The following is a 115,343-nucleotide window of genomic DNA, read 5'->3' as shown; positions in this document are numbered from 1 at the left end:
TGAGCCTGTAACCCCAGGGATTCCTTCCTCTAGTTTTCCGATCAGGATATTTGCACTTTGTATAACCTGGTAATATTTTGTCCAATTTGAAATCACATGTAATTTATACCAATCAAATTGGGAAGAGTACATTGCTGCTGGCAATTGGTTCTTACCTAATACTTCAATTACCTTCCGTTGACTGTAACTATTGGCGCCTTCAGATACAAATATCTCACCTGAACGGGCTTCACCAATTGCGCCCATTACCCAGGTTTCATTGATTTTCTCGAAGAATTTGGCATACATAAATGCAAAATTGGACTCGACATCCTTTTGCGACAAGTAATAGTTATTTCCTGTTAGACGGTCAATTGGTTCTACGGTCAAGTAATTCTTACAACCAGAAGAGCTGAATCCAAGAGCTATACCTAGACCAATTACTGCTAATTTATTTTTTATCAAGTTTTTCATAATTTTTAGAATGAAATATTGAAACCTAAGGTATATGTTCTCGGTACTGGGTATCCATTGGATGCATCGCGTCCTAGACTCGTCACGTTCTCAGGGTTTGGACCTGAATAACTTGAAAAGGTGTAAACGTTATCCATTGATGCGTAAATACGGAATCTATCTAAGCGGTATCTTCTTAAGAAGTCCATGTCGAATACGTAAGCCACGATAATATTGTTGATCTTAAAGTAACTTCCGTTTTCTTCCCAAAGAGTTTGGTCATAGCGGAACGGCTGTACACTGTTATTTCTCGAGAAATCATAAGGATAAGGGTATTTTGCAATATCCCCATCTTTCATCCAAATACTAATGTTTTCGATCGGCACAATCGCTTGCGAACCAAAAGGATCTCTAAATAGATCCATGCGTTGCGCACGAGCATAATTTAGGATTGTTCTTTTAGCCGTATAGGAGGCATAAACCGAAAATTGGAAATTTTTATAATTCAAGGTGTTTTGCATACCACCAGTCCAAAGCGGTTGAGTATTACCTGCACGTGTATAATCGCGATTATCTAAAATATAATCTCCATTTCTATCCACGAAAATTGGATCTCCGGCTTGGAAGAAGGTACCATCTGCAGTGCGGTATCTCAATCCAGTAGCTGGATCGATTGGCACATCTGCATCAGTCGCATAAACCCCTACGTTTTGTAATAAATAATTCGAAAGGGCAGAGGTTCCAACACGATTTACCATATGCAATCTATCAGCATTCCCATCCCATTTGATATATTGACCACGGAAGTTGTCCGGAAGTAATAATAATACATCTCGGTTATAAGCTCCATTCAAGGAGAATGTCCAGCTAAATGGGCTCGATGCAGATAAAGGACGAACATTGATGGCAAGCTCATGACCATAATTGGCTACCCCGGCATCATTGGAATATAACTTATCAAATCCGGTTGAATTCGTTAAGAAGGATTCAAATAGCAGATTATCCACCTTTTTGTAATAGGTGTCATAGACTAGATCTACTTTATTATTGAACAAGTTCAAGTCCAAACCAGCATTATACTGCATGGAGGTCGTAGGTTTCAAGCTTGGATTCGGGATAAAGGAATAGTTAATACCAATACCTTGCGTTTGGTTATAGAGACCTGAAATATCATATCGTCCATAGATACGCTCCAAGGTACTCGTAGGCATTACATTGACCCCCCAAGTAAAACGTAAAGATGCCAAATTGATCCAAGGAATCGATTTAATCCATTCTTCATGATGCGCATTCCAACGGAAACCAACTGCTGGATTTTTAGTGTAAAGATTTTCAAAACCATTTGCGGAAGAACCATCAATACGATAGGATAAATCCACAATATAACGGGATTTATAACTGTACGAGGTAGCTAATGCAAAGGATAATGCTTTTTCATTTCTGAAATTGGATAATACACCACCACCTCTGGAGAAATAACCATCATAGCCAAGAGGCCCTTCAAACTGATCATTTGGAGTTCTTGCTTGTTTTGTAATGGTGTTCTGACGTTGGTTATGTCTTACCTCATTGAATAGGTTAATAAAGATATTATGATCTTCATTGATATCCTTTGTGTAGTTTATGATATTTCTATTATATAAGTTCGATTCCCGTCCAGCAAAAGAGTAGACTTCTGAGAATTGGCCAGCAGCAGCGGCTGGAGTAAATTTGTCTTCGTTATTAGAAGCAAACTCATAACTCATGGCGGACTGAATTCTTAATCCCGGGAATACTTCGAATTTTCCTTCCACATACGGACGGATCAACTTGGAGCTGTTATCGTTCTTGGTCCGAATCGCAGAAATATAACCTGCATCTGCTGAGAAGAATCCTGGTGGCGGTAATAAGGTTGAGTTCATACCACCGGTTGAAACTCCCGTTTGTAAGATCCCTGTACCATCACCTTTATTTTGCTTACCTAACTGAGCAAATACCTGACCTGTAAAATCAAATCTTTTATTAGGTCTGTAATCCATTCTTAAGTTGGATGAATACCTGTTGAATCCTGTGTTTTTAATAACCCCAGTTTCACCATAATATCCAATATTGGCTTTATAGGAAAGGACTTCATTTCCACCATCTAAACTTACGTTATGATTTTGGTTGAATGTATTTTGATAATAGAGCGCTTGCCAGTTTGTGGAGTTATTGTAAAATGCATTCAAACTATCTGCAAGCATTGGTGTTTCCATAATCTTATCCAATTCCCCTTGCGTTATTGCATTATTGATAATTTGCCACATCTTTAATTGGCGTTCCAGATTTCCTCCCAATGTTTCTCTTAATTTAGGAGGAGTCTTCATAAATGTACTTTGGGTATAATTAATTCGAGGAACTGGCGAATTACCACGTTTGGTCGTAATAATGATTACCCCATAGGCACCTTGGGATCCATATAAGGAAGTTGCTTGGGCATCTTTTAAGATTTCGATGCTTTCCACATCTTCAGGTGGAATCAATGATAAAGGAGAAATACCTGGACCTTGTTGTTGAAGACCAAATTCTGACGCTCTATCGGCATCCATAGGCACCCCATCAATCACATACAGGGGAGAGGTAGGCATTAAGATAGACTCGCTACCCGACCCGGTTGTGGAAAGGGTTGAAAGACCACGGATTTGGGTTGACCCTCTAAAACCAGGAGCACCTGTATTTACTTGCACGTTAAGTCCCGGTACTTTTCCTTGCATTAATTGCTCAAGGTTGGCTGCAGGTACGTCACGGATATCTTTTTGACCCAATGAGGCAGATGCACCGGTACTGGTTTCTTTTTTACGAGCTACATATCCACGGACAACCACTTCTTCCACTTGATCTTCAGTTGAGCTCAATTGAACGGTTAAAGTAGTCTGATTTGCCTTTACGGTTACTCTTCTCTGGTTAAAACCTACCGCCTTAAAGACTAAGGTGGTATTGGCAGGTACGCTTAATGCGAAACTACCGTTGTCAGAGGATGCGGTAATAGCACGATTAGTTGCAGCATTTAAAATAGTTGCCCCAGCGATTCCATTATTGGACTCGTCAACTACACGCCCACGAATAGCTTGATTCTGGGCATAAGCAATTTGAAGGGTAAAAATGCTTAAGATTAGTATAATTAGTTTTTGAAATTTCATAAGGCTTAAGTTTATTCATCCTCAAATTTTGGGTTCTCATTGCGGAAATGGAATACAATTTCCCAGTCTCCTTTTTTATAAATCCGGAAATTCAGACCAAATGACCCTATAGTTCTGCCACCACCGAAACCAATTCTGGAATAAGCAAAGTTGACATTGGCCGTTCCGCCATTGGCGTAATCGGTTTTATAATTGGTTAATGGAATCGGATAGGCCACATCATATTGGATATACTCTGGATTTTCTACCTTATTGAATCCATGTACCAACATATCCCATTTGGTTTCATTGAATTTTTTAGGATTGATGAACTTACCATCTGCTCCCATAAATTTGAAGCGTAAGCTATTTCCTTTACCACCTGTAAATGGACGAATATAAACCACCACATCTTTTTGGATGTTATTATTTACCAAATTCAATTGGGTTCTTTCACCAACAACGTTACTCAAGTAACTCGGGATAATATAATCCTGTCTGGTGGTATCTTTCGGTCTTTGGGGATCGGGAGCTTTGCCACCTGTATATGGATTAATATCCGTGGAAGGATAATAAGGGATTTCACGCCAAGGAATAAGTTGGAAATCCTTGATTATCTGGGTTCCACCGGAGTTTTTAACTTTCAGGTCAAAAAAGCGGATATCCTGAGTTTTTATAACCGTATCCACAGGTCTTGGTTTCAAGATGGCATTGGTTGCTGAAGCCCACAGTATAAAACGACCATTGCTGTCAACTTCAAATATCGGTTTTTCAACAAGTCTTCTTTTGGCTTCAATTTCTGCTAATGATTTTTCCAAACCATCATATTCCTGAATCCATTCGTAGGTTTGAGCTTTAGTAAATATATCGGTTACAGGACGTCCATCACCATACCTTGCATTGACAATTTCAAAGGTCATAGGTAGGGTAGAGTTGTCCTCCACTAAGGAGGTAAATACCGAGGTTCGTCCTAATGTAGGTTCAAGAACCTTTATTAAGTAATTTACATTTTCACTGATAAAGTCTCTGTCTTCTGGGAGGCCATACATGTCAGAGCATGCGGAAAATATGCCAAAGCTTCCAACAAAGACGCAGAATATTCGGATTTTATTCGAGATTTTCATAATTAGTCTTTTCAGGTCCATTAATTAGTTTACAGTTCCTTTGTTCACACTCCAATCTGCAAGTTGGAAATCTCCTCCAGAGCGATTCTTCTGAACATTCAGCCTATAGAATTTATATGCTGTGGTATTGTTGATCCAGAATACGCGTTGTTGGAATCTAGAAGTAAATTCTTCACCAGACTTAGAGTCTAAAGTTACCCAGTTACTACCATCTTGAGATGCTTGTAGGGTCCAGTCCATAGGGTCACGATTTGGAATATCATTCGCTGAGGTTAGGGTATAGGCATTTGCCGCAGTAGCTTCATTCAATTCTACCTGCATCCAAACCCCACCGAAGCTATTCAGGAAGAATTTTGTTTCTCTGTTGCCATCAAATACATATTTGGAGGCTTCAACAGCGTCCGGACCGCCACCGGTTTCGCGGGATACCGAGAATTTACCACCTACAGTTACAAATAAGTTTGGTGGAGGTGGAATATATGTCAATCGCGTTACGAAGTCATTAAACCCAAATACGTGGTTTGAGGAAATGACATGAATCATTCCGTTCTTTGCCTCGATATTAATGGATGCTGTAGTTGCAGTAACCCAGTTTCTGGTAAATTGACTGTTTTTTGTGTCTGAATACTCAATTACTTTAGGGCCTCCATCTTCAAAGCCTGAAGACGTTGCTGTTTTTAATTTAGCATTCATCACTCTTTTGTATTTATAATCCTGTAATTGGATTCCATCTTTTAATTTCATGGAATCTGCGGGAAATAGCCCTTTGATAATATATTGAGCCATCATGGTATCTAAATGCTTTAGATCCACATTAGCTAGATATTCCAGAGGTTTATCAGATTCTTTACGCGTATTATTCAGGTTTTCAATGGCTAATTGAAAACTTTGATTAGTAGGGGCAAAGAAGGTGATTTTATCATTGCCACTTAGGACCGTGTTCATTTTGGTACGGTTTAATACCTGTAATAATGAGTCAAATACACCAGGTTTACTTTGAAGATACTCCAATACAGTACCATCATATGTAACCTTTTTTACGACTTCATTATAATACCCTTTATCTTTGGCGCATCCGCTAACCAAAATCAAAGAGAGTACACTAAAAAATAAATGTTTGACTTTCATGGTTATACGGTTTATTTCCAATATTCATTTTGGGTTAATAATTTGTTCTGGGATAGGACATCATTAGACAATGGCCAATAAATTCCTTTCTCTCGGATAAGTTTGCTGAGGTCAGAATTATCATTCAAGATTTTATATTGTCGGACCATATCATACCATCGATGACCTTCACCCATTAATTCCCGGTTTCTTTCCTGGAAGATTGCATCGATCAATTCTCCATTTCTAGCCGCGGAATAATTATTCAATCCTCTTCTTTCGCGAATCGTATTTAGAAGCTCGATTGCTCCGGCTTGTTCACCAATTACCGCTAATGCTTCAGCACGAAGAAGGTACATGTCTTCTAATCGAGTGATGATAGTCGCACTTCCATAAAACCTGAAGGTAGGATCTGTCGTTCCACCCATAATAACTTTGATCTTGCTGAAAATTGGATACTGTCCATTGAAATTTCTGAAATAAACTTCCGTTACTGCATTACCAAGGGTATCAGCAGAAAAGCGTTCGTCGGTAGATTCGTTGAAAATCGAAAGGATTTTGTCCTTTGTCATATACATATCCGGGATACTTTTGTTAACAACTGGTGCTGCTAAAGTAAGTTCCTCGATGTGTCCAGTAAATGAACCTTCCACATGATTGTAAATATGTCCAAATCCTAATAACTGATTAGAGTTCTTATCATTGAAGAAGCCATTTGGATTAGTAAGGTCAGCAGTAGAAAGTAAGGATAAGCTACCTTTTTGTTGGTTGTCGATTACGAATTTAGCGTAAGCTGCAGCATCTGGATAATTACTTTGCCAAGCAGCTACATGTGCAAGAATTGCATAAGCAGTTGTTTTACGGGCTAAAGCACCACGCCATCTGGCATTTGCTTCATTATAATAATTCCCTTGCTGTTGTTCATCACCAGCGCTATATACAAAAGGTAGATCTGCAGCAGCGGCGATCAATTCCTGTTCTACGAAAGCTAATACTTTACTTTGATCTTCACGAGGTTGATCGGTAAATGAGCCTTCTTTAGAAGAAACGATCAAAGGCACATCTCCCCAAAGTCTAACCATATAGAAATAAGCGAAAGCACGTAGGAAACGAGCTTGAGCCACATCGACCTGCATGTTATTATTGGTATAACGTTCATCTTGATCCTTTACTTCCTGAATACGCTCAAGGAAAATATTTGCAGAATTGATGATTGCATACCATCGTCTCCAGCTTTTCAAGTCGTTCATTGCACCGAAAGATGCATTCAGGTCATTTTTAGCAATAGATTTTAAATCTTGACGAATAGGAATAGTGAATTCACCAGAACGAACATCACCATACAACCAATGAGCGTTGTTATCATTGAGCGCTGCTTTGGTCAAGCCATAAATTCCCATCAAGGCACCTCTGGAATCCTCCAAAGAACGCCACATATTTTCTTCTGAAACCAATCGAGTAGAGTTGATATCCAGCATTTTTTTGCAGGACACAAAAACTTGACTCAATACGATTAAAATGATTAATATTCTTTTCATGATCGGTTACAGTTTAAGTTTAAATCCTAAAGCAAATGTTCTAGGGATTGGAAGTGAATAGCCTTGGTCATAACCCAAATAATTCACTAACTCCGGATCCCTACCTGAATATTTGCTTACAGTAAATAAATTGTTAGCAGATAAGTACACATATAAATCTCCATTCTTGCCTAAACTATTTCCTACGATATCCTTGAAGTTATATCCTAGCGTCACTGTTCTCAGTTTTAGGAAAGAGCCATCTTCCAGAAATAAGGATTGATTGGTTTGGAATGGAGTTACAGAAGACCATGGATTGTAAAGAGGGTAAAGGCTATAATCGCCTCTCTTTTCCCAATAAGTAATCTCCTTGATTGAATTAATACTGCTTGCATTTTCATTTTCGATGAAATTGAAGCGGTTTGACATTTCTTGATTTACGATTTTTCTACCTAGGCTAAAGTAGAAGTTTAAGTTCAAGTCAAAGTTCTTATAGGTAACCATGTTATTCCATGAACCACTTAGTTTAGGAAGGATATTCCCCTGAAGAACTTTATCTTCTTTAGTAATTTGATTATCAGCATTGGTGTCAGACCAGATTGGATCACCTGCTTTTAAGATGATTCCATTGTAGGTCATTTTCTGACCATTGGCTACTGGTACCTGATCATCAGTTTGGTACATGCCATTATTCTGATATAACCAGAAAGCATCTATTCTTTCACCAACTTTTAATAAGCGGTCATTGACTTCAACCTGATCAAGTCCGTTTGGCAAGGCTAATAATTTATTGTTGTTTACTCCTAATACGATTCCGGTGTTCCAAGAAACTTTGTCATTTTGCACAACATTTCCTGATGCCGAAAGATCGATTCCCATGTTGCGAACATCCATTCCAGCTTCATACTGATAGGCATAGCCGTAATCTTTTTTACCTGGAAGCATGATCAATTGATCCTTGGTGTCCCGAACATAGGCATCCAATGAAATCTGAATGTTACGTTTGTCAAAACCCAGGTCAAATCCTAAATTGATATTATCTGAGTAGGACCATGGTAAGTCATAACCTACCCAACCTACATTATAAGGACGAACAAGTGCTGCAATCGCATTATAGCCAGGAACGATTCTATTTCCGGTATAACCAATTTCAGCAGTGTAGCTAGGACCTTGTGAATAGTTGTCATATAGATTATAATGACCAATACGGCCAACGCTCGCACGGATATTCAACATGCTGATTGCATCGTTATCCTGAGCAAGATCATTTTTGGCATCCCAACCCAAGGCTAAAATCGGAGAGAAGAACCAACGCGTAGTTGGTTGCGCATTTGATGATCCATCATAGCGCATGGTCAAGGCTGCAGTATAAGATTTATTATAGGTATAAGAAGCTTTTCCATAGAAATTAACCATGTTATGCTTAGTTCTATCCAAGAATTTATACACAAGTTGTCTAGGGAAAGCGGTTGGATTCAGGTAATTTCCATTATTTGGATCTGATTCCAATAGATTCAATTTGATAAAATCATTAACTCCCTTGTAAGCATAAGCATAATTGTATTTATAAGTATCCCAGATCAAAGAGTTTCCAACTTCAAAATAGAAGTAATTGACATCGTTTTCAATATCGTAAGACAATTTATTATCTACCAATAATCGTTGGTTGTATCCATAATAATTGGAAGCGAAATTGCTGTTTTCCAAAATTGTACTAGGGTAGAAGAGGTCACGATAGCCTTCATTATAGTCGACTCCGAATTTACTACTCAACTTAATTGGTCCAGCATTGATTTGAAAACGGAAAAATCCTTCAAGAATATTGTTGAAGTTCTTATCGAAACTCTTATCGAACTCTTCTAAGTAAAGGTCATAGACTTCCTTGTTTGGGGCTAAAGGAGCGCCTAAGTCAGGAAGGTAACCCATCATGGCAAATCGATTTCGTAAGTTTCTATTTCTATCGCGATTGACCCGTGAAGCATTGAAAAGGGTTTCAAAATTCAACCATTTAAATGGTCTTAAATTCAGGAAGAACCGCGCATTGTATTTATCCATCTTGGTATCGTCCGCTACACCTGAGGTTTTTACATTTCCAAGTGAGAACTGGAAAGTTGCTCTTGGCTGACCTCCTGATATATTGGCATTGACACCATGGTTTAACCCATTGGAGTAATAGCTGTCGGACCAGTTTGAAGGACCGTAATAATCATTATTTAAGGAGTCACTTAAATAAATTGGATACACATCATCCTGATTAAACTTTCCATTACTGGTATATAGATCATAGAATTGTTTTCTGAAGGCATTTTCATAGGCACCATTGATGGTAGTTACCGTAGGACGTTGAGACATTCCTATGTAACTATTAACGGTTATCCGTTTATTGCCATCGCCGGCTGCTTTTCTGGAGGTGATTTCAATCACCCCATTTGCTGCCAAAGGGCCGTAGGTTGCAACAGCCGAAAGGTCTTTCAAGACCTTAATACTTTCGATATTGTCGATATCAAAATTGGCAAGGAGGTTATTCTCGGTCCCAATTCTTTCGACATCATAGTTTTGGACATCAAAAGCAAATGGGTGTTCTCCGATCAAAGGGATTCCATCCAAAACAACCAAAGGTTGTGAATTGTAAATATCCCTATTGGTAAGGATAGGTTTACTAATTCCCCGAACAAACATTTGAATGTTAGATCCGGGTTCACCGTTTGATTCGGAGACATAAACCCCAGGTAATTCACCTTTAATATACTGCTGTAAACTATTGGCAGTGATTAAAGACGTGGTTTTCATGTTTCTAATGTTGTTGAATTTGGGTAGGTCCAATTCATAAAGTGGCTTTAATAATGCCAAGGTATCCAAGGGTGGAACCGAATCAGTTTCGGTCGTATCCTGGAGCGATAGGTTGGCAAAATCAACGTTATGACAATGTGCATGCCCCACAGACATAGACATAAAAATCAATAACGATTTAAACTTCCATAATACACTCATATTCGCAGTGCGGTTTATAGGTTAGTAAATAGTAGATACTTTTTTAAATCTGAATCCAATAGCTTTCGCTAGAATTCAAATAAAAAATACTGGATGAAATGTAGTAGTTCGCGCTTTCCCTTAGCGGGTTACATAAATTGGTCGCAATTTTTTTCTTCTCATAATTATTTGTTTAGGGTAATTGATTTCTAAAACAACACTGGTTAGATGTGTTTAGTTTGGGTAAACAGAAAAAAAATAATCCTTAACTAGCCGGAAAATAAATTGCTGGAATTAAAAGTTGTAAAAAGCTTCATAATGTGTCTGTTAGTAAACGTTTATATTAATGGTGTAGACTAATTTATAAATAAAAAACGTTTTAGCAAATTTTTTTAAAAAAAATAGCAATTTCTCTCCATATCTGCTTTAACGTTAAAGTAGACATAGAAAAATGTAACATTTAAAAAGTTTTGTTGTTTAGTATTGCCTTATTTGTTTAGTCGCCACGACAAGATTCTGTTAATCTTATTACCCTGATGCATTTGGGTAACTTTGATATCTTCAATCTTATGGTACTCTAAAATTGCCTTTAATGGTTTTAAATTGTCTTTATTAGAAACAAGAACAGAACAAAGTCCGATTTGATCTCTTAGTTCAATACTTTCATAGATCATGTTACTAATAAATTTCTTTTCACCACCCGGAAACCAAAGCTCGTTGGAAAGGCCTTGAAAGTTGGTCTTTGTACTTTCTCCTTCTTGATGAAGTTTTTGGTTTTTCTTTATTACCGTTTGTCTATAGTCATCCCGAGATTTGTAGAATGGGGGATTACATAGAATGGCATCGAAATATTCATTGGGTTGAATAATTCCTTTTAAGGTCTGTTCAGGGTTTTCCTGAGTTCTTAACTTAATACCCTTTTTTAGATAAGGGTTGTCATTTAAGATTTTATGCGCGTGTTGGATGGATTGGATATGGGTATCCGAAGCCACAAAGTTCCAATGATACTCTAGAAAACCAAGAATAGGATAAATGATACTGGAGCCAGTTCCCACATCAAGAACCTTGATGTCTTTTGGATTTTTTGGCTGGATCAGGTCTGCTAAATAATTAATATAGTTTAATCTTCCTGGAATGGAAGGTACCAGACTACCTGGTAATAGATCCCAATTTTTAATTTTAAACTCTGATTCTAACAGCGCTTTATTTAATAAGAACACGGATTCTGTATCCCGGAAGTCCAGAGATTGACGGCCGTCAGGTAATACGACAAGATGTTTCTTCAATGGGTGTACATGTTTGATCAATTTCTTGAAGTCATATTCCTGATTGAACTTATTGCGCGGGTGTAGATTTTTTGAGATTTTTTCCATTATTTTTACAGTACACAAAGATATCTATTAATTAGCAAATATGATCGAATCCAACATATTATTGGTCATGATTCTATTCTTTTTCATGTCCATGTTATTTGTCGTTTCCCAGCGTTTTAAGATTTCATACCCTATCTTGCTGGTAATCGGTGGGTTAGCGATATCATTAATTCCGGGTTTACCCGTGTTTAGTATTAACCCCGATGTTGTCTTTTTGGTTTTCTTGCCGCCATTATTATTTGAAGCGGCTTGGTATACCTCCTGGAATAGCTTCTGGAGAAATCGGCGGTCTATTTTAACGATGGGCTTCGGGTTAGTTTTTGTTACATCCATTGCCATCGCTTATCTATCAGTCAATTTAATACCAGGATTTACTCTAGCCTTAGGCTTTCTGTTAGGCGGAATTATTTCACCTCCAGATGCTGTGGCAGCAACCTCTGTATTAAAAGGTGTGAATATGCCAAAACGTGGAATCACCCTTTTAGAAGGAGAAAGCTTGGTTAATGACGCGGCATCCCTAACGGTTTTCCGAATGGCATTGGCGGTAATCATGACGGGAGCTTTTACCATGCAAGAGGCGGTGATTGGATTTTTCACCTTGGCAATAATGGGGGTCTTTGTTGGTCTTGTCATCGCAAACATCCTGTTTTTTTTCTTGAAATACATAGCGAAAGCATCTAGTATCACAACGCCAATTACGCTGATTGCTCCTTATATAATGTATATCGTGGCAGAGCATTTTGAATGGTCCGGTGTTTTGGCAGTAGTGTCCGGAGGATTATTTCTCTCCTATAGATCCAAAGATTACATGGACTATAATACCAGAATCCAAACTCGTGAGGTTTGGGAGACAGTAGGTTTCCTCTTAAATGGCTTCGTTTTTATCCTCATCGGATTGGAACTGCCAATTATTATTGATGGTATCGAAAGCGTATCGACTTCTTGGGCTATTGAAATTGCTTTGATTATTACCTTGGTAATCATCGTGATTCGGATTGCCTTTATATATATCGTCAATTATCTTCCAAGATTATTTCCAAGAGTCCGTAAGAAAGAACCTTCCCCAGGTTGGAAAATGCCTCTGATTTTAGGATGGGCCGGCATGCGTGGGGTAGTATCCTTGGCCTCTGCACTAGCTATTCCAATCTATGTTTCTAGTGGACAGCATTTCCCGCATCGTAACCTGATTCTATTTATCACCTTTGTGGTCATATTAATAACCTTGGTCGTGCAGGGTTTGAGCTTACCATGGCTGATAAAATTGGTGAACTTGGATGGTAAGTCGTCTGAAATTCCTGAAGAAGCTCAGGTGGAAGCCATCAGATACCGTTTGGTTAATGAGGAAATGAAATTGCTGAAAACAAAATATGCGAAGGAACTGGAAGAGAGTAATACGGTAAAGGCTATTAATCTATCTTTAAAACGTAGTCTTGAATCTACTGCTACCAATCTAAGCAGTGAATCCAAAATCAAGATCGCTAATGAAAAAGGATTGTATAAACAGGTTATGCAAGACCTAATCAATGTGCGTAGAGATGTAATCTATACCTTGGTGAGTGAGAAGAATTATGATGAGTCTATTTTGAGGGGATTGGAGCATAATCTTGACTTGGAGGAGTCGAGGTTGAATCGTCGCTAGTGCGGCCAGGATTGGAGGATTAGAGGAGAGACCAAGATTATTTTTTGAAACTTTTCTTGAAAATGTGAGTGGGAAAACGTGATCGGATAATGGAACGGGGTGTTTTTTGGGCTATACTTGAAAACGAGAGCGGGAAAGCGTGATCGGATAATGGAACGGGTTTTTTAAGGGGTATAGTTGAAATCATGAGCGGGAAATTTCATTATTTCTTTACAAAATGTAAAGATTATGAAAAGGTTAGGGGTTTATGCATTAGTTATTATTTTGATGATTGCATGTAGGGAGAAAAGGCACACAGTTTATATGTCTGGGGATGAGTTTTTGGAGAAGGTATTTCCTACTTATTCTCCGATTGGGGTTGAATTCTCGAAGGTGGTAGATGCGGTTGTCGAATTTGATACGGCGAGGTATGTTCTTGATAGTGATTTAGTTTTTAAATTCTAAAATAAACCATTGTTTACTGCTGATAAGAACAAAGCATTGATCAATACGTATTACCATTGCGGAAATATGTGTGGTCAAGGAGTTGTTTACTACCTTGAAATGAAAGATGGTAAATGGAAGGTTACAGGTTATGATTATTCCTATGAAACTTAGTGAAATTGGGTTTTAGGCTATTCTTTTTGATAACTATGGAAAAATTGTTTTGTTGAATTGGCTTTTCCTTGATCATAGGAGTATCCTAGGTTTTTGGAAACTTCTCTAGCCATCTTGTCAAATAGATCGATCATTTTGCTGCAGGCTGTCCAATTTTCTTGAATATCAGAGCCTGCGAATGTTTGCTCCAATTCTTGCCATTCTTCTGGACTGAGATACTTCTTGAATAATCGCCCGTATTTATTGGTCGTTACTTTCCATTGATTTTTGCTCGCTATGTACCATTCGATCATAGGGATAAAATACTCTACGCGAATGATTTTTTCCTGCATGAATTTGAGATAAAATAGGTCTTCACGAATCAGGCATTTAGGAAGATAGGTCACATCCCAGAAAAAATCTGCAACTAGCTTCTGAAATTCTTCTTCAGTTGGTTTTTTTATGATGCTAACTTGATGAGATGCTGGTTGTAGGCTTTTACAAAGCCCATCCTTGTCAATCAGGATCTCATAGCCAATATCCCAATCCTCAGGTAATTCAGTTGCTGAAACTTCAGATTTAAATTGGTCTTTGCTGTAAATTTTAAAATCAATTTTTACCCCATCCCAATACTGCACCATCTTCATAGCATGTTTTCCTTCAAAGACTTCAATTCCTTCTTCGTAAATATTCAATGGATCTCCAAAGAGATTTATCCAATCCTTGGATTCTAAATAGGGTATGGAATCGTTGAAAACAAGTTCGATATCCAAGTCTGAGAAATCATCAATAGGAGCTAAGGGGTTGACCAAAGAGCTTGTCAACAAGGCTGTGCGGATATCAGCATTGTTTGTGATCCAGGCTTTAATGGCTTCTAATTTTTCATCTCTTGCTTTCATAGGTTTTTCTTCAGATTTTAAGTTAATAAAAAAATCCCAATGCTTATCGCATCGGGATTTTTCTTAACTATTACGTTATTCCAACTTATTTGCTTTGGTTTTCAATCCACTTACGTGCATTTACGAAAGCTTCAATCCAAGGAGAAACTTCGTCTGTGCGTCCGTCCGGATAGTTTGCCCAGTTCCATTGGAAAACTGAACGTTCAATATGTGGCATGGTAACTAAGTGACGACCAGTTTTGTCACTCATCATTGCCGTATTGAAATCTGATCCATTTGGATTGTGTGGATATTGATCGTAAGCATATTTCGCTACGATATTGTATTGATCTTCTTGTTGAGGCAAGTTGAATTTTCCTTCACCATGAGAAATCCATACTCCCAAAGTTGAACCTGCAAGGGTAGACAACATGATGGAATTGTTTTCTTGGATTTTTACAGATACGAAATTGGATTCGTGTTTCTGAGAAGTATTATGCAACATTTTACCATGTACTTCATGTTCAGGATTAATCAATTCCAATTCCATGAACAACTGACATCCATTACAGATACCTACTGAAAGGGTATCAGGACGTTTGAAGAAGTTTTCAAGCGCAGTTTTTGCTTTTTCGTTATATAGGAAAGCTCCTGCCCAACCTTTTGCAGAACCTAACACGTCTGAGTTAGAGAAACCTCCCACAGCACCGATGAATTGAATGTCCTCCAATGTTTCACGACCTGAGATCAAGTCGGTCATATGGACATCTTTTACATCAAATCCTGCAAGGAACATGGCATTGGCCATTTCTCTTTCTGAGTTTGAACCTTTTTCACGAATGATTGCCGCCTTTGGACGTGCTTTGCTGCCGTCAATTACTGGTTTCTTACCATCAAATTGAGCAGGGAAATCAAATCTTAAAGGCTGATTCTTATAGTTTTTGAAACGCTCGTCTGCAGTTCCGTTTTTCGATTGCTTTTGGTCTAATAAATACGATGTTTTGAACCATGTATCTCTTGTTTCAGCAACATCGAAAGTGAATGTATCTGTATTGTTTTTGATGCTTACTGAAGAACCATTGATAGCTTTACCAATTTTGAATGCTTCAATACCTGCATCAGCAAATGCTTTCTCAAATGCAGCATCTTCTTTGGCTTGTAGCACCAATCCGATGTTTTCATTGAACAATGCTTTCACCGTATCAGCCTCATTCAGGCTAGAAAGATCGTATTCAGCAGCTAGATCAACATCTGCAAAACATAATTCCAATAAGGAAGTAACCAAACCTCCAGAACCAATATCGTGACCAGCAGCTATCTGACCATTATTGATCAATTCTTGAACCGCATTGAATGCTTTCTTGAAATACTCTGAATCTTGGATAGTAGGTACATCCGAACCGATTTTGTTTAAAATCTGAGCGAACGTAGAACCTCCAAGTTTGAAGTTATCTTGTGAAAGATTGATATAATAGATGGAACCAGCATTTTTCTTTAACACAGGCTCTACTACTTTATTGATATCTGTACAGTTACCACCAGCAGAAATAATCACTGTTCCTGGGGCAATTACATTTTCGCCATTCGGATATTTCTGTTTCATGGAAAGGGAATCCTTTCCAGTAGGGATATTGATACCTAATTCAATAGCAAAATCAGAACATCCTTTTACGGCTTGGTACAATCGAGCATCTTCGCCTTCGTTGTTACAAGCCCACATCCAGTTTGCCGAAAGGGATACACCTTTCAAGCCATTGTAGATAGGAGCGAAGACAAGGTTGGAAAGTGCCTCTCCGATTGCGTTTCTAGATCCAGCAACCGGGTCAACCAATGCAGTCAATGGAGCGTGTCCAACTGTGGTTGCAATACCTTCTTTAGATTTGTAATCCAAAGCCATTACTCCAACATTGTTTAATGGCAATTGCAATGGACCAGTACATTGTTGTTTTGCAACACGACCACCAACACAACGGTCAACTTTATTGGTTAACCAATCTTTTGAAGCTACAGCTTCAAGTTGTAATACTTGGTTCAGGTAATTAGGAACCTCGTTAACATTATATTCAAGGTCAGCATATTTGCGCTGAACCTGACTGTCGTTCATGATTGTTTTTGGAGAAGAACCAAAGAAATCCTCTAAGGCATAATCCATTGGTTTTTCACCTGTTTTCTTAGATTCGAAAGTGAAGCGATGATCCGCTGTTACATCACCAACAGTGTACATCGGCGAACGCTCGCGGTCAGCAACTGTTTTCAATTTTTCGATATCTTCTTCTGCAATCACCAAGCCCATACGTTCTTGGGATTCATTACCAATAATTTCTTTAGCAGATAAAGTAAGATCTCCCACTGGAAGTTTATCCAAGTCGATCAAACCACCTGAATTTTCCACTAGTTCTGAAAGGCAATTTAAGTGTCCACCAGCACCATGGTCATGGATAGAAACGATAGGGTTTAAATCGCTTTCAACAAATGCACGAATAGCGTTAGCTGCACGTTTTTGCATTTCAGGGTTGGAACGTTGAATCGCATTCAATTCGATACCTGAGCCAAATGCACCGGTATCTGCTGAGGATACTGCAGCACCACCCATACCAATACGGTAGTTTTCACCACCTAGGATAACAATTTTATCTCCTGCAGCTGGTTCATGTTTTTTAGCTTGACTTAACTTGCCATAACCAATACCACCTGCTTGCATGATTACCTTGTCATAACCTAATTTACGACCTTCTTCTTCATGCTCGAAAGTAAGTACAGAACCCGTAATCAAAGGTTGACCAAACTTGTTTCCAAAATCAGAAGCCCCGTTAGAAGCTTTGATCAGGATATCCATTGGCGTTTGGTATAACCAAGGTCTTTCTTCCATTCCTTTTTCCCAAGGGCGGTCATCCAACAAGCGTGAATAAGCTGTCATATAGATTGCTGTACCAGCAAGAGGGAGAGCACCTTGACCACCAGCAAGACGGTCACGGATTTCACCTCCAGAACCTGTAGCAGCGCCAGAGAATGGCTCTACTGTAGTAGGGAAGTTGTGGGTCTCAGCTTTTAAGGAAATAACAGAGTCGAAATCTTTCTCCTCATAAAAGTCCGGTTTATCTGCTGTTTTAGGAGCAAACTGCGTTACTTTAGGTCCTTTTATAAAAGCAACGTTATCCTTATATGCAGAGACAATATCATTAGGATTTGTCTCGGATGTTTTCTTGATTAATTTGAAAAGGGAGGTAGGTTGTTCCTCACCATCAATAACAAAGGTACCATTGAAAATCTTGTGACGACAGTGTTCCGAGTTTGCTTGTGAGAAAGCGAATACCTCTGAATCTGTTAGTTTGCGACCAATCTTTTCAGCTAATTTATTCAAATAATCTACTTCCTCTGGTCTCAATGCTAATCCTTCGGATTTATTGTAAGCCTCGATATCATCAATTTCCAAGATTGGCTCTGGACTGATGTTAATAGTAAACATATCCTGAGTCAGCGCGCTGAATTTTTGGGAAATCATAGGGTCGAAATCCTTGAAATCAGCATCTACTTTTTGGAACTCTTCAATCCGGATAATACCGGTAATACCCATGTTTTGGGTAATCTCGACAGCGTTTGTGCTCCATGGAGTTACCATTGCAGCCCTAGGGCCTACATAGTAGTCATTTAGCGTTTGTTCGTCGAGTTTTTTAGAGTTGCCGAAAAGCCAGTTTAGTTTGGAAATATCTTCAGTAGATAAATCATTTTGGGTTTGAACAGCATAAACTGTGTTCAATGGGTTCACGAAGAAATGAATCATTATTAAAGTGAATTTGAACGTCCTTCAATTATTCTGCAAAGTTACGGAATATTTAAATAATAAAATGGCTTAAACCGGCATCTTTTTAAGAAGTAAGTCGGTTTTTTAGCTCAATTGCTCATGCTATCGTCAAAATGTGATTTTTGCTTACAAAATATTACATTTGTAGAATGGCTTTGAGGCGAATAAACAAAGTTCAACGTCGGAAACTATCAATATTTCTACGTTGTATCATCATTTCATTTTTAGCTTGGACCTTGTTTGCAATATCCAGTGATTATACCTTCACCAAGAAGGCCAGCATGAGCTATGTGAATTTGCCTGAAAATAAAGCTTTTCACCCCTTGCAATCCGATACGGTTTCGGTCAAAATAAAGATGTCAGGCTGGAAGGTGTTCATGGAACGCCTGCATCCCGATACGGCCAAAATACAAGTGGATCTTTCTGGTTTGAAGTCTCGCAATTTTATTGTTTTTGGAAACCAAATCGGATTTATCAACCGACAGTTTCCCAGCGACAAACAAGTAGTTGCGGTTTCACCAGATACCCTTTATTTCGATTTTTCTAAACAAACCCAACGTAAAGTGCCAGTCAAAGCCGTAGAGCACCTTACTTTCCAAAGGCAGTATGGGGTAATCGGAGCAACTCGCACAAATCCGGAGTATGTGACCATTACAGGACCTTTGGAAGATGTGGCAAGTATTGAGTTTCTCGAAACAGATACCATTAAAGGCAAGGATGTGAATACCGATGTGCGGACCGTAGCTTATTTAAATAAACAGCAACGGACAAATATTACAATCTATCCGACTTTTGCGGAGGTAATCGTGCCGGTAGGGGAAATAACAGAGAAAATTATTGAGCTACCTATCAAGGTTGAGAATAGTAAAGGTTATACCTCAGTACGGGTATTGCCAAGTAAGGTGAAAGCTACGATTTTGCTTGCTGTAAAGGATTTTAACAAATATACTTCCAGGGATTTTGAAGCAGTGGTTGATTTGGACGCTTGGAAGGAACATAAGGTTTCGAGTCTACCGGTTATTATTACCAAGATGCCTGACTATGTGAAGGTCTTGAACATAGAGCCTCAAAATGTGGACTTTTTTGTAAGAAGATAACATGGGTTTAAAAATAGGGATTACCGGAGGAATAGGCGTTGGCAAAAGCGTTGTTACTAAAATCTTTAAGGTTTTGGGGATTCCCACTTATGATGCCGACAAGGAAGCCAAGGATATCATGGTGAAAAGTGATGCAGTTCGGGCATCCTTGATTTCAACCTTTGGCTCGGAAGTGTATCATGAAGATGGTAGCTTGAATCGGGAATGGCTTGGAAAACGTGTTTTTTCTGATGCTGAAGAATTAAAGAAATTAAATGCCATAGTTCATCCGGCAGTAATCAAGGATGGCGAAGATTGGGCAGCGGCTCAAACCTCTGCATACAGTGTGAAAGAAGCAGCTCTGCTTTTTGAAAGTGGCTCTTATAAGGCTTTGGATTTTACCATTTTGGTTAGTTCTCCTTTAGCAATCCGCATAGAGCGGGTGATGAAGCGAGATCAGGTCGATCAAGAGGAAGTTCAAAGAAGGATAAACAAGCAGATGCCTGAGGAAGAGAAAGAAAAACTATGTGATTTTATTATCTATAATGATGATAGCCATAGTTTGATAGAACAGGTCATGGAACTGCACGCGAAATTTATCGCTCCAAAGAATAAGTAATGCAAATTATTGAAGATTTTTTAGTGAAGAGGGATAAGGGCTATTATTGTCCTTATGGTGATTTCTATATTGACCCATTATATCCAGTTAAACATGCTGTGGTGTCACATGCTCATGGAGACCATGCATCTCCGGGACATAAAAATATCTTTTGTACAGCGGGAACTGCTGCAATCATGCAGTTGCGATATCCTAAGCAACCTATAGAATCCTATCAGAAGAAGGATTTTTCGGAGTTTTTCCAAATAAATGGGGTTGATATTTATTTTATCCCTGCGGGACATATTTTGGGTAGTGCGAAGATCTTGATGATCTATAAAGGGGTGAGGTATCTTTATACAGGAGATTATAAGTTACAAGAAGATTCGACTTGTGAGCCGATAAAATTTGTGGAAGCCGAGGTTTTGATTACGGAAACCACGTTCGCCAATCCAAATACCAAACATCCGGATCCTATTGCTGAAATCATGAAGTTGGATGTAAAAAGCAATATTTTATTGGGATGCTATGCCTTGGGAAAAGCACAAAGGATTACAGCATTATTAAATCAGCACCTTCCTGAGAAAGAAGTTTTACTTCATTATCAAATCATGCCGATTCATCGGATATATGATCAGTTTATTGATTTTCCAATGAAATATGATTTGTATAACAGGAAATCAATGAAGGAAGCGGGGGATAACAAGGTTTATTTGGTACCACCATTGACTTTTAACAGTTACCGGAGGGCTAAAAATGTGTTGAAGGTATTCGCGTCGGGATGGGAACGCCTGCAAGCGCAGAATGATATTAGTTTATATCTATCTGACCATGTTGATTGGGGAGATATATTATTTTTTATTGAAAAGGTAAAGCCGAAGGCGATTTGGACCTTACATGGAGATGGGCGAGCATTGCATGCACATTTCGCGGAAGAAATAGCGATTCGGGATATACATAGTCAAACATTTATTCCAGATTATTGTTGATAGGGATGATAATCAATATGGAGTAAACGTATGAATAAATTTTTTAGAGCATTAATTGCGGGCTGGGGTGCTAAGAAAATGGGCCTTGGTTGCTTTGGTACAATAGTCGTATTTATCATTATTTATTACTTACTGGGATATTTGTAGGAATAAATTTGGGATTGCGATTAAAGATAAAAATATGGCTAGATGCGGAATATCTAGCCATTTTTTCTGTTTAACAATAGCCAGGACGGCTTATATAAAGAAATTGTGTAGGGAACACTGAATTTCCACATTTATACACAGTTTGAAAAATCTGACACCGATTCGATTAATAGTTTTTGGCTTTTGGTTTCTCGAAATCCGATTGATAGAATTTCAATTTCTGCTAACCTAATATATTGAGTAAAAGTGATTTAAAGAATACCTAATAGAAGGTATTTTCAAATTTCTGAAATTTCGGGATATAACTTACTGATAATTAGGGTTATAATTTTAGCTAAAAAATGATTTTTAAGTATACTGAACAGATAGATTAAGGGATTGTAACAGTTTTTTTGATAAATATTGATATTCAATAAAAAAAGCCTTCGCGATTTGCGAAGGCTTTTTTTGTGGTGCCAGCTGGATTCGAACCAGCGACACAAGGATTTTCAGTCCTTTGCTCTACCAACTGAGCTATGGCACCTTTACAAGATTTTGTTTTGAATCTGTTACTTGTCAGATTTTGGTGGTGCCAGCTGGATTCGAACCAGCGACACAAGGATTTTCAGTCCTTTGCTCTACCAACTGAGCTATGGCACCTTTATTTTGTAAGTCCGTTACCGAACTTGCGATGCAAATATACCGTCCTTTTTCGAATTCTAAAACTTTTGCTCTAATTATTTTCGTGGATTTATTCAAAGTCTTGATTTTGATTGAGATAAAATTACATCAAATAAACATTGTGAATGGGCAAATAACGGTATCTTTGCACTTCAATAAAATATTATGAGTAAAAAAGGAAGAGTTTTGGTGGCGATGAGCGGTGGAGTAGATAGCTCTGTTGCTGCAGTCATGCTGCACGAACAAGGATATGAGGTCATCGGGATTACGATGAAAACATGGGATTATGCTAGTTCCGGCGGCTCTTCAAAGGAAACAGGTTGTTGTAGCTTGGACAGTATCAATGATGCTCGAACATTGGCTGTAAACTATGGCTTCCCACATTATATCCTTGATATTCGTTCTGAATTTGGCGATTATGTAATCGACAATTTCGTGGATGAATATATTGCCGGAAGAACTCCTAATCCATGTGTATTGTGTAATACCCATATTAAATGGGAAGCATTGATGAAACGTGCTGATAAATTGGATTGTGAATTTATTGCAACGGGTCACTATGCAAATATCCGTATGCATGACAACGGTCGTTATGTGATTTCCAAAGGGAAAGACGAAAATAAGGATCAATCCTATGTGTTGTGGGGAGTTTCTCAGGAAAACTTAGCAAGAACCCAATTTCCATTGGGAAGTTTTACAAAAAAGGAAATCCGCCAGATGGCATTGGATATGGATCAAAAGGAATTAGCTAACAAATCGGAGAGCTATGAGATCTGTTTTGTTCCTGACAATGATTATCGTTCGTTCTTAAGGCACAAACGTCCTTTGTTGGATCAGGAGATAGGGCCAGGTAATTTTATTTTATCTGATGGCACCGTAGTAGGTCAGCATATCGGTTATCCGTATTTTACAATCGGACAACGCAGAGGCTTAGGAATTGCCCTAGGAAAACCTATGTTCGTTATTCAGATCCTTCCGGAATCAAATTCGGTCGTGTTAGGAGAGGAGCATGAGTTAGAGCGCAGCCAAGCATTTGTGAAGAATATCAATTTAGTGAAATACGCTTCGTTGGATGAGCCAATGGAAGCTATCACTAAGATTCGTTATAAGGACTCAGGAGCGATTTCTACTTTGACACAGCATGGTGATATCATGCAGGTGGATTTTGTTCATAATGTCAAAGGAATTGCACCTGGACAATCTGCAGTTTTCTACGAAGGTGATGATTTGATCGGTGGTGGTTTCTTAATGAAAGAAGAGAAATAGAATTTTAATTCTTAAACCATAAAAAAAATGCGATGTGAACTTCACATCGCATTTTTTATTTTATCAGTGGTCAATTATGATAATTTACCAACTTCTTGAGCTAGATCGATAATTTTGTTAGAGTATCCCCACTCATTATCGTACCATGAAATAACTTTCACAAAGTTATCATTCAATGAGATACCAGCTTTAGCGTCGAAGATAGAAGTACGAGCATCACCTAAGAAATCTGTAGAAACTACATCATCTTCAGTATATCCTAGGATACCTTTCAATTCACCTTCAGAAGCATCTTTCATTGCTTTTTTGATTTCTTCGTAAGAAGCACCTTTTTCTAGGCGTACAGTTAAATCAACTACAGAAACGTCAGCTGTAGGAACGCGTAAAGACATACCAGTTAATTTACCTTTCAATTCAGGTAACACTAAACCAACAGCTTTAGCAGCACCAGTAGAAGAAGGGATGATGTTTTGGTAAGCACCGCGTCCACCTCTCCAGTCTTTCACTGAAGGACCATCAACTGTTTTTTGAGTAGCTGTTACAGCATGTACTGTAGTCATTAATCCTTCAAGGATACCAAATTTATCATTTAATACCTTAGCGATAGGAGCTAAACAGTTAGTAGTACAAGAAGCGTTAGAAACGATGTTGTATTCTGGTTTTAAATCTTTATGGTTTACACCCATTACGAAAGTAGGGGTATCATCTTTCGCAGGAGCAGACATAATTACTTTTTTTGCACCAGCTTCGATGTGTTTTTGAGCTAATTCTTGAGTCAAGAAGAAACCAGTAGATTCGATTACTACTTCAGCACCAACTTCATTCCATTTAAGGTTTGCAGGGTCTTTTTCAGCAGTAACACGAATAGTTTTTCCATTTACGATTAAGTTTCCGTCTTTTACTTCAACTGTACCGTCAAATTGACCGTGCGTTGAATCATATTTCAACATATATGCTAAGTAATCTGGTTCAACTAAGTCGTTAATACCCACTACTTCGATATCACTGCGTTTTACAGCAGCTCTGAATGCTAAACGGCCAATACGGCCAAATCCGTTAATTCCAATTTTCATTTTTACTAATTTTTATTTATAAAATATTTTACAAGGTTTTGGACAGGCTCCCTAATGATGGTGCCGACAGCCAAATGATTTTCTTTGGCAATTTCTCGCAACCAGTCAGCGTAGTTGTTAGCTACCGAACCTGTGAAATTTAAGGTAGAGTCAGGATAAGTTTCCGAGAGAGGAACCAAATATGTTTTTACATAATTTTCAAGGCCTTTTTTGATAATCCCTTCCATATAAGGGTCCTCCTTATTTTCAAGGATAAAATCGGCAAAGGAAGTGAGAAAAATATTCGGGTTAGGGCTGTTATACGTTTTGTCTAGGATAAGCTTGCGATCGATATTATGTTTATGCAATAATTTTTCGCGGAAGCCTTGTGGCATGGATTCAGTTAGGAAGTCCTTAAGAATCTGCCGTGCCTGCCAGTTGGTGGAAGCTTCATCCGCCAAGATATAGCCTAAGCCATAGTTGTTCTCTACAATTTTTCTACCGTTATAGAAAGCGGCATTGGAGCCACTACCGATGATCCCAATAATTCCTTTTTCATTCCCGAAAGTTGAAATTGCAGAAGCCAGCATATCGTGGCTCACTTTTACTTTCGCGTTTTTAAAGAATTGTGTAAAGACCTTTTCGATTTTTTCTTGTCTCTCCTTAGAAGATGCGCCGGCACCGAAAAAATAAATCTTACGGATGCGTTCAGCGTTATTTATGAGTTGGGTATTCTTATTTAGTAGCTGGTAAATAAAGCGTTCGTCTTGAATGTAAGGGTTTATACCCATGGTACGGAATCCATGTAGGACTCTGCCTTTCTCAGCAAGTCGCCAATCGGCGTATCTTGATCCACTAAATATGACTGCAATCATAAGATTATATGTTCATTACTTCAGCAATAGTTATTAATTCTTCGTCCAGTTTGAATTCTTTGCCACGCAAAGCCTCTTCCAGCGTTGTACTAACCATTTTACTGCCACGGATTCCTACCGTTGCGCTTCTATTGCCTTTTATTAGTTCGTTGACTGCGAAGTATCCCATTCGGGTGGCAAGTACTCTATCAAAACTACTTGGGGATCCTCCACGTTGTAAATGTCCTAATATACTAACTTTTGTGTCATAAAAATCAAATTTTTCTTCGACACGTTTTGCAACATTATAGGCTCCACCGTTTTTATCGCCTTCAGCAATAATCACGATCATGGATGTTTTATTACGGTCTTTCGCAACCTCCAACATCTCGATCAATTCATCGATTGCCGTTTCTTTTTCAGGCAACATGATGGCTTCAGCACCTCCAGCTACACCTGCATTCAATGCGATACAACCTGAGTCACGCCCCATTACTTCAACGAAAAATAAACGGTTATGTGATGCCGCAGTGTCTTTGATTTTATCAATGGCATCAATAACAGTATTATTTGCGGTATCAAATCCTAGTGTATAATCCGTTCCGTAAAGGTCATTGTCAATAGTTCCTGGGATACACATGACAGGGATATCGTATTCTTGTGAGAATACTTCGGCACCAGTAAATGTACCATCACCACCAATCGCAACTAAAGCATCAATTCCTGCTTTTCTAATATTTTCGTACGCTTTTTTGCGGCCTTCAGGAGTTCTGAATTCCGGACAACGCGCTGATTTTAATACGGTTCCTCCTTTTTGAAGAATCGAACTTACGGAACGACTCACCATTTCAGTAAAATCCCCCTCGATCATTCCTTCATATCCCCTAAAAATACCAGTTACTTTTAGGTCGTTAAATAGCGCTGTTCGAACTACTGCGCGAATGGCAGCATTCATGCCTGGGGCATCGCCCCCTGATGTATAAACGCCAATCCTTCGTATATTGTTCATTAGGTCTTTCTTATTTTTTAGAAATACGAATATAATGTGTATTTCTTACACTATTAAATTTTTTTGGTAATTTGTTTGTGTAATTGTTATTATTGTTGAGGTTTTCAGGAAACAATTGATCAATATTAATAAATTTAGATTTTGCAAACATATTTTACTATAGATTGTGTCATTCTGACATTTGATGAGGGACAGTTGAAAGTTTTGTTGGCTGAACGAAATGAATACCCTTACAAGGACTGGTGGGCTCTTCCGGGCTATTTTGTGAATAAATACGAAGAAATGGCCGATGCTGTGGCTCGTATCTTATTCGAAATGACTGGACTAAAGGATATCTATATGGATCAGTTGGCAGCTTTCGCAGGCGTCAAACGACATCCCGAAGGAAGGATCTTGACTGTCGCTTATATGGCTTTGGTTCAAATGGAAGAGGTCAAAAATAAAATTAGTTCTGGTAGTACCTATATGAGGCAATTGAAATGGTTTCCTGTAACAGAACTTCCCGACTTAGCCTTCGACCACAAGGAAATCATTGAGTTAAGTTTGGACCGTTTGAAGAAAACTGTCAGCTACTCGACCACTCCATACGAATTATTACCAGCCAAATTTACACTAACCCAATTGCAACAAGTTTATGAGGCTCTTCTTAATAAGCAATTAGATAAAAGAAACTTTAGAAAAAAAATCAATAATCTTGGCTATCTCAAGGAACTGAATGAATTTCAAAAAGGAGTATCTTATCGTGCTGCAAAACTCTATTCATTCGATAAAAAGAAATTCCACAAAATCTTTAGTCAAGACTAAAAAACAACTTTCTTAAAATATTGTCTAAACGTTATCCTTTTGTTAAAAGAGTGTTAATCATCACTTTTTTGACAAAGGGATGATATTATTTATTTTCTATTTTATACTTTTGAACAATTTTTAGAAAAAGTCAAAAATAAAAAAGGTATAAAAATGGAGAATCGTAAGGATCAAATCATTGATGCAGCGCTAAAACGCTTCTCTCATTTTGGTTTTCATAAAACCACAATGAATGAGATCGCCGATGATATGCGAATTACTAAAGCAAATCTATATTACTACTATCCGGATAAGTCAACTCTTATTCTAGATGTATTAATAAAGATTGCAAATGACGTGTATGCAGGGGAGAAAGATATCGTAGAATCGTATTCTGGAGATTTAATGAAGACGATGATGGATGTGCTGGATTATAGAGCTACTTATACACGTAAATATTATGTTTTACATATCTGCGAAAATTTAGATTGGATTAAAGGTCTGGATCTAAATGAGGTTATGGAAGAGTTTCAACAGCGTGAGGTCACCTTGATTAAAAAATTATTCCAAAAATCATTGGATAGTGGTGAATTGATCATGGATGATATTGAAGGCTGTGCACAGACTCTGGTTGAAATTCAAAAAGGTCTTGGCATCATTCATACTATTTCGGATGTCATTACTGGAATTCCAAATGAATCGAACGTAGATAAGATAGTTGAAAGTCAAAAAAGAGCACTTAAATTAATTTTCGAAGCACGTATAGCTAGTAATAAATAGAATGAATAGAACTAAACTTATGGCCCTAATGATAGCAGGGATGTTATCGGGTTCATTGTTACATGCACAAGAAACCTTGACCTTGCAGGAAGCGGTAAAATTTGCATTGCAAAATAAAGCGGAAGCCAAGAAGGCAAAGCTGGAAATAGAAAATTCTGAGTATTTAATTGATGAGGTTCGGGCAGGAGCTCTTCCTCAGGTTAATGGTTCAGCTTCATTGACCTACAATGCACTAATTCAAAAAAGCGCATTGGATGGGGCTTTGATGGGGAGACCAGGTGAAACAATCATGGTGGCATTCGGACAACCTTGGCAAGCAAACGCAGTCGTGCAAGTGAGTCAACAGCTTTTTAATCAATCTTTATTTACTGGATTAAAAGCGGCAAGATCTACTCGTGATTTTTATCTGATCAACGCTGAGTTGAGTGATGAACAATTGATTGAGAGAGTTGCCAATGCATACTATGAAGTTTATCAATCAGATATGCAGTTGAATACGATTAATAACAACTTGGAAAATACCAACAAAACCAGAGATGTTTTGAAAGGTATGGTTGATGCAGGTTTGATGAGAAAAATTGACCTAGATCGTACCGAAGTTGCTATCAACAATTTATTAGCACAAAAGCAACAGATTGTAAATGCTCAGGAGCTAAGAGAAAATGCACTGAAGTTCGCGATTGGGATGAAGATCACGGATGATATTGTTCTTCCAAAAGAGACCTTTGATATCAATGGTGAGTTTATCAGTGAAGAATTCAATGTCGATAATCGTACTGAAGTAAAATTGGTTGAAAAGCAAATCGAATTACTAGAACTGAATAAAAAATCAATGGTTGCTGCTTATTATCCAAGCTTGTCATTGACCGGTAACTTAGGTTATTTGGGCTTTGGACAGCAGTTCCCAATTTTCAATAATTCAGCTAGTTTTGCGCCATACTCAGCAATTGGCTTAAACCTTTCTATTCCAATCTTTAATGGAGGATCTACGAAAGCAAAGATCAACCAAGCAAATGTTGATATTTTGAAAGCTAAGGTAGATTTGGAGGACAACAAACTTGGATTGAACCTAGCAGCTGAAAACGCTAAAGCTCAAATTAAAAATAGCTTGTTGACAGTGGATAACAACCGTCGTAACGTAGAAATGGCGAAGGAAGTTATGGAAAACACCCAAAACAACTATAGAAATGGGCTAGCGACTTTAACAGAATTGTTGGATTCTGAGAATGCCTATGCAGATGCTCAAAACAACTTGAATACCTCATTATTAAATTATAAAGTTGCAGAGATCCAAGTGATCAAAGCAAATGGAAAATTAAAAACATTAGTAAACGAATAATATAACCACACATAATGAAACGTACATTAATTACCCTAATTGTTATCATTGCTGCAGGAGCAGGTATATACCTTATCCTTCAAAAGAACAAAGCAAAGAATGATGCAGATACGGCTGCGGTAGCTGAAAAAAATGCGGCAGTAGCAGTGCGTATCGACACAGCTGAGAATAGCAATATGAGCTTAGAATACTTAGCGAATGGGACTTTTATGCCAAAACAAGAAGTAACGGTAGCTGCTGAAACTGGTGGTCGTGTAGTTCGTGTGATGGTTGATGAAGGTTCTAGAGTATCAGCAGGTCAGACATTAGCAATCGTTGAAGGCGATAAATTGAATGTCAATGTTGCGAATGCTCAAGCGGCATACGATAATGCGCAAGCCAATCTTATGCGTTTTGAAAATGCACTTTCAACAGGAGGTGTTACTCAACAACAAGTTGATCAAGCACGCCTTCAATTTGAAAGTTCAAAAAACAACTTGAAAAGCGCAAAATTAAACGCAGGTGATGTTACTATTAAAACATCAGTTTCTGGTATTGTAAATTCCCGTAAAATTGAACCAGGTGCTTATGTAAGCCCAGGTACTCCCGCATTTGATATCGTCAATGTAAGCACTTTAAAATTAAGAGTTAATGTGGACGAAAAGAACGTCGCAACATTACGCGTAGGACAAGCTGTTCAAGTAAGAGTGAGTGTTTATGCGGATAAAGAATTTTCAGGAAAAATTACTTTCATCGCTCCTAAATCAGACGGAAGCTTGAACTTCCCTGTAGAAATCGAAATTGCGAATAACCCGAACAACGAATTGCGTGCTGGTATGTACGGTACTGCTGTATTTGGTGCTAGCGGTAGTTCAAGCGTATTGGTTGTTCCTAGAACAGCATTCGTAGGTAGTATTTCTGATAACAAAGTATTCGTATTGAAAAACGGAAAAGCTGTAGAATCAACAGTGGTAGCGGGTAGAAGTTTTGGTGATAATATTGAGGTTCTTAGTGGTTTGCAAGCTGGCGACCAGGTAATTATCTCTGGTCAAATCAACTTGTACAACAATTCACCTGTTGAAGTTATTAAATAATTTGTGCTAAGAACGAACTCATAAAATGAAGATTACTGAAATATCGATAAAACGTCCGAGTCTGATCATAGTATTGTTTATACTATTGACTTTAGGCGGGATATTCTCATACACCCAATTGGGTTATGAGCTGATACCAAAGTTTGAGGTAAACGTAATTACCATTCAAACAGTGTATCCAGGTGCTTCACCTTCCGAGGTAGAAAGTACTGTAACCAAGAAAATAGAGGATGCCGTATCCTCCTTGGAAAATATTAAGAAATTGGAATCAACCTCTTTGGAGAACGTTTCGATTGTAATGATTACCCTGAATGACGGAGCGGATGTCAACTTCCTGCTCACGGATGCCCAGCGGAAAATCAATGCGGTCTTAAATGACCTCCCTGATGACGTTGAGGCTCCATCATTGAATAAGTTCTCCTTGGATGATATCGCCATCATGAGTTTGGCTGTGACATCCAACCAATCGGAGAAAGAATTGTACGACCTGTTGGACAACAAGATACAACCAATCTTTGCGCGTATCTCTGGGGTTGCAAAAGTAGACATGGTCGGTGGTGAAGAGCGTGAGATCCAAGTTTCTGTAGACCCTGAGAAAGCAGAAGGCTATGGAGTTTCAATCTCTCAGATCCAAAGTGTTATTGCACAATCCAATCTAGATTTCCCTACAGGAAACGTAAGTACTCGTGAATCGAGAACAACCATCCGTTTGGCTGGTAAGGTTGTGGATGTTGAAGAGTTGAGAAACTTGCCAATCACTACCCCAACTGGAGTGACTATCTTCTTAAGAGATGTTGCTGATGTTCAGGATGGTATTAAGGAAATCGAGAAAATTGCACGCTTAGATCGTAAGAATACCATTCTATTACAGGTGTTCAAACAGTCGGATGCAAATGCGGTAGAGGTATCCAAATTGGTGAAAGAAACGATTGAAACGGTACAGACAGATTATAAAACAGATAATATCCAAATTAGGGTTGCGAACGATTCAACGGATTATACCTTGAATGCAGCAGACAACGTAATCCACGATTTAATGATCGCGATTGCCTTGGTAGGTTTTATCATGTTGTTCTTCTTGCATAGTTTGAGAAATGCGGCTATCACCATGATTGCGATTCCATTATCCCTGGTTGCAACCTTTATCGGTCTGTTATTGATGGGCTATACCTTGAACTTGATGTCCTTGTTAGGTCTTTCTCTAGTGGTTGGTATCTTGGTCGATGATGCGATCGTTGTAATTGAAAATATCCACCGCCATATGGAGATGGGTAAGAATAAGGTTCGTGCAGCTTATGATGGTGCAAAAGAAATTGGATTTACCGTATCGGCGATTACCTTGGTTATCGTGGTAGTATTCTTACCTATTGCGATGTCAACAGGTTTAGTGGCTAACATCCTTGCACAGTTCTGTGTGACGGTAATTATTTCAACTTTATTATCCCTATTGGTTTCCTTTACAGTGGTGCCTTGGTTGTATTCACGTTTCGGAAAATTAGAGCATATTAACCCTAATTCCTTTATTGGTAAGATTGTACATGGTTTTGAAGCAGGATTGACAGCTTTCACCCATTGGATTACTGGTATCCTAGAATGGTGTTTGAAAAACTGGAAAACCAAATTGGCAACCCTTTTTATTGCCTTGGTATTGTTCTTTGGCTCATTCACTTTGGTAGGTCTTGGATATATTGGTACCGACTTTTTCCCAGCTTCGGATAAAGGTGAGTTCATGATCCAGTTAGAATTGGAGAAAGATGCTTCCTTAGAGAAAACCAACTTCTTGACGCAAAAAGCAGAATCGATTATCGAGTCTAAACCAGAAGTGGAAAGTATCATTACCACGGTAGGTCAATCCTCAGATGGGGTGATGTCTACTGCAGGTTCACGCTATAAGTCTGAGATTCACGTGATCCTAAAAGATACTTATACAGAAAGCTCGAAGGTTTATTCTGCTCGTTTGAAACGTGAGTTGGAGAATAAATTAATCGGTTCCAAAGTTACAGCTGTAAATATGGGTTTAATGGGAGCGGAGCAAGCACCTTTGAAATTGACTGTAATGGGTTCAGATTTGGAAGATGCGCGTGAGTTCGCTATCAAAGCGGAAGAAATCTTACGTAATATCCCTGGTGCTACAGGAGTAAAATTAACTTCTGAAGATGGTAACCCAGAGATTCGTGTTCAAGTGGACCGTGATAAGATGACTTTCCTTGGATTGAATGTAGCGACGGTGGGTATGACCATGCAAACTGCATTCTCCGGAAATACAGATAATAAATTCCGTGCTGGTGATAACGAGTATGATATCAATATTCGTTTCGCGGAGAGCGGAAGAGCAAATATCAATGATGTTAGAAACTTGAAGTTTATCAATAATCAAGGTGCTACGATTTCATTGGATCAATTTGCAACCGTAGGATATGGATCAGGACCAACCTTATTGGAACGTCGTGATAAATCTCCTGCAGTTTCTGTCCAAGGTTCGGTGGTAGGTCGCCCAATGGGTACTGTTGCTGCTGAATGGGAAGAAGGATTCTCTAAATTAGAACGTAAGCCTGGGGTTGTATATGTGTGGGGTGGTAACATGGAGAGTCAAACCGAAGGTTTCGGTACTTTAGGAGTTGCCCTTATCGCTTCAATCTTATTGGTGTATTTAGTAATGGTGGCTTTGTATGATAGTTTCTCGACTCCATTTGTGGTCTTGTTCTCAATTCCACTATCCTTTATCGGAGCCTTGTTACTATTGGCATTGACAAACCAAACATTGAACATCTTTACCATCTTGGGTATTATCATGTTGATTGGTTTGGTTGCGAAGAATGCGATCTTACTAGTTGACTTTGCTAACCATAGAAAAGAACATGGTGATAGTACGCATGACGCTTTGGTTGCTGCCAACCACGCTCGTCTTCGTCCAATCTTGATGACAACCATTGCGATGGTATTCGGTATGATTCCAATTGCCTTAGCAACGGGTGATGGTGCTGATACTAACAGAGGTTTGGCAATCGTAATTATCGGAGGATTATTGTCATCCTTATTATTGACCTTGGTAGTTGTACCGGTAGTATATTCCATCTTCGATGGATTCGGTCGCCGCTGGGGTAAGAAAGAAAAAACGGATTATGCAACAATGATGGAAGCTGATTATGTTCCGAATGAACATTATGTTGACGAAATGGAAGTGAAGCATAACTAATCTAGAACAATTAATTTTCTAAATACTAAAGGCCTGGGATTTTTTCCAGGCCTTTTTTGATTTTTTCTTGTAATTCCAAAATGATATTTCGCTAATTTTTCCTTAAAATCAATGGAAATTTATGAAAAATTGGTTGGTTAAACATCTATTTATTTTATGGAAAAATATGCTTTTAAGCAGTATTAACAATGATTTGTATGGTCGATATCAGTCGTAAATCATTTACTTTTTTAAAATTTATATCATGTTCTCGTGATTTTTCCCGTAATTGGTATCAATCAAATTAACCGAACAAAACGTTCAAAATTTGATAACATAAATTGATTGTATTACAATAAAAATATCACACACTAACTATTAATTTTATGGCCGGAATTTCTCTAAATTCTGGCCATTTACTTTTAATCATGAATCATGATCATCAACTTTATTCGGGTTCGGGGGAAGGGGATTTGTATCATGTTCCGGACGCTTCCCAGTATCTGATTGCACCTTCTCATTGTCTTCCCTTGGCTTATCAACTTTATCCTTTTCCAATTCTTCCTGTTTTACTTCTTTCTGTTTACTCATAGCTTTTGATTTTATGTTTCATTTAAAAAACACCTTGAATCAAGGAATGTTCGGAATAAATGTTGAATGGTACTTCAAACATTTTATTTTATCGGATGTTTCTTAAATGGTAGGGACCAAAATTTATTTATGGAAAAACAGCAAAGCAAAGGATTTATTAAGGATACTTTTCAAATTTTAAAGAATACTGTCATGGGATTTATGAATGAAGACAGTATGAAATACAGTGCATCACTAGCTTATTATACTATCTTTTCACTCGGTCCCATTTTGGTATTAATGATTTCCTTGGCCGGTATCTTCTATGGAGAAGATGCTATTAAAGGAAAATTATTTTCTGAATTAAATGAATTGGTGGGGCTTACGGCTGCTCGTCAAATCCAGGATGTAATCAAGAACCTAAGCTTATCAGGAAAGTCTAACTTAGCGATGATAGTCAGTATTATTACCCTGATTATCGGTGCTACGACAGTCTTCGGTGATATGCAGAACTCGATTAATAAGATCTGGCATGTCAAGGCGAAACCTAAAAAAGGATGGTTGAAAATGTTAATGGACCGCCTTTTATCCTCTTCCCTGATTATTGGATTAGGATTCTTATTGGTAGTGACGCTGGTGGTCAATGGGATTATCCTGACCTTAACAGATCGCTTACTCAGGTTCTTTCCGGATATGACGGTTTATGTCATGGATGCTATTAATTTCGGACTAACTTTTGGAATTACCTTTATTCTATTTTCCGTGATCTTTAAGGTGCTTCCTGATGTTACCATAGGATGGCGACCGGTAAAGGCGGGAGCATTCTTTACCTCCATTCTGTTTGCGATAGGACGATTCGGAATTGGCTTTTACTTGCAGTCTTCCGATACAGAGTCTACCTACGGCGCAGCAGCTTCCATTGTATTGATTCTTCTGTGGGTATATTATACCGCAGCCATTCTTTACTTCGGCGCCATCTTTACCCGCGAATTTGCAACCTTTCATGGAATAAGCATAGAACCTTCGGAATATGCCGTACATGTAGAATTAAAGGAAATTGAACGAAATGTTAGTGAAATCCCTCCAGCACCTCTAACGGAGGAAGAAAAGGTCATTGAAAAATAATTAGTTCAAGATGGATTTTTTATCCAGCCAAATAAATCTTGGGCGATAAACGGAGGCTTTTTTCCACCATAATCGTTCGCTAAAGGTATTGACATTGTAGCTCACTAATATTTTATTATCCTTACTGATCTGAGGATGAAACATGGCATTGTAAGTAAATAAACTGTCCTGTTTTAACTCGGGCTCATCGATTTGATAAAGTAGTTTTTCATTCTTAAAAGGTCCCTGAAAGTCATCAGCAATATAACTGTATATCTTTCCGGGAACATGATAACGATCTTGATTCAGCAATACGATCTTACCATCCAGCTTACGCACACTGAACTGTTCTGAAACCATGCTATGAACCCCTGCAATCGCTTTACTCTTGGCAGCATCTTTTTCCCATTTCTCCCCAGCCCAATATTCCTGGGCTATCAACTCCCTATTCTTGATTTGTGCCCGCATGACATGCAGTTCTGAATGAAAATTTTTATGATCTACCTTAGAACCATAGATGTAAATATATTTCCCTTGTTGTATGACGGCATGTCCATAATGGATGGGGTTATCCCCAGAAATAAAAGATGCCCGATGCATCAACTCAAAGGTTTTTGGATTTAAGCTCAGGAAGTCACAACCTTCATATTGAAAAGCAAAAGGTCCTTTTTCATTAGCTTTCTTACTGTATTTAGCCATGAATAATAATAGCTGTCCTTTAAAGAGGAAGCCATCTCCTGGCCAATACCAATATTTTCCCTGTTCTGAAGTTTCTACATCTATGAATGATCGAGGCTGATTGAAGTCTCCGCCATACAAACTTTGAATGCTGTCCTTTGAGTATAGCGTTGCGGTATTTCCAAGAATAAATTTTGAAGGCGATTGCCTGATATTATCCTTAATAGGACCAAGAAAAGAATCTCCCCACAGGAATATTGATTTTCCTTTACCCAGATCTATCGAAATACATCCATCAGAACCAGATATTCCTGTCGGGTTTTCGGGCAACAGCAAGTCCGTAAAACTAGGATCTAGCTTTACGGAATCAAAACCTAAAATCTTGGTCTCCACTGGTCGCTGACTATAACCACAATAGGGGGAAGCTATGGCCAATAGAAGAATGGCAACAATGGTTTTCACTTTTATTGATGATAAAACTCTTTTACTCTATTTTCTAAATCTACAATGATAGCATTTGCAAAATCTCTTTCCTGTAGTTTGCTTGCATGATATAAGGCTCCTGGACTAAATACATTCACCTCCATGATCTTATCCCCAACGATATCCAGACCGACAAGATACATATTGTCATCCTTCAACTGTTGGGATACCTGATTCACCAACTGAAGGATATTGTCGTCAATAATCGCAACCTCAGGTTTTGCACCCTGATGGATATTACTTCTGATTTCATCCTCTTTTTGCACTCGACGAACTGCAGCATATTTCCCATCCACGATCAATGGCTCTCCACCCATCATAAAAAATCGAATATCTCCCTTCTTAGCCTCGGGTAAATATTCTTGAGCAATCACATAGCCGTCTCTAGAAATTGCTTCAACAGTTTGTTTTAGATTCTGCCTATCCTTATAATCGATCATAAAGACATTCTTGCCTCCTGATCCTTTCAAAGGTTTTAAAATGATTTTATCCTGTTGTTCCTCCAAAAACCGAAGGACATCATTATGATTTCTAGTAACTAATGTTTTTGGACGAACCGATTTAGGGAAATTTTCCAGATACAATTTGTTGTTTGCCTGAACCAAATAATCAGGATCATTAATGACCAATCTGCCATTTCTCTTAACTATTTGAGCGAACTGTATACCTGCTGCGGCAGCCCAAGGACGGTTTATCATATCTAAGGTCGGATCAAATCGCAACCATAAAATATCAATCTCGTTTAAATCAACCAATGTTTTCTCAGCATCTTTTAAGTGATTGACAAAATCTGAACCTTTGGTTAATCCCAGTTCCGGACTGATTATCCGGCAATGTGCTAATATTGTTTGTTCATCCTCGTAAACAAAATCTGCAAGTCCGATATACAGGACGGTGTGACCTCGTTCCAAAGCTTTCAAAGCAAGTATAGTCGTTGTAAATTTCTCCTCTTCTTTATGGGACTGGTTGATTAAAATTGCGATTTTCATATATTTTTCTAAAATATTTTCTCTTATTGTATTAGTTTAAAAATGCTTCCTTTTCGTTTGACATCCTTCCATTGAGCACTAAATTCAGGGAATAAATACCGCGGTGTCACTGCTGGTGGAATTAAAATCTCTTTCTGTAAAAGGTCCTTGATAATCGGGAGATAATCTTTTCTGATTTTCCCCATCATCAACAGATGTACATTGTTACCATCTTTCAGGTAATTGAGCAATTCCATGATGCCTTTTAAATAGAGGGCATCCTTTGTCAATCCACCACCACGATAAACCCGCATCACGATTTGAAATGCTGTTTCTTGTTGAAAGCTGTATTGCTCCACCAACATGTTGAAGGTATCAATGAAAGAATTGCCGAGTAACATATTCTGAACTGCTATGACGCGTGCTGCAATGGTTCTCAAACGATCATTGTTTAATCCACCGACAATATATTCGGCCAAAACAGCCAGGCCTTCCTGCAGCTCCTCATATCCTGGAACACCAAGACTAAAAATACTCAAGGGCTGCTCCCTACCATTGAAATAGGTCACCACATGCGTACCGATTTCATGTTGTATCAAGGCTTCTGCTCTTTTACGAGTCAATTTATATTCCTTGCTGATATTAAGTACCCCACGGTTGACCATCACCCCAGAAATATCCTCCCGAACCCGGACAGGACTGTTGAATTCTTGATTTTGACGCTGTAGAAATTTTATCTCATCTCTGGCTAGTTTCGCAAATTCAAAGGCATTGATGTAATCATCACTCTTTTTGATGGGTTCTTCAGGTTCAGTTACCATTAATATCGCCATGGCGCTTTTATAAAGCTTCTCCGAGACGTTACCAAAGACTTGTAAACTCCCATGTAAAAAATCATCCTTGCCGCGGTCAGCAATCATACTGACCATCGAATCCAATTCTGTCCGCTTATCCCTGAAGATATATGCCATGGTAGGATCATAAATATCTTCAATCCGCAGGTTATATAATCTTCGCTTGACCAAATCCGGATCAATGTGCATCGGTCGGTATAGGAATTTTGGCGTTTTCCAGAATTTATCCTTCTTAAACTGCAACCAAGCCTCATGCGCATTTAACGGAGTAACCATCAAAAGAAAATCAAACTTTTTGCTCTCTTGAGCCAAGGCATTGTCAATATCAATCATGAGCGGGGTAAGCTCCTGATGAAAATTAAGCTTCTGTGCCGTAGCGTTCAAATGCGTATAGACCCTCAGGAATTCAAAGAAAAGTCTGGATAAGGACTTCGCTAAGGTTTCGCGATATAGCCGCATTAAGATGGGTAATACCAAGTCCTCTTCCTCAATATAACTTTGTTTAATTGCTAAACCCATATAAAGGATTTGTCGGTTCTGGAGTTCTTTTTTACTAAAAAGGGCTCCAAGGTCTTTGGGTTGAGGGATATTCAAATCCTTAGCAATAGCCGTACTGATTTCCCGCGCTTCCTTGTTGATATTCTTTTGAAAATACTCCGCAAGGGGCAAAATATCCTTTTGACCAACATGGATCAGAATATCTTCCTTTTGCATAGGTTCACCAATCCACGCCTCAACCAATAAACAAGCCCCAAACTCTTCCGCTAATTTCTGTGCAATTGGTTTAATCCATTCCTCCAGATTAAAGTCCTGTGATTTACAAACGATACTTGCATTCTCCGTCTTAGCTAAATCAACCAACATTTTATCCCGCTTATCCGAACTTGGAACCCTATAAATAAAAATATAAGGCACAATCTTGTTGAAAATGAATTTCCCAACATTTGGAACTTGATAGTGAATTGGATTACGCTTATTGATCGCGTTTAATATTCGGGTAAGGATTTTGCTATTTTCCTCTAACATTTTTAAAGTACGTTGTTAAAACCGTGATTGAATTCATTAATAATTGTTTACAGGATACAACTCGATTTAGGTCTGGCGCTCCTGTCCATTCATCCATAAAATCCTTGCGGAATTCAAAGGATAGGACACAACCGTAATCCCCAAATTTTTTATTTAAAAACTGCGATAAATATCCTCCCTTAAATTTAATATTTTCTTGAATATCAATCGGTTCGTCATACAAGCTTTCTTTTTTAATAAATTCAATTAATTGTTTTATTAGAGGAGCCCATTTCGGATCCACGTAGGCGGTACCTAAATTTATCTGAGGATTTTTTTGCAAATCAATTACCTCATCAGGACCATTTCTTTTGGCATTATAGCTATGGATATCATAGACGATAAAATACCCGAATCGATCTATGGTTTCCTGAATTAACTCCTCAATTTCTGAATAGATATTTTTATGATCCAGATGCAATTCTGTAACAATATTTTCAGGTAAACTGTCTTTCCAAACCTCTAGTCCCCATGCTTGTTCTGGTCTTAAGTATACTGAATCTGCTAATGTCCGATTTAAGTCAAGTTGAAATCGCGAAGAACCTACAATAAATTGATTTGTTGGAAGTTCAGCCATTACCGCCGTAAATGGATCTTCTTCCCGAAGCCTTTCATCTTCACCGAGCTTGATATAAGGATCAATAAGCGGATCGATTTGCTGACCATCGTGGATCGCAAATGACCAAAACGGACTGTCTATCTTTTTGATGAAATACTTTGTAAACTTTGACATTTTCTTCCTTTCTACCTTTATCAACAATGATTAAAGAAATTAGTTTGAATGTCAGGACAGTAATATTATGGTAATTGGAACTTCTAATAGGATCAAGGAAATTCGGTCATATATCAATATTTCCAGAGATTTGTGTAACTAACTGTAACAATTCGAAAAAAATATTTAAAACCCATAATATCAAGACCTTATTATACGTTGTCTTTGTATAACCAGTTAAAAGGAGGTTGTTATGAACCTAATTCAACGCATTGAACATTGGGGAGATGCACATCATCCGAGATGGATTGACTTCGTCAGGATAGTTCTTGGAATTCTGATCTTTGCAAAAGGAATAAGCTTTATTATGGATCGTGACTCTGTAGCCACATTGATTGAAAAAACTCATTTTCAATTATCCATTTGGAGTGCTGTTCATTATGTGGTGTTTGCCCACCTGGTAGGAGGGATTTTCATCGCATTGGGATTATGTACTCGACTGGCTGTGGCTATACAAATTCCAATCCTTATCGGAGCTGTATTCTTTGTGAATATTACCAATGGGTTCAGTTTTCTGAATTCCGAATTTTGGTTGTCCCTAGTGGTACTTTTACTCCTTATTTATTTCTTGATTGTCGGCTCAGGACCTATGTCCCTCGACAAAGAAATGGATAAGCCAGGTTATAAAAGACAAATTTAAAAGGTGAAATACCTTTGAAGACTTCTAAGTATTATTTGGAAAGGCCTTGCTTGCAAGGCCTTATTTATTTGCCTAAATATGATGCACTTATTACCATAGATCAATACTTTATCCTTAATTAAGGGGTATTTTTGTATTCTATTTAGGAAAATACCATGAAAGAAAAACAAATTGAAAAGATAATAAAACCTGGCATGCCTCATTTCGTAGGCGATGGTTTTAGAGTACATAGTTTTATTCCTTCTGCCATACCAATGCAGCGGATGGACCCATTTATTGTATTTGATTATAATTCGAAATACAACTTTCCGGCCAGTTCAATTCCAAAAGGAGTAGGGGTACACCCGCACCGTGGTTTTGAAACCGTAACTCTGGCTTATAAAGGTAGGGTTGAGCATGCTGATAGTAGTGGTGGTGGTGGAATAATCGGAGAAGGTGATGTACAATGGATGACCGCAGCTTCTGGTGTTCTTCATAAGGAATTTCATGAATCGGAATGGAGTAAGGAAGGTGGTGAATTCCAAATGGTTCAATTATGGGTAAACTTACCTGCCGCTCATAAAATGTCCGATCCGAAATATCAGGCTTTAGAGAATAAATCGATCCCTAAAGTCCAACTTGCAGATGGTTTGGGATATGTTGAAGTAGTAGCAGGTGAATATCAAGGCACAAAAGGTGCCGCCAGCACCTTTACTCCGGTCAACTTATTCAATGCCAAATTGAAAACTGATGGAAAAGCTGAATTTGAATTCCCTGAGTCCTATAATACCGGATTGCTGATCTTGGAAGGATCTGTAAAGGTAAATGGACAAGAGGTCGCAACCGATCATTTTGTCTTGTTCGAAAATAAGGGTGAAAAAATTAAGGTTGAAGCATTGGAAGATGCATTGATCTTGGTATTGAGTGCTGAACCCATCAATGAACCAATTGCAGCTTATGGACCCTTTGTAATGAATACAGAGGCAGAAATAAAACAAGCCTTCCGGGATTTCCAAACCGGCAAATTCGGATTTCTCGAAGATTAATCCCTTCTAAAAAAACAGGGGTTGAATTCATGATTCAACCCCTGTTTTACAATTAATAATTTACAGATAAACCAACACCAAACCCCATATCCGAATCATAATGAGTTCGAATTCCAAGATTCTTAGTCAATATATACCGTAAATCACCCATATACTCTAAATCTGAATTTACCATAACACCAGCTCTTAATCTTTTTGTTACTGGAATATCCTCCCGCATTAACTGCAATCGCACATTTCCGTCATGATAAACCTCTGCCTGAAATCTGACCAGCATAGGTAGCAAATAAGTGAAACCTGCCGATAATAAAGCACGTTCATTCTTGCTGTTTTTCTGACCAAAGATGTTTTTCTCGGGTCCATGCTTATCCATTCGCCTATACCGATAATCAAAGCCGATAAATGGCATAAACCATTGCATTTTTCCAATATAGCGCCCTAAATGCGTTTCAACCTCATATCCATGCATATCACTATAGCCCAATCGCCATTCTGTGGTAAGGCTATAGCGGGTATTATGCAACATCAGTTCCCCATCATTACCATTCGTCGCGAAATCATTCTGAATCATAAAATGCTTCATATTACTTTCCTTTTGTAATTCGCGATATGCCCATGCTTTATTCGGAAGATAAGGGTTGGGAGCTTGGTCTTCTGTACTGAAAACCCGATTCATTCCGGCCATCATATGGTATAAAATATGGCAATGGAAAAACCAATCACCTTCTACATTCGATAGAAACTCAATGGTATCTGTCTCCATCGGCATAATATCCAATACATTTTTCAGTGGAGCATAATCCCCCTGACCATTGATCACTCTGAAATCATGTCCATGAAGATGCATAGGATGTCGCATCATGGAATTGTTGTATAAAATGATCCGTAAGACTTCGCCTTCTTTGATCAAGATTTTATCACTCTCCGCAAGAACCTTGTTATCCATACTCCAAACATACCTGTTCATGTTTCCCGTCAGTTCAAACTTCATTTCCCTGACTTTGGCATCTGCAGGCAGCGTAGTTTTTGTAGGGGATCGTAACATCGTATAATTCAAAGTCACAAGATCAGAACTTCCATGTTCGCCATGGTTCATGTCTTTCATGTTTGCCATGTCATGATCCATGTTCTCCGAAGAATGATCCATTTGATGCTCTGTATGATTATTCTGATGTGCTGAATGTTCCTTTGTAGTATCCGTTGAAGATTTTGAATGTTCTTCATGATTCATGGAATCATGCTGATGCGATTGATTTTGAATTTCCGGATACATCACGGTATTCATATCCATCTTCTGTAGACTCATTTTCATGCCCATGTCATCCAGATCACCATTCATTTTCATCATGTCATTCATCATCTTCATTCCTTCAAAGTATTTCAGCTTTGGTAATGGACTGACTAATTGCTTGACACCTGAACCCAAATACATGGAAACCTGATTGGTCCGATCCTCTGGGGTTGCCATAAATTCATAGGAAAAACCATCCTCAGGAATCGTAACGATGACATCATAGGTTTCTGAAACGCCTACTATCAGACGGTCCAATTCAACAGGCTCCACGTCATTTCCGTCATTGGCAACAACCGTTATCTTCCCACCGGCATATGTTAACCAGAAATAGGAAGATGCCCCTGCATTGATGACTCTTAGTCTTACCTTGTCACCAGCCTTGAACTGTGAATAGGTCTCCTCAGAACTTCCATTCAGTAAAAATCGATCATAATATACATCGCTGACATCCATGGCAAGCATCCGCTTCCACTCATTGGTCAACTTTGTTTTAAAATGTCCAGCTTTGATGGCTTCAGCATAACTTTGCGTTGCATTCTTTTTGATGGCAAACCAATCATTGGCATTATGAAGCATCCGATGTACATTGTCTGGATTCAAATTGGTCCATTCACTCAAGACCACCGGTATTTCCGGAAGATCATCAATGCCCTTTCTAAAGGTTGGATCATTCGGCCTTTTCTTGAGGATCATGGCGCCATACATCCCAATCTGCTCCTGCATTCCCGAATGACTATGATACCAATGCGTACCATTCTGAATGATAGGAAACCGATATACAAACGTGCTGTTCGGTTCTATGGGCATTTGAGTCAGAAAAGGAACACCATCCTCCTTATTCGGTAAATAAACCCCATGCCAATGCAAGGAAGTTCCTTCCTTGAGTTTATTATGAACATGTATTTCTGCAGTATCTCCTTCGGTAAATGTAAGTGTAGGCATAGGAATCATCCCATTTACAGCGACCGCCCGACGATTCTTATCAGCAAAATTTACGATACTATCCGTTACATTTAAATCATAGCGCACGATTTTTTGGCCCAAGGCCAGGGATGAGCAAAATATAAAGGTGATAAGTAAAAGGTATTTATTTCGTGCTTTCATTTTCATCATACGTTAAAAATTATTAAGTCTGTTTAGATCGGTTAGAGTTTTTCTTTAACCTCGCCGCAACTCATCATTTTTGATCCGTAGTATGGGTTTTTTATCGCTTCTTCTTTACTTAACCAATAAGCGCCTTTATTGTTGTTGGCCATTGGACAAAATTGCCAGAATAAGCCTTCTGCTGATCCTGATGTTTTTGCTAACGTATAGATTTGGTCGGAAAGTTCAGTAAAGGTATTTCTCTGACCTTCGAGTTTTGTGTCTTTCGCGATTTGATTTGCCGATTTTTCTAAATTTCCTTTCAACTTCATCCACTGAACATGCTCAGCTTCTGCCAATGAATTCATGTCCACTTTTTTGATCGATTGACTCAATTGACCTGCTGCCAAAGCACTGTTTTTTTGATTACTCGTTATTAAAGCATCTTTCAGTTCCAAGTAAGAAGCAAACACAGAAGTTAAACCTTTCTGTTGTTGGGCATGCTCATTTTTAGAACCTGGTTCATGTGGCTTCTCATTGGAATTCATCTCATGCTGTGGACCGCCTTTTGCTACTTCATGGCTTCTATCATAAAGGCAACATTCATGTAACTTTTCATAAATATCATCCGGAGCTCTGAATTGTGCATTATCATAACCTGACTGAGCTATTTTTTTCAATACAGCAGATTCACTGGTTTTTGTAGAATCAAAGGTGATTTCAGCCTGTTTTTGTTTGGCATCCCAACTGACCTTGGATATGTTTTTCTCAGATCCACTGGTTTCTATGGTCTTCTTACACATGCCACAGTTTCCATTAACCGCAACTGAAACTGTTTTTGCATTCTTGATTTGTGCTATACTAGCATTGATTCCTAAGCCAAGGATAAGGCCTAAGATTAAGGATATCTTTTTCATCTTTTATTTTTTAATTTAAATAGCTTGGATAGCCAATGGCTAACCAGAATAAATTACCTAATGGTACAAATGGAAGTAATTAAGCTATTTTGGGCGGGATGAAAATTGAAGAATATCCAGAGGTTTCTTGGAAAACCAAAAGGGTAGATATTTTCTCCTTAAAAATTGGATTGTTGAAATGAAACTCAAAACTTGGGTTGGAATAGAAACAACAGCTTGTATTGGCCATCATCGGACAACAACAATTGGAATCCGTACAAGAGCTTTTACTTTCCTGATGTTTGGATGTGGGCTCTGTATTTTCCTTTTCACAACAGCTGTGTTCATTTTCAGCATGATGATCCTTTGTTTCGCAACTAACTTCTGACTTCACTTCCTCCTGATGTTCATTGCACGCAAAAGTAAGCTTTGGGCTGAACAAGGCTAAGAGTGTGAAACAGATTATGGAAACTATCTTCGTCATCATGTGATATTTACAAAGCTATGCAAAATTTTTAGAATGAAAAAAAGATGTCCAAAAAGAAGGCCCAGGTTGTAAAACCTGAGCCGGACACATTAACTATTATTAATTATACCTTGCTAATTAATTTTGAAGATTTTTATCTTCGTTCTCGAGGTGGAACCTGGCATGAACCATTTGCTGAACAGCCCATATTCAATAGCGGTAAGATCGTAAATAATACCCCCAAACCCGCAATCAACCACATCTCTGATTTTACTCCCTGAATAATAATGATAATACCCATTACCAAGCGTAAAATCCGCATCACACTCCATTGAGATAAATAAATTTTTACCTTATCCATTTTTTCTCTCCAGTTTAATAAATAATTCTGTTCCCATTCTTGGGCCGATACTATTATAGCATGGCTCCATTTTTTCTATTTCAAAATAAGGGGTAAACAACGGTCGATATTCTTCTTTCGTTCCTCCAAATGGTGGACCTGACTTTTCAAACTCAACCCCAAATAATACCCCCACAATTTCTCCTCCTTCTGCCAATAACGAATTTGATTTTTTGACATATTCAGACCTTAACTTTGGCTCTAATGCACAGAAAAAGGTCTGTTCTAGCATAAGATCATACTCACCTTGATGATCGAAAAAATCACCCAAAATAACGCTGATCTCAGGTTTATCCTTAAACTTATCTTTTAATTGGTCTACCGCCATCGGGGCAATATCAATTACAGTCAAGTTTGTAAACCCATTTTCCAACAAGTAGGCCGCTTCATGCGCATTCCCACATCCCGGAATCAAAATCCGAGCATCTTTATTATGGTATTCATTCATGAAGGTAACAATAGGGGTAGAGGCGTAGCCTATATCCCAACCAGTTTGTTGGTTCTCCCAACGCTGATTCCAAAAATCTTGATCCAAAGATGTTTCCATCGTATGTTAATATTTTAGTGTTTGTTATCCCTTTTAGCTTGAATGGAATAACACAAAATTGAAGATTAATTTCCTGATGCTCGGTATCTTTTGTTACAAAGCCAAATTGAACTTAATTGTCCTGGAAAACAGCAAAAATTCAAGGAATAGAACGAATAAACAAGTTGTTTTATCGGATGTATGATTATCGTAATGCCGGATATTCCATAAAAACTAAATCAAAACCCTGAGCCCAATAATCTGCTGTCCTCTCCTTGACCTTAAAGCCCAATTTTTGATAAAAACCTTCTGCAAATTGCGAGGTTCTTACAATTAACCGTTGAATAGCCATATTTTGCTTTACATATCGGATGCGATGTTCCGTTAACAATCTTCCAGCACCTTGATGCTGAATTTCTTTATCCAGAAAATCCCAACTCAATCGAGCGGTGATCTGATCATCATCGTAATTTATTCCACCAGCACCAATAATCCGATTCTCCTGGATCAAAATAAAGTAATCCTCAATTTCATGATTCAAGTAATGGATTAAATCCTCACCCTCGGATTCAGCGAAAAATTCAGGAACATTCGTCTCGAAAACCCTCATGACTTCCTTAAAATCTGATTTTTGATAGGGACGTATCAAAATACCTTGCTTATTCATAAACTTTAAACTATCCGATATCTTTCAAAAGTTTGCCAATATTTATCCTTATAAAAATCATAACTCAATTCCAACCGATCCTGATACTTAGGGATTAATTTTTCCATAACCATGCTGACATTTCTGAACTCCCTACAGGCAATAAAGGTTTCACGAAGACCATCCACAGTCTCGGAACCTAGGAAAATATAGCCCTCGGCACTAGGTAAAGTCTTTTCAAGCTCCTCCTCAAATTCCGCGATATGATCATAGGTGTCCGGATTTGGAAATCCTGATTCACTATCTGAATGATAAGCGTTCATCACCACCAATATCCAGGGGTGTGAAGCTTTGTAATCCCAATTTAATACCGAAGTGTTGATCGTTGATAATATAGGTTTCCCGTTTTCTAAACAACCTTCAAAACCAGAAAATCGATCGTCATCGGAATTATGCCTTACATCCTGATATTTCTCAACAAATTCCTTTTCACGCCAATGTAGATAATCCAATAATTTATCGGCCTGGATTAATTCTTCCTGCAAATTTTGTGGTCCACGAACATCAATTTTATCAATGATTTGGATCATGGTCTCTTCCCCTAAATAATTATCCAAGAAAATAAAGATTCCACTTAGGATTTCTTCTCTTGACTCCTCGTGATAGGAGTCATAAACAAACATCAGATCTATTTTATCCGGATAATTGGCATGAAGGATCGGGTAGAATTTAATGTTGGATTTATCGAATTGCAGATCATGCATCCGAATGGCAAAATCTTCGTTATTGGATTCTGGTTTGAGTGCTCTAAATTTCCAACCTGCAAGTTTTGGAGATGATTGAACTAGCTTCTCCGCCCAGATAACATTCTTGATGATTCCATCTGGTGTAAAAACGAGCTCCGCATCTTTATCCTGATCTATACCTACTAAAAAAAATACACGCGGTTCCATTTTATCCAACACAGGGGCAAATTGTTGAATGAAATCCTCCTCCACGTTCTTTCCTGATTTAATAACGTCATAAAACTCTTGTGATCGTGTTTGAAACCAATCCCAAAAGGCTTGATAATCTTGGTCTGTAGGCGCTGAAAATAAAGTATCCTTACTGCTCATATAAAATAATATTTTTAAAAAATTGGAGATTGTTTTTCTCCATTTCTTAAATATAAGGATATAAAAAAACCTATCCTAAAAAATATCTAGGATAGGTTTTTATAAAATTCGTATAAATTAAGCTAGCGGTTCAGGAGCTTCCTCTTCAAATAATGGAAGTTCTTTGATAATGTTGTACCAGCTAATGATTTTTTTGATATCTGAGGAATAAACTCTTGCCTCATCATGATTAGGCGCTACCTCTCTAAAATACTCACGTAACGTATTGCCATCAGCCTTCACATCAGGAGTGTTGCCACCATTGGTTTTGATGGTTTCCAATACATCAATCAAACGGATTTCTTCGTCTTCACCATAAATGGTAATATCTTCCAAAGTTGCCATTTTCGTAGTCGATAAATTTACTACCGATTTAACTTTGGCAGCATCCAATGACTCAAGGACAAATCCACCCTTGTTTTGACCAATTAATTTAAATAATCCCGGCTTGCCAGTAACTGACACTAATCCTCTTAAATTCATTTTCTATTTCTTAAATAAGAATTAATCTTCTATTATTTCTACACCTAAAATACGGTCACCTTGACGGATATCATCAACGACATCTACATTCTCGATAACTTTTCCGAAACAGGTATGGTTGCGGTCTAAGTGTGCGGTATTGTTGCGACTATGGCAAATGAAAAATTGTGATCCGCCTGTATTTCTCCCTGCATGTGCCATCGATAATACCCCACGATCATGATGTTGATTGTTGCCATCTAATTCACAATCAATCTTATATCCTGGTCCACCTGTTCCAGGCATTCCTGTCGCTCCTTCACGCGTATTTGGGCAACCTCCTTGAATGACAAAATCAGGAATAACACGGTGAAAACTTAATCCATCATAATATCCTGATTTAGCTAACTTAATAAAGTTCGCTACTGTATTTGGAGCATCTTCTGTATAAAATTGCACAGTCATGTCGCCCTTTTCTGTTTTAATAATCGCTTTGCTCATTATTTGTGTCCTTAAATTGTAATAGCCTACAAAGATAAGACTTCTGTCTAAATTCTAAAGCCCCTATTTATTTGTTGGTACAGGTAATATTAACAACTATTAGCGTTGAAATATTTATTTTTAAGAAATACAAACTCAAAAAATTACATATTATGCAAAAATTGGTTATTCGTGATTGGGCAGAATCTGATAGACCTCGCGAAAAACTGTTAGAACAGGGACGTCGGTCTGTTACAGATGCTGAACTAATCGCCATTTTAATAGGTTCCGGTTCTAAAAATGAAACCGCAGTAGAACTCGCTAAAAGAATGCTTGGCACTGTTAATCATGACCTTTTTAATCTCAGTAAATTAGAAATCAATGAATTATGTCAATTTAAAGGAATAGGAGAGGCTAAAGCTATAACCATCATCGCTGCTTTAGAATTGGGACGTCGAAGACAAGAAACTACAAGTCCCGAAAAACCAGTCCTAAATTCTAGCAAAAAAGCCTATGAATATTTAAAACATGTCCTTGAAGATTTGAGTCATGAAGAATTCTGGGTGATTTATCTGAATACGAGCTGTAAGGTTCTCGATAGACAACTAATCGGTCGCGGTGGTAATGATTTTACACCTGTAGATATTCGCGTGATCCTAAGACATGCCCTAATGAATAAGGCTAATTCCATAATTTTAGCCCATAATCATCCCTCCGGAACATTAAAACCTAGTGAAGCCGATAAAACTTTGACAAAAAAGATCCTGGCAGCAGCTAAATTAATGGATATCCATATGCATGACCACCTAATTATTACGGATCAAAGTTATTTCAGTTTCCGAGATGAAGGTTTATTCAATTGATTTCTTATCCTATATCAATGTGTAACAAAACCGAATCCGCCACCTTTGTGTTATTATTAAAAGAAGAGAATATCATGGCAAAATTTTTTTATCACCCAGCAGACTCCCGTGGAAAAGCAGACCATGGATGGTTGAAATCCAACCATACCTTTAGTTTCGGCGGCTATATGAACGCCGAAAGAATGAATTTCGGCGCATTGAGAGTATTAAACGATGATTACGTCGCTCCAGGAATGGGCTTCGGAAAACATCCTCATAGTAATATGGAGATTATTTCTATTCCATTGGAAGGAGAATTAGCACATAACGACAGCATGGGGACAGGCTCGGTCATCAAAAAAGGTGATATCCAAATGATGAGTGCCGGTACTGGAATCGAACATAGTGAATATAATAACAGTGAAAAAGATCCCGTAAAGTTCTTGCAGATTTGGATTATCCCGAATAAACAAAATGTAGATCCACGTTACGATCAACAAACCATTGATTTTGATGCTGCAAAGAATAATTTTCTGCAGATTCTATCACCGGATCCTGAGGATGCCGGAATTTGGATCCATCAAGATGCTTGGTTTCATATCGCTGATTTTGATGCTGGATTTAATCGTGAATATGTCCTGAAAAATCCTGAAAATGGTCTTTATATTTTTGTGATCAATGGAGACCTCGATGTAGAAGGTCAAAAAATGGAAACACGAGATGGCTTAGGAATCGTCGGCGCAAAACATGTGAATATTAAAGCCGATACAAAAGCTGAATTCCTCTTAATGGAAGTTCCAGTATAAGAATATAAAATGTTTACTAGGCAGGAATTCACATACCCGTATTTTCCTGCTTAGATTAAACTAACCCAAAAATTTCCCGTTTCTTCTCCTTACTCTTGACGATCAAGATATAGTCCTGTCCGATTTCTAAATATCCATATTCATAACAGAAAATATACTGTTGTCCTTTCGTCGTCAATATCCGATGGGTATGATAGACCATAGAAAATCCTTCCCCTAACAATTTGGTCTTGCTAATCTTAATCATTTTCTCCTCCGCCAATAACTTGCTCAAGATTTTTCTATTCTTGCGAAGTTGCGTATTGACTTTTTTAAGAATATTATACTCCTTACTGTTCTCCCGATTATTAAATGCATTCCGACAGTTATCATTGCAAAATCTTTTGTCCGTTCGACCTTTTATCGGTTGTTCGCATTCTTTACAGTTTCTATGATCCATTTTTCTAAGTGATTATTACCATTTAAAAACGACTACAGTCGACTCTAATTGATTGATATACGAATGTTTCTCCTTTTCAACCGCACCTTTGTCTCAGTTACTTAGCTAAGATAATTGAATAATAAGAAAATATGTATCAATAAATGAAATAATCATGAACGCAATGAAAAATTCAGTACAACTATTAGGAAGGTTAGGACATGAACCAGAAATCAAAATCAGTAGTAATGGTAATCCCTATTGTTTTATTCGATTGGTCACCAATGAATATGTCGTCAAAAAGAATGGCGAAACCTATGAAAAAAGTCAATGGCATCGAATTGCTGTCTGGGGGAATCTAACTAAACAATTACAGAAAAAAGGTAAAAAAGGTAGTCTCTGGTTAATTCAAGGAACCATTTTCTATAACTCCTATGAAGGAAATACCGGGGTTCAAAAAGAGTTTTGTGAAATCCGAGCCAATAAAATGATGTTCCTAATGGAATCAATGGGAATGAAAAACAAAGTGCTTGATGAGGATAGCATAGAAGAGAAGGAGCTGAATATGATCGAAAATGATTAATATGGTATAAAAAAACAGGGAATTGTGAGCTCACAATTCCCTGTTTTTATCTTGTTTATATTTCCTTATGGATGTTGCCATCCTGCAATTTTAGATACCGTACGTGGAATATCCACATTATCCATTTTTTGATGGAATTGCTCGGCTCCAACACCGATTGCATAAACCGGAATATATGCTGCTGAATGGCTTCCTGATGCCCAGCTCAAGGAAGATGCTTTGTTGATAGCTTTGATAGCTAATGAAGCAATTTTGTCATTGGTAGCATATAAACTCTTGCTCGTTTCATTTTTATGCTCAATAAAACTTTTTTCATAAGCTTCGTGGATCGCTTTTTCATCATCTTCACCTACCTTGATCGTTTTCCATAAACCTAAGTGTTCACCTAAAAACCCTTTTAGTTGATCCCAAGTAGCACTTTCATTCTTTTTACGGAAATCATTGATCAATGCTGATAAGCTCTCTTGAGATAACTTTTGGTTTTCAAGATTTTTCAATCGTAAAGTCGAACTACCATTTCCAACTCCAATTCCACCAGTTTCGTGGTCCGCAGTTACAATAATCAATGTTTCTTCCGGATGTTTTTGGTAGAATTCATAAGCTTTTTGTACAGCATTATTGAAGTCCCAAACTTCCTGAACTGCTGTAGCACCATCATTTGAGTGACATGCCCAATCAATTTTTCCACCTTCAACCATTAAGAAAAAACCTTGATTTCCTTGACTCAAACTCTCAATAGCTGCGGAAGTGATTTCAGCTAAATTTAAGTCGCCTGGCTTTTGGTCAATCGCATATTTTAATGAAACTGGATCAGTTCCTTTATTATTCATTAAAATCAATTTCTCAGATTTATTCGCTTTTTTATAATCATCCAACCCGTATAATAAACGGTAACCTGCTTTTTCTAATTGTGGAAAAATCGATGCTACTTCTTCTTTCTTAGCATTCGTAGTTGGTTTTAAAAATCCTGATCCTGCAAAGAAGTCAAATTTGGACTTAATGATATCCAAACCGATTTCATAATACATATCGCGGTCTGGCTGATTGGCAAAAAAAGAAGCCGGAGTAGCATGGTCGATACTTACGGAAGTAGTAATACCTACTTTCATCCCTTTTTCCTTCGCTAAATAGGCAATACTTTTATAAGGTTTAACACCTGCACTGTCCATTGCTATAACACCATTCTTAGTCTTATACCCAACAGCTAAAGCGGTACCGCCAGCACCAGAATCCGTTACGCCATGAGATAAGGAATGTGAAGTCGCAAAGGTTGCATAAGGAAATTGACTGAATACAGTAGGTGAGACACTGTTCTTATTCGACAATGAGCTCTTATAGACCTCTGCCGCCTGAACTTGATTTAAGCCCATGCCATCACCAATCATAAAGAAGATGTATTTCGGTTGCTTCTGTCCAAATGCCGTCCCTATTAATAAAAAGAAAGCTAATAATAAATTGAAATATTTAATGTTCATACCAAACGGATTAGTTTATTCACAAAATTAAGGTTCTCATATTAAGATAATGTTAATTGATAAAAACAAGGGTATGCAAACAAAATGTTACATAGTTTGTTTTTTTCATTGTACTTATAAACTCAGGTTATGGAAAACAATTTATTACAACTTGCTCAAAGTTATTTTAATGAGCATACGTATAGTACCCTAGCTTCCGAGGAGAATATTTCTCCCGAACAAGCTAAAAGAGGAATTGAAACCGTAATTCCTTCTTTATTCTTAGGTTTTCAACGCAAATCCGGCCACGGATTAGGAAATCTACTTGAAACTTTAAAGTCTACTTTTTCTGGATTTAACTTTTCAGATGTATTGAGATTCTCTCCACCTGTACAGGAAGTGCCTCAAGATGGTGATACGACCAGATCTTTGCTGAGTTCCCTTTTCGGGAATGCTTTTGATCAAGTGATCCCCAATACGGCTAACTTTCTCGGATTGAATACCAATAGTCTGATCCGCCTATTTTCGGCAGGTATCCCTGCGGTAATCGGTGCCTTGACTAGTAATGGTGAACGTTGGGATACAACCTCAATTGAAGCCGATCTTAACAATAACAGAGCTAATTTCCTTAAAGCTTTGCCTGCAGGATTACCTCTGAATATCCTTGGTGAAGAACCAAAAGGACCAACCATCGTACCGGAAGAGCCTCATGTGGCTCCAGTCGATCCTATCGTGGATCCCGCAAGAGATGTTTTAGTAGAAGATCCAATTATTCCAACTTCGAATGTGCGTCGTGATGATCCACCTGCTGCTTTACCACCAGCAGACGAAGAACGTAAAAAAGGTGCTGGACTTTGGTGGATTCTTATCCCAATTATCTTGTTATTATTGTGGTTTTTCTTCGGTAAAGGCTGTAATAGGGAAGAAGCACCGGTTTCTGATGCCCATGTGGATTCCTTGATTACCGATTCGGTCGTCAGCCAAGATACGGCAATTGGAACTGAAATTGTTCGCGAAAGTATTATGGTAACTTTACCTAATGATACCGTGATCAATGCCTATAAGGGTGGTATTGAGGATCAACTGGTCCAATTCCTGAATTCTGATTACAAAAGCTTATCGGATGAAGAATTAAAAGATCGTTGGTTTGATTTTGACAACCTAAACTTTGCCACGGGAACTGCTAATATCTTGCCTGAAAGTCAGGTACAAGTGGACAACTTGGTAGCAATCCTAAATGCATTTCCGGATGCCAAAATTAAATTAGGCGGTTATACCGATAAAACAGGGGATGAAGCGATCAATAAAAAATTATCTAATGATCGTGCAATCGCAGTAAAAAATGCATTTGAAGCAAAAGGGGTAGGAAATCGTGTCATGGCAACCGAAGGCTATGGATCCCAATTCGCAAAATTCCCTGCTGATGCTCCGGAATCTGATCGTGTAACAGATAGAAGAGTAGCAGTCAGTGTAAGAAAATAATATATTGAAAATTAGAAAAAGCAGTCCAACCTGGTTGGACTGCTTTTTTTATTCTCTTTGGAATGCTATTTTTGCCGAATGCTTACAAAGTCACAAATAGAAATGATTGAAGGAGATTTTGAGAAATTCTTCAAAGATGTTAAATCAAAAGGGAAGACTTTCGATTTTGATCTGTTTGGAGAATATGCAATTTCCATTCTTAATTTCTATGTTGGAAGCTCCTTGCTGACTCTACCCAATAAAAAAGATGGAGCCCTAACCCTGGTCCGTCTTTTTAATGCCGGATTGGGAAACATCATCACTCCGGAGGATCAACAAGAAATTGCCGAAGCAATTCAACAAGATCCCACCCTCAATTACGCATTAATACAGCCTGTATTTAATAGCTAGCCTTCTTGAATCGTCCATTTTAATTTCGAGGTATCATAACCACAATCCTCGGCATAGCGTAGATAAGCAATTTCTTTCTCTGCACTGATGGTTTTATTGCGGGATAAAATCCACATATAATCCAGATTATCGCCGAAAACCAACGCATCCTCATAGTCTTCACCTATCTGAACAATATTATATCCAGAATAGAAAGGTCCAAAAAAGGAAACCTTTAATTTCCCTTCATTGACATCCCCTGCATATTTTGCTTTTCCAATACTGGTTTTTGCTTTTCCAGTATTCACATTAACCCCTTGGTTCTTCACCAAGATGGAACCATCATCATTTAGACTGTAATCTGCAGTCACATTCTTAAGGTCCTTTTCCCAAATGAAATCTAAACGCGCAATTTCATACCATTTGCCTAAATACCGGCTCAAATCAAAGTTTTCAATAACCTCAGCATTGGATTTTATTGGTCGTAGATAATTGTAAATCACTGAACCCAATGCGACAGCAGTTAATGTTATTAAGGTTTTTTTCTTGTCCATCGTAATTATTTTATAGGAAAACAGGTTAAACTTCATAAATGTTTAAGGAGATTCCTAGTTTTGCATAAAATTAAAGAATTGTATTCAAGAGAAGAAGCAAAGAAAATCAAGGAGTCCTTTTGGACCAGTTTCGGGCAATATATGTCGCCGATTCCAAATGCTGATGGGGAGAAAGTAACATGGGTGAATTATAAAACAGGAATCCGTTTTCTCTTTTTCAGAATGGAAGCGACCAATAAAGTGGCCCAAATAGGAATTGAAATCGCCAATCCTGACGCCGGAATCAGGGCTTTACTTTTTGAACAATTTAAAGAATATGCACAGGTCCTCCATGCTGAACTTGAGGAGGAATGGATTTGGGACGACTCTTTTTATGATGATTACGGTAAGCCTACTGCGCGGATCTATACCGAAATCAGAGGGTTGAGTGTATTCAAAAAGGAGGATTGGCCGGATTTAATTTCATTTTTTAAACCAAGAATTATTGCTTTGGATAGTTTTTGGTCCAATGCTCAATATGGATTTGAACTTTTTAAATAAATAGGAACTATGAAACTAGTAGGAAGAATTCTAGTATTTTTTATGCTGATCACACAAGCTCATTCGGTATTTGCTTGGGGAATGACCGGACATCGCGTAATCTCAGAAATTGCCGAACAACATTTAACCAGAAAAGCGAAACGAAACATCCAAAAATTAATCGGCCATCAAAAGATTGCCTACTGGTCCAATTGGGCAGATTTTATTAAGTCTTCCCCGGATTCTGTCCTTTTGAAAACAGGAACTTGGCATTTCTTGAATACACCTGGAAACCTGACCCATGAGCAATTCCTCGTGGAACTGCAAAACTCTCCAGAACAAAATTTATATAAAGCCTACCAAAGAGTAAAAAAAGAAGTGGCTGATAAAAACCTTTCTATTGAACAAAGAAAACAAGCTTTTTATTTTATGGTGCACTTGTTAGGTGATGCGCATCAACCCATGCATGTCAGTAGGGCCGAAGACCTTGGTGGAAACAAAATTGCGGTTACTTTCTTTGGCCGTGGATCTAATATTCACAGAGTATGGGATTCTGACCTGGTTGATAATGAGAAATGGTCTTATACGGAATATGCACGCGTATTGGATTATGAGAAATATTTCTATAAACAATATACAAATTCAACCTTCGAAGATTGGTTGTATGAATCACATCAACTGGCCAATGTTATCTATGATGATGTGGCAAAGGATAATAAACTATCATACGATTATATCTTTCGCTTTAAGGATCCAATGGAACAAGCGCTCCTGAAAGCGGGATTGAGACTCGCCAAAGAATTAAATGAAGTGTTTGGGTAAACAAAATGGGGCTGTTCTTAAAACAGCCCCATTTTTATTAATTATTTAAGGTCCAATCGAAATAACTGCCTTTGGCAATAAATCGCTGGTCTTCCAACTTAAAATCAAAATCTAGGTAGTCATTGCTGCAGCTGCCCATATCCGAACAACAAAATTTGCGGTCAATGTCAAACTGCATCCTGAACTTTCCAACATGGGTATCCGGCTGATACCTGAAATTGGAAACCTGGATGTTCCCAACTTCTGGGCTACCATCTTTATCGCCCAAAACATCAAAAATAAACCAACTCAACTTATCCAATTCTTCCTTCGAGATATAGTTCAATAGTTCTGAAGGATCCTCAGAAATGGTCTCTAATTGCTCTGAATTGATATCGGTTTCAAATGTATATTCTTTAGCTTCCATAAGATAATATTTTTTCAATCTGTCGGATATCCGGAAAGTAATTCTCCAAAATATTCGACGGAAATGTGTTTTTCCCCTTTACCTCTATCAAAGCCTTTGCCAATAAATAATCATTCACCCGAATATCCAACTGAATATTTGAATTATTATAGGTCAGTGAATGATCCTTGATGATATAAGGGCTCCGGGATAGCTTTTTAAAATGAATATCATCAACTAGAACCTGAAATAATTCCTCCCATTTTCCTATCAGATTCATAATCATTTGTTCGAAAATAATCTGGCCTAGTTGACTTTCCAACTTTTCTTGGCTCCTGAAGTTGAACGTAGAAGGGGAGTAATAAATAATATCGTTTTTTAAGTAAGGTTTCGATTGCCCGGTTTTTACAGGTCGGACGGCATAAGTTTTTCCAAATAAAGGAATGGTAAAAAAATCCAAGGTACTGTCAAGTTGAATTTTCTTCGTTTCTTGACGAGCGAATTGTTTGATATAGGTGGTCAGTTCAGGCACTGAAAGATGAGCAGGTGCAAAAATCAAGGGAATTTCCTTCCCATTTGACTCGATTTTGATGGAATCTTCTGCCGAAACGACCAATAAATATTCTTTACCTTCAACTTGAATAATCATTGAGCGCAAATTAACAAATCCTCCATGTTAATTATATAACAATTAATTATATAAAAATAGTTACTTCTAGTTTTTTCATAATATCGCTATGTTTGCATAAGAACGATACTAGGTTCTTAAACAAAATAGGTTAATTATGAAACAATATGTATTAATGGCGGCATTGCTTGCCGGTTCAGTTTCTGTTTTTGCACAGGAACACCAAGCAATCAATGTTTCCTACATGGACAAATCCGTTCGTCCACAAGATGATTTCTACAATTACGTTAATGGTAATTGGATGAAAACAGTAGAAATTCCTTCTGATAAAGCTCGTTGGGGATCTTTTGATCAACTAAGAGAAAATACGGATGAAGCAACTTTGAAAATCTTAAAAGAATCCTTGAATACCAAGTTTGAAAAAGGAACTGATGGTCAAAAAATCGCTGATCTTTATAAATCTTATGTAGATTTTGATACCCGTAATAAATTAGGGATTACCCCAATCCAACAACAATTAAAAGATATTGACCAGGTTAAAAACCTAAAAGGTCTTTATGATTATTTTGTGAAATACGGAGCAATCGGTGGAAATCCTTTCTTTGGTGCTTACGTATATGCCCACATGAAAAACAGTAATATGAATGCTGTTTATTTAGGTGGCGGTGGATTAGGTTTAGGTCGTACCTATTACCAAAAAGAAGATGAAAAAAATACAGAGACTTTAGGAAACTATAATCAATATATCAATGCTCTTTATGGTAAAGTAGATCCTAAAACTCGTGATCTAAAAGGTCCAAAGGTAATCGAATTTGAAAAATTGATCGCCTCCAACCTAAAAACTGTCGAAGAACAACGTGATGCTCAGAAACGTTACAACCCGGTTGCGGTAAAGGATTTGCAAGCGATGGTGAAAAACATGGATGTTGCAAAATACATTCAAACACTTGGTTTTAAAGCAGATACCGTAATTATCGGCGAATTAAGATATTATCAAAATCTGGATAAGATTGTCAATGAACAGAATCTTCCTGTTATTAAGGAATACTTAAAATTCCATGTAATGGATGATGCTACGGGCTATTTGACAGCTGATCTTGACCAGTTATCTTTTGATTTCTATGGTAAGAAACTAAGAGGTCAAAAAGAACAACGTGCGCTTGACAAAAGAGGTTTAGAATTCGTAAATGGAAATGCTGGTGAATTATTAGGTAAATTATATGTAAAAGAAAACTTCCCTGCAGAAGCAAAAGCTGCATGTGAGGAGTTGGTACAATACTTAATTAAATCTTTTAATGTTCATATCAAGGATTTAGCTTGGATGTCGCCAACAACCAAAGAGAAGGCTTTGGAGAAACTTTCTAAATTCACGGTAAAAATTGGTTATCCTGACAAATGGAAAGATTATTCTAGCCTTCAAGTAGGAACTTCATTAGTTGAGAACGTAAATAATGTTCGTCGTTGGGCATTTGAAGAAAACTTAGCTAAACAAGGTAAGCCGGTTGATAAATCAGAGTGGGGTATGACTCCTCAAACAGTAAACGCATATTACAGTCCATTATTTAATGAAATTGTATTCCCCGCTGCGATTTTACAACCTCCATTCTACGATTATAAAGCAGATCCAGGAGTGAATTTTGGTGGTATTGGTGCTGTTATTGGTCACGAATTATCACACGGATTTGACGACTCAGGTTCACAGTACGATGGAAATGGTAATTTAAATAACTGGTGGACTGAAGAAGATAAAGAGAAATTTAATGCTGCTGCGGATGCATTGGTTGCTCAATTTGAAGCCTACGAGCCTGTACCAGGAGTATTTGTGAATGGTCGTTTCACTTTAGGTGAAAATATCGGTGACTTAGGTGGATCTTCAGTAGCATTTGATGCACTTCAAATGTATTTGAAAGACAAAGGAAACCCAGGTTTAATCGATGGCTATACCCAAGATCAACGTTTCTTCCTTTCTTGGGCGACGATCTGGCGTACAAAAACAACCGATGAATTTGTAGTGAATCAAGTGAAAACCGATCCACACTCGCCAGCACAATATCGTGCTACGGGTCCAATCATCAATTTAGATGCTTTCCATAAAGCATTCGATACCAAAGAAGGGGATAAGCTTTATCTACCTAAAGACAAACGTATCGTAATTTGGTAATCCAAATCTAGAATAAAACAAAAAGCCACTATTTTCATAGTGGCTTTTTAAATATTGATATAAATATCTATCTATACAGTTGTGTCATCAGTGTTCGCATCAGGTGCATTTTCCTGAATAGATTTAATACCATTCGAACGACCTGCTTCGCTTTCATACATTTCACTTGTTCCAATAATTTGGCCATTGCCGGCTTTTAAGTTGAAATAGAATTTTCCATTTTTCGCAGTTAATTTGTCAAATTTTGAAATATCCTGCGAATTTTTCTTTACTGATGTGATCCCATTTTCACATGCAGCCTTGGTAGTATACCCTTCACTGCTTAAGATTACTTGTCCATTGGCAGCTTTTAGGTTGAACTGGAATTCCCCATTCTTCCTAGTTGAAATTACAAACTTTCCCATAGTTTAATTTTTTAGTTGTATACTAATTTACTAAAATTCAATAAAATAAAAACCTTAAGTCTTAATAAATTAATTAGGTTATTATTTTACCATCTACATAATACCAGGTGCCATGTAATTTTTGAAATCGGGATTTTTCATGATGAACATACGCTACAGCATCGGGAGCAATAAATCTCGCCTTGAATTCAACTGTGTTTTCTGTCGCCTTCAGTACTTCCAAACCTACCCATTGATTTTCCTTACTCCATTGTGCTATTTCCGTTTTTTTTTGAAACCTGCGACTGCTCGGATGGAAACTCTGATATAGAAAATCAATCAGGCCTAAACAAAATGCTGAGTATCGTGCTCGCATCAATTGTTCTGCATTTTCAACAGTTTTTAAGTCATGATGCCTGATTTCGCAACATTCCTGATAACTTTTTTCGGAACCGCAATAACAATTCTTATTCATATTCAATGTCTTATCCAAAGCTGATTTTTTTTGGCCGATGTTGGTCCAATACTTGTTTAACGAAGATACTGATGTTTCTTCTGTCATAGAAATATCTATATAAGTAATGTTACAAACTATAAATAAGAAATCGCCGTTATAAAGGCAAACAATAACCCCTAAATGACAACATTGAAAAATGAATTAGTAGGCACGTGGCAGCTACTATCCTATATAGAAGTACCTATTAAAGGTGCAGATTCAAAATTCCCGATGGGGCAGTCCCCAAAGGGTTTGTTAATGTATGGAGCCGATGGATTTATGTCGGTACAAATTTCAAACGCTGATCGCAACAGTTACGTCTCTCAGGATCGTTATCTCGCAAATGCTGATGAAATCCAAGAACAGGTTAAAGGCTTTATTGCCTTTGCAGGGTCTTATAAAATTGACAATACCAATGCGATTGTTCAATACTCCATTACAACATCTTCTTTTCCAAATTGGGAAGGGCAATTTCAGGAACGGAAAATCGACTTTGAAGGCGATATTCTTTATCTAAAATCTGTCGAACCCATTCTTTCCGATGGTATCATGGTCAATAGCTATATGACATGGCAAAGAATCGAAAAAGCAGAATTTATTTCCAGGCGTGAAAAATTTATTGAAATCACCTCTTCAAAAATGGTAAATCCATAATATTTTTTGAGGACATAAAGGTTTGATGAGTTTAGTTTTCTGTGGTAAATCGCAGGAAACTAAACTTGATAGCTAAATCGTACCAGGGATGCTGGAGTTGAAAGCCTGAAAGATTTTTTTACATTGATATGTATCTGATTTTTTTTCAAAATTCCGTACCTTTGTGCCATCAATTCAAGATATGAGTGACGCTATAAAACACGAGTGCGGAATTGCACTTATCCGACTTCTAAAACCCCTATCTTATTATCAAGAAAAATACGGTACGCCCTACTACGGCATCAACAAATTGTACCTGCTTATGGAAAAGCAGCACAATAGAGGCCAAGATGGTGCAGGTATTGCAACAATTAAGTTTGATGTAAAACCTGGGAATCGTTATATCTCCAGATATAGAGCCATGGGTTCTTCGGCAGTAGCCGAAATCTTCGAATATGTTCAGAAGAAATTCGCAGCAGTTAACAAAGCTTATCCAGAGGAATCTAAGGATACCCAATGGCTAAAAGACAATGTTAGCTTTACAGGCGAAGTACTATTAGGCCATTTGCGCTACGGCACCCATGGTAAAAATAGTATAGAAAGCTGTCATCCTTTCCTAAGACAAAACAACTGGATGTCTAGAAATTTAGTAGTTGCAGGTAACTTTAACATGACCAACGTGGATGAGTTATTGCAACAATTATATGATCTAGGTCAGCATCCTAAAGAACAAGCCGATACAGTGACGGTATTGGAAAAAATTGGTCACTTCCTCGATGAAGAAAACCAAAAATTGTTCGATAAATTTAAACAAGATGGTTATTCAAACATCGAGATCTCTGCTCAAATTGCAAAGAATATTGATGTTGCTAAGATCTTAACCCGTTCTGCAAAAACTTGGGATGGTGGTTATACCATCGCTGGTATTTTCGGACATGGGGATGCATTCGTGATGCGCGACCCGGCTGGTATTCGTCCGGCATTCTACTACCAAGATGATGAAGTATTGGTCGTAGCTTCTGAAAGACCTGTTATCCAAACTGCATTCAATATTCCATTGGGTGCCGTGAAAGAAATCAAACCTGGTCATGCATTGATCGCCAAGAAAGATGGTACGGTTTCAGAAGAAATGTTCAGACAACCTGTAGAACAAATGTCTTGTTCTTTCGAACGCATTTATTTCTCCAGAGGTTCTGATGCTGATATCTATCAGGAACGTAAATCTTTAGGTAAGTTGTTGATCCCGCAGGTACTTAAAAGTATCAATAACGATATTAAGAATACCGTGTTTTCTTTTATTCCAAATACAGCCGAAGTATCGTATTACGGTATGATGGAAGGAATCAATCAACATGTTAGGGATTGCCAAAAAGAAGTATTGTTAAATCGTACGGACAAAATCTCCGATGAAGAATTAAATGAAGTTCTAGACCTGAAACCACGTTTTGAGAAATTAAACGTGAAGGATGCTAAGCTTCGTACTTTTATCACGCAAGATGCTGACCGTCAAGATATGGTACAACACGTTTATGATACAACTTACGGTATCGTAAATGACCATGAGGATACCATTGTTGCAATTGATGACTCCATTGTAAGAGGAACTACTTTAAAACAAAGTATTCTAACCATTCTGGATCGTCTTCATCCGAAGAAGATTGTAATCGTATCTTCAGCGCCACAAATTCGTTATCCTGACTGTTATGGTATTGACATGTCTAGAATGTCGGAGTTCGTTGCCTTTGAAGCTGCAATTTCACTGCTTCGTAAAAACGGATTGGCACACATTATTGATGAGGTTTATCAAAAATGTTTGGCTTCTACGACCATGCCGAAAGATCAAGTTGAAAATTACGTAAAAGCTATTTATGAGCCATTCACAGATGATCAAATCTCTCAAGAGATTTCTAGAATCGTGAAGCCTCATAACTTAAATGCTGAATTGGAAGTAGTATTCCAAACCTTGGATAACTTACATTTAGCATGTCCTAACCATAAAGGAGATTGGTACTTCTCTGGTAACTATCCTACACCAGGTGGTAATAAGGTTGTAAACCGTGCCTTTATGAACTGGATGGAAGGTAAAAATGTAAGAGCTTATTTCAGTAGCTAAGCGCTAAAAAAAATATCTTTTTAAAGACCGTGAATCTAATTCACGGTCTTTTTTTATTAAATCCCCCGAGTCATATTTTTAGGTGAACTCCTTCTATTATTCGATATTAAGTATCAAATAATTCGGGAAAAATTATGGGTTTTACCGGACTTCCTTCGGACCTTCTTCGGATCTTTGCCGCATCTCCTTCGAAAAAATTCGAACAAGGTCCGACTCAGTTGCGACTTAAATACGAAGATTATCCGGGATTAGGTAGAGCAAGTCCTGAAGAAGATATATTCCAAGGTAAAAGGTGAACCAACATTTTTGACGGGGTTCAAATTCCTGTTGCAAATTTTATTAAAGAGAATATTGCCTCAACAGAGTTGGTAGCCCCTGAATATCGATACTACTTTCAAAAAAGAAGTGCCTTTGATAGCAAGGATAATCTGAAAGAAATATCGGATGATACAGGAATAATAGGAACTTTTAGTGATTATTTCTCCATTGTACCTTATACATGGTTAGCAGGAAATAAGAATTCTGTTTTTAAATCACCTTATGAGATTTTTCCTCACTATGTTTTACCACTCCTTTAAGGCTGCGAATGCAAATCCAGTAAACAGCTTAAGGGATGAATAAGGGAAGGTTTCAGGGTTAAAAATAAAATAAAGATTTCAAGCGCATAAAAAAATAGATTTCTTACCATAAATGCTGGAGCATTTTGAATTGGTAAGAAATCTATTTTTTTTGATTTGATTAGAAACATTGGAGTTAGCTCCGTGTTTCAATATTCAAATCTGATATTTTTCCTTAGTTCAACACCGTTTTAGATTTTCCGGTTTCTTCTTCATGTTGCGTAGCAATTAATGTAGAAGGAGATTCTAAAGGATGTTTTTTAACCACTTTGGTACTTGCCAAATAGTCTTTATTTCCGGCATAGATATACATCAAGGTGCCACCTTTCAAGGTATTGATGATAGGTTTTGTCAATTCACGTGGGAGGGCAGGGCAGCCATAGCTACGTCCTAATCTTCCAGTAGATTTAATGATATCCGTACTGCAATAATCAGCACCATGTACCACGATTGCTCTTGGTCTAGCTTGATCATTGATTCCTTTTTCAAGTCCATCTAAACGTAGGGAGTATCCATTCCCTCCAAAATAGGTTTCTTGAGCATAATAAAATCCCAAGGAACTTTGGAAGGATCCATGTTTATTTGAAAAAGCAGTTGCGAATTTTTCACCACTATTTCTGCCATGAGAAACGATGTTATGGTATAATAGTTTTTTAGCTTTCATATCCAAAACATACATTCTTTTGTCCGTAGAAGGCAGCGTAAAGTCGATGATGGTCATGATATTTTTGTTTTTAGGGCTCAAATGGTTGTAACCTTGCATAGCTTGTTCGAAGGCGTCCCATTTGATGATCCCTTGTAACTTCATTTCATCATATAATTCTTTAACTGGATCTTTTACGATTTCTACTTTTGTCTGAGTGATTTCAAGAGGAGCATTTAATTGCTGAGTGTTGTTTAGGTCTCCAGAAATGCTGGAGGTCGCAATAGCCCATAATGAAATAAGCAATAGTTTATTCATAAGCACATTTTCCTAGTCTCTTTATACAAAGCTAGGAAAAATATGACAATCAAAGTGTTAAATCAGGTTTTAATCAATTACGACCACCAAAGATTTGAAGGGTTTTGACGTATCATAAACAAATTTGGCATGAGATGACGCATTTCTGACACACATATGTGACCTTGGTGTCGTACCCAATGACCATGAATATTCTACAATCTTACCCTTTGGATTGTTCACCGGAACCCCATGAATATAGCCTCCATTGGTGAATCTGGACGCATATGGCGCAAATCCTTCAATGGTTGTTGTTCCATCCCCATAGTAGAACATCTTAGGTTTCTGTTCTTGAACGATAAAGATTCCAACAGGGGTTTCCATTTGGTGTGGAGGCCTGTGTAAACCCGATGTAGCAGGGTTCATACTGCGTATTTTCCACTCATTTTCACCCGTTCTTTCCACGGTCATAATGTTTTGGTTTGTAACATCTACAATGTTTACATGGGTTATTTTTAGAGAATCGCCTATTGATTTAACATATCTTTTGGGTACAAACCAAGTCCCTTCGAATGAAATTCCATTAACTTTGACCATTTTTACGGTATCCGAACTTTCCAGGCTTACCAAGGAACCGTCACGGCCATAAATAGAAGGTTTCTTGCTGTTTTCTTCTTTATACAGGGGGGCTGATTGGTATTTTTCTGTTCCTAAGGTATCAGAAACTCTTTTGTACGCATTCCGAACAAAATTTTCCACCACTGCAGCTTCACCATTCCGGTTCTTATAGTTTTGAAGTACCCCATATTGATGCGGAGCACGTTGGAAATTCTCGATAAATGCTAATTTTTCTTTTATTTTCTCAATTTGAAATTGACGCGTAGTGTCTTTGTAGGGATAAGTTTCCTCCAAAGAATGTTTATCATATTGTAAATCTTTGTCAAGTTTGATATCAGCAGCTGTTCTAGGTCTTTCTCTTTCCGCTTTTTCGGCAGCTTCTTTTTCTTTTTGGACACGTTCGATAGAATCTTGCTTTCTTTTCTCTGCGGCGCTAGTGGTTTTTGACGAGTTCTTACAAGACGCAATTATTAAAAAGGCAAAAAGTAAGGACCAGAAAAAATAATGTTTCATTCGCTAGTTTGGTGTTTTTTAGTGGATTATGACCTATTTTGATGCAAAAATAGAATTAAATCAGTATGTTACCTATAGAATACTAAAAATCATTCCATTATTTAGGAAATTAGTGAATTAATTTTCAAATTATTCAAATGAAGCTAAATAACTACATAACCATTGCTGTTGGTATAATTATCAATGAATCCGATGAATTATTAACGGTTCAAAAAGAAGGATCGAGCTATTACCAATTGCCGGGAGGGAAAATAGAAGGAGAGGAGAGACCAGTCAGCAGTTTGATTCGTGAATTAAAAGAAGAGTTGGATGTGGAACTTGTAGAATCGGGATGCAGACTCCTCGGGGTTCATGAGGCGCAAGCTGTTAATGAAACGGGCAAAACCGTTCGGGGTTATGTTTTTCAATGTGATTTCATGAAGGAGTTCAACGCGATTCAACCACATGCAGAACTCAAAGAAATCCGTTGGGTAAAGAAATCTGAGGTAGAAACTGTAAAATTGGCGAATCTATTGAGACAATTTGCTTTGCCAATCTGGTTAGGTGAGTAGGGCACTCCAATAAATCATATAAAATGAAAAGGGGTTGTTTCAATAACAACCCCTTTTCACTATAATCTGTAATTAACGATTAAAAGTGGAATGTAACACCAACAGTTGGCGCTAATGAATTCGCATCTAAACCGTAATTATTAGTAGTTGTTTTTACATTAGTAGCTTCCTCAGTTGAAGAACTATTATTGAAATACAAACCTCTTACTTTCAATTCGATTCCGATATTTGAAGTTGGGAAAAATGCGATACCTGGAGCCAATTCAACACCATAGCTTTCAGTTGTTGAAGTTTTGGTATTATCAGTTTCTTGAGTTCCCCATGCCATTGGAACAGATAATTGTCCGAAGAATTTTACAGGACCATCGTTATGGCTGTACATTCTACCAAATGGAGCAAGAACAAAAGAAGAGTTATTTACTTTAGTACCGATTGCAGTTTCGTTTTCAGCCCAATTATAACCTACACCTGTACCTACTGCAATATTATCTGCAACAAAGTAACCTGCATTCGGGATAATACTGAATTGATTAGACTTAACATCTGAATCTTTTGTAGTTTGACCGTGGTATCCTACTTGACCACCAACCATAAATTTACCTTTTTCAGTTTGTGCGTTTGCTGCGAATCCTAATACTGCTACTGCAGATAAAGTAAGTAAAATTTTTTTCATGATTTTATATTTCAATTATTGACTTTATTGTCGTGTTAGTCAAATAGTCAATATCCATACCAATGTATATTGTCCAATTTGGAATATAGATTATAAAAAAATGGATAATATCGTAAGTGTTTGAGATTCAGTTTGATAAAATTTTATCAAGATTGAATGGGTAATTTTTAATGACAATTAACAAACAATCTAAGGAGATTATGAAATTTCTTTTCTGGAAATAAGTTAAAATAATAGCCAACTTGTCAGCAATTCGGACGTTAATTTCCTGCCAAAACTGCAATTCTCATGTCAAGTCGTAGAATTAATGGGAGTAGGAACTTATAAAAATATAAATGGTTTAGCATTTCAAATCAGATTATTTAGATTTACAGGATTAATAAAATCAATGAACATCAGCGGAAATCCTAAGCTTTCAAAATCTTTACTCTGGTTAATGACCATTGTTTCAGGTGTAGTAGTTGCTAATAATTATTATAATCAGCCATTACTTGCGGAAATGGCGGTTGAATTTCATGTTTCGGAATCTGCGGTGAGTAAAATTACTGTATTAACGCAACTAGGTTATGCATTTGGCTTGTTAATGATCATTCCTTTAGGCGATAAATTGTACCGAAAGAAGTTGATTTTGGTCGATTTGATTTTAGTTAGTCTAGCCTTGATTTGGATGGCCATTTCTAAGGAACTTTGGATGCTTTCGATGGCGAGTTTTCTGATAGGTTGCACCTCTGTGGTTCCACAGTTATTTGTTCCTATGGTTGCTGATCTTTCCAATGCGGAGAATCGATCTCAAAATATTGGCATGGTCATGTCCGGTTTATTAATGGGAATTCTGTTATCTCGTTTTATCGGAGGAATTGTTGGTGATATTTGGGGTTGGCGGAGTATATATTATGGGGCAGCCCTATTGATGTTGGTTTCTTGGGGTTTGGTTTATAAAATGTTGCCGGAGATGAGTCCTAATTTCCATGGCAATTATGCATCGTTAATGAAGTCCGTTTGGAAATTGGCAAAATCGGAACCCATCTTGCAGTTGGCATCATTTCGAGGTGCTGTAAGTTTTGCATCGCTCTGTGCTGTTTTCACGACTTTAGCTTTTCATTTGGAGGAGCCACCATTTGAGGTAGGTCCATCCATAGCTGGAACCTTTGGATTGATCGGGGCAGCAGGGGCATTAGGAGCAGCATTTGTGGGGAAATTGAATAAAGTCTGGACCCGAAATAAGATTATTAGTATTTCTCTGGTAATTATTTTATTGAGTTGGTTTTTTATCTACTTTATGGGAAACACCTATTTTGGATTGGTAGTGGGCATTATCCTGATAGATTTGGGTTTACAATCCTCACATATTATGAACCAATCGGATTATTTTGCGATAAAAACACCAGCAACCAGTCGTTTGAATACCGTATATATGGTGATCTATTTTATAGGAGGGGCTTTTGGGTCATGGCTGGCTGCGCAAGCTTGGGGAATTGCGGGTTGGGCTGGAGTTTGCGCCGTAGGTGTGACCTTTGCCTTATTAGGGCTTTTGTCACACCTGTTATTGGCGAAACGGGTAAAATCTATCTCAAAGGAGCATTAATCCAACTTTACAGCATTTAGACGTAAGGAATTCACAATTACCGAAACGGAGCTTAAACTCATCGCAGCAGCAGCTATCATTGGTGACATCAGAATTCCAAAAAATGGATATAATAATCCTGCTGCAATGGGAATGCCGATTACATTATACAGAAAAGCAAAGAGTAAGTTTTGCTTAATATTCCTCAACATGGATTTGCTAAGTTTAAATGCTTTATGAACACCTACTAAATCACCTTTAATCAAGGTGATTTCTGAACTTTGAATGGCGACATCAGTTCCGGTGCCCATCGCAATACCCACATCTGCCTGGGTTAAGGCAGGAGCATCATTAATTCCATCCCCTACCATAATAACTTTCTTGCCTTGCTGTTGGAGCTCCTTAATTCCTTTCAGTTTATCTTCTGGTAATAAACTACCTTTGGCATGTTGGATACCGGCCTCCTTAGCGACGATGTCAGCTGTATTTTGATTATCACCGGTAAACATATAAACCTCCACACCTTCAGAAATAAATCTCTGAATTACTTCAATGCTACTTTTTTTCAAGGCATCGAAGGCCGCTATGATTCCAGCCAGCTTTCCATCAATCGCTAATACAGAAACAGAATTTCCCTTTTTCTGTAGCTCTTCAATCTTTTTCTTTTGCTCCTCTGATAGGTCAATATGTTGCTCGGTCATTAATTTAGGGGTACCTAATAGAACTGTCATATGGAAAATATGGCCTTTAACACCTTTCCCTGAAATGTTTTCGAATTGAGTAACATCCAAGAATTGCAATCCATTTTCTTTAGCTTTTTCGGTCATGGCCTGAGCTAATGGATGGGTACTATTTTTATTGACAGAAGCTGCAATTTGAAGGATATCATTCTCTGAGAACTTATCGTTTTCCGTTGTTACTTCTGATACGGATGGTTTTCCTTCCGTAATAGTACCGGTTTTATCAACCACCAAGACATTTGCTTTTTCCAATTTTTCCAATGCTTCTGAGTTTTTGATCAGGATACCATTTTTAGCACCTTTTCCAATACCGACCATGACAGACATTGGCGTAGCCAAGCCCAAGGCACAAGGACAGGCAACAATTAAAACCGCAAGCATATTTGAAAATGCCATTGCTGTACTATTAGGTACAGAAGATACATTCCATAGAATGAAGGTCAAAATCGCAATAACAATTACTGTTGGGACAAAAATTTTCGAGACCTTATCCGTTAACTTTTGAATTGGCGGTTGGCTTCTGCTAGCATCATTGACCAATTGAATTATTTGAGCCAATAAAGTTTCAGAACCAATTTTTTCGGCTTTGATCAGGATTTCATGATTACCATTGATCGTACCAGCAATGACCTGATCGTCTATTGATTTTTCTACAGGAATGGGTTCACCAGTAATCATGGCCTCGTCAATGGAGGTGTTTCCCTCAGTCACTAGACCATCTACAGGAACCTTATCACCTGCGCGAACTCTTAAAATGTTGCCAACTTGCACATCATGGATGGAAATTTTCCTTTCCTGTCCATTTTCTACCAAAATCGCTTCAGCAGGACTTAATTTGATTAATTCCTTAATCGCCGAATTGGTTTTGGAATGTGCTTTTGCTTCCATGACTTGGCCTAGTAAAACCAAGGTTAGAATAACCACTACGGACTCAAAGTACAGGTGAACTTCTCCATGATGCCCTTTTAATTCTTCCGGAAAAATTTGCGGAAAGAAGAACGCCAATAAACTAAAAACAAATGCTGCTGCAGCTCCCAGGCCAATCAAGCTAAACATATTTAGATTCCAGGTCTTGAAAGAAGTCCATGCACGTTGGAAAAACATCCAACAAGTATAGAATACGACTGGTAAGGTTAATATCAATTGAATCCAAGCATTTACTTTATAAGGGATAATCTGGCTGATTGGTTGACCAGGTAACATATCGCCCATTGAAAGAATAAAAACTGGCACCGTACAGGCTACTGAAATCCAGAATTTCTTCAAGAGATCACGATAATGCTGGTCATCATCTTCGGTTACTTGATTAGGGACCAGTTCCATTCCACAGATCGGACAATCGCCAGGATGGTCTTGTACGATTTCCGGATGCATAGGGCAGGAGTATTCCACTTTCAAAGTAGTATCTGGAATTTTTTCTAAGTTCATTCCACAAACCGGACAAGAACCGAACTTGTCATAAACTTTGTCACCTTCGCACATCATTGGACAATAATACTTCCCAGCATTGCTGGCATTTACTTTGGGTTGTGCTTGATGCTGATGAGACGGAGCATTGAAATCGACCTTTTCAATTGGTCGTAAGTGCATATTACAAACTGGACAACGTCCCGGTTCATGATATATCTTGTCTTTACCTTCACAGAACATGGGGCAGATATATTGTCCACTTTCTGATAGTTCTGGTTCATGATTATGTTGATGATGGGTATGCCCATGATGGTCTTTATCATGAATTTGGTAGTGACCGCCCAATTCATCGAGTTTATCTTGTAGGTTGAGAATATTGATGGGTTCATCCGTCTGTATTTGGGCCTCAGCTTTTTCGAGGTTTACTTTGGCGGTGACACCGGGAACTTCATTTAATTTCTTTTCGACGTTTGTCCTGCAGCCGTTACAGGTCATTCCCGAAACTTTATAGGTGTGATTTTTCATCGTTATATTTCCTAATTACTATTTAATACAAATTTCCGGACAATTGGGTTCATAATTGTTACATAATTTCAATAAATAGTTATAAAATTATGGCCAATTTGCATGAACATCGTACATTTATAGAAACCTAAAAAGCATGAGTATTTCAAGAAGAGAATTTATTTATAAGTCAGCTTTATTATTTCCGGCATTACATTTATCGTCATTATATGGGCGTTCAAGTGCTCAGTCTACATTAAGAGTAGGTGCTATTGGGATTAAGGGTATGGGATGGTCTGATTTAAGTTCCATCTTAAAAGTGTCGAATGTAAGTTGTACTGCGATTTGCGATGTAGATGATGCAGTGATTCAAGATCGATTGAAACAGTTGAATGATTTAGGTCAAAAGCCTAAGGTATATAAGGATTATCAAGATCTGTTAAAGGACTCTGAGGTTGATGCGGTGATCATTGGAACGCCGGACCACTGGCATTGTTTAATGTTGGTTGATGCTTGTAAAGCAGGGAAGGCTGTTTATATCGAGAAACCCATTGGTAATTCGATCGTAGAATGTAATACGATGTTGGAGGCCAAGGATAAATACAAGAGTATCGTTCAAGTTGGTCAATGGCAACGCTCTCAGAAGCATTTTAAGGATGCGATCGAGTTTGTTCACTCAGGACAATTAGGGAAAATTCGTTTGGTAAAGGCATGGGCATATTTAGGATGGAAAAAGCGAGTTCCGGTTGAGCCTGATGGACCAGTTCCGGCAGGAGTGGATTACAAATCCTGGTTGGGACCTGCTAAGACCCGACCATTTAATCCAAACCGTTTCCATTATAATTTTAGATGGTACTGGGATTATGCAGGTGGGCTAATGACCGATTGGGGAGTACATTTATTAGATTATGCTTTATTGGGCATGAAGGTATCGGATCCAAAGTCCATAATGGCAGCCGGTGGTAAGTTTGCCTATCCCGATGATGCCGGTGATACCCCAGATACCTTGACCACTGTATATGAATTTGATGATTTTAATATCCAATGGGAACATGCTACGAGTATTTCCGGAGGACCATATAGCCGGGAACATGGTATTGCCTTTATTGGTAATAATGGAACCCTAGTTTTGGATAGAAATGGTTGGGAAGTTATCCCAGAAATGGATCGAATGACAGCAGTACCGTACCAGAAAAAGGTTGATAATGGTTTGGATCTGCATATGCAAAATTTTGTGGAAGCTATTCGAACCAAGAATAGCAATATCCTCAATGCTCCACTAGAGGTAGGGAGTCATATTGCGAAATTCTCCCAAATGGGAAATATAGCCTATAGAACAGGCAAGAAAATCTACTGGGAAAAAGAGAAACAAAGATTTAAGGAATCTGAAGCCAATAAACTTTTGGCTGCTGGATACCATAACGGATATAAAATCCCGAATGTTTAAATGATTGGGTATAAGGAAGATTTTGGATTGATTGGGAAGTTTTCCTTCAAGGTATTGAAAAATCCTGTATTCCGCTGATTGTCCTCTAAGATAAAAGGAACAAAAACTTGGTTATTATGAACCAGGAGTTCATAATAACCAAATAATATCTGATTGTTTTTTTGTACTGATTTAACGGCTTTCACCTGTTGCACATCTCTCAGCAAGTTAAAAGAAACTTTATTCCCACTTAACCATTCGATCATGACATCTTTTGTGTTAGGATTGAACCAAATTCTTTGGTCTTTTGCATACTTAAGTTGATTATTCAATAAAAACAATTGGCTCATTAAATAAAGACTGATAGGAAGCAAAAAGAGAATGATTTTTATTTTCATGGCCAATAAGATGGTGATAATAAATAGAACCACACCAATTCCTACACTAAATAAAGTATTCTTAATGGTTTTTTGAATAATTGGAGCACCACTTTCAATTAAGAAATAACCTTGCTTATTGCTTTTTTGAATAGCTGTAGATTTTCCTTTCATCATCACTCTACGTGACAAGAAATAAATTAAAATACCAACAAGGATAGCAATAAGGAGGAATTTATTCATTTTTAGTATTGTTCAGATTCGTTAGGGTATTTTTGAGCTTTTACATCCGCAACATATTGCTTGACAGCTTTGTTGATTTCCTCATTGAGATTTAAATATTGTCTTAAGAATTTAGGTTTAAATTCTTGTGTAATTCCCAACATATCATTAACCACCAAAACCTGACCATCACATAGGTTTCCGGCCCCAATACCAATAGTTGGAATATCCAACATTTTAGAGACCTCGCCAGCCAAAGCTGCCGGGATTTTTTCCAGCACTACTGCGAAACATCCTGCTTCTTGTAATGCCAAGGCATCTTCTTTTAATTTTGCTGCTTCAGCATCTTCCTTGGCACGCACACCAAAATCTCCAAATTTATAGATTGATTGGGGGGTAAGTCCCAAGTGTCCACAGACAGGGATACCTGATTGTACAATCTTTTTAATATTATCGATAATTTCAGTTCCACCTTCTAATTTAATAGCATGGACACCGGATTCTTTCATCATCCGTACAGCAGCTTTATAGGCATCTTCTGTGGCACCTTGGTATTCACCGAAAGGGAGGTCAGCAATTACCATCGAGCGTTTTGCGGCTCTAGCAACTGCTGAAGCATGATAAATCATGTTGTCAAGGGTAATAGGGAGGGTTGTTTCAAATCCTGCAAAGACATTAGCAGCAGAATCACCTACCAAAAGAATATCTACACCGGCATCATCTAAGATCCTTGCGGTAGAATAATCATAAGAAGTAAGCATACTGATTTTCTCACCTCTGTTTTTCATATCGCGAATAATAGATGTTGTAATTCGCTTGATTACTTTATTTACTGACATGTTAGATTGCTTTTATTGCAAAAGTAGGCATTTTTGTAGGAGTATCAACCTGAATGTTAACCTATTGGTTAAACTACGCTGAATTATAGAAAATTAGCAATAATTCTTATTTTTGCGCTATGGCTCAACAAGAGAAAAATCTATTTAAATTTCCGAAATTCAACGAACTGATCATACATGAGGATGATAACCTGATTGTCATTAATAAACCGCCCTTCGTGGCATCTTTGGATGCACGTGGTGGGGATGAGGTAAATATCCTGCGCTTAGCGAAAAATTACTTTCCTGATGCACAGGTATGCCATCGTTTGGATAAGGATACTTCTGGCGTATTATTAATCGCTAAGAACCCTGAAACCTATAGGTTAATGTCTATAGAATTTGAAAAACGTCGGGTGGACAAGACTTACCACGCCATTATTGGTGGTACGCATGTTTTTGAAAACCTGGTTGTTGATTTACCTATTTTGAATCAAGGGAATAAAAATGTAACTATTGACCGCTATAATGGGAAACCAGCGGAGACGATATTCAATAGTATAAAGTATTTTAAGCAATATACCTTAGTAGAGTGTAAACCAATCACAGGAAGGATGCATCAGATCCGGATTCACTTGGCGACACAGCACGCTGCTATTGTTGGGGATGCCATGTACCGTGGCAAGCCCGTGTACCTTTCTCAAATTAAGAAAAGAGGCTTTACCCTTTCAAAAGACCAAGAAGAACTACCCATTATGAAGCGCTTTGCACTGCATTCTAAAGCAGTTAAGTTTACCTTGAATGGGAAAGAGTATGCCTTTGAGGCGGATTATCCGAAAGATTTTGCTACTTTGTTAAAACAACTAGAGAAATTTGATTCATAATCATGGCAGAAAAGAAGAACAAAACAAAGAATATATTATCCTGGGTACTAATTATTGTATTAGCCATTTTGGTATTGACCCCAACGACTAGAACAGCAATTCAACGTGGGTTGATGAAAATTGGTTTGTTTAATCCAGATGTTCCCAAACAAACAGCAGCAAATCCATCGGCAACTCCGTTGGTGATGACTGAAACCGTTACATTATCAGACGATGCTGGAAAAACCATTCAAACGCACGATTTAAAAGGGAAAGTTGTTTTTATCAACTTTTGGGCAACTTGGTGTGGTCCATGTCGTGCAGAAATGCCTTCCATTCAAAAGTTATATGATAAGTATAAAGATAATGAAAACGTGGTATTTATGCTTGTTGAAATAGAGCATAATAAGGATGGAGCGAAAGCTTTCATGGAGAAGGAGAAATTGAATATGCCTATCTATTATCCGGAGAGTGATATTCCTACGACCTGGTTAAGTAACTCTATTCCTTCAACAGTTGTTTTAAATAAACAAGGAGCCTTAGCCTTCGACCATAAAGGAATGGCCGACTATTCAACAAAAGAATTTGAGGATTTCATGATCTCATTAATTAATCAATAAAAATGACAAAACAAGAGCTAATTGATAACATAAAAAGTAAGAAAAGCTTTTTATGTGTGGGCTTGGACACTGATATTAGTAAAATTCCGGAACATCTATTAGATGATGAAGATCCGATATTTTCATTTAATAAGGCAATAATCGAGGCAACTTCGGATTTATGTGTTGCCTATAAACCGAATATTGCTTTCTATGAAAGTTATGGTGTTAAAGGATGGGAATCCTTGCGGAAAACCTGTGAAGTCCTTCCAAAGGATTGTTTTAGTATAGCAGATGCTAAGCGTGGTGATATCGGCAATACTTCCAAGATGTATGCACAGGCGTTTTTTAATCCTGCTTCTTCGGGATTGAATTTCGATTCCATTACGATTGCACCTTATATGGGTGAGGATTCAGTGACTCCATTTTTAGAATTTGAAGGGAAATGGGCCATTGTTCTGGCCTTAACTTCTAATCATGGAAGTTTGGATTTTCAAAACTTTCAGAATAAAGAAGGTAAGCAATTATTTGAGGAGGTCATTGATAAGGTGAATACTTGGGGGAGTTCGGAGAATATCATGTATGTGGTTGGAGCTACGCGTGGAGAGGCTTTTACAACGATTAGGAAGCATGCTCCGGATCATTTCTTATTGGTTCCCGGTGTTGGTGCACAAGGCGGTTCCTTAGCTGATGTTTGTCAATATGGGATGAATAAGGATTGTGGAATCTTGGTAAACAGCACCCGTGGTATTATTTATGCTTCCAAAGGGAAGGATTTTGCGGAGAAAGCACGTGAAGAGGCTGTGAAACTTCAAAAAGAAATGCAAGAGCAACTTGAGATCCACGGGGTTATTTAATCCTGAGGATTAGTCGATACATTTTTAACAATATCTCTAATTGAGACCAATAAAAACTTTCATGTCCGTTGATTATCAACGAAAACATGAAAGTTTTTTTAGATTATGAATCTTTGGCATAATAATTTGAGGAGATGCAGGGTTAATACATTTTATGATTAAAATAAGGTCCTTTTTATATTTAGGTCTGCTAGCAGGGGTTACCAGCTTTAGCAGTTGTAGTTCAGTTTATTTGCCTAATGTTCCAGCGACCCCTATGTTTACAGGCAAAGGTGAAGGATATTTGGCGGCACATGTCAACCCGAAAGGAAATGCTAGTGCAAATCTTGGTGTTGCCTTTACGGATCACTTGGCAATTATTGGGAATGGTTCCTACATCAATTATAAATCTGATAATCATGATTTCAAACAATACTTGTATGAAGGTGGCTTAGGTTACTATACAGTGCTTGGCAAAGGAAAGCGGAGTGTCTTGGAATTTTATGGCGGATATGGAGTAGGAGCGACGATGGATGTCGATAAAAGAGCAAGTACAACAGGGACTAATGCCGTGGAAACCCGGGATGTGGATTTTAACAAAATCTTTGTTCAAGCAAATTTTTCATCAACCCGAAAAAACAAGATTAATCTTTTTGGTAAGAAAAGGACTCTAAACTACGGAACGGCCATTCGGTTAAGTCGAATCAAGATGGATAGGTTTGATTTAAATGGGGTTTCAAGTCAATTGGAAGAGAACGTTTATGTAGAACCAATTTTCTTTACAAGACTGGAATTGAATAAAGGTTTTCAGATTCAATATACGAATGGCTGGAACATTGGTTTAATGAATAATGAGTATTTGAAACCCGGTAATGCGGTATTTACCTTAGGTTTGATCTATAATTTTGGAAGAAAGTAAAATGGATATGAAAAAGATAATAGGAATAGTATCAATATTGACAATCCTGATGTTATCAGGATGTCAGGTTAATAAAAAAGCTCAAATCAAGGCTTTGGCAGATTGTGAATATGATGTTGAGTCGGTTGACCAGGTCAAGTTTAATGGAAAGTCTTTGGAATCCTTCAAAGGATCGGATGGTAGCTATAGCTTATCTTCTATGGCTGGTCTTGCCGTAGCACTCTTTAGTAAGGAGTTGCCTTTGGAAGGAAAAGTAAATCTTAAAATTACGAATCCTGAAATGCAAAAGGCAGCTTTCAACTCATTTAAATATGTGATTGAAATTCAGAATTCACCTCTTTTTGAAGGAACAGTGGATCAAAATGTCAACTTGAAACAAGGTGAAAGTACGATTGTACCGATGACTTTCAAGGCAAATATTTTTAACAAAGCTAAAGAGAATGGATTTGATAAATTCTTTGATGAATTATTGAACAAAAAGTCTGAAGGTTTTATGGTCTTGAAGATCAAACCTTCCATTCGAATTGCCGGTCAAAATATCTATTATCCATCTTATATTACCGTGGATAAGAATTTTGGAAGTAAGATATTTAAGTTGTTTAAATAAAGAAATGGGGCTGAAAGAGGCCCCATTTCTTTTGGATATGAGATGTGGGATATACAAATATAGATGTGAGATGTGAGATTTGAGATGTGAGATAGTAAGGCTGTCCATCCCTAAATAGAGTTGACCGTTTTAATACTTTTATCATTTGCATCAAATAGAAAATGTCTGAAGACATGTTCTATTTGATGGTTACTTCGTCAACCAGTTTTCCATCTTGGGAATAGATCTTGAAGGATCCTTGTTTTTCGTCAAGGTTGGCTTTGATGATATTGACGTTTGAGTTAATGATGACTGGGAAATTTACGGTTTGATCAGCCTTAAGGATTTCATGTCTATGCATATGCCCACTCAGCATAATTTGAGCTCCTGCTTTATTTAATATAGGAACAAATTTATTACGAATATCTTCCATTCCATGCCAGCCTAATACGGGTGGGATATGGCAGATAATGATTTTGTACTTTGCGTTTTTGTAAGCTGGGTTTTGGACAGCTTTTTCCAGCCATTTGGCTTGCTCAGTTCGGTATGCGTCCATATCCACAATTCCACTATATTCAATGTCTGAATCCGGTTTATCTTCTCCACAATCCAAGACAATAAAACAAGCATCTCCTTGATTGAACATATAATATAGCTCACCTGAACTGGTAGGGAAATATTTTGGGTATTGTACAGCGAAAGGACCTCTAGTTTCATGGTTCCCTCTTGAATAATACATTGGTTTTTCACTAGCAAACAGCTGTATTGCCGTATCCATAAAGCCTTGGTACATCTGTTCTTCACTCAATAGGTTGTCAACCATATCCCCATTGAAAACAATGAAATCCGTGTTTTTTAGATCCACCTGCTTGATTAGGTTTGTCATGACATCATTCTTTCCATGAATATCATTGATCACAGCGAATGCAACAGATGATTTAGGTCCAGGCGTTGAAAATGTTAAGGGTTGTTGCTTATATACGTTTGTTGCAGCATATTCACCGTATTGCACTTTTGTACCTTCATGTTTCAGGACTTCTTGATTATATACCCTATAGCGATATTTTGTTCCGGGCTTTAGACCAGAAAGGTCAACCTGGTGTACCGTTCCTACATTCTTGAAGCCATATTTTCCGGAGAATATTTTGGGTCTTTCGGATTGGTAGAAATGGGTTTGATCGTCAGGGGCGAGTTCAACCCAGCCAATAGCATTTTTATTGCTGGTCCAGATAATGGAAACAGTTGAGTCAGTTAGAGCTTGAATAAAGGGTAAATGACTGATAGTGATTTTTTCTTGCGCCAGTACCGGTTTGCAAAAATAAATGCACAGAGCAAATAAAACGAGAAGAGACCTTTTCATGGGTATGATAAATTGTTTAGGTGTTTGATTAATTGAAGCAATTTAAGAAACTCCCTATACCTAAACAATTTGTCAATGAAAATATTACGAATCCTTACGCGATTGAATTTCTCATTTTTTCCTTATACATATCATAGGTGTACACATTGTAAGGCAATAATTTATTGGCGAAGTATTTTGATAACAGGCAACATACAATTAAAGGGATAATCAAGCTGTACCCATTAGGGACGATATTACAAATCAGGAAAATAGAAGTAAATGGGGCATAGATAGCGGCAGAAAGCATGGAGCCGGCACCAATCAAAGCGAAGTTAATGGGGCTTACCTCCATATGTAATACAGTCTGACAGAAAATAGCCATTAACAACCCTAAGAAAGCACCTACTATTATACTTGGTGCAAATACACCGCCATCTCCACCAGCACCTAAGGTTAATGAAGAGGCCAATGGTTTTAGGAGAACCAAAAGGAGCAGATAGCCGATGGAATTGGATTCGGCATGCAGAACCTCATTTAGACCATGATAGCTATCGCCAAATAAGACTGGGAAAAAGAAGATTATTAATCCAACGGTAATGGCACCTAGGTTTACTCGAATAAAATTGTTGTTAATATTTCCAAAGAAGGTTTTGATTCGGATCATCATTAGCGTAAAACCAACGGCGAATAGACCTGCAAGTAAACTGAGGACAAAGAAGAAAGGTGTGGATTGCCATTTCCAATCGATGATGTGGGTTGGGATAACTCTCTCATTTCCTAATCCGTAAATAAATAATGCTGCGATTAAGGTTGATGCCAAACAGCTAATCAATATGGTAGGTTTAAATTTCCGACTAATAGCTTCGATTCCAAAAAGTAATCCTGCTAAGGGGCTGGAGAAAAGAATGGCAACTCCAGCAGCGGAAGCGGCACAAATCAACTCCCTTTTATAAAGTTTGGCGGAGAAGTTTTTCTTGTAGACTTCGTTTCCAATGGTTGCGGTTGATACCACAGTGGACACTTCGATGCCAGTAGATCCGCCAAAAATAACAGTTAAAAAACCATTGATAAAGTGGGATGGAATTTTAAATAATGGTAAATGGTCTTTTCGGAGATCTAAGGTTTTATAGATTTCGGTCATTCCTTTATTTTTCTTGCCATGGAAGACATACTTTCTCAAAAAGTAAATCATGGTAATACCGATTGATGGTAAGATAATAAAGAGGTAGGGATTAGTTTCAGAGACGAAAGAAAGCATATGATGTTCAGTTTTCTCTGTGATAAATCGTAAAGAAATAGCTAACAAGGAACTCAATAGACCAACGATCATGGAGATGGCGAAGAGTTTTAAATAATTGTGATGAATAACTTTCTTTCTATTCATATTGGATAGGGGGAATGAAACTTAATAATCAGAAAAATGAAGTTGATTTTAATGTGATTATTAAAGCGCGATTGCGGCAAATTTAAGTGTTTTGGAGTATCTCAGGGAATTGTAAAGCAGAATGTTACATTTTTTTTTATTTGATTAAAGTGAGAGCTTTTTCTTTATGAGCGGCGATATGATCGGTTTTACTGCTTTTTATTTCATATTGAGGGTCATCGGGGCTAGCGCGATGAGTATAGCCTTTGTAATCAAAATCAGCGATATGGATTTTGATAATAGTTCCTGATACGCGACCTGATTCTGAATTCCAGCTAACATGATCGCCAATTTTAAATTTTGTTTTCATGATTTATTAATTTCCTGAATAGGTCAAACCTGAATCCGTAATTTTTGCTACAGAAGTATAAGGATGTTCCTGAGCTTTTCCGATACCCATAATATGCCATACTTTCCAACCTTTAAACTTTAAATAATCGGAGACCAGGGATCGATGACATCGCCACCAAACAGCTTCTGAACACATAAAAGCGGTTTTTCTTTCTGTTGCCAGGTTTTCCAGTTCTTGGATTCCTTGAACAAAGCCATCTGTTTCCATATAATCGGCATAACCCCTAAAGGATTCATTTTTCCAAGCGCTGTTATGGCTATCCTTATGAGTCGGTCTTCGTCCGCCCAATGCTTCCAGGTATTGGTAAGCAATTCCGTTGTTTTCTAAATAAGACCGGAGTTCATCTTGATTAAATTGCGGGTATTTCCTAGATCCGGGATGTCTTCTGATGTCGACAAGTAGTTTGATGTCAAAGGAATTTAGCATGTCAAGGAATTCCTGAATGGGATGAGTCGAATGACCTATGCTGTAAATAATTCTATTTTGTTCCATCTTGGTTAAATGCCAATAAATACTTGTTTATGTATTGATCTTTCTCCTTGGATTTATATTGTTGTATAAAGCGAGGGTGTTCCAGAACTGTCAATTTTTTGAACAATTGAGCTTCATTATTTAGTTTTTGGATAAATAGCGCATTCTTCTTTCCTAAAATAAATGCTTCATCTTGGTCAAGACCCATGGAAATATGGTTTTTTAGGGAATCGATCATAAAGTCTTTGACAGCAAGGAATAATTTTGGGTCGTCGTAATAATTCGCATTCAAAAATTGACCAGGTTTTACCTCACGAATTATGGCCAGGGGAAAAGGGGAGTTGATATAAAAGTTTTTGTAGAATGCTTCTGCACCGCCAAATTCCTGAATCATGTCATAGATAAAAACGGAGGAGATTTCATGAGTTCTGGCAGAGGTCATTTTGATTCCACATACAGAATCGAGTCTTTTGGTATCCGTAAAAGGCACACCAGTGACACCAGCACCATGTCTACTTGGGTTTATTCCGATCAAGAATTTTCGAGTATCATTGTCGGAATAGAATTGTTCATAGAATTGCCGCATCACCTTCATTGTTTCGGGGTTATCCATGAAGGGGTTCAACACAAAATAGCCTTCCGGTAATTTGCCAGTGTATTGAAGATTTCGATTGAAGTCAATTACTCTATCTGCAAAATTCATTTTACAAATGGATTAGGTTTCCTATTGCTTCAATAAAGGTACGAAAAAGGCAGCTTTAATTCGATTGATCTCTGTTGAAAGTATAACCTACTGTCCATTCGATAAAATCAGCTTTCCCCATGTGGGCTTTGATGGATACTCCTGCGTTGATATTTTTATAGACGTAATATCTTGCTCCGGCCCTAAGGAATACTCTTCTGATTTCACCATTGAAGCGTTGATTATGGAGATAATATCCAACATTTCCGTTCAGGACGAGTCTTTCATTGAGGATATGTGCAATATAGAATGCCGGGCCTCCAGAAAGTTTGGATCCCAGTTCTCCGGACTTGTCACCAGCGATTTCAGCATCATTACCTGAGGAAGAATAGAATAAGTCAAATCCAGCTCCTAATCTCCATTTATAGGACACATGTTTGCTGGCATATGCGCTTAAGGTAGATTTAAAGAATCTTTCATCTGAATCATCTTTCAGCTGCTTGAAGCCAACGCCATAATTAAGATGGTAAAGGATTTTCTTAGAATATGGCTTTAGTACGGAATCTTTGTTGATTTTTATTTCAGGGTTGATTTGATAATTGACTGATACGGTGACAGGTACGAGGTTTACCCCTTTGTTAGGGAGTCTCAGGGCTCCATTAGAAAAATGATGGAATGCAAGTCCTACACCAGCTTTCCAATGTGGGTTAATCTTGTATTGGGTCCTTATTCCCAAATCAATAAAAACATTGTTTTTAGAGCCAATCACCAGGTTCAATGGGTTTTCATTTTCATTGTAGGGCTTAAAGTTACCAGATAGACCAAGTCCAATCCGGTAATCATAACTCCAACGACTATCCTCTTTTGGAGCAATTGGTGTTTGTACAAATCCATAGATAGCGAAAGGACTACCTAAGATATCGGTATTGAAAGTGCTGGAATATAGGCCGATACCGTAAATAGGATAATTGTATATTTGATAATATTGATCTTTTTTAGCACGTTGTTTCCAACCGATTTTAAAGTTTAATCCATTGTAATAAGCGCCTTCATAGGTGCTTGATTTTAAACCTTTTTGAGCAAGAATACCACCGTTTTCAGTTTCAAGTTCAAAGATTAGGGGGCTTTTTTTAATTTCCTTTGTAATTTGAGATATCTGACTAACAGCTAGAAAAGGGGACAGAATAAATAAAAATAGAATAGTGCTCTTGCTCACAGAATAATAATTATGGATTTTACTTAATCGACAAAAATAGTAATAACTTTAGGGCTTAAAACGTGTTCAGTGTCATTTTTGTTTCAATTCTGACTGCTGAAAAAAATAAATGCCGTGTCAAACTTTATCCTTATTATTTTTTGTCTGTCCGCTGGAGTAATTAGTAGGAAATTTAATTGGGTTGCAAAAGATGGATATAAAGCCTTAAATGCGTGGGTTTTATATTTCGGATTGCCAGCTATCTCCTTTAATTATTTACCCAAGTTAAATTGGGATAATAGATTACTATTTACCATGTTGGGGCCAATATTGGTATTAACAGGTTCTATCATTCTTTTCTATATTATTGAGCGGTTTACGAATATTTCCAAGCGGACCTCACATACTTTGATGTTGATTGCCGGACTGAGCAATACATCCTTCGTAGGATTTCCATTAATCACGGCCTATTTTGGGGTTGAGGCACTTCCAATTGGAATTGTAAGTGATCAGATGACCTTTTTCTTATTATCTACGGTTGGAGTGGTTGTCGCGATGAAGGGTAGTTTAAAGAAAAAGAATACGGTGGATATCAAATTTATTTTAAAACGGGTATTTACCTTTCCACCATTAATCGGTTGTTTACTTGCTATTACTTTGGCAAGGTTTATTGACTTGAGTAGTTTAGATGATTTTTTTAAGATTTTAGGCTCTACAGTTTCACCCTTAGCGCTATTTTCTATAGGGCTTCAATTGAATTTCGGAATCGTAAAAAGTGAAATCCCCAATATTACTTATGCTTTGATTTATAAATTACTATTAGCACCGGCCGTAATTTTTCTGATAGCATGGAGTATGGGTTTAAACGGGGAGATTGTTCAGGTTTCGATATTTGAGATGGCAATGCCAAGTTTGGTCGCTACCAGTATCATATTGAGCCAATTCAAGTTGAACTCCAAAGTAGGGAATAGTGTCATCGGATTAAGTATTCCCTTGGGCTTATTGAGCACATATTTTTGGTATTTTATACTTAGTACATTTTTAATGTAACCTAAATGTTATTAAATTATTTACAGAATTGCTTATCTTTATTGCAATATATTCAAGAAAATACTAATTGTTTTTAGGTTTTAATATACTATAGTTATTTATGAAGAGAGTTTTATTCTTTGCCTTATTGGCAGGGATACAAGTGTCTAATGCTCAAGAAAAGCATGAGCGTTATACACAAAAAATTGAAGGGACAAGTTTAGAATTCACAATGGAAGCCATTCCAGGCGGTGAATTTGAGATGGGGAGTTCAAAATCTTCCAATGCAGATGAGAAGCCAGTTCATAAGGTAAAGCTAGATCCGTTTTGGATGGGGACCTATGAAGTTACCTGGAATCTTTTTGAGCCATTTTTATATAAAGATTACGAAATTACCAAATCTACCGATGGCAAAGTTTCTGCTGAAGTAGATGCAGTTACCCGACCTACAAAACCATATTTGGATATGACTTTTGGTTATGGCAAGGATGGTCAACCAGCTTTAGCCATGACCCATTATAATGCTATTCAATTTTGTAAGTGGTTATATGTTAGGACTGGGGTTTTCTACCGTTTACCGACGGAGGCCGAGTGGGAATATGCAGCTAGGGCAGGCTCCAATACAGAGTATTTCTTTGGAGATGATGCTGGTCAATTAGCTGATTACGCGGTTTTCAAGGATAATTCATCCAATAAAACGGCGAAAGTAGGGAGTAAAAAAGCGAACCCTTGGGGTTTGTATGATATCTTAGGGAATGTTTCGGAGTGGACTTATGATCAATATGATGCTGAATTCTACAAGACTTTGGCGGGTAAGGTAACGGAGAATCCGGTTAATGTACCGACGAAGTTATATCCACATGTTGTTCGTGGGGGGTCATTTGAGAGTACAGCCGTGGATATGCGTTCCGCAGCGAGAGGAGCCTCCGATCCAATATGGAAACAATTGGACCCACAGATTCCAAAATCAAACTGGTGGTTTCCAGAGGCGCCATTTGTAGGGATGCGCTTAGTTCGTCCGGTCAAACAACCGAGTCACGAGGAAATTATGGCGTATTATGATAAGGCGCCAATCAAGGATTTTTAATTAACATAAACCGATAATACTCAATTTAAATCTAACTTCATGGAAAGTTTAAAACGAAGAGATTTTATTAAATCATCATCAGCCCTAGTGGGTGCTGCAGCCTTAACCGGGAGTTCAGTAAGCAGTGTATTCGCAGCGGGATCTGATGTTATAAAAATTGCCTTAATAGGCTGTGGTGGTCGTGGTACAGGAGCTACCTTTGATGCCTTTGCATCAGGTCAAAACATCAAGTTGGTAGCGATGGCAGATGCCTTCAAAGATAACCTAGATTCAACTTATAATACCTTAAAAGAGAAATTTGGAGATAAGATTGATGTACCAGATAGTCGCAAATATGTAGGTTTTGATGCTTATAAGGCGGCAATCAAGGATGCTGATGTGGTTTTATTGACCACTCCTCCAGGATTTAGACCACTTCATTTCGAAGAAGCAATCAATCAAGGGAAGCACGTCTTTATGGAAAAAGCAGTTGCTGCTGATATCCCAGGAGTACGTAAGGTGCTAGAAGTAGCGAAGATTGCAAAGCAAAAGAAATTAAACGTTGTGGTAGGTCTTCAAAGACGTTATCAGACAAATTATAGAGAAGCTATCAAACGTATTCACGATGGAGCTATCGGAGATGTTGTTTCCGGTCAGGTTTATTGGAATAGCGGTGGTGTTTGGGTAAGACCTCGTAAACCTAATCAAACAGAGATGGAATACCAAATGAGAAACTGGTATTACTTCAACTGGTTATGTGGGGATCATATTGTAGAGCAACACGTCCATAATATTGATATTGCAAACTGGGTAAAACAAAAATATCCAGTGTCGATTCAAGGAACAGGAAGTAGAGCACATAGAACCGGAAAAGAGTACGGTGAGATCTATGATAACTTTGCTTTGGAATTAACTTACGATGATGGATCGGTAGTATATAGCCAATGTCGTCACTTCGAAGGGATTTCAAACAGAGTAGATGAGACCTTCCAAGCTACTAAAGGTAGAGTATATTTATCAGCTAGTAATCAAGCTGTTTTGTATGGTCCAGATGGTAAAGAAATTTATCGTCATGATCCAAAAGGGAATCCAAATCCATATCAGCAAGAGCATAAAGAATTATTTGAGGCGATTGCAAAAGGAGAATATAAATTTGATAATGCGGAGTACGGTGCTTACAGTTCCTTGACTGGTATTATCGGAAGGATTGCATGTTATACTGGAAAGGTAATCAAATGGGATGAGGCGATTCAATCGAACATCAGTTTGATGCCAGATCAATTTGCATGGGATGCAAAACCTAAGGTATTGCCAAATGAAGATGGATTCTATCCAGTTGCAGTACCAGGGCATGATGTTGAGAAATACATTTAATAGTGATAAAATTCTGTAATTTTATCATCCTTATATTAATTGGTTGCTGTGCATACGGACAGCAACCAATTTCTGCTTTACAGAAACACGAATTATACGGAAGAGCACAAGGAACAACCTATACGCTTACCTATTATTCAGAGCGTGCTTCCATCTCTCAATCTTCCATAGACAGTATTTTTGCAGTTATCGATCAATCGATGTCCCTTTATAAAAAAGGGTCCAATATTTTGAAGTTCAATGATCCTGAATTGATGAAGATGAAGTTGGATTATCATATGTGGACTGTTATGAAGGAATCATTTCGCGTATACAAAGATTCCAAGGGTTTATTTGACGTCACAGTAATGCCGTTGGTAAGCTTATGGGGTTTTGGTCCAGAGAAGGTAGTTGATATACCAGATTCAAGTAAAGTTGCGGAGACTTTGAAATTTGTAGGGATGGATAAATTGAAATTATCCGGAAAGCGACTTAAAAAAAGAGTTCGCGGAGTTCAAGTCGATTTAAATGGAATAGCGCAGGGCTATACGGTGGATGTCTTACATGATTATTTGTTAGATCAAAAGATTGATAATTTCATTGTAGAAGTCGGTGGGGAGATACGAGCTCATGGGTCAAAGCCAGATCAGAGTAATTTCAAGGTTTTGGTTCAGCGTCCGGAGCAAGCTTCTGGAGGTTCCGACCATATATTAGCGTTAAGAAACAAATCTGTCACTACTTCAGGTAGTTATGAGAAGTTTCGTGAAGTAAAAGATTACAAGTTTTCACATCATATTGATCCTAAAACGGGTCGCCCGATTAAGTCACAGACAATATCAGTAACGGTTGTAGCGAATAGCGCTATGGAGGCAGATGCATATGATAATGTGTTTATAGCGATGAAGCCAGATGAAGCAATTTCATTTGCGAATTCAAAAAATATAGTTGATATTTATTTACTGTATTTGGAGGATGGGCAGGTGAAAGAGGCTCAGTCTTCTGGATTTCAGAAGTATTTGCTAACCGATAAAATACTTAAAAATTAAAACTTATACCTAAATGAAACGTTCAGATTTTTTAAAAAACAGTTCCCTATTAGTAGGTGCGTCTTTATTTTCAAATGGCCTTTCCGCTAAAGATCAATCAACAAACCCTATGGATTCGAAATCTGCCAATCAACCTTTTAAGTTAAACTATGGTCCACACCAAGGGATGTTTAGTGCTACAGCTGGGAAGAATTTCTTGGATGAAATAAAATACATGCATGAACTGGGTTTCCGCGGTATTGAAGATAATGGGATGCCAGGTCGTTCAGCAGATGAGCAAAAGAAAGTTGGAGAACTATTGGCAAAATTAGGGATGACTATGGGCGTTTTTGTGGTTCCAAAAGGAGGGAATGGTGCGAATTCCTTAGCTGCAGGAAAACAAGAGTTTATAGACATATTCGTTAAGGGCTGTAAAGAATCTGTAGAAATTGCAAAACGTTGTAATGCAAAGCATGTCACTGTAGTTCCTGGAGATTACGTTCGTAATCTACCGATCGGAGTACAAACAGGCAATGTTGTTGAAGGTTTAAGAAGAGGGGCGGAAATATTTGAACCTCATGGTATTACGATGGTATTGGAGCCATTGAGTGATACACCTGATTTATTCTTACGATTTTCGGATCAGACCTATGAAATCTGTAAGGCAGTAAATAGTCCATCATGCAAGATTCTATATGATGTATATCATATGCAGAAAAATGAGGGTAACCTCATCCAGATGATGGAAAATTGTTGGAGTGAGATTGCGTATATCCAGGTTGGAGATAATCCAGGCAGGAGGGAGCCAACAACTGGAGAGATTAATTATAAGAACTTATTTAAGTGGTTGTACGAGAAGGGTTATAAGGGAGTTGTAGGGATGGAGCACGGGATGTCAAAATCTGGAAAAGAAGGGGAAGAAGCCTTGGTTAAGGCCTATAGGGAAGTGGATTCCTTCTAATGCTAAAGGGATTTAGTATTGAAACAAATTCGTTATTAAATTTTGTAATTAGCATATTATCTCTATCTTTAAATTCAAGATTTTAGTAAACCTTAAAGAATGTCTTCATCAATTAAATTTAAACTCTCTTTCATGATGTTCCTCGAATTTTTTATTTGGGGAGCTTGGTTCGTTACGCTCGGAACATTTTTAGGAAACAACTTAAAAGCCTCAGGCTTAGAGATTTCAAACGTTTTCTCGACACAATCGTGGGGGGCAATTATTGCTCCATTTATTATCGGTATGATTGCAGACCGATATTTTAATGCCGAAAGAATTCTCGGTGTTTTACATATTGCTGGTGCATTTTTGATGTATCAACTTTATCAGAGTGATTCCATTGGATCATTCTTTCCGTATGTATTAGGTTATATGATCTTGTATATGCCAACTCTGTCATTGGTCAATTCCGTATCATTCAGACAGATGAAAAATCCGGAGAAGGAATTTTCATTTATTCGAATTTGGGGTACCATTGGTTGGATCGTAGCTGGTTTATCCATTAGTTACTTATTTAAATGGGATAGTCCTGAAGGGCTTCAAGAAGGTTTCTTAAAGAATACATTCTTGATGTCTGCTATTGCTTCCGTTGTATTGGCGGCATTTTCCTTTTTACTACCTAAGACCCCTCCGATTAAGGATAGGAATTCAGGCGAGAAGGAAAGTATTTCAAAGATTTTAGGATTAGATGCGATCAAATTATTGAAGGACCGTAATTTCTTGGTTTTCTTTATTTGCTCGATATTAATTTGTATTCCTTTAGCGTTTTATTATCAATATGCGAATCCATTTTTAACAGAAATAGGCTTGGCAAATGCGACTGGTAAGATGACTATTGGACAGATTTCAGAGGCTTTATGTCTGTTATTATTACCAGTATTCTTCACACGTTTTGGTTTTAAGAATACCATTTTATTGGGGATGTTAGCATGGGTATTACGTTATGTACTCTTTGCTTATGGTAATGCGGGAGAATTGACCTTCATGTTATTGTTGGGGATAGCCTTGCACGGTATCTGTTATGATTTCTTTTTTGTTTCAGGCCAAATTTATACGGATTCGAAAGCAGGAAAGGATAACAAGAGTGCTGCACAAGGATTGATTACCTTAGCGACTTATGGAGTAGGTCAATTGATTGGATTCTGGGTAGCAGGTTATGTAAGTGATATGTACGTTTCGATCAAAGACAGCGATTTAGCCTTGTTCTGGAATAATTTATGGATAGTTCCAGCGGTTATTGCCTTTGTGGTGATGATCATCTTCTTGGTATTTTTCAAGAAGGAGACTATTCAAACACAAGTAGAAAACTAATTAAAATTTAAAAGATAATGGTGGAAAATAATGTATATGATGCAATTGTTATTGGATCCGGAATCAGTGGAGGTTGGGCAGCCAAAGAACTTACTGAGAAGGGTTTAAAAACAATTATGTTGGAGCGTGGTCGCAATGTAGAGCACGTAAAAGATTATCATGCCAACAAAGACACCTGGGAATATCCGCATAGAGGTGGCAGAACCGTGGAGATGGAGAAGGATTATCCGGTATTAAAACGTGATTACCCATTAAATGAGAAAAACTTAGATTTTTGGGTTAATGAGAAAGAGAGTCCTTATACGGAGGTCAAGCGATTTGACTGGTTTAGAGGGTATCATGTTGGCGGTCGTTCGTTAATGTGGGGTCGTCAAAGCTACCGTTTAGGGGATTTGGATTTTGAAGCAAACCTAAAAGACGGTCATGGTGTAGATTGGCCGATTCGTTATAAAGATATCGCTCCTTGGTATAGTTATGCTGAGAAATGGGCTGGTATTTCTGGTAACCGTGATGGTTTGGATGTACTTCCAGATGGAGACTTCATGCCGGCAATGGATTTCAATATTGTTGAGAAAGATTTAGCTGAGCGTTTGAAGAAAGAATATGGTGGTTCACGTCACTTTATCATGGGACGTACAGCTAATATTACCAAGCCGCATACAGGGCGTATTAACTGTCAATATCAGAATCAATGTTGGTTAGGATGTAATTTTGGGGGTTATTTTAGTACCCAATCCTCCACCTTGCCACCAGCGATGAAGACTGGAAATTTAACCTTGAGACCTTTTTCAATCGTAACGAAAATTATCTATGATAAAGATACGAAGAAAGCGAAGGGAGTTGAGATTGTTGATGCGGAAACTAACAAGACTTACGAATTCTTTGCGAAGGTAATTTTTGTTTGTGCTTCAGCATTTAACTCTACATGGGTTTTAATGAATTCAGCGACAGATGTTTGGGAAGGTGGATTAGGAAGTAGCAGTGGTGAGTTGGGTCACAATGCTATGGATCACCATTTCCGTTTAGGAGCAGGAGGTCGAGTAGAGGGTTATGAGGATAAGTACTTCTTTGGAAGACGTCCGACGGGCTTATATGTTCCTCGTTTTGTAAATATTCCGAGTGATACCAAGAAGCGTGATTATGTACGTGGATTTGGATATCAGGGTTCAGGAAGTCGTGGTCGATGGTCTGGCGAGATTGCAGAGATGCAAGTCGGTGGAGCATGGAAAGATGCGATGTGTGAGCCAGGAAACTGGAGTGTTGGCTTTACAGCCTTTGGAGAGATCCTACCATACCATGAGAATAAGATTTCACTAGATAAGAATGTGAAAGACAAATGGGGATTACCAGTATTGTCAATGGACATGGAGATCAAGGATAACGAGCAGAAGATGCGTAAGGATATGACGGAGGAGATGAAGGAGATGCTTGAGAAGATTGGGGTTAAGGATGTGAATACATATGATAGTGGTTATAATTTCGGTATGGGTATCCACGAAATGGGAACTGCGAGAATGGGTAGAGATCCTAAGACTTCGGTATTGAACGGTAATAACCAGGTGTGGGATGCTACGAATGTATTTGTTACAGATGGTGCGATGATGACCTCTGCAGGTTGTGTAAATCCATCGTTGACTTATATGGCTATGACAGCTCGTGCGGTAGATTTCGCGGTTAGTGAGCTTAAGAAAGGAAATTTATAACAAACTAAACCCAAGATAGTATTATGAATAATAATTCAAGAAGAGAATTTATTAAGAATTCCGCGATAGCAGCTGCTGGTATCAGCATTGTACCTAGACATGTTTTAGGTGGTACTGGTTTTACTGCTCCAAGTGATAAATTAGTTGTAGCCGGTATTGGTGTTGGTGGAAAAGGGGAGAGTGACATCAATTCATTCCATCAGTCAGGAAAAGCAGATATCGGATTTTTATGTGATGTCGATGACCGTCGTGCTGCAACATCTAGAAAGCGTTTTCCAAAAGCAAAATATTATAAAGATTATCGTGAGATGTTGGACAAAGAGCACAAGAATATTGATGCTGTTTCTGTGTCCACACCTGACCATAACCACGCTATACAGGCATTAGCTGCAATGCAGTTAGGCAAGCACGTTTATGTTCAGAAGCCCTTGGCACATGATGTTTGGGAAGCTAGGGTATTAACTGAGGCTGCGAAGAAATATAAAGTAGTGACGCAAATGGGTAACCAAGGAGCGTCGAATGATGGTCCAAGACAAGCTCGTGAGTGGTACGAGGCTGGATTGATTGGGAATGTTCATACGGTTTACTGTTGGACTGACCGTCCAGTATGGCCACAAGGGATTTCATGGCCAACGCAAAAGGCTAATGTTCCTTCGGAGTTAAACTGGGATCTATGGTTAGGTACTGCTCCACAGAAAGATTTTGTGGATAAATTAGTTCCATTCAACTGGAGAGGTTGGTGGGATTATGGTACTGGAGCACTAGGAGACATGGGATGTCACTTATTAGAAGTTCCTTTTAGTGTTTTAGGATTGTCCTACGTTCAAGATGTACAAGCATCAGTAGGATCCGTTTATGTAGATGAGTTCAAGCGTGGATATTTCCCTGAGAGCTGTCCTCCATCGAGCCATGCTACGATGACTTTCCCGAAAGCAAAAAGAACAACAGGCCCAGTAACTTTACACTGGATGGATGGAGGTATTCAACCAGCACGTCCAGAGGAATTAGGTCCAAATGAAGTATTTGGAGATGGAGGAAACGGGATCTTATTAATTGGAGATAAAGGAAAGATTCTTGCAGACACCTATGGTGACAATGCTCGTTTATTACCTACTTCGAGAAAAGAGAATCTAGCGTTGAAATATGAGCGTGTACCGGGTGGTGCAGGTGGTCACTATGCACAATGGGTTGAGGCTTGTATCGCAGGCTATGGCAAGAAGGAAGTAAGTGCTCCATTTGAAATATCCGGACCATTAACAGAAGCGTTATTAATGGCTAATTTAGCAATTCGTGGTGCAGACTTAAGAGTTGATGGCGGTTATCCAGGACGTAACTTGAAGTTATTATGGGATAATGATCAGATGAAAGTAACAAACTTTGACATTGTAAACCAATTCGTAAAACGTAACTACCGTCAAGGTTGGGATGTTAAATACACACTTTAATTAAAGAACAATGAATAGAAGAGAGGCATTAAAAAACGTAGCATTCATCGTTGGTGGTACAGTAATCGGTGCGAACTTGTTTTTACAAGGATGTACCAGACCGGCTTCGAAAGAAGTTGCATCTTTATTCGAAGGTGATACACCTGATTTTTTAGGTGAATTAGCCGAAGCTATTCTTCCAAAAACTTCGACTCCAGGTGCTAAGGAAGCAGGAGTTGGACAATTTATTCCAGTTATGATCCGTGACTGCTATGAGGAGAAGGATCAAAAAGCCTTTTTAGAAGGGTTGAATGGAGTAGATGATCGTTCGCAGAAAGAATTCAAAAAAGGATTTGCGGAACTTTCAGCAGAGGAGAAATTACAATTCGTAAATAACTACGATAAAGAAGCGAAAGAATATCAAAGTAATAAAAAAGAGGAGGATGCAAATCACTTCTTCACGATGTTAAAGCAATTGACTTTAACCGGATTCTTTACTTCTGAGGTAGGTATGAAACAGGCACTTCGCTATGTGAAGATTCCTGGGAAATTCGATGGTAACTATCCTTACAAAAAAGGAGATAAGGCTTGGGCTCTTTAGTTCCAAACGATGTATAAAAAAATCCCCCGAAAATTTTCGGGGGATTTTTTTATGTTGTTTATTACGTATTAAATAATTTTAAGTCTATTCAGATATTCGCATTAGGAAATGCGTTCTGCCATCTTTTTGAATAGAAAATACGGAGTTATCACTTTTCATAATGGTGACTTCATCGGCATAATTCAATTCTTTTAGAAAGTTCATTTCCAAATTATGGATGGTTCCATTCAAGATTCTTTCAGGTTCCATCGCATCGAAGCACCATTCCATGTATTTAACATTATTAGCATGGTAAACGATATCCAGATCCGAAAGTTTGACCTTGTAATTGTTGAGGAGTTGGAAATCGACATTACCATCAATTTTTTCGACGAGGTTTTTGGTGGAAGTTTTATCTCTAAAGAACTCCATATGGTCGGTGCTCAGGGCAAAAATATCTGCACGGCGAGTTTTGATATTAAAAACAACCCAAAGGCTACTAGCGCGAACCAAAACCTGGTCATCGAGCCATACTTCGAAGTTCCGGATGGAGCGGCTACCAGTAAAGTCTTGGATCCAAGTCCTGACAGTGATACTTTGTGTATATCGAGGTAAATTATCGATTTCGATCAACATTCGGCTAAGCACCCAAGATTGGCTGGCATTAACCATAGCTTTATATCCGAAGCCGAGATTTTCTGCATGTTCACTTGCTGTAATTTGTAGGATATTATTTAATTCACTGTATTTCAACTGCCCGTTCGGATAACATTGCGTAAAATTCAATGTCCATTCCTTTTCAAATATGCCCATTAATATATTTTCTGAATCTATTGCAAATGTAACTAATTTAATATTCTGTGCTAAAATCTTGCTGAAATATACATTATTGTCTAAATTAACGTTAACCTTTTAAACCTCTTAATTGATTGACGAATGACAGGAACATTAATTGAAAAAGAAGACGTAGATAAATTTAGAATTATCCCCGCCGAAACTGATAAAACAACACAATTTACGAACAAACTACAGGGAGCAGTTCGTTTGGGCAACGAATTCAAATCCAAGACGACTATAGTTTTCAATACAGAGGACGGTCCGAAACGAATTGAAACTACCGTATGGTCCCTTACTGATAAATACATTCAAATAAAACACGGGATTCTTATTCCTTTAAAAGCACTTATAGAAATCGAATATTAACATCAATAACTGGATTTAGAATTCAGGTTATTTTCTATTTAAAATTGAAACAAAAAAGCTTCTTATCAACGATAGGAAGCTTTTTTTTGATAGGAAAGGAGGGGGCTGTATATTTTCGGGATACAGTCATTCCCTCCAATTCTATACTATTACTTAATAAGGATCTTGTTTTTAAGGGATAAAAATTAGGATTACGAATACGGCAAATAAGACCAAGTGCATGATTCCCACGAATGGAACTGTTTTTCTTCCGGAGAATGAAAGCATACTCAGAATTAAAGTAATCACGAATAGGATAGTTTCTGTAGCTGTTAACCCGAATAAGACGGTTTTATTGGCGATTAGACCAATGATTAATACTGCTGGAACAGTTAATCCAACGGTTGAAACAAATGCACCGTGACAAAGATTGATTGCCCTTTGGAATTCATTATTCATTGCTGCTTTAACAGCTGTCATTGATTCGGGGGTAAAGACGATAATAGCGATCAATACACCACCCAATAATGGAGGTAGATTCAGTTCTTTGATTCCATAATCGACCAAGGTTGCCAGATTGTGTGATAATAATACAATCGGTAGAATCATTGCCAACAAAAGCAGGGTTCTTAAAAGAATCTCTTTTTTGCTGATGCTAGCATGATGCTCTTCAGCGGTATTTTGTGATTGATTTCTTTGGCTAAATGGGATTTCCATAGATCCTGCTGCGGGTTGGATATATAAGTGTTTATAGCCTTTCATTTGGAATGCTAAAAAGAATCCGTAGAGCAGTATGACAAGTCCAGAAATACTTCCGGCTTGAATGCTTGTAAATTCACCATTTCCTTTACCTTCCATAAAGTTGGGTAACATCATTGAAATTCCACCCAGCATGATAATCATGGAGAGGTAGGTAATAGTTCCTTGTGAATTGTATTCCTGTTCACCATATTTTAACCCTCCAAAAAGGATACATAAACCCAGAACCAGGTTCATAATAATCATCATGACCGAAAAGATGGAATCCTTTCCGATTGTAGGATTATCCTCCGGTCCAAACATCATGGCTACAATCAATATAACTTCAATGGAAACGATGGATAGGGTTAGAATTAATGTACCATAGGGTTCACCAAGTTTATGAGCTAATTCATCGGCTTCTTTTACGACTCCGAATGCAGCACCAATAATAGTGAATAATACTAGGATGAAAATTCCGATGGCTAGAATGTTATTGCCATACAGGCCTTCAATACTTTTTCCAAAAAACATGAACAAGAAAACCATTAACCAGATTAGGATTAAACGTATAATGCTGTTTTTTGTTAAAATATTGTTCATAAAATCATCTCCTTTTTTAAGTATTTGTTATGACTTGTATTATTTTTTTTGACCATGCAAATCTCCACAATTTAAACCCCATAGTTTTTTACATAAGTTAAAAAAGTTAGAAGAATCTACTGACAATCTCCTGTCATTGATTGTTATACTTTTGTTAATATCAATTTTTAAATCATGGAACAAACAAGTATTATGAAGATCCTAATTTCCCAATATCGAGCTGTTCTAGGAATGTTACGTGAAGTCACGGAGAAGGTTCCAGAATCTGAATGGGATACTAAAGAGTATAACAATCCAAATTGGCAATTGATTTATCATACGATTTGGAGTGCTAAATTGTATCTATCAGCAAGTTACGAAACCTATGTGGCATTTTCTGGGGCGATTGAAGGGGCTGAAAGTTTGGGGGGTGCTAAGGAATGGGAAAATGCAGAAGTTGAGGTGCTAGGGATTAATTCTAAGCAAGAAGTATTGGAATTTATCCAAGAAGTTGAACAAAACTTAGAAAATTCAATTAAGCAATTGCCTTTGGAAGCAGACTCTGGTTTTGAATGGTATCCCTATAGTCGGTTAGAACTTCATCTTAATACGATCAGACATATTCAGCACCATACAGCCCAGTTGATTGAACGATTGAAATTAAAGGGAATTACTGGATTTCCATGGTGGATTGATGAGAATAAGCCAGGCGAATGGGTTTGATAAGGACATAAAAAATTAGAAATATGTTTGCAGTAAAAGTAGAATATTCAGTGTTTCCAGAATACGAGGAAGAGAACAAGGTTCGGATTAAGGAGTTTTTAAAAGCTTTTAAGGAATTGGATCAAAGGAGGTTTAGATATTCGGTTTTTCAGGAAAAGGAGAGTAAGAGGTTTGTTCATTTGTCGGAGTATCAGGATGAGCAAATCCAGCAGGAATTATTAGGGAATCGGGTTTTTCTGAACTTTCAGGAAAGTCGGGATAAAAACTTAATGGAGCAACCATCAATAGTTTGGTTAGATTGTTTATTTTAGTGAACACAAAGATCACACTTCACTATGGTAAAAAAGTTGGCAGCTGTTATTGCTTTGGGTTTGTTCACAAATCAGATGACCCATGCTCAAGATTTGGATGGGCTATTTAACAAGGTAAAAAAAGGGGCTAAGAGTTTAAGTAAGTCATTATCATGGGAGCCAGGTAAGGCTGTCAGTACATCGTTGAAAGATACCCTAACAGGGATTTATTGGATGGATGATTTCTTAGCAAATCGCACAGCAGATACAATTTCGACCTTTTCATTAAAACCAGGCTATTATAAAACCACCTTACGTTCGTATTGCCTGCATGCAGGAACCTATGGTCCTTCGAAAGGATCAGGGTATCAGGTTGCGAACTTTGAAGGTTCACAGAAAAAGTTGATTACTTCAATTTTGGAAAAGTCTGTAGAACATCCGGATATCAGTCAATCAGATGTTCAAACCTTAATTTGGGGTATTGAAGCAGGAACGAAGTTTTCGGCTTATCCGACTGATTTTCAGGTCCGAGTAAAGCCTTTGATTTCAGTAAAAGATATGGCTTTGATGGAAATTAATGTAAAGAATATCGTCGAACAAAATCTTCCGTCAGATGTGAAGAGTTTATTGAATACCTATGCTTCCTTACGGAATGAAATGCAATCTGCGCAGATGAACTTTGCGAAGTTGGAGGATCTTGCTGTAAAGACCGGTGTTCCTGCTATAGGTGTTGGTAGCGTGATGATTGATCCCGGAAAATGGTCTTATTTGGAGAGTGGTTACTTTATGAAAGTAAATCCGCAGAGCTATTCCACAACGGATGTAACCTTATACCGTCCATTGGAGGCTACTGTTGCCTACGATAGCCAGAATAGGATTTCAAGTTATTCGCATGAAGGATATAAAGTAACGGTTAATTATAAAGATGCGGGTAAACCTATTGAAATTGGGGAATATAAAGGTCATGTTCAACAAATAGAGAGCTATACCTTGGAATCTCCAGGAATGGAGACCCAAACCGTTGAATCCAACCAAAAATATTTTGATTTTACACTAGATGCGATTAATCAATACATCGAGAGCGGCAAGGTTTATGATTTTGATGGTTCAGTGCTTAATTCCAATGAGATTTCTTATAAAGAAGCGAAGGATTCTTTTCAAAAACTGAAAAATGTTTATGATAGGACCAAGGACCTCATGGATATCTATGATGATTTTAATATTGATGAGAATCCACCTGAGAATTTGGATAAATACCTGAGGGAAGCTTATCAAAATGAAAGGGTCAATAAGGCTATCCAAGTTGCAACCAATCCGATTGATAAGAAAGGACAGAGCAAATGGTTGAAGGAGCATTTTCAAATGCTCAATGATTTCTTTTTCTATTCCATCTGTAAATTAAGGGGAGATGATTGTAAGCCGGATAATGATCCAAAGAATCCAAAATTACCGGACTATATAGGTCAGCCTGGAAATACAAATGCTCAGCGAATAGGCTTGAGTGAGTATAAGAAATAGGGGGGATTTATCTGATTCGGATACAATCAATAACAATCAATTGGTTATTACTATCTGTTGTAAAGAACAGGTAGGTTTTACCACCATCTTTGATTTTGTGTTTTTTTCGGATCAGATCGACCTTATCTGGGAAATTGCGGGTTGCAATATTGGCTTGAACAAAGGGGTTATTCTTTTTCAAAGCAGAATAGGGCAGTACCTGTTGGATTTGAAAAACTCTTCCTGGAAATTCAGGGAAGAAGTTTTCGGAAGTATATAAATGCGAATGTTGGTGGATCTTGCTGAGTCCAAATGCTTTTCCTATGCTTTTGAAGGCACCAGCTTTAGTGATGGCAACATCGGCATCGTAGAGATAATCCTGAGGTTCGGAGAAACGACTCATGGCCGATCGTTCCGCATCATAGGTAAATTCGAAAGTTTGAATTTGGTCTGCAAATAAGCGAATTGCGTGAATTTTAGTCTCACCTTCAAATCCTCGCTCTTGAATGAATAGCAATTCCTTACAATCATTATCCAAGCTGATGACATAAACATATCGAACATGTTTAAGGCTTGACAATGCCGTGCTAATATCCAATAAAGGGGAAAGCTTACTTATTATGTACCTGCTTTTAGAAAAGAAGAGCTCCTGATTGGCTACAATATTGGGTTCACAATCTTCCAATAAGAAAACCTTTCCTTGGTTTACCCTTCTGGAGGGGTCAACATAAATATAATCGAAGGCATCATCTTCGGACTGTTTTAGAAGTTCAATGCCATCGGTTGCTTTGCAGATTAGATTAGGAACTCTTAGGATGGTAGCATTATACGCAACGATTTCAGATAATTTCTCATTGAGTTCACAGTGAATAACTTCATCGGCTTCTTGGGCAATGTAGCAGCTATCCACACTAAAACCACCTGTTAAATCAATTACTCGACTACCTTTAGCGATTAAAGTTTGTTTGATCAGGGCAGTATGTTCGGAGGAACATTGTTCGAGATTGATTTTGTCGGGATAATAAATACCTTCACTGTATGCCCAAGTGGGCAATTTTTTGACGCTACGTTGCCAACCATCGATTTGCGATGCTAATTCTGCGGAGCTTACATTAGGGAAAGGGCTTTTCTTCAAGGCTATTTCCGTGGGTGACTTTTCACGATTAGCCTTAATGAATTGTTGTACATCCTTTTCTAAAATGTGCTTATTCATCTTTGTTTTTCACAAGCATTTGGCAAGTATAACTATCCTTAAGTTCGCGAATAATTTCTTTATTTACCAATACTCGGTCGATAGTTTGTTGATTATAGTATCGAATAGTAATTAATTCAAGGCCAGCCGCCACAGAAACTTTATATCTTTTTTTGAGTTGTTCCAGGAGGTTCAAGACATTTTCACCCGTATCATCGACACTTACCGAGAAGCTGATTGCGGAATTATGCATCATATTGATTTTGATTCTATTCTGATGGAAAGCATCAAAGATATGGCTCAGATTATCTTCTACAATAAATGAAAAGTCTCGAGGTTGGATATTGATAAATACCTGGTTTACTTTAAAGATAAAAGATGGTACAGGGAGTGTTTGGTTGGTTGTTTTGATTTGTGTACCCGGTTCTTCAGGATTAATAAATGAACGAACATTTAAAGTAATCTTTTTATTTTGAAGAGGTTTTATTGTTTTTGGGTGGATAACAGTTGCACCGTAATAAGTTAATTCAATGGCATCGGTATAGGAAAGTTCAGGGATAAGTTCGGTTTTATCGAACCATTTAGGGTCAGCATTTAATACGCCCGGAACGTCTTTCCAGATGGTAATATTTTCCGCATTTAAGCTAGCGGCAAAAATAGCAGCTGAGTAGTCAGAACCTTCTCTACCTAGGGTTGTTGTAAAGTTTTCAGAGGTTGAGCCGATGAAGCCTTGTGTAACAACGATATATTCATCCAGGATGGATGGTAAGTCTTTTCTAATTTTTTCTTCAGTTTTTTCCCAGTCTACTTTTCCTTCGCGGTATGTATTGTCAGTAAGGATATAGTCGCGTGCATCAACCCATTGAGTTGGCAATCCTTGGAAGGAAGAATATGCGGCTACAATTTTTGTAGCGAGTAATTCACCAACGGAAACGATTTGATCATAAAGGTAATCATATTCATCTTGTGGGTCTTCTTCCAGGATCCATTCAATCTCAACGAAAGTATTGGCGATATCATTGTAAACCGGATGGTTATGATCTGGGAAAAGTTCATTCAGGATATTAAAATGTTCTTGTTTTAAGCTTTCAAGAAGGTCAAAACAGGCTCCATCGCGTTTAATATAGCTTTCGGTGATTTTCACGAGTTTATCAGTTGTTTTTCCGATTGCGGAAACAACGATTAACAAGGATGAATCTTTATATTTTTCAACGATTGAAACTACATTTTTAATGTTTTCTGCACTTTTAACGGAGGCACCGCCAAATTTATATACCTGCATTTATACTACTGAATTGAATTGTAATACTCTTTGATTTTACTAATATAGTTCTTTCCGGTTTGGGTCATACATTCCTGAATATCATCAAAAGGGATGCTTAGAAGCGTTGGACCTTCAGAATATGGTTTGATCTCGTAGGGATTATAATAGAATAATAGTCCTTCATTATCAATTCCATAATTTGCAGCCAGTGTAAATTGGTCGTTTTCAAAGAAATAACCGTTTTGATAGCTACTGCTGTCAGCCAAACCTTCTTCTTTACGAAAGAATCTTTCTGCAATTTTAGTAAATTCTTTCATTTTATTTTCAGAAATAAATGTATTCAGGGGTAATTTTTGTTTAGTTTGAGCATCATATACATTCCAGACTGTATAATTATTGCCATGAGCACCTCCAGAGAATTCATAGGTCATATTTCCGAGCATGATCAAATAGGGGTTATTCATCTTAACCTGGATATCAGTTTCCTTTTGCCAAGCGATGCTGTATTTTACTTCATTTTCTTCAATAAAATTTCCATAGCCTTCTAGAAAATTGTGGACATATTGGTCTAGGGTAAGCTCATTATCAAGAAGGATATTTTCCTTGACGATTTTATTCATGCTGCTGTCCTGGAAAATAGGGTAGCTTAATTCTACATAGGTTGTATCAATATGATCTTCATCACCTGCGAAATAAGGGCTGATTTCTTTGATCAGGGTGTCGCGAAAAGCTAAGGAGTCCTTTCCATAAGTGACAGGGTGATTATGAACATTAGTTCCGCCAGTTTTATTGCTTTGACAAGAAAATAACGATGCCGCAAGTAGGGCAGAAGCAAGAATAGGAATAAAAGAAGGTTTAAAAATCGATATTAACATTTATCCACTCTCCGTCAAATTTTGTGTTATATTTTTTATAAAAATCTATTGCTGGGGTATTCCAATCAAGGACTTGCCACATCATGCCAGAATATCCTTGTTCTTTGGCGTATTCAATAGTGTGGTCCAGTAAGAGTTTTCCAAAACCTTTTCCACGCATGCTTTCAGTGACAATGATATCTTCTAAATATAAACGTCTACCTTTCCAGGTAGAGTATCGAATGTAATATAAAGACATTCCAATTATTTCGCCCTGATATTCTCCTACGAAAGCCCACCACACTGGATTTTCACCGAATCCAGATTCTTCAAATTCCTGCATACTTACCGTGACCTGTTCAGGTGCTTTTTCGAAAAGGGCTAATTCCTTTATCAATTCCAATAATTTTGGGCAATCTGCTTTTACTGCATTTCGGATTGTTAAACTCATTATTTTGCTTTAAAATGTTTGATTACTCTTTTTCCAAAAATGGTACTTCCTAATCGCACCATATTGCTACCTTGTTCAATAGCGATTTTATAATCGGAAGACATTCCCATGGACAAGATATCAAAACTATCTACTTTTCGGAAATAAGTGGTTTTGATTCCATCAAAAAGCATTTTTAATTCGTAGAATTCTTCTTTAACAATTTTTTCGTTTTCGGTATTACTTGCGATTCCCATCAAACCACGGATTCGGATATTTTTGAAGGCTTGAAATTCTTCATCACGCAGGAGTTCAATGGCTTCAGCATGGTCGAGTCCGAATTTAGTGTCTTCATCAGCAATGAAGATTTGCAATAAGCAATCGATGGTACGATTATTTTTCAGGGCATGTTTGTTGATTTCTGCTAATACTTTCATTGAATCTACAGAATGAATCAAGCTCACGAAGGGGGCGATATATTTGACCTTATTTGTTTGCAGGTGTCCTACAAGGTGCCATTCGATATCTTTAGGTAAGCTTTCGTATTTAGCAACTAGGTCTTGAACTTGGTTTTCGCCGAAAATTCTTTGTCCAGCATCATAGGCTTCCATGATGTCTTCATTAGGTTTAGTTTTCGAGATTGCTACTAATGATACGCCAATGGGGTTCAATTCTTTTTGTAATTCTGTAATATTCTTTGCTATACTCATGATGAAAAAGGGTTCGCATTGATGAATTTAAGAAAGCTATATGCAAGCTTTTCTGTATTTTTGTACAAATTTACAAAATGCAACGATTAATACTTGGTTTACTTCCTTTGTTTTTTATAAGCATTTCCTGCAAAAAGCAGGTTCCTGAAGGCATATTACCTCAAGCGGACATGGTTGAGCTGATGTCAGAGGTTCATATACTCGATGGTTATATATCGAATATCCCTGTTGACAGTGCTAAAAAGGTGATGGATCCTTTGTATGAACAGATTTTCAGCAAGTATGGATTAGATTCCGTTTCATTCACCAAGAATGTAGATTACTATTTTGGAAATCCGGATTTAACATCAAAAACCTATGATCAAGTTTTGAAAAACTTAGAAAAAAAGGAACGGAGTTATATTTCGCAGGATTCATTGATGAATGTACGGACTCAAGATAGCATAAATAGAGTGACACGTTCGCAGATGAAGTTGCAGACGTTGAACGATATGATTTTGAATGCACAGCGAGATACAGGTGAAGTTTCAATTGCCGAGCGTACGAGAAGGTTTTATGAGCCAGTCGGGTTAATGCCGATCTTAGGAAAGAACCTGTTTGAAAAGAAGCAAAACGTAGAATCAGTCACACCAGATATTTCTACTCTACCGATTCCAAGTGAGACAAAGCCGGACAGCAGTATAAATCTGCCGGATCCGTCAGAATTTAAGGAGCAAAAAGTAGATACTATACCTTTTAAACGAAGAAACGAAAGGCTCAAACCGGTTACCAGACCGCGTGAGAGGCCAATTGTACAATAGAAAATGATTTATCCACAGAACGCAGTAGAAAAGTTAGGATTTTCGGAGATAAAAGATCTCATCAAGGCGAAATGTCTGAGTGAGGCTGGGAAGGAATTGGTTGAAAAGATCCAGCCACAAGTTAAATTGGATTTAATTGATCGTTTCTTGCGTCAAGCGAATGAATTTAAGGATTTATTGGTTCATGATGCCCCACTTCCTGTGGATCATTTTTATCCTATTAAAGGGATCATTGAAAAAGCAAAGGTAGAGGGCTCATTCTTATTGGAGGAGGAGTTTCACAGGATATTGCTTTCCTTGAGAACCGTCTATGCTATAATTCGATATTTTAATGATCGTGCGCAGCAATATCCAAATCTTGAATTATTATTTGAACATCTTCCAATAGAGAAGAATATTGTGCGTCAAATCGAACAGATTATTGATGACCGGGGCAAGATAAAGGATAATGCGTCAAGATTATTATTGGAGATCACCTCACAAATCAGTAAAGCGGAGCAGGAAGCTCGTAAGCGACTTGATTCAGTCTATAAGCAAGCTCAACAGAACGGATGGACGGCAGATGGCAGTCTGACGATTCGTGATGGGCGATTATGTATTCCGATTTTAGCGGAGAACAAGCGTAAATTAAAGGGATTGATTCATGATGAATCGGCTACTGGTCAAACCGCGTATATTGAACCGGAGGAGGTGTTTCATCTGAATAATAAAGTTCGAGATCTTGAGTTCGAACGACGGAGGGAAATTGTTAGGATTTTGACTAGCTTGACCAGTGAGTTAAGGCCGCATGTACCTTTGTTGTTTGCTTATCATGGTTTATTGACCAAATTAGATTTCGTAAGAGCCAAGGCCTTATTTGCATTGGATATCGATGGGCAGATGCCAGAACTTTCCAAGGAAGCGGAGGTAATTTTGGTGAATGCCAAGCATCCATTGTTATATTTAGCTTCCAAACAGGATGGTCATCATTCTGTGGTTCCTCTGAATTTAAAAATTGATGAGATAGATCGAGTATTATTGGTTTCAGGACCGAATGCAGGCGGTAAATCAGTCTGTATGAAAACGGTTGGTCTTTTACAACTCATGTTTCAATCTGGCTTATTAATTCCTTGTGAAACCACTTCAAAATTAGGCGTATTCAAGCAATTTTTTGCAGATATTGGGGATGACCAATCGATCGATAGTGATTTAAGTACCTATAGTGCGCATCTTTCCAAGATGAAACATTTTACGCAATTTTCAAATGCGCGTACCATGGTTTTGATTGATGAGTTTGGAACAGGAACTGATCCACAATTCGGGGGGCCAATTGCGGAAGCTGTGCTAGAGGTTTTGAATAAGAAGAAAATTCGCGGAGTGATTACCACCCACTATTCCAATCTGAAAGTATTTGCAAGTAATACGGAAGGTATTGAGAATGCGTCGATGTTATTTGATAATGAGGCGATGAAACCCTTATATATCCTTCAAACAGGGAAGCCTGGGAGCTCTTATGCTTTTGAGATTGCTCAAAATATAGGGTTACCCAAGGAAGTCCTGCATTTAGCCAAGCAAAAAATAGGTGTGCAGCAGAAGAAAGTAGACACCTTATTAGTTGATCTAGAAAGGGAGAAAAAAGAGGTTTATGATACCAAGGTAGCCATCAATTTAAGGGAGAAAGAAATGCTTGGCCAGCAAGCCGAATTGAATGAGTTGAAAAGCTACTTAGAAGAGAATAAGCGGCAATTGATGAAGGATGCGAAGGAGGAGGCTAGGCAGATTATTAAAGATGCGAATAAATTGGTTGAGAATACCATTGCTGAGATCAAAACCAAGCAAGCTGAAAAGGAAGAGACGAAGAAATTAAGGGCAGGATTACAGCATGCTTCAGATAAGTTGAAGGAAAAGCAAATAAAAGAGATTAAAAGGGCAGTGCCTACACCTGATACGATTGCGGAAGTAGAAGTTGGGGATTGGGTTAAGATCATTGATACTGGAAATGAGGCGCAGGTGATTGAGATAGCAAAGAATAACCTTATTCTAGCCCTAGGAGATTTACGTACCGTTGTCAAGAAGAACAAGGTCGAGAAGTTGCGTGGTAAGGAGAAATCTAAGGCTGCGAAGCGATTCAGGTCAGTTTCATCAGATAGTGTTGCGGACTTCAGTCCGGAGGTTGATGTTCGAGGAATGCGAACCGAGGATGCTTTAGGGAAAATCGAGCAGATCTTGGATCGTGCGGTTATGATTGGTTATCCTTCATTGAAGATAGTGCATGGAAAAGGGGATGGGATATTGCGTAAATTTATTCGGGATTATTTAAGAAAATACAATCATGTAAGTCGGTTTGAGGATGAGCATGCCGATCGGGGTGGGGATGGGATTACCTATGCCTATTTGGATTAGGAAATAAAATATTTATAGAAGGGAATCAAATCATTTGGTTCCCTTTTTTTATGGAGTTTTAGCTTGAGTTTTTCATTCATTAAGATTTCCAAATATTGAAAAATAAAATACTGATGATTAGTGGGTTTAGATTTCCTGTTTTCAGGGGATTTTTGGAGGGTGTTGGGTGATGTTAAGCGGGAGGAATTGGGCAGAATTCAAAAATAGTTGTCGGGTAAACTGTCAAATACTGAGAAATAGGAAAAAACTTTTCCACATTTTGAAAAATGTTAAAATTTGTTAAAATATCAAATTGCAATCGGTTTCATTGCGAATATTTCAATGAAATAGGGTAGTTGTTTATAAAACTATTCAGTATTTAAAATTTTGCTTACTCGAATAAGACAGATAAGTGCAAAAAGGTGGCTATGAGTATATTAAGTTTATGTTAACTAACTCTGAAAATCAATATGTCTTTTTATTTTTGTCCTGAAATAATAACAAACCGTATGAAGAAATCTTTACTTTTCTTTGCTTTGGTACTTGCAAGTTATGGAACCATCCAAGCTCAGGTTACCACAAGTAGTATGTCTGGAGTTGTCACCCAAACCAATGGTGATAAGACGACAGGTGCTACTATTAAAGCTATTCACACGCCATCAGGAACTGTTTATACCAGTTCATCGAATGAGGCTGGACGTTTCAGTCTTGCGGGGATGCGTGTTGGAGGACCTTACAAAATTGAGGTTACTTTTGTTGGCCAGGAGCCAATCGTTTATGAAAATGTATTCTTACAATTGGGTCGTTCATTTGAATTGAATCCAGTATTCGGTGAAAGCACAACTACTATTGATGAGATCACAATCACAGGAGTGAAGAAGGGTCAAAACTTAAAGACAGGTGCTTCTACGAGTATTTCAAACAGAACTATTCAGGCATTACCTACGATTTCAAGGGGCTTGAATGATTTTACACGTTTGACCCCACAAGCAGACGTAAAAGGGGATGCACTTTCTATTGGTGGTATGAACAACCGTTTCAACCAGTTGACGATTGATGGTGCGGTTAGTAATGACGTATTTGGATTGAGCAGTGCTGGTACAAACGGATCAAGTACTGGTGTTTCTCCAATTTCATTGGATGCGATTGAAGAGATGACTGTTCAGATTGCGCCATTTGATGTTAGAGCAGGTGGTTTTGCTGGTGGTGGTATTTCGGCTGTAACACGTTCAGGAACGAATGATGTTAAAGGGTCGGTTTATTATTTCCTAAGAAATCAAAACTTGACTGGAAAAACTCCATTTGCATTATTAGATGAAGGACAAGAAAGAACGAAACTTCAGGATTTCAAAGAGCACCAATGGGGGGTTAGAGTAGGTGGTCCGATCATTCAGAATAAATTATTCTTTTTCTTGAACTATGAGAACACAGGCAACGCAACACCATTAAGTTTCGCTCCAGGGACTGACGGTTCTAAGTTTACTGTTGCAGATGTTCAACGTGTTGCTGATAAAGCAAGTCAATTAGGATATGATCCAGGAAGTTTCTTGGCTCAAGAATCCAACAATAAATCAGATAAGATCTTTACAAGATTTGATTTCAACATCAATGATAAGCATAAATTAACTGCTAGATATAGCTACGTTAATGGTTCTGCTACAGATTTAAATCGTTCTCAAAACTCTCTTACCTTCTCAAATGGTGCGGTTTTAAGAAAAAGTACTACGCAATCAGCGGTATTAGAATTAAACAGTAGATTTAACAATAGATTATCAAACAACTTAGTTATTGGTTATACCAATGTTACTGAGCCAAGAACAACTCCAGGAAATCCTTTCCCAAGAGTAGCTATTGACTTAGGTTCAGGTATGAACATCAACTTAGGTGCTGAGCCATTCTCAACTGTTAACCAGTTAGATCAGGATATCTTCACTTTAACAGATAACTTAACTTTATACAAAGGAAACCATACATTGACATTTGGTACTCACAACGAGTTTTACAAAATGTACAATGGTTTCATTGGTAGTGCTTTCGGTAACTATACTTTCCGTAATTCTCCAAGTTCTGATATCAACCCATCCACAGGAAATCCATATACTGCGATTGAAAACTTCGAGAGAGGTTTAGCAACCAGTTTCCAATACAACTATAGCAATACAAGTGATCCGAAACAAGGAGCAGACTTCTCAGCTATGCAGTTAGGATTCTATGTTCAGGATGAGTACCAAATGGCTGATAATTTGAAATTGACTGGTGGTATCCGTGTAGATATTCCTATTTATCTTACAGATCCATTGGAAAACACAGATTTCAACAACTCTATCTTAGCACAAAGATATGATGTAATGACTAACAGAATGCCAAAAGCGACATTCATGTGGTCTCCAAGATTAGGATTCAACTGGGATGTTAAAGGTGACCGTACAGCTATCGTTCGTGGTGGTGTTGGTATCTTTACTTCACGTTTCCCATTTGTATGGTCTGCAGGTGCATACACTCAAAGTGGTGCATTATTGGGTGGTAACCAACTTAATGCTGGTTCAAATGCTCCTAATATTGGTTTCATTGCTGATCCTAACAACCAACCGAAAAACCCAGGAGAGGTTAAGCCTTCCGGAAATATTTCAGTGTTAGACAAAAACTTGAGATTACCTCAAATTGCTAGAACTTCATTAGGTGTTGATTACCAATTACCTGGAGGAGTTATGGCAACAGCTGAATTCATGTACTCTAAGAACTTAAGTTCATTCAGATTTACTGACTTGAACATGAAAGATCCTATTGGACAATTAGAAGGTGCTGATAACCGTTTATTGTATGGTGCTACTAAAGATGCAAAATTAGTATTGCCTAACTATACTCAGGTAATTTACATTGATAATGTAAACAAAGGTTACTCTTGGTCAGCAACTGCTCAATTGTCGAAATCCTTCAACAGCGGTTTCTTCGGTTCATTGGCATATACGTATACAGAATCTAAAGATTTATTCTCTGGATCATCTTCACAAAACCAATCGAACTTCTTCAGAACAGCAACTGTTAATGGTTCAAACAACATTACTTTAGGACACAATCCATTCAGTACAGGAAGCAGAATCATTGGTTATGTTTCTTACTCTAAAGAATACTTAAACCACTTAGGTACTACACTTTCATTAGTATATACAGGTCAATCAGGAGCTAGATTCTCATACTTAATTGCTGGTGACCCAGGAAGATATACTGCTGGTAGTTCAAGTGACCAATATTCATTGATGTACATTCCTAAAGATGCTTCTGAGATCAAATTCGTACAAAACGGAGATGTTACTCCAGAACAACAATGGAATGCATTCAACGAGTTTATTGAAGCTAATCCATACTTGAAAAGCAGAAGAGGTCAATATGCCGAAAGAAATGGTGATAAAGCACCTTTCTCACACAGATTTGACTTTAGAATCTTACAAGATGTATTTACCAATGTTGGTGGAAAGAAAAATACTATCCAAATCTCATTTGATATCATGAATGTGGGAGCATTGATCAATAAAAAATGGGGTGAGCAATACAGTGGTGGCGGAAGTTTTTGGGATAACTCATTTAGACCAATTTCATTCGATAGTTTCCAACAAAACACAAACATTCCTCAATACAAATTGGGTAACTTAAATGAAAACAAACCTTATTTTACGTCTGATATTCCATCTAGATGGTCAGCGCAATTAGGTGTTCGTTATATCTTCAACTAAGATTAAACAAATTTTCATCATACAAATCCCTCGGTTTATGCCGGGGGATTTTTTTTATGGAAATGAATTGGATCGGAATCTTTTCAAAGGTATATTTCATAAAAAAATCGCCCTTGTAAAAGGGCGATTGATATGTTTTATTAAAGGCTGGAAATCTCCAGGCGTTTTGATTATTAAAAGTTCGGTTTCAATAGATACTTATCATAGAACCTAAAGATATGTTCCGTAGCTTCCTCAGCTGTATCCACCATCCTGTATAGGTTCAAATCCTCTTCACTGATGTATTTATTGCCTAACATGGTATTCTTGATCCAGTCGAACAAACCATTCCAATACTCCGTTCCTACAAGTACAATTGGGAATCGAGCAATCTTGCCTGTTTGAATTAGGGTTACTGCTTCAAACAGCTCATCCATGGTTCCAAATCCACCAGGTAACACAATATAACCTTGGGAATATTTCATAAACATAACCTTTCTTACGAAGAAGTAATTAAATTCCAGGAGTTTATCGCGGTCGATGTATTTGTTATGGAATTGTTCATGTGGGAGTTCAATATTTAATCCTACAGACTTTCCACCGGCATTATAAGCGCCTTTATTTGCGGCTTCCATGATTCCAGGTCCTCCGCCTGAAATAACACCGTACCCGCGATCAGCTAGTAGTCTAGCGATTTCAACGGTCATTTGATAATATTTATGTTCGTCAGGGGTTCTAGCAGAACCGAAGATTGAAACACAGGGACCGATTTTAGCTAATTTTTCGAATCCATCTACAAATTCTGACATGATCTTAAAGATTTGCCAGGAGTCTTTTACTTTTATTTCTTGCCAAGTTTTATTGGCAAATGAATTTCTAATTTTATCGTCTTTAACCATTTGGTTTATTTTAATATTTATTGCAGAAAAATGCTTTTGTAGCGTTTTTCGATGTAATATAAGATTTTATATTAACTTCTGCTAGGCAAGTGATATTGTTATTATTTTAATAAAAAAACATAAAAAATTCAACGAAATTTTGAATTAATAAACCGATTTACTACATTTAGCCAATTAAACCTATTCGCTAATAAAAATATCTTAAACCTAAAATGAACAGAAGGGATTTTATCGGCAAAACTGCTTTGGCTGCGGCTGGAATTAGCATCTTACCTCGACATGTTTTGGGTGGGAAAGGATTTCTTGCACCAAGTGATCGATTAAATCTGGGGTTCATTGGAGTAGGTAAGCAGGTAGGAGGCTTGTTAAGTCGCTTTATGGAATTGCCTGAGACGATGGTCATTGCCGCTGCTGATGTTGATAGTTCGAAATTAAATCATTTTATAGGTTCAGCTAATAAATTAAATGCATCCAAATCGGGGCATCCGGTGGAAGGCTATGGTCAATACCGGGATTTATTGGCACGGAAAGATATTGATGCGGTCATAATTGCTTCGCCTGATCATTGGCATGCGATGCATGTCGTGGATAGTGCGAAAGCTGGAAAGGATATTTATTGTGAGAAGCCTTTGGCCTTAACGATTGATGAAGGAAGGGCCATGGTGGATGCTGTCCGGAAATATAAGCGTGTATTGCAAACAGGAAGTATGCAGCGTTCTCAATATAATTTTCGGCAGGCAGCAGACCTCATTCGCAATGGTTATATAGGAGAAATCACAGAGGTCAATGTTTCAATAGGAGAACCTGTCAAGGAATGCGATTTACCTTCATTAGAATCCCCAGCGCATTTGGATTGGGATTCTTGGGTTGGTCCCTCCTTATACAGAGGTTACAATCCGATATTGAGTCCATTATTAGGAGCACCAGAATGGGCGATGTGGCGTTTGTATCATGGTTTTGGCGGTGGCTATGTGACCGATTGGGGAGCACATATGTTTGATATTGTTCAGTGGGCATTAGATATGGATCATTCCGGACCAGTGTCCTTTACACCACCGGAAATTCCAATGGCCAAAGAAGGTTTATATTTTACCTATAAAAATGGGGTAAAAGTTCATCATAAATCCTGGGGGAGTTTCAATGCTATTCAGTTTCTAGGTACTGAAGGTAAGATAGAAGTGGCAAGGGAGTTTTTGAGGTCCGACAAGGCTGATTTGCCAAAGCTGGAAATTCCAGAGAAGAATCGTAAGGTTTACTATTCGGAAAACCATTATAAGGATTTTGTGGATGCGATAAAGAAGCGTTCTAAGCCAATTTGTGATGTAGAAATCGGACATCGTACAGCGACGGTCTGTAATGCGGTTAATATTGCTTATCAATTGCAAAAACCGATAAAATGGGATCCTAAAAAGGAGAAGTTTGATAGCCCATTTGCGAATAATCTGAAAGGTAGAGCTTACCGAGGGAAATGGGATTATTTAGATTTTTAAAATAGAGCACACATAGATTTGTTTCATAAACCGATGCGCCAGATATTCGAAAGAATTCTGGCGTATTATTTTGCTTAATATTTTCGTAATTTTGAAGAATGAACTTTTCATCAAAACTCCTTGAGCAAGCCGTAGAAGAATTTGGGAAATTACCCGGTGTTGGGAAGAAGACCGCTTTGCGTTTGGTATTACATTTATTGAAACAATCAGATGCTGAAGTTAGTCGGTTTACGGAGTCATTGGACCGATTGAAAAAGGATATTAAATATTGTCGTACCTGTTATAATATTTCGGATACGGATCAATGTGAGATCTGTGCATCCATTAAGAGAGAAAAAGGTTTAATCTGTGTGGTTGAAGATACGCGGGATGTGATGGCGATTGAAAATACGAACCAGTATTCAGGGGTTTATCATGTTTTGGGTGGTTTGATTTCGCCGATGGAAGGAATAGGACCTGCGGATTTAAAGATTGAGGGATTGATAGACCGTGTACGCGATGGAAGTGTTCAAGAAGTTATTTTAGCATTAAGTGCGACGATGGAAGGGGATACCACGATTTTCTATTTATACAGGAAATTGAAGGAATTTAATGTACAGATAAGCACGATCGCTCGAGGAATTGCCTTCGGTGGTGAGTTAGAGTATGTTGATGAAATAACCTTGGGTCGCTCGATTGCAACCCGAGTTCCTTATGAAAGAAATGTAGGTTAATTTTCAGCATTCATCTTGCTGATAATCCAATAGAAGCCTATTCCACAAAATATTAAAGTTAATCCTGCTGCTGTCCATAAGGTAGAATAGCCATAATGATCAGCAGTATATGTTCCCAAGAAAGGGGAGAAAATATTCGCTGCCGCAAATGCAAGGGAGTTGAATCCCATATATGCTCCTTGGTTGTTTTTGTTTGCTCTATTGATAGCCACGGTGGCTGTAAATGGCAAGGTCAGCATTTCACCTGTTGATAAAAAGAACATGGCAAGATATAGCCAAGCAATTCCCATGTCCGTTGTGAGCATCAGGTAGGACATACCTGATATTGCAGTACCCCAAAGCATAATCTGCCGCACAGAAAACCTATGTTCGACCACATGAACCAAGACCATTTCGAACAATACAATTACGAATCCACTGAAACCTAGTAATAATCCAATTTCATCAGAATGCAAGTTATGCGCTTCTTTGTAGAATAAAGGTAAGGTACTGAGGAGTTGGAAAAATGCCATTGAAAATAAGCAACAGAGAATATTAAAGACGATAAATAATCCATCTTTATAAGCGTTTCTGACTGGTTTATCATCAGGAAGTTCCGTTGCGGATTTAGTTTGTCCGATTTCAGTTCTTGCTTTTCGGTTTCTGAAGAAATAGATAAATACAATGGCAGCACAAGCTGCTGCAATGGCATTTCCGTAGAAGATCCAATTGTATGAGAACTTAGCTAGGAAACCACCAAGGGCAGGGCCAATGGAGAACCCTAGGTTCACTGCCATTCGGTTTAATGAATAGGCACGGGTAATATTTTCTGGTTTTGCATACCGAGCAACAGATACGGAGTTGGCAGGTCTAAATACGTCGGCCACCAAGGTTAAGAAGAAGATCATCATGGCCAGACCTTCAAAAGTTCGGAATAATGGCAGAACCAAGAATAATGGGATCACCAAGATCAAACTCCAGGCTTGTACCTTAAAGTTTCCGAACTTATCCGTTAGCCAGCCACCGAGCCAGGAACCACAAACAGAGCCCAATCCAAAACATCCTAACACCAACCCAATTTGTGTTTTACTAAACCCAAGTTCTGATGACATATAAATACCAAGGAAAGGGATGACCATTGATCCCGCACGGTTAATCAACATCACAAGGGCCAATAGCCATGCAGCAGGCGATAGGCCTTTATATGAATTAATATAAAGTCGAATTAATGCTCTCAATATCTGTTAGGTTACTTAAGCAATTCTGCTTGATTCTTTATCTAAACTTTTGTCAATGGTATATGTTGTTGCGATACTTCTTTTTGTACCCTTCTTCTTGTCCAAGATAAAATCGATTCTTCCTAGATTAACCCCAGAAAAGCCAGTTTGGTTTACCAAAGTGATCTGGTTGTCTAAATTTTTGACTTCTGTAGGTTTTGTCAAGAAAGTATGAGTATGTCCGCCGATAATTAAGTCGATATCTCTGGAGTTTTTTGCCAAGAGTAAATCCGAAACTTTGTCAGTATCATAGTTGTATCCGATATGGGATAAACAAATAATCAAATCACATTTAAGTTCCTTCTTTAATTTATGGGTATATTTTTGAGCAACTTCAATTGGGTCAGAAA

The 115,343-nt window shown here is 37.9% G+C and carries 107 protein-coding genes and 2 tRNA genes (2 of these 109 running past the window's edge); 52 read left to right on the top strand and 57 right to left on the bottom strand.

Features of this window, described 5'->3' with window-relative positions; genetic code table 11:
- The 7 genes from PZ892_RS12615 to rlmF all read right to left on the bottom strand — a co-directional run.
- On the bottom strand, positions 1–453 hold the start of the coding sequence (locus PZ892_RS12615; RefSeq protein ID WP_094256024.1) for a RagB/SusD family nutrient uptake outer membrane protein. Its footprint begins 1,092 nt before the window's first position; 453 of the gene's 1,545 nt are visible here — the first part of the coding sequence; it begins with the start codon at positions 451–453; the stop codon falls past the left edge of the window.
- 5 nt (positions 454–458) lie between these two features.
- The gene (locus PZ892_RS12610; protein WP_094256023.1) at positions 459–3,590 is read right to left on the bottom strand and encodes a SusC/RagA family TonB-linked outer membrane protein; all 3,132 of its coding nucleotides are present in this window, start codon (positions 3,588–3,590) and stop codon (positions 459–461) included.
- 11 nt (positions 3,591–3,601) lie between these two features.
- Entirely contained in the window at positions 3,602–4,693 is a 1,092-nt protein-coding gene (locus tag PZ892_RS12605) for a DUF5007 domain-containing protein (protein ID WP_256962478.1), read from the bottom strand.
- 24 nt (positions 4,694–4,717) lie between these two features.
- Positions 4,718–5,821 carry a fasciclin domain-containing protein gene (locus PZ892_RS12600; protein ID WP_094279975.1) on the bottom strand — a complete coding sequence of 368 codons (1,104 nt, stop codon included), beginning with the start codon at positions 5,819–5,821 and terminating at the stop codon, positions 4,718–4,720.
- A gap of 11 nt (positions 5,822–5,832) precedes the next feature.
- Entirely contained in the window at positions 5,833–7,338 is a 1,506-nt protein-coding gene (locus PZ892_RS12595) for a RagB/SusD family nutrient uptake outer membrane protein (RefSeq protein ID WP_169715148.1), read from the bottom strand.
- Between the two features lie 6 nt (positions 7,339–7,344).
- On the bottom strand, positions 7,345–10,308 hold the full coding sequence (locus PZ892_RS12590; RefSeq protein WP_094279976.1) for a SusC/RagA family TonB-linked outer membrane protein: 2,964 nt from the start codon (positions 10,306–10,308) through the stop codon (positions 7,345–7,347).
- A 467-nt stretch (positions 10,309–10,775) separates the two neighbouring features.
- Entirely contained in the window at positions 10,776–11,660 is an 885-nt protein-coding gene (rlmF, locus tag PZ892_RS12585; protein ID WP_182499552.1) for a 23S rRNA (adenine(1618)-N(6))-methyltransferase RlmF, read from the bottom strand.
- Positions 11,661–11,700: 40 nt separating this feature from the next.
- On the opposite strand from rlmF, the gene PZ892_RS12580 reads away from it, so the two are divergent.
- From PZ892_RS12580 to PZ892_RS12570, 3 genes are all read left to right on the top strand, one after another.
- Positions 11,701–13,299 (top strand): Na+/H+ antiporter, encoded by a 1,599-nt coding sequence (locus tag PZ892_RS12580; RefSeq protein ID WP_094256018.1) that lies wholly within the window; start codon positions 11,701–11,703, stop codon positions 13,297–13,299.
- Positions 13,300–13,527: 228 nt separating this feature from the next.
- Positions 13,528–13,743: a hypothetical protein gene (locus PZ892_RS12575; RefSeq protein WP_277711415.1), complete on the top strand. Its 216-nt coding sequence runs from the start codon at positions 13,528–13,530 to the stop codon at positions 13,741–13,743.
- A gap of 9 nt (positions 13,744–13,752) precedes the next feature.
- Positions 13,753–13,896: a hypothetical protein gene (locus tag PZ892_RS12570; RefSeq protein ID WP_277711414.1), complete on the top strand. Its 144-nt coding sequence runs from the start codon at positions 13,753–13,755 to the stop codon at positions 13,894–13,896.
- A gap of 17 nt (positions 13,897–13,913) precedes the next feature.
- On the opposite strand, the gene PZ892_RS12565 is transcribed toward PZ892_RS12570, so the two are convergent.
- Both PZ892_RS12565 and purL read right to left on the bottom strand, forming a co-directional pair.
- A complete protein-coding gene (locus tag PZ892_RS12565) occupies positions 13,914–14,774 on the bottom strand; it encodes an aminoglycoside 6-adenylyltransferase (protein ID WP_277711413.1) in 861 nt (286 codons plus the stop codon).
- An 85-nt stretch (positions 14,775–14,859) separates the two neighbouring features.
- Positions 14,860–18,534 (bottom strand): phosphoribosylformylglycinamidine synthase, encoded by a 3,675-nt coding sequence (gene purL, locus PZ892_RS12560; RefSeq protein ID WP_277711412.1) that lies wholly within the window; start codon positions 18,532–18,534, stop codon positions 14,860–14,862.
- A gap of 170 nt (positions 18,535–18,704) precedes the next feature.
- On the opposite strand from purL, the gene PZ892_RS12555 reads away from it, so the two are divergent.
- From PZ892_RS12555 to PZ892_RS12545, 3 genes are read left to right on the top strand one after another with little or no spacing between them, the layout of a single operon-like run.
- Positions 18,705–19,652, top strand: coding sequence for a hypothetical protein (locus PZ892_RS12555; RefSeq protein ID WP_094256014.1), 948 nt, complete (start codon positions 18,705–18,707; stop codon positions 19,650–19,652).
- A 1-nt stretch (position 19,653) separates the two neighbouring features.
- Complete coding sequence (coaE, locus tag PZ892_RS12550) at positions 19,654–20,250, top strand: dephospho-CoA kinase (protein ID WP_277711411.1); 597 nt, start codon at positions 19,654–19,656, stop codon at positions 20,248–20,250.
- The gene (locus tag PZ892_RS12545) at positions 20,250–21,218 is read left to right on the top strand and encodes an exonuclease (protein ID WP_277711410.1); all 969 of its coding nucleotides are present in this window, start codon (positions 20,250–20,252) and stop codon (positions 21,216–21,218) included. The genes coaE and PZ892_RS12545 overlap by 1 nt, the downstream gene beginning before the upstream one ends.
- Positions 21,219–21,815: 597 nt before the next feature.
- On the opposite strand, the gene PZ892_RS12540 is transcribed toward PZ892_RS12545, so the two are convergent.
- Both PZ892_RS12540 and PZ892_RS12535 read right to left on the bottom strand, forming a co-directional pair.
- Positions 21,816–21,888: transfer RNA gene (locus tag PZ892_RS12540), tRNA-Phe, on the bottom strand.
- 40 nt (positions 21,889–21,928) lie between these two features.
- Positions 21,929–22,004 (bottom strand) — tRNA-Phe (locus tag PZ892_RS12535).
- 186 nt (positions 22,005–22,190) lie between these two features.
- On the opposite strand from PZ892_RS12535, the gene mnmA reads away from it, so the two are divergent.
- A complete protein-coding gene (mnmA, locus tag PZ892_RS12530) occupies positions 22,191–23,291 on the top strand; it encodes a tRNA 2-thiouridine(34) synthase MnmA (RefSeq protein WP_277711409.1) in 1,101 nt (366 codons plus the stop codon).
- Positions 23,292–23,365: 74 nt separating this feature from the next.
- On the opposite strand, the gene gap is transcribed toward mnmA, so the two are convergent.
- From gap to pfkA, 3 genes are read right to left on the bottom strand one after another with little or no spacing between them, the layout of a single operon-like run.
- Positions 23,366–24,364: a type I glyceraldehyde-3-phosphate dehydrogenase gene (gene gap, locus PZ892_RS12525; protein ID WP_094256010.1), complete on the bottom strand. Its 999-nt coding sequence runs from the start codon at positions 24,362–24,364 to the stop codon at positions 23,366–23,368.
- 5 nt (positions 24,365–24,369) lie between these two features.
- Positions 24,370–25,218, bottom strand: a complete 849-nt coding sequence (locus tag PZ892_RS12520) for a hypothetical protein (protein ID WP_094256009.1) — start codon at positions 25,216–25,218, stop codon at positions 24,370–24,372.
- 4 nt (positions 25,219–25,222) lie between these two features.
- The gene (pfkA, locus tag PZ892_RS12515) at positions 25,223–26,206 is read right to left on the bottom strand and encodes a 6-phosphofructokinase (RefSeq protein WP_094256008.1); all 984 of its coding nucleotides are present in this window, start codon (positions 26,204–26,206) and stop codon (positions 25,223–25,225) included.
- Positions 26,207–26,347: 141 nt separating this feature from the next.
- Between pfkA and PZ892_RS12510 the strand changes: the two genes are divergently transcribed.
- The 5 genes from PZ892_RS12510 to PZ892_RS12490 all read left to right on the top strand — a co-directional run bounded on the left by PZ892_RS12510 (position 26,348) and on the right by PZ892_RS12490 (position 33,377).
- The gene (locus PZ892_RS12510; RefSeq protein ID WP_094256007.1) at positions 26,348–27,010 is read left to right on the top strand and encodes an NUDIX domain-containing protein; all 663 of its coding nucleotides are present in this window, start codon (positions 26,348–26,350) and stop codon (positions 27,008–27,010) included.
- A gap of 153 nt (positions 27,011–27,163) precedes the next feature.
- The gene (locus tag PZ892_RS12505; RefSeq protein WP_182499559.1) at positions 27,164–27,769 is read left to right on the top strand and encodes a TetR/AcrR family transcriptional regulator; all 606 of its coding nucleotides are present in this window, start codon (positions 27,164–27,166) and stop codon (positions 27,767–27,769) included.
- A 1-nt stretch (position 27,770) separates the two neighbouring features.
- Positions 27,771–29,108 (top strand): TolC family protein, encoded by a 1,338-nt coding sequence (locus tag PZ892_RS12500; protein WP_094256005.1) that lies wholly within the window; start codon positions 27,771–27,773, stop codon positions 29,106–29,108.
- 14 nt (positions 29,109–29,122) lie between these two features.
- Positions 29,123–30,181, top strand: a complete 1,059-nt coding sequence (locus PZ892_RS12495) for an efflux RND transporter periplasmic adaptor subunit (RefSeq protein WP_094256004.1) — start codon at positions 29,123–29,125, stop codon at positions 30,179–30,181.
- Between the two features lie 25 nt (positions 30,182–30,206).
- The gene (locus PZ892_RS12490) at positions 30,207–33,377 is read left to right on the top strand and encodes an efflux RND transporter permease subunit (RefSeq protein WP_277711408.1); all 3,171 of its coding nucleotides are present in this window, start codon (positions 30,207–30,209) and stop codon (positions 33,375–33,377) included.
- Between the two features lie 405 nt (positions 33,378–33,782).
- On the opposite strand, the gene PZ892_RS12485 is transcribed toward PZ892_RS12490, so the two are convergent.
- A complete protein-coding gene (locus PZ892_RS12485) occupies positions 33,783–33,947 on the bottom strand; it encodes a hypothetical protein (protein WP_169715147.1) in 165 nt (54 codons plus the stop codon).
- A 129-nt stretch (positions 33,948–34,076) separates the two neighbouring features.
- On the opposite strand from PZ892_RS12485, the gene PZ892_RS12480 reads away from it, so the two are divergent.
- Positions 34,077–35,051 carry a YihY/virulence factor BrkB family protein gene (locus PZ892_RS12480; protein WP_182499561.1) on the top strand — a complete coding sequence of 325 codons (975 nt, stop codon included), beginning with the start codon at positions 34,077–34,079 and terminating at the stop codon, positions 35,049–35,051.
- Here the strand turns inward: PZ892_RS12480 and PZ892_RS12475 are convergent, their stop codons facing one another.
- Genes PZ892_RS12475 through PZ892_RS12460 form a run of 4 tightly spaced genes read right to left on the bottom strand, consistent with a single transcriptional unit; the run spans position 35,052 to position 39,811 of the window.
- Positions 35,052–36,170 (bottom strand): DUF4185 domain-containing protein, encoded by a 1,119-nt coding sequence (locus PZ892_RS12475; RefSeq protein ID WP_277711407.1) that lies wholly within the window; start codon positions 36,168–36,170, stop codon positions 35,052–35,054.
- Between the two features lie 2 nt (positions 36,171–36,172).
- The gene (locus tag PZ892_RS12470) at positions 36,173–37,180 is read right to left on the bottom strand and encodes a glutathione synthetase (RefSeq protein WP_094256000.1); all 1,008 of its coding nucleotides are present in this window, start codon (positions 37,178–37,180) and stop codon (positions 36,173–36,175) included.
- A gap of 23 nt (positions 37,181–37,203) precedes the next feature.
- Entirely contained in the window at positions 37,204–39,039 is a 1,836-nt protein-coding gene (locus PZ892_RS12465; protein ID WP_277711406.1) for a tyrosine/phenylalanine carboxypeptidase domain-containing protein, read from the bottom strand.
- Positions 39,023–39,811 (bottom strand): N-formylglutamate amidohydrolase, encoded by a 789-nt coding sequence (locus tag PZ892_RS12460; protein ID WP_277711405.1) that lies wholly within the window; start codon positions 39,809–39,811, stop codon positions 39,023–39,025. Before PZ892_RS12460 ends, PZ892_RS12465 begins: the two co-directional genes overlap by 17 nt.
- A 232-nt stretch (positions 39,812–40,043) precedes the next feature.
- On the opposite strand from PZ892_RS12460, the gene PZ892_RS12455 reads away from it, so the two are divergent.
- Complete coding sequence (locus tag PZ892_RS12455; RefSeq protein WP_094255997.1) at positions 40,044–40,490, top strand: DoxX family protein; 447 nt, start codon at positions 40,044–40,046, stop codon at positions 40,488–40,490.
- 155 nt (positions 40,491–40,645) lie between these two features.
- The gene (locus tag PZ892_RS12450; protein ID WP_277711404.1) at positions 40,646–41,515 is read left to right on the top strand and encodes a pirin family protein; all 870 of its coding nucleotides are present in this window, start codon (positions 40,646–40,648) and stop codon (positions 41,513–41,515) included.
- A 52-nt stretch (positions 41,516–41,567) separates the two neighbouring features.
- Here the strand turns inward: PZ892_RS12450 and PZ892_RS12445 are convergent, their stop codons facing one another.
- From PZ892_RS12445 to PZ892_RS12405, 9 genes are all read right to left on the bottom strand, one after another.
- Positions 41,568–43,922 carry a multicopper oxidase domain-containing protein gene (locus tag PZ892_RS12445; RefSeq protein ID WP_277711403.1) on the bottom strand — a complete coding sequence of 785 codons (2,355 nt, stop codon included), beginning with the start codon at positions 43,920–43,922 and terminating at the stop codon, positions 41,568–41,570.
- A 32-nt stretch (positions 43,923–43,954) separates the two neighbouring features.
- Positions 43,955–44,809, bottom strand: a complete 855-nt coding sequence (locus tag PZ892_RS12440) for a DUF3347 domain-containing protein (RefSeq protein WP_094279988.1) — start codon at positions 44,807–44,809, stop codon at positions 43,955–43,957.
- A gap of 79 nt (positions 44,810–44,888) precedes the next feature.
- A complete protein-coding gene (locus PZ892_RS12435; protein WP_141202056.1) occupies positions 44,889–45,275 on the bottom strand; it encodes a hypothetical protein in 387 nt (128 codons plus the stop codon).
- A gap of 133 nt (positions 45,276–45,408) precedes the next feature.
- A complete protein-coding gene (locus tag PZ892_RS12430) occupies positions 45,409–45,615 on the bottom strand; it encodes a hypothetical protein (RefSeq protein ID WP_094255994.1) in 207 nt (68 codons plus the stop codon).
- Positions 45,608–46,201 carry a methyltransferase domain-containing protein gene (locus PZ892_RS12425; RefSeq protein ID WP_277711402.1) on the bottom strand — a complete coding sequence of 198 codons (594 nt, stop codon included), beginning with the start codon at positions 46,199–46,201 and terminating at the stop codon, positions 45,608–45,610. The genes PZ892_RS12430 and PZ892_RS12425 overlap by 8 nt, the downstream gene beginning before the upstream one ends.
- Before the next feature lie 184 nt (positions 46,202–46,385).
- Positions 46,386–46,847 (bottom strand): GNAT family N-acetyltransferase, encoded by a 462-nt coding sequence (locus tag PZ892_RS12420; RefSeq protein WP_182499568.1) that lies wholly within the window; start codon positions 46,845–46,847, stop codon positions 46,386–46,388.
- Positions 46,848–46,852: 5 nt separating this feature from the next.
- The gene (locus PZ892_RS12415) at positions 46,853–47,941 is read right to left on the bottom strand and encodes a DUF695 domain-containing protein (protein ID WP_277711401.1); all 1,089 of its coding nucleotides are present in this window, start codon (positions 47,939–47,941) and stop codon (positions 46,853–46,855) included.
- Between the two features lie 117 nt (positions 47,942–48,058).
- The gene (locus tag PZ892_RS12410; RefSeq protein WP_094255990.1) at positions 48,059–48,463 is read right to left on the bottom strand and encodes a DUF5606 domain-containing protein; all 405 of its coding nucleotides are present in this window, start codon (positions 48,461–48,463) and stop codon (positions 48,059–48,061) included.
- A 21-nt stretch (positions 48,464–48,484) separates the two neighbouring features.
- Entirely contained in the window at positions 48,485–48,943 is a 459-nt protein-coding gene (locus PZ892_RS12405) for a peptidylprolyl isomerase (protein WP_094255989.1), read from the bottom strand.
- Between the two features lie 152 nt (positions 48,944–49,095).
- On the opposite strand from PZ892_RS12405, the gene radC reads away from it, so the two are divergent.
- Positions 49,096–49,785, top strand: a complete 690-nt coding sequence (radC, locus tag PZ892_RS12400; RefSeq protein WP_277711400.1) for a DNA repair protein RadC — start codon at positions 49,096–49,098, stop codon at positions 49,783–49,785.
- Between the two features lie 17 nt (positions 49,786–49,802).
- Positions 49,803–50,570, top strand: a complete 768-nt coding sequence (locus PZ892_RS12395) for a pirin family protein (protein ID WP_306427034.1) — start codon at positions 49,803–49,805, stop codon at positions 50,568–50,570.
- A gap of 55 nt (positions 50,571–50,625) precedes the next feature.
- Here PZ892_RS12395 and PZ892_RS12390 read toward each other — a convergent pair whose 3' ends face one another.
- Positions 50,626–51,009, bottom strand: a complete 384-nt coding sequence (locus PZ892_RS12390) for a hypothetical protein (protein ID WP_277711399.1) — start codon at positions 51,007–51,009, stop codon at positions 50,626–50,628.
- A 163-nt stretch (positions 51,010–51,172) separates the two neighbouring features.
- Between PZ892_RS12390 and PZ892_RS12385 the strand changes: the two genes are divergently transcribed.
- The gene (locus PZ892_RS12385) at positions 51,173–51,571 is read left to right on the top strand and encodes a single-stranded DNA-binding protein (protein ID WP_179221414.1); all 399 of its coding nucleotides are present in this window, start codon (positions 51,173–51,175) and stop codon (positions 51,569–51,571) included.
- Positions 51,572–51,636: 65 nt separating this feature from the next.
- On the opposite strand, the gene PZ892_RS12380 is transcribed toward PZ892_RS12385, so the two are convergent.
- Entirely contained in the window at positions 51,637–53,046 is a 1,410-nt protein-coding gene (locus PZ892_RS12380; RefSeq protein WP_277711398.1) for an alkaline phosphatase, read from the bottom strand.
- Positions 53,047–53,175: 129 nt separating this feature from the next.
- Here PZ892_RS12380 and PZ892_RS12375 point away from each other — a divergent pair, with 129 nt between their 5' ends.
- Complete coding sequence (locus PZ892_RS12375) at positions 53,176–54,507, top strand: OmpA family protein (RefSeq protein WP_277711397.1); 1,332 nt, start codon at positions 53,176–53,178, stop codon at positions 54,505–54,507.
- A 102-nt stretch (positions 54,508–54,609) separates the two neighbouring features.
- A complete protein-coding gene (locus PZ892_RS12370) occupies positions 54,610–54,897 on the top strand; it encodes a hypothetical protein (protein ID WP_094255983.1) in 288 nt (95 codons plus the stop codon).
- On the opposite strand, the gene PZ892_RS12365 is transcribed toward PZ892_RS12370, so the two are convergent.
- On the bottom strand, positions 54,894–55,430 hold the full coding sequence (locus PZ892_RS12365; protein ID WP_094256269.1) for a lipocalin family protein: 537 nt from the start codon (positions 55,428–55,430) through the stop codon (positions 54,894–54,896). The two genes, PZ892_RS12370 and PZ892_RS12365, sit on opposite strands and share 4 nt — an antisense overlap.
- A 78-nt stretch (positions 55,431–55,508) precedes the next feature.
- Between PZ892_RS12365 and PZ892_RS12360 the strand changes: the two genes are divergently transcribed.
- Together PZ892_RS12360 and PZ892_RS12355 are read left to right on the top strand one after the other, a co-directional pair.
- On the top strand, positions 55,509–55,970 hold the full coding sequence (locus PZ892_RS12360) for a DUF4268 domain-containing protein (RefSeq protein WP_094279996.1): 462 nt from the start codon (positions 55,509–55,511) through the stop codon (positions 55,968–55,970).
- Between the two features lie 9 nt (positions 55,971–55,979).
- Complete coding sequence (locus PZ892_RS12355; protein ID WP_094279997.1) at positions 55,980–56,771, top strand: S1/P1 nuclease; 792 nt, start codon at positions 55,980–55,982, stop codon at positions 56,769–56,771.
- Between the two features lie 37 nt (positions 56,772–56,808).
- On the opposite strand, the gene PZ892_RS12350 is transcribed toward PZ892_RS12355, so the two are convergent.
- Together PZ892_RS12350 and PZ892_RS12345 are read right to left on the bottom strand one after the other, a co-directional pair.
- On the bottom strand, positions 56,809–57,177 hold the full coding sequence (locus PZ892_RS12350; protein WP_277711396.1) for a hypothetical protein: 369 nt from the start codon (positions 57,175–57,177) through the stop codon (positions 56,809–56,811).
- Entirely contained in the window at positions 57,167–57,805 is a 639-nt protein-coding gene (locus PZ892_RS12345) for a hypothetical protein (RefSeq protein ID WP_277711395.1), read from the bottom strand. The genes PZ892_RS12350 and PZ892_RS12345 overlap by 11 nt, the downstream gene beginning before the upstream one ends.
- Before the next feature lie 136 nt (positions 57,806–57,941).
- Between PZ892_RS12345 and PZ892_RS12340 the strand changes: the two genes are divergently transcribed.
- Positions 57,942–59,945: a M13 family metallopeptidase gene (locus tag PZ892_RS12340; protein ID WP_094255978.1), complete on the top strand. Its 2,004-nt coding sequence runs from the start codon at positions 57,942–57,944 to the stop codon at positions 59,943–59,945.
- A gap of 71 nt (positions 59,946–60,016) precedes the next feature.
- Here PZ892_RS12340 and PZ892_RS12335 read toward each other — a convergent pair whose 3' ends face one another.
- Complete coding sequence (locus PZ892_RS12335) at positions 60,017–60,349, bottom strand: YegP family protein (protein WP_094255977.1); 333 nt, start codon at positions 60,347–60,349, stop codon at positions 60,017–60,019.
- Between the two features lie 73 nt (positions 60,350–60,422).
- Positions 60,423–60,890, bottom strand: a complete 468-nt coding sequence (locus tag PZ892_RS12330; RefSeq protein ID WP_277711394.1) for a YchJ family metal-binding protein — start codon at positions 60,888–60,890, stop codon at positions 60,423–60,425.
- Between the two features lie 75 nt (positions 60,891–60,965).
- Between PZ892_RS12330 and PZ892_RS12325 the strand changes: the two genes are divergently transcribed.
- The 3 genes from PZ892_RS12325 (at position 60,966) to PZ892_RS12315 (ending at position 63,866) form a co-directional block, all read left to right on the top strand.
- On the top strand, positions 60,966–61,478 hold the full coding sequence (locus tag PZ892_RS12325; RefSeq protein WP_094255976.1) for a lipocalin-like domain-containing protein: 513 nt from the start codon (positions 60,966–60,968) through the stop codon (positions 61,476–61,478).
- Positions 61,479–61,659: 181 nt separating this feature from the next.
- On the top strand, positions 61,660–63,570 hold the full coding sequence (locus PZ892_RS12320; protein WP_094255975.1) for a class II glutamine amidotransferase: 1,911 nt from the start codon (positions 61,660–61,662) through the stop codon (positions 63,568–63,570).
- 134 nt (positions 63,571–63,704) lie between these two features.
- Entirely contained in the window at positions 63,705–63,866 is a 162-nt protein-coding gene (locus PZ892_RS12315) for a hypothetical protein (RefSeq protein ID WP_179221415.1), read from the top strand.
- A gap of 496 nt (positions 63,867–64,362) precedes the next feature.
- On the opposite strand, the gene PZ892_RS12310 is transcribed toward PZ892_RS12315, so the two are convergent.
- Together PZ892_RS12310 and PZ892_RS12305 are read right to left on the bottom strand one after the other, a co-directional pair.
- Complete coding sequence (locus PZ892_RS12310; RefSeq protein ID WP_229678345.1) at positions 64,363–65,148, bottom strand: murein L,D-transpeptidase catalytic domain family protein; 786 nt, start codon at positions 65,146–65,148, stop codon at positions 64,363–64,365.
- 69 nt (positions 65,149–65,217) lie between these two features.
- Positions 65,218–66,258, bottom strand: a complete 1,041-nt coding sequence (locus PZ892_RS12305; RefSeq protein ID WP_182499515.1) for a L,D-transpeptidase — start codon at positions 66,256–66,258, stop codon at positions 65,218–65,220.
- A gap of 137 nt (positions 66,259–66,395) precedes the next feature.
- Here PZ892_RS12305 and PZ892_RS12300 point away from each other — a divergent pair, with 137 nt between their 5' ends.
- Entirely contained in the window at positions 66,396–66,809 is a 414-nt protein-coding gene (locus PZ892_RS12300) for an NUDIX domain-containing protein (protein WP_094255972.1), read from the top strand.
- A 79-nt stretch (positions 66,810–66,888) separates the two neighbouring features.
- Here the strand turns inward: PZ892_RS12300 and PZ892_RS12295 are convergent, their stop codons facing one another.
- Positions 66,889–67,482: an outer membrane beta-barrel protein gene (locus PZ892_RS12295; protein WP_094255971.1), complete on the bottom strand. Its 594-nt coding sequence runs from the start codon at positions 67,480–67,482 to the stop codon at positions 66,889–66,891.
- A 307-nt stretch (positions 67,483–67,789) separates the two neighbouring features.
- Between PZ892_RS12295 and PZ892_RS12290 the strand changes: the two genes are divergently transcribed.
- The gene (locus PZ892_RS12290) at positions 67,790–69,067 is read left to right on the top strand and encodes an MFS transporter (protein ID WP_277711393.1); all 1,278 of its coding nucleotides are present in this window, start codon (positions 67,790–67,792) and stop codon (positions 69,065–69,067) included.
- Here the strand turns inward: PZ892_RS12290 and PZ892_RS12285 are convergent.
- Complete coding sequence (locus tag PZ892_RS12285; protein WP_094255970.1) at positions 69,064–71,721, bottom strand: heavy metal translocating P-type ATPase; 2,658 nt, start codon at positions 71,719–71,721, stop codon at positions 69,064–69,066. The genes PZ892_RS12290 and PZ892_RS12285 overlap by 4 nt on opposite strands.
- Positions 71,722–71,857: 136 nt before the next feature.
- Between PZ892_RS12285 and PZ892_RS12280 the strand changes: the two genes are divergently transcribed.
- Entirely contained in the window at positions 71,858–73,147 is a 1,290-nt protein-coding gene (locus tag PZ892_RS12280) for a Gfo/Idh/MocA family oxidoreductase (RefSeq protein WP_182499514.1), read from the top strand.
- Here PZ892_RS12280 and PZ892_RS12275 read toward each other — a convergent pair.
- Entirely contained in the window at positions 73,144–73,746 is a 603-nt protein-coding gene (locus PZ892_RS12275; protein ID WP_141202054.1) for a hypothetical protein, read from the bottom strand. The genes PZ892_RS12280 and PZ892_RS12275 overlap by 4 nt on opposite strands.
- 2 nt (positions 73,747–73,748) lie before the next feature.
- Positions 73,749–74,564: a 3-methyl-2-oxobutanoate hydroxymethyltransferase gene (panB, locus tag PZ892_RS12270; RefSeq protein ID WP_182499513.1), complete on the bottom strand. Its 816-nt coding sequence runs from the start codon at positions 74,562–74,564 to the stop codon at positions 73,749–73,751.
- Positions 74,565–74,683: 119 nt separating this feature from the next.
- On the opposite strand from panB, the gene PZ892_RS12265 reads away from it, so the two are divergent.
- From PZ892_RS12265 to PZ892_RS12245, 5 genes are all read left to right on the top strand, one after another.
- Positions 74,684–75,427, top strand: coding sequence for an RluA family pseudouridine synthase (locus tag PZ892_RS12265; protein ID WP_094255966.1), 744 nt, complete (start codon positions 74,684–74,686; stop codon positions 75,425–75,427).
- Between the two features lie 2 nt (positions 75,428–75,429).
- Complete coding sequence (locus tag PZ892_RS12260) at positions 75,430–76,026, top strand: TlpA disulfide reductase family protein (protein WP_094255965.1); 597 nt, start codon at positions 75,430–75,432, stop codon at positions 76,024–76,026.
- Between the two features lie 2 nt (positions 76,027–76,028).
- A complete protein-coding gene (gene pyrF / locus PZ892_RS12255; protein ID WP_094255964.1) occupies positions 76,029–76,862 on the top strand; it encodes an orotidine-5'-phosphate decarboxylase in 834 nt (277 codons plus the stop codon).
- A gap of 154 nt (positions 76,863–77,016) precedes the next feature.
- Positions 77,017–77,760 (top strand): hypothetical protein, encoded by a 744-nt coding sequence (locus tag PZ892_RS12250; RefSeq protein ID WP_094255963.1) that lies wholly within the window; start codon positions 77,017–77,019, stop codon positions 77,758–77,760.
- A 7-nt stretch (positions 77,761–77,767) separates the two neighbouring features.
- Positions 77,768–78,367, top strand: a complete 600-nt coding sequence (locus PZ892_RS12245; RefSeq protein ID WP_141202053.1) for a hypothetical protein — start codon at positions 77,768–77,770, stop codon at positions 78,365–78,367.
- 178 nt (positions 78,368–78,545) lie between these two features.
- Here PZ892_RS12245 and PZ892_RS12240 read toward each other — a convergent pair whose 3' ends face one another.
- The 6 genes from PZ892_RS12240 to PZ892_RS12215 form a co-directional block, all read right to left on the bottom strand.
- The gene (locus PZ892_RS12240) at positions 78,546–79,706 is read right to left on the bottom strand and encodes a metallophosphoesterase (RefSeq protein WP_277711392.1); all 1,161 of its coding nucleotides are present in this window, start codon (positions 79,704–79,706) and stop codon (positions 78,546–78,548) included.
- A gap of 94 nt (positions 79,707–79,800) precedes the next feature.
- Entirely contained in the window at positions 79,801–81,072 is a 1,272-nt protein-coding gene (locus tag PZ892_RS12235; RefSeq protein WP_277711391.1) for a chloride channel protein, read from the bottom strand.
- Between the two features lie 136 nt (positions 81,073–81,208).
- Complete coding sequence (locus PZ892_RS12230; protein ID WP_277711390.1) at positions 81,209–81,421, bottom strand: DUF2945 domain-containing protein; 213 nt, start codon at positions 81,419–81,421, stop codon at positions 81,209–81,211.
- A 6-nt stretch (positions 81,422–81,427) separates the two neighbouring features.
- Positions 81,428–81,955, bottom strand: a complete 528-nt coding sequence (locus tag PZ892_RS12225; protein WP_277711389.1) for a DUF488 domain-containing protein — start codon at positions 81,953–81,955, stop codon at positions 81,428–81,430.
- A complete protein-coding gene (locus PZ892_RS12220) occupies positions 81,942–82,637 on the bottom strand; it encodes an SMUG2 DNA glycosylase family protein (protein ID WP_094255957.1) in 696 nt (231 codons plus the stop codon). Before PZ892_RS12220 ends, PZ892_RS12225 begins: the two co-directional genes overlap by 14 nt.
- Before the next feature lie 55 nt (positions 82,638–82,692).
- A complete protein-coding gene (locus PZ892_RS12215; protein WP_277711388.1) occupies positions 82,693–83,832 on the bottom strand; it encodes an acyloxyacyl hydrolase in 1,140 nt (379 codons plus the stop codon).
- Between the two features lie 114 nt (positions 83,833–83,946).
- Between PZ892_RS12215 and PZ892_RS12210 the strand changes: the two genes are divergently transcribed.
- The 9 genes from PZ892_RS12210 to PZ892_RS12170 all read left to right on the top strand — a co-directional run bounded on the left by PZ892_RS12210 (position 83,947) and on the right by PZ892_RS12170 (position 94,323).
- Positions 83,947–84,861, top strand: coding sequence for an AEC family transporter (locus PZ892_RS12210; protein WP_277711387.1), 915 nt, complete (start codon positions 83,947–83,949; stop codon positions 84,859–84,861).
- 100 nt (positions 84,862–84,961) lie between these two features.
- On the top strand, positions 84,962–85,927 hold the full coding sequence (locus tag PZ892_RS12205) for an SUMF1/EgtB/PvdO family nonheme iron enzyme (RefSeq protein WP_094255955.1): 966 nt from the start codon (positions 84,962–84,964) through the stop codon (positions 85,925–85,927).
- Between the two features lie 39 nt (positions 85,928–85,966).
- Positions 85,967–87,280: a Gfo/Idh/MocA family oxidoreductase gene (locus PZ892_RS12200; protein ID WP_094255954.1), complete on the top strand. Its 1,314-nt coding sequence runs from the start codon at positions 85,967–85,969 to the stop codon at positions 87,278–87,280.
- 2 nt (positions 87,281–87,282) lie between these two features.
- Positions 87,283–88,305: an FAD:protein FMN transferase gene (locus PZ892_RS12195; protein ID WP_277711386.1), complete on the top strand. Its 1,023-nt coding sequence runs from the start codon at positions 87,283–87,285 to the stop codon at positions 88,303–88,305.
- Positions 88,306–88,318: 13 nt separating this feature from the next.
- Positions 88,319–89,245, top strand: a complete 927-nt coding sequence (locus PZ892_RS12190) for a TIM barrel protein (protein ID WP_094280017.1) — start codon at positions 88,319–88,321, stop codon at positions 89,243–89,245.
- 99 nt (positions 89,246–89,344) lie between these two features.
- Complete coding sequence (locus tag PZ892_RS12185; protein WP_277711385.1) at positions 89,345–90,595, top strand: nucleoside permease; 1,251 nt, start codon at positions 89,345–89,347, stop codon at positions 90,593–90,595.
- A gap of 20 nt (positions 90,596–90,615) precedes the next feature.
- Positions 90,616–92,298 (top strand): GMC family oxidoreductase, encoded by a 1,683-nt coding sequence (locus PZ892_RS12180; protein WP_094256264.1) that lies wholly within the window; start codon positions 90,616–90,618, stop codon positions 92,296–92,298.
- 23 nt (positions 92,299–92,321) lie between these two features.
- Positions 92,322–93,743, top strand: coding sequence for a Gfo/Idh/MocA family oxidoreductase (locus tag PZ892_RS12175; protein ID WP_277711384.1), 1,422 nt, complete (start codon positions 92,322–92,324; stop codon positions 93,741–93,743).
- A 10-nt stretch (positions 93,744–93,753) separates the two neighbouring features.
- A complete protein-coding gene (locus PZ892_RS12170; RefSeq protein ID WP_094255949.1) occupies positions 93,754–94,323 on the top strand; it encodes a gluconate 2-dehydrogenase subunit 3 family protein in 570 nt (189 codons plus the stop codon).
- Between the two features lie 84 nt (positions 94,324–94,407).
- Here the strand turns inward: PZ892_RS12170 and PZ892_RS12165 are convergent, their stop codons facing one another.
- The gene (locus PZ892_RS12165; protein ID WP_094255948.1) at positions 94,408–95,115 is read right to left on the bottom strand and encodes an acyl-ACP thioesterase domain-containing protein; all 708 of its coding nucleotides are present in this window, start codon (positions 95,113–95,115) and stop codon (positions 94,408–94,410) included.
- A 123-nt stretch (positions 95,116–95,238) separates the two neighbouring features.
- On the opposite strand from PZ892_RS12165, the gene PZ892_RS12160 reads away from it, so the two are divergent.
- Positions 95,239–95,505 (top strand): hypothetical protein, encoded by a 267-nt coding sequence (locus PZ892_RS12160; RefSeq protein ID WP_094255947.1) that lies wholly within the window; start codon positions 95,239–95,241, stop codon positions 95,503–95,505.
- Between the two features lie 171 nt (positions 95,506–95,676).
- Here PZ892_RS12160 and PZ892_RS12155 read toward each other — a convergent pair whose 3' ends face one another.
- A complete protein-coding gene (locus PZ892_RS12155; RefSeq protein WP_094280019.1) occupies positions 95,677–96,825 on the bottom strand; it encodes a calcium:proton antiporter in 1,149 nt (382 codons plus the stop codon).
- Between the two features lie 192 nt (positions 96,826–97,017).
- Between PZ892_RS12155 and PZ892_RS12150 the strand changes: the two genes are divergently transcribed.
- Genes PZ892_RS12150 through PZ892_RS12140 form a run of 3 tightly spaced genes read left to right on the top strand, consistent with a single transcriptional unit; the run spans position 97,018 to position 99,335 of the window.
- The gene (locus PZ892_RS12150) at positions 97,018–97,527 is read left to right on the top strand and encodes a DinB family protein (RefSeq protein ID WP_277711383.1); all 510 of its coding nucleotides are present in this window, start codon (positions 97,018–97,020) and stop codon (positions 97,525–97,527) included.
- Positions 97,528–97,550: 23 nt separating this feature from the next.
- A complete protein-coding gene (locus tag PZ892_RS12145) occupies positions 97,551–97,838 on the top strand; it encodes a hypothetical protein (RefSeq protein ID WP_094255944.1) in 288 nt (95 codons plus the stop codon).
- Positions 97,839–97,862: 24 nt separating this feature from the next.
- Entirely contained in the window at positions 97,863–99,335 is a 1,473-nt protein-coding gene (locus PZ892_RS12140; protein ID WP_277711382.1) for a hypothetical protein, read from the top strand.
- Between the two features lie 7 nt (positions 99,336–99,342).
- Here PZ892_RS12140 and PZ892_RS12135 read toward each other — a convergent pair whose 3' ends face one another.
- The 5 genes from PZ892_RS12135 to PZ892_RS12115 are packed head-to-tail and all read right to left on the bottom strand — an operon-like array spanning position 99,343 to position 103,764.
- Positions 99,343–100,527: a class I SAM-dependent methyltransferase gene (locus PZ892_RS12135; protein ID WP_277711381.1), complete on the bottom strand. Its 1,185-nt coding sequence runs from the start codon at positions 100,525–100,527 to the stop codon at positions 99,343–99,345.
- On the bottom strand, positions 100,520–101,788 hold the full coding sequence (locus PZ892_RS12130; protein WP_094255941.1) for an aspartate kinase: 1,269 nt from the start codon (positions 101,786–101,788) through the stop codon (positions 100,520–100,522). The genes PZ892_RS12135 and PZ892_RS12130 overlap by 8 nt, the downstream gene beginning before the upstream one ends.
- Before the next feature lie 5 nt (positions 101,789–101,793).
- Entirely contained in the window at positions 101,794–102,645 is an 852-nt protein-coding gene (locus tag PZ892_RS12125) for a DUF3298 and DUF4163 domain-containing protein (RefSeq protein ID WP_277711380.1), read from the bottom strand.
- The gene (locus tag PZ892_RS12120; RefSeq protein WP_179221416.1) at positions 102,626–103,075 is read right to left on the bottom strand and encodes a GNAT family N-acetyltransferase; all 450 of its coding nucleotides are present in this window, start codon (positions 103,073–103,075) and stop codon (positions 102,626–102,628) included. The genes PZ892_RS12125 and PZ892_RS12120 overlap by 20 nt, the downstream gene beginning before the upstream one ends.
- Positions 103,075–103,764, bottom strand: a complete 690-nt coding sequence (locus PZ892_RS12115) for a YggS family pyridoxal phosphate-dependent enzyme (protein WP_277711379.1) — start codon at positions 103,762–103,764, stop codon at positions 103,075–103,077. Before PZ892_RS12115 ends, PZ892_RS12120 begins: the two co-directional genes overlap by 1 nt.
- 77 nt (positions 103,765–103,841) lie before the next feature.
- Here PZ892_RS12115 and PZ892_RS12110 point away from each other — a divergent pair, with 77 nt between their 5' ends.
- The 3 genes from PZ892_RS12110 (at position 103,842) to PZ892_RS12100 (ending at position 110,656) form a co-directional block, all read left to right on the top strand.
- Positions 103,842–104,564, top strand: a complete 723-nt coding sequence (locus PZ892_RS12110) for a DUF4296 domain-containing protein (RefSeq protein WP_277711378.1) — start codon at positions 103,842–103,844, stop codon at positions 104,562–104,564.
- 3 nt (positions 104,565–104,567) lie between these two features.
- On the top strand, positions 104,568–106,946 hold the full coding sequence (locus PZ892_RS12105; protein WP_277711377.1) for an endonuclease MutS2: 2,379 nt from the start codon (positions 104,568–104,570) through the stop codon (positions 106,944–106,946).
- Between the two features lie 488 nt (positions 106,947–107,434).
- Complete coding sequence (locus tag PZ892_RS12100) at positions 107,435–110,656, top strand: TonB-dependent receptor (protein WP_182499492.1); 3,222 nt, start codon at positions 107,435–107,437, stop codon at positions 110,654–110,656.
- Between the two features lie 173 nt (positions 110,657–110,829).
- Here PZ892_RS12100 and PZ892_RS12095 read toward each other — a convergent pair whose 3' ends face one another.
- Positions 110,830–111,534: a TIGR00730 family Rossman fold protein gene (locus tag PZ892_RS12095; RefSeq protein ID WP_094255934.1), complete on the bottom strand. Its 705-nt coding sequence runs from the start codon at positions 111,532–111,534 to the stop codon at positions 110,830–110,832.
- A 212-nt stretch (positions 111,535–111,746) separates the two neighbouring features.
- Between PZ892_RS12095 and PZ892_RS12090 the strand changes: the two genes are divergently transcribed.
- Together PZ892_RS12090 and recR are read left to right on the top strand one after the other, a co-directional pair.
- The gene (locus tag PZ892_RS12090) at positions 111,747–113,024 is read left to right on the top strand and encodes a Gfo/Idh/MocA family oxidoreductase (protein WP_277711376.1); all 1,278 of its coding nucleotides are present in this window, start codon (positions 111,747–111,749) and stop codon (positions 113,022–113,024) included.
- A 98-nt stretch (positions 113,025–113,122) separates the two neighbouring features.
- On the top strand, positions 113,123–113,737 hold the full coding sequence (gene recR / locus PZ892_RS12085; RefSeq protein ID WP_094255932.1) for a recombination mediator RecR: 615 nt from the start codon (positions 113,123–113,125) through the stop codon (positions 113,735–113,737).
- On the opposite strand, the gene PZ892_RS12080 is transcribed toward recR, so the two are convergent.
- Together PZ892_RS12080 and PZ892_RS12075 are read right to left on the bottom strand one after the other, a co-directional pair.
- Positions 113,734–114,954, bottom strand: a complete 1,221-nt coding sequence (locus PZ892_RS12080) for an MFS transporter (protein WP_094255931.1) — start codon at positions 114,952–114,954, stop codon at positions 113,734–113,736. The two genes, recR and PZ892_RS12080, sit on opposite strands and share 4 nt — an antisense overlap.
- Before the next feature lie 15 nt (positions 114,955–114,969).
- Positions 114,970–115,343: the 3' end of a metallophosphoesterase gene (locus tag PZ892_RS12075; RefSeq protein WP_277711375.1), read on the bottom strand. 592 nt of this gene lie beyond the right edge of the window; the window shows 374 of its 966 coding nt (coding positions 593–966); its start codon lies beyond the right edge, outside the window; its stop codon occupies positions 114,970–114,972.

The sequence above is a fragment of the Sphingobacterium sp. WM genome, assembly GCF_029542465.1.
Taxonomy (GTDB): Bacteria; Bacteroidota; Bacteroidia; order Sphingobacteriales; family Sphingobacteriaceae; genus Sphingobacterium; species Sphingobacterium cellulitidis.
This window is presented reverse-complemented; position numbering and strand designations above follow the sequence as displayed.

Coding starts and splice junctions, on each gene's coding strand:
- PZ892_RS12610 (WP_094256023.1), bottom strand. CDS start 3,590: ATGAAATTTCAAAAACTAATTATACTAATCTTAAGCATTTTTACCCTT.
- PZ892_RS12605 (WP_256962478.1), bottom strand. CDS start 4,693: ATGAAAATCTCGAATAAAATCCGAATATTCTGCGTCTTTGTTGGAAGC.
- PZ892_RS12600 (WP_094279975.1), bottom strand. CDS start 5,821: ATGAAAGTCAAACATTTATTTTTTAGTGTACTCTCTTTGATTTTGGTT.
- PZ892_RS12595 (WP_169715148.1), bottom strand. CDS start 7,338: ATGAAAAGAATATTAATCATTTTAATCGTATTGAGTCAAGTTTTTGTG.
- PZ892_RS12590 (WP_094279976.1), bottom strand. CDS start 10,308: ATGAGTGTATTATGGAAGTTTAAATCGTTATTGATTTTTATGTCTATG.
- rlmF (WP_182499552.1), bottom strand. CDS start 11,660: ATGGAAAAAATCTCAAAAAATCTACACCCGCGCAATAAGTTCAATCAG.
- PZ892_RS12580 (WP_094256018.1), top strand. CDS start 11,701: ATGATCGAATCCAACATATTATTGGTCATGATTCTATTCTTTTTCATG.
- PZ892_RS12575 (WP_277711415.1), top strand. CDS start 13,528: ATGAAAAGGTTAGGGGTTTATGCATTAGTTATTATTTTGATGATTGCA.
- PZ892_RS12565 (WP_277711413.1), bottom strand. CDS start 14,774: ATGAAAGCAAGAGATGAAAAATTAGAAGCCATTAAAGCCTGGATCACA.
- purL (WP_277711412.1), bottom strand. CDS start 18,534: ATGATTCATTTCTTCGTGAACCCATTGAACACAGTTTATGCTGTTCAA.
- PZ892_RS12555 (WP_094256014.1), top strand. CDS start 18,705: ATGGCTTTGAGGCGAATAAACAAAGTTCAACGTCGGAAACTATCAATA.
- coaE (WP_277711411.1), top strand. CDS start 19,654: ATGGGTTTAAAAATAGGGATTACCGGAGGAATAGGCGTTGGCAAAAGC.
- PZ892_RS12545 (WP_277711410.1), top strand. CDS start 20,250: ATGCAAATTATTGAAGATTTTTTAGTGAAGAGGGATAAGGGCTATTAT.
- mnmA (WP_277711409.1), top strand. CDS start 22,191: ATGAGTAAAAAAGGAAGAGTTTTGGTGGCGATGAGCGGTGGAGTAGAT.
- gap (WP_094256010.1), bottom strand. CDS start 24,364: ATGAAAATTGGAATTAACGGATTTGGCCGTATTGGCCGTTTAGCATTC.
- PZ892_RS12520 (WP_094256009.1), bottom strand. CDS start 25,218: ATGATTGCAGTCATATTTAGTGGATCAAGATACGCCGATTGGCGACTT.
- pfkA (WP_094256008.1), bottom strand. CDS start 26,206: ATGAACAATATACGAAGGATTGGCGTTTATACATCAGGGGGCGATGCC.
- PZ892_RS12505 (WP_182499559.1), top strand. CDS start 27,164: ATGGAGAATCGTAAGGATCAAATCATTGATGCAGCGCTAAAACGCTTC.
- PZ892_RS12500 (WP_094256005.1), top strand. CDS start 27,771: ATGAATAGAACTAAACTTATGGCCCTAATGATAGCAGGGATGTTATCG.
- PZ892_RS12495 (WP_094256004.1), top strand. CDS start 29,123: ATGAAACGTACATTAATTACCCTAATTGTTATCATTGCTGCAGGAGCA.
- PZ892_RS12490 (WP_277711408.1), top strand. CDS start 30,207: ATGAAGATTACTGAAATATCGATAAAACGTCCGAGTCTGATCATAGTA.
- PZ892_RS12485 (WP_169715147.1), bottom strand. CDS start 33,947: ATGAGTAAACAGAAAGAAGTAAAACAGGAAGAATTGGAAAAGGATAAA.
- PZ892_RS12480 (WP_182499561.1), top strand. CDS start 34,077: ATGGAAAAACAGCAAAGCAAAGGATTTATTAAGGATACTTTTCAAATT.
- PZ892_RS12470 (WP_094256000.1), bottom strand. CDS start 37,180: ATGAAAATCGCAATTTTAATCAACCAGTCCCATAAAGAAGAGGAGAAA.
- PZ892_RS12465 (WP_277711406.1), bottom strand. CDS start 39,039: ATGTTAGAGGAAAATAGCAAAATCCTTACCCGAATATTAAACGCGATC.
- PZ892_RS12460 (WP_277711405.1), bottom strand. CDS start 39,811: ATGTCAAAGTTTACAAAGTATTTCATCAAAAAGATAGACAGTCCGTTT.
- PZ892_RS12455 (WP_094255997.1), top strand. CDS start 40,044: ATGAACCTAATTCAACGCATTGAACATTGGGGAGATGCACATCATCCG.
- PZ892_RS12450 (WP_277711404.1), top strand. CDS start 40,646: ATGAAAGAAAAACAAATTGAAAAGATAATAAAACCTGGCATGCCTCAT.
- PZ892_RS12445 (WP_277711403.1), bottom strand. CDS start 43,922: ATGATGAAAATGAAAGCACGAAATAAATACCTTTTACTTATCACCTTT.
- PZ892_RS12440 (WP_094279988.1), bottom strand. CDS start 44,809: ATGAAAAAGATATCCTTAATCTTAGGCCTTATCCTTGGCTTAGGAATC.
- PZ892_RS12435 (WP_141202056.1), bottom strand. CDS start 45,275: ATGATGACGAAGATAGTTTCCATAATCTGTTTCACACTCTTAGCCTTG.
- PZ892_RS12430 (WP_094255994.1), bottom strand. CDS start 45,615: ATGGATAAGGTAAAAATTTATTTATCTCAATGGAGTGTGATGCGGATT.
- PZ892_RS12425 (WP_277711402.1), bottom strand. CDS start 46,201: ATGGAAACATCTTTGGATCAAGATTTTTGGAATCAGCGTTGGGAGAAC.
- PZ892_RS12420 (WP_182499568.1), bottom strand. CDS start 46,847: ATGAATAAGCAAGGTATTTTGATACGTCCCTATCAAAAATCAGATTTT.
- PZ892_RS12415 (WP_277711401.1), bottom strand. CDS start 47,941: ATGAGCAGTAAGGATACTTTATTTTCAGCGCCTACAGACCAAGATTAT.
- PZ892_RS12410 (WP_094255990.1), bottom strand. CDS start 48,463: ATGAATTTAAGAGGATTAGTGTCAGTTACTGGCAAGCCGGGATTATTT.
- PZ892_RS12405 (WP_094255989.1), bottom strand. CDS start 48,943: ATGAGCAAAGCGATTATTAAAACAGAAAAGGGCGACATGACTGTGCAA.
- radC (WP_277711400.1), top strand. CDS start 49,096: ATGCAAAAATTGGTTATTCGTGATTGGGCAGAATCTGATAGACCTCGC.
- PZ892_RS12395 (WP_306427034.1), top strand. CDS start 49,803: ATGTGTAACAAAACCGAATCCGCCACCTTTGTGTTATTATTAAAAGAA.
- PZ892_RS12390 (WP_277711399.1), bottom strand. CDS start 51,009: ATGGATCATAGAAACTGTAAAGAATGCGAACAACCGATAAAAGGTCGA.
- PZ892_RS12385 (WP_179221414.1), top strand. CDS start 51,173: ATGAAAAATTCAGTACAACTATTAGGAAGGTTAGGACATGAACCAGAA.
- PZ892_RS12380 (WP_277711398.1), bottom strand. CDS start 53,046: ATGAACATTAAATATTTCAATTTATTATTAGCTTTCTTTTTATTAATA.
- PZ892_RS12375 (WP_277711397.1), top strand. CDS start 53,176: ATGGAAAACAATTTATTACAACTTGCTCAAAGTTATTTTAATGAGCAT.
- PZ892_RS12370 (WP_094255983.1), top strand. CDS start 54,610: ATGATTGAAGGAGATTTTGAGAAATTCTTCAAAGATGTTAAATCAAAA.
- PZ892_RS12365 (WP_094256269.1), bottom strand. CDS start 55,430: ATGGACAAGAAAAAAACCTTAATAACATTAACTGCTGTCGCATTGGGT.
- PZ892_RS12355 (WP_094279997.1), top strand. CDS start 55,980: ATGAAACTAGTAGGAAGAATTCTAGTATTTTTTATGCTGATCACACAA.
- PZ892_RS12350 (WP_277711396.1), bottom strand. CDS start 57,177: ATGGAAGCTAAAGAATATACATTTGAAACCGATATCAATTCAGAGCAA.
- PZ892_RS12345 (WP_277711395.1), bottom strand. CDS start 57,805: ATGATTATTCAAGTTGAAGGTAAAGAATATTTATTGGTCGTTTCGGCA.
- PZ892_RS12340 (WP_094255978.1), top strand. CDS start 57,942: ATGAAACAATATGTATTAATGGCGGCATTGCTTGCCGGTTCAGTTTCT.
- PZ892_RS12335 (WP_094255977.1), bottom strand. CDS start 60,349: ATGGGAAAGTTTGTAATTTCAACTAGGAAGAATGGGGAATTCCAGTTC.
- PZ892_RS12330 (WP_277711394.1), bottom strand. CDS start 60,890: ATGACAGAAGAAACATCAGTATCTTCGTTAAACAAGTATTGGACCAAC.
- PZ892_RS12325 (WP_094255976.1), top strand. CDS start 60,966: ATGACAACATTGAAAAATGAATTAGTAGGCACGTGGCAGCTACTATCC.
- PZ892_RS12320 (WP_094255975.1), top strand. CDS start 61,660: ATGAGTGACGCTATAAAACACGAGTGCGGAATTGCACTTATCCGACTT.
- PZ892_RS12315 (WP_179221415.1), top strand. CDS start 63,705: ATGGGTTTTACCGGACTTCCTTCGGACCTTCTTCGGATCTTTGCCGCA.
- PZ892_RS12310 (WP_229678345.1), bottom strand. CDS start 65,148: ATGAATAAACTATTGCTTATTTCATTATGGGCTATTGCGACCTCCAGC.
- PZ892_RS12305 (WP_182499515.1), bottom strand. CDS start 66,258: ATGAAACATTATTTTTTCTGGTCCTTACTTTTTGCCTTTTTAATAATT.
- PZ892_RS12300 (WP_094255972.1), top strand. CDS start 66,396: ATGAAGCTAAATAACTACATAACCATTGCTGTTGGTATAATTATCAAT.
- PZ892_RS12295 (WP_094255971.1), bottom strand. CDS start 67,482: ATGAAAAAAATTTTACTTACTTTATCTGCAGTAGCAGTATTAGGATTC.
- PZ892_RS12290 (WP_277711393.1), top strand. CDS start 67,790: ATGGGAGTAGGAACTTATAAAAATATAAATGGTTTAGCATTTCAAATC.
- PZ892_RS12285 (WP_094255970.1), bottom strand. CDS start 71,721: ATGAAAAATCACACCTATAAAGTTTCGGGAATGACCTGTAACGGCTGC.
- PZ892_RS12280 (WP_182499514.1), top strand. CDS start 71,858: ATGAGTATTTCAAGAAGAGAATTTATTTATAAGTCAGCTTTATTATTT.
- PZ892_RS12275 (WP_141202054.1), bottom strand. CDS start 73,746: ATGAATAAATTCCTCCTTATTGCTATCCTTGTTGGTATTTTAATTTAT.
- panB (WP_182499513.1), bottom strand. CDS start 74,564: ATGTCAGTAAATAAAGTAATCAAGCGAATTACAACATCTATTATTCGC.
- PZ892_RS12265 (WP_094255966.1), top strand. CDS start 74,684: ATGGCTCAACAAGAGAAAAATCTATTTAAATTTCCGAAATTCAACGAA.
- PZ892_RS12260 (WP_094255965.1), top strand. CDS start 75,430: ATGGCAGAAAAGAAGAACAAAACAAAGAATATATTATCCTGGGTACTA.
- pyrF (WP_094255964.1), top strand. CDS start 76,029: ATGACAAAACAAGAGCTAATTGATAACATAAAAAGTAAGAAAAGCTTT.
- PZ892_RS12250 (WP_094255963.1), top strand. CDS start 77,017: ATGATTAAAATAAGGTCCTTTTTATATTTAGGTCTGCTAGCAGGGGTT.
- PZ892_RS12245 (WP_141202053.1), top strand. CDS start 77,768: ATGAAAAAGATAATAGGAATAGTATCAATATTGACAATCCTGATGTTA.
- PZ892_RS12240 (WP_277711392.1), bottom strand. CDS start 79,706: ATGAAAAGGTCTCTTCTCGTTTTATTTGCTCTGTGCATTTATTTTTGC.
- PZ892_RS12235 (WP_277711391.1), bottom strand. CDS start 81,072: ATGAATAGAAAGAAAGTTATTCATCACAATTATTTAAAACTCTTCGCC.
- PZ892_RS12230 (WP_277711390.1), bottom strand. CDS start 81,421: ATGAAAACAAAATTTAAAATTGGCGATCATGTTAGCTGGAATTCAGAA.
- PZ892_RS12225 (WP_277711389.1), bottom strand. CDS start 81,955: ATGGAACAAAATAGAATTATTTACAGCATAGGTCATTCGACTCATCCC.
- PZ892_RS12220 (WP_094255957.1), bottom strand. CDS start 82,637: ATGAATTTTGCAGATAGAGTAATTGACTTCAATCGAAATCTTCAATAC.
- PZ892_RS12205 (WP_094255955.1), top strand. CDS start 84,962: ATGAAGAGAGTTTTATTCTTTGCCTTATTGGCAGGGATACAAGTGTCT.
- PZ892_RS12200 (WP_094255954.1), top strand. CDS start 85,967: ATGGAAAGTTTAAAACGAAGAGATTTTATTAAATCATCATCAGCCCTA.
- PZ892_RS12190 (WP_094280017.1), top strand. CDS start 88,319: ATGAAACGTTCAGATTTTTTAAAAAACAGTTCCCTATTAGTAGGTGCG.
- PZ892_RS12185 (WP_277711385.1), top strand. CDS start 89,345: ATGTCTTCATCAATTAAATTTAAACTCTCTTTCATGATGTTCCTCGAA.
- PZ892_RS12175 (WP_277711384.1), top strand. CDS start 92,322: ATGAATAATAATTCAAGAAGAGAATTTATTAAGAATTCCGCGATAGCA.
- PZ892_RS12170 (WP_094255949.1), top strand. CDS start 93,754: ATGAATAGAAGAGAGGCATTAAAAAACGTAGCATTCATCGTTGGTGGT.
- PZ892_RS12165 (WP_094255948.1), bottom strand. CDS start 95,115: ATGGGCATATTTGAAAAGGAATGGACATTGAATTTTACGCAATGTTAT.
- PZ892_RS12160 (WP_094255947.1), top strand. CDS start 95,239: ATGACAGGAACATTAATTGAAAAAGAAGACGTAGATAAATTTAGAATT.
- PZ892_RS12155 (WP_094280019.1), bottom strand. CDS start 96,825: ATGAACAATATTTTAACAAAAAACAGCATTATACGTTTAATCCTAATC.
- PZ892_RS12150 (WP_277711383.1), top strand. CDS start 97,018: ATGAAGATCCTAATTTCCCAATATCGAGCTGTTCTAGGAATGTTACGT.
- PZ892_RS12145 (WP_094255944.1), top strand. CDS start 97,551: ATGTTTGCAGTAAAAGTAGAATATTCAGTGTTTCCAGAATACGAGGAA.
- PZ892_RS12140 (WP_277711382.1), top strand. CDS start 97,863: ATGGTAAAAAAGTTGGCAGCTGTTATTGCTTTGGGTTTGTTCACAAAT.
- PZ892_RS12135 (WP_277711381.1), bottom strand. CDS start 100,527: ATGAATAAGCACATTTTAGAAAAGGATGTACAACAATTCATTAAGGCT.
- PZ892_RS12130 (WP_094255941.1), bottom strand. CDS start 101,788: ATGCAGGTATATAAATTTGGCGGTGCCTCCGTTAAAAGTGCAGAAAAC.
- PZ892_RS12125 (WP_277711380.1), bottom strand. CDS start 102,645: ATGTTAATATCGATTTTTAAACCTTCTTTTATTCCTATTCTTGCTTCT.
- PZ892_RS12120 (WP_179221416.1), bottom strand. CDS start 103,075: ATGAGTTTAACAATCCGAAATGCAGTAAAAGCAGATTGCCCAAAATTA.
- PZ892_RS12115 (WP_277711379.1), bottom strand. CDS start 103,764: ATGAGTATAGCAAAGAATATTACAGAATTACAAAAAGAATTGAACCCC.
- PZ892_RS12110 (WP_277711378.1), top strand. CDS start 103,842: ATGCAACGATTAATACTTGGTTTACTTCCTTTGTTTTTTATAAGCATT.
- PZ892_RS12105 (WP_277711377.1), top strand. CDS start 104,568: ATGATTTATCCACAGAACGCAGTAGAAAAGTTAGGATTTTCGGAGATA.
- PZ892_RS12100 (WP_182499492.1), top strand. CDS start 107,435: ATGAAGAAATCTTTACTTTTCTTTGCTTTGGTACTTGCAAGTTATGGA.
- PZ892_RS12095 (WP_094255934.1), bottom strand. CDS start 111,534: ATGGTTAAAGACGATAAAATTAGAAATTCATTTGCCAATAAAACTTGG.
- PZ892_RS12090 (WP_277711376.1), top strand. CDS start 111,747: ATGAACAGAAGGGATTTTATCGGCAAAACTGCTTTGGCTGCGGCTGGA.
- recR (WP_094255932.1), top strand. CDS start 113,123: ATGAACTTTTCATCAAAACTCCTTGAGCAAGCCGTAGAAGAATTTGGG.